Source organism: Saccharothrix xinjiangensis, from assembly GCF_039527585.1.
Classification (GTDB): Bacteria; Actinomycetota; Actinomycetes; order Mycobacteriales; family Pseudonocardiaceae; genus Actinosynnema; species Actinosynnema xinjiangensis.
The window spans coordinates 1-96,060 of the sequence record NZ_BAAAKE010000033.1; the positions used below are offsets into that span (position 1 = coordinate 1).

98 protein-coding genes are annotated in these 96,060 nt (G+C 73.0%); 57 read left to right on the forward strand and 41 right to left on the reverse strand.

The features are described from left to right. Positions 1-22: 22 nt before the first annotated feature. On the reverse strand, positions 23-556 hold the full coding sequence (locus tag ABD223_RS38150; protein WP_344042203.1) for a LysM peptidoglycan-binding domain-containing protein: 534 nt from the start codon (positions 554-556) through the stop codon (positions 23-25). 218 nt (positions 557-774) lie between these two features. On the opposite strand from ABD223_RS38150, the gene lexA reads away from it, so the two are divergent. After that, positions 775-1,479: a transcriptional repressor LexA gene (gene lexA, locus ABD223_RS38155; protein ID WP_380645620.1), complete on the forward strand. Its 705-nt coding sequence runs from the start codon at positions 775-777 to the stop codon at positions 1,477-1,479. A gap of 81 nt (positions 1,480-1,560) precedes the next feature. Here the strand turns inward: lexA and ABD223_RS38160 are convergent, their stop codons facing one another. From ABD223_RS38160 to ABD223_RS38170, 3 genes are read right to left on the reverse strand one after another with little or no spacing between them, the layout of a single operon-like run. Next, positions 1,561-2,601, reverse strand: a complete 1,041-nt coding sequence (locus tag ABD223_RS38160) for a hypothetical protein (RefSeq protein ID WP_344042205.1) — start codon at positions 2,599-2,601, stop codon at positions 1,561-1,563. 4 nt (positions 2,602-2,605) lie between these two features. Continuing rightward, complete coding sequence (hflX, locus tag ABD223_RS38165) at positions 2,606-4,051, reverse strand: GTPase HflX (protein ID WP_344042207.1); 1,446 nt, start codon at positions 4,049-4,051, stop codon at positions 2,606-2,608. Positions 4,052-4,094: 43 nt separating this feature from the next. Next, entirely contained in the window at positions 4,095-4,583 is a 489-nt protein-coding gene (locus tag ABD223_RS38170; protein ID WP_344042209.1) for an ArsR/SmtB family transcription factor, read from the reverse strand. Positions 4,584-4,651: 68 nt separating this feature from the next. On the opposite strand from ABD223_RS38170, the gene ABD223_RS38175 reads away from it, so the two are divergent. From ABD223_RS38175 to ABD223_RS38185, 3 genes are read left to right on the forward strand one after another with little or no spacing between them, the layout of a single operon-like run. Beyond that, entirely contained in the window at positions 4,652-5,890 is a 1,239-nt protein-coding gene (locus ABD223_RS38175) for an MFS transporter (protein ID WP_344042211.1), read from the forward strand. Continuing rightward, positions 5,874-7,103 carry an MFS transporter gene (locus ABD223_RS38180; protein WP_344042213.1) on the forward strand — a complete coding sequence of 410 codons (1,230 nt, stop codon included), beginning with the start codon at positions 5,874-5,876 and terminating at the stop codon, positions 7,101-7,103. Before ABD223_RS38175 ends, ABD223_RS38180 begins: the two co-directional genes overlap by 17 nt. Beyond that, on the forward strand, positions 7,096-7,968 hold the full coding sequence (locus tag ABD223_RS38185; RefSeq protein ID WP_344042215.1) for an SMP-30/gluconolactonase/LRE family protein: 873 nt from the start codon (positions 7,096-7,098) through the stop codon (positions 7,966-7,968). The genes ABD223_RS38180 and ABD223_RS38185 overlap by 8 nt, the downstream gene beginning before the upstream one ends. 4 nt (positions 7,969-7,972) lie before the next feature. On the opposite strand, the gene dapF is transcribed toward ABD223_RS38185, so the two are convergent. From dapF to ABD223_RS38200, 3 genes are read right to left on the reverse strand one after another with little or no spacing between them, the layout of a single operon-like run. After that, positions 7,973-8,773: a diaminopimelate epimerase gene (gene dapF, locus ABD223_RS38190; protein ID WP_344042217.1), complete on the reverse strand. Its 801-nt coding sequence runs from the start codon at positions 8,771-8,773 to the stop codon at positions 7,973-7,975. A gap of 10 nt (positions 8,774-8,783) precedes the next feature. Next, positions 8,784-9,686 (reverse strand): tRNA (adenosine(37)-N6)-dimethylallyltransferase MiaA, encoded by a 903-nt coding sequence (gene miaA / locus ABD223_RS38195; protein WP_344042219.1) that lies wholly within the window; start codon positions 9,684-9,686, stop codon positions 8,784-8,786. 4 nt (positions 9,687-9,690) lie between these two features. Beyond that, positions 9,691-10,386 (reverse strand): class III extradiol dioxygenase subunit B-like domain-containing protein, encoded by a 696-nt coding sequence (locus ABD223_RS38200; protein ID WP_344042221.1) that lies wholly within the window; start codon positions 10,384-10,386, stop codon positions 9,691-9,693. Positions 10,387-10,572: 186 nt separating this feature from the next. Between ABD223_RS38200 and ABD223_RS38205 the strand changes: the two genes are divergently transcribed. Continuing rightward, positions 10,573-11,907 (forward strand): DUF349 domain-containing protein, encoded by a 1,335-nt coding sequence (locus ABD223_RS38205; RefSeq protein ID WP_344042223.1) that lies wholly within the window; start codon positions 10,573-10,575, stop codon positions 11,905-11,907. 240 nt (positions 11,908-12,147) lie between these two features. Here ABD223_RS38205 and ABD223_RS38210 read toward each other — a convergent pair whose 3' ends face one another. Together ABD223_RS38210 and miaB are read right to left on the reverse strand one after the other, a co-directional pair. Beyond that, positions 12,148-12,633: an Rv2732c family membrane protein gene (locus ABD223_RS38210; RefSeq protein WP_344042225.1), complete on the reverse strand. Its 486-nt coding sequence runs from the start codon at positions 12,631-12,633 to the stop codon at positions 12,148-12,150. Beyond that, positions 12,621-14,087 carry a tRNA (N6-isopentenyl adenosine(37)-C2)-methylthiotransferase MiaB gene (gene miaB / locus ABD223_RS38215; RefSeq protein ID WP_344042228.1) on the reverse strand — a complete coding sequence of 489 codons (1,467 nt, stop codon included), beginning with the start codon at positions 14,085-14,087 and terminating at the stop codon, positions 12,621-12,623. The genes ABD223_RS38210 and miaB overlap by 13 nt, the downstream gene beginning before the upstream one ends. Positions 14,088-14,145: 58 nt before the next feature. On the opposite strand from miaB, the gene ABD223_RS38220 reads away from it, so the two are divergent. Then, on the forward strand, positions 14,146-15,084 hold the full coding sequence (locus ABD223_RS38220; RefSeq protein WP_344042232.1) for a TAXI family TRAP transporter solute-binding subunit: 939 nt from the start codon (positions 14,146-14,148) through the stop codon (positions 15,082-15,084). On the opposite strand, the gene ABD223_RS38225 is transcribed toward ABD223_RS38220, so the two are convergent. Both ABD223_RS38225 and ABD223_RS38230 read right to left on the reverse strand, forming a co-directional pair. Then, positions 15,085-16,473, reverse strand: a complete 1,389-nt coding sequence (locus ABD223_RS38225; RefSeq protein WP_344042234.1) for a sensor histidine kinase — start codon at positions 16,471-16,473, stop codon at positions 15,085-15,087. Then, the gene (locus tag ABD223_RS38230) at positions 16,474-17,145 is read right to left on the reverse strand and encodes a response regulator transcription factor (protein ID WP_344042236.1); all 672 of its coding nucleotides are present in this window, start codon (positions 17,143-17,145) and stop codon (positions 16,474-16,476) included. A 161-nt stretch (positions 17,146-17,306) separates the two neighbouring features. On the opposite strand from ABD223_RS38230, the gene ABD223_RS38235 reads away from it, so the two are divergent. The 4 genes from ABD223_RS38235 (at position 17,307) to ABD223_RS38250 (ending at position 20,577) form a co-directional block, all read left to right on the forward strand. Further along, positions 17,307-18,035 carry an amino acid ABC transporter ATP-binding protein gene (locus tag ABD223_RS38235; RefSeq protein ID WP_344042393.1) on the forward strand — a complete coding sequence of 243 codons (729 nt, stop codon included), beginning with the start codon at positions 17,307-17,309 and terminating at the stop codon, positions 18,033-18,035. 63 nt (positions 18,036-18,098) lie between these two features. Next, positions 18,099-18,986 carry a glutamate ABC transporter substrate-binding protein gene (locus ABD223_RS38240; protein WP_344042238.1) on the forward strand — a complete coding sequence of 296 codons (888 nt, stop codon included), beginning with the start codon at positions 18,099-18,101 and terminating at the stop codon, positions 18,984-18,986. Between the two features lie 83 nt (positions 18,987-19,069). Continuing rightward, complete coding sequence (locus ABD223_RS38245; protein ID WP_344042240.1) at positions 19,070-19,717, forward strand: amino acid ABC transporter permease; 648 nt, start codon at positions 19,070-19,072, stop codon at positions 19,715-19,717. Next, positions 19,714-20,577, forward strand: a complete 864-nt coding sequence (locus ABD223_RS38250) for an amino acid ABC transporter permease (protein WP_344042242.1) — start codon at positions 19,714-19,716, stop codon at positions 20,575-20,577. Before ABD223_RS38245 ends, ABD223_RS38250 begins: the two co-directional genes overlap by 4 nt. Before the next feature lie 98 nt (positions 20,578-20,675). Here the strand turns inward: ABD223_RS38250 and ABD223_RS38255 are convergent, their stop codons facing one another. Then, positions 20,676-21,773, reverse strand: a complete 1,098-nt coding sequence (locus ABD223_RS38255) for an Rv2629 family ribosome hibernation factor (RefSeq protein WP_344042244.1) — start codon at positions 21,771-21,773, stop codon at positions 20,676-20,678. A 48-nt stretch (positions 21,774-21,821) separates the two neighbouring features. Between ABD223_RS38255 and ABD223_RS38260 the strand changes: the two genes are divergently transcribed. The 5 genes from ABD223_RS38260 to ABD223_RS38280 all read left to right on the forward strand — a co-directional run bounded on the left by ABD223_RS38260 (position 21,822) and on the right by ABD223_RS38280 (position 24,645). Beyond that, on the forward strand, positions 21,822-22,520 hold the full coding sequence (locus ABD223_RS38260; RefSeq protein ID WP_344042246.1) for an EcsC family protein: 699 nt from the start codon (positions 21,822-21,824) through the stop codon (positions 22,518-22,520). Positions 22,521-22,739: 219 nt separating this feature from the next. Continuing rightward, positions 22,740-22,892, forward strand: a complete 153-nt coding sequence (locus ABD223_RS38265; protein ID WP_344042248.1) for a hypothetical protein — start codon at positions 22,740-22,742, stop codon at positions 22,890-22,892. Positions 22,893-22,925: 33 nt separating this feature from the next. Then, positions 22,926-23,108 (forward strand): hypothetical protein, encoded by a 183-nt coding sequence (locus ABD223_RS38270; protein ID WP_344042250.1) that lies wholly within the window; start codon positions 22,926-22,928, stop codon positions 23,106-23,108. A gap of 355 nt (positions 23,109-23,463) precedes the next feature. Next, positions 23,464-23,892 carry a CBS domain-containing protein gene (locus tag ABD223_RS38275; protein ID WP_344042252.1) on the forward strand — a complete coding sequence of 143 codons (429 nt, stop codon included), beginning with the start codon at positions 23,464-23,466 and terminating at the stop codon, positions 23,890-23,892. 27 nt (positions 23,893-23,919) lie between these two features. Further along, positions 23,920-24,645, forward strand: a complete 726-nt coding sequence (locus tag ABD223_RS38280) for an AAA family ATPase (RefSeq protein ID WP_344042254.1) — start codon at positions 23,920-23,922, stop codon at positions 24,643-24,645. On the opposite strand, the gene ABD223_RS38285 is transcribed toward ABD223_RS38280, so the two are convergent. Beyond that, positions 24,642-25,169, reverse strand: a complete 528-nt coding sequence (locus ABD223_RS38285; protein WP_344042257.1) for a CGNR zinc finger domain-containing protein — start codon at positions 25,167-25,169, stop codon at positions 24,642-24,644. The two genes, ABD223_RS38280 and ABD223_RS38285, sit on opposite strands and share 4 nt — an antisense overlap. A 62-nt stretch (positions 25,170-25,231) precedes the next feature. Here ABD223_RS38285 and ABD223_RS38290 point away from each other — a divergent pair, with 62 nt between their 5' ends. Genes ABD223_RS38290 through ABD223_RS38300 form a run of 3 tightly spaced genes read left to right on the forward strand, consistent with a single transcriptional unit; the run spans position 25,232 to position 27,494 of the window. Then, on the forward strand, positions 25,232-25,897 hold the full coding sequence (locus ABD223_RS38290; protein ID WP_344042259.1) for a maleylpyruvate isomerase family mycothiol-dependent enzyme: 666 nt from the start codon (positions 25,232-25,234) through the stop codon (positions 25,895-25,897). Positions 25,898-25,929: 32 nt separating this feature from the next. Then, entirely contained in the window at positions 25,930-26,865 is a 936-nt protein-coding gene (locus ABD223_RS38295; RefSeq protein ID WP_344042261.1) for a DUF3500 domain-containing protein, read from the forward strand. Then, positions 26,862-27,494: an endonuclease V gene (locus ABD223_RS38300; protein WP_344042263.1), complete on the forward strand. Its 633-nt coding sequence runs from the start codon at positions 26,862-26,864 to the stop codon at positions 27,492-27,494. Before ABD223_RS38295 ends, ABD223_RS38300 begins: the two co-directional genes overlap by 4 nt. Here ABD223_RS38300 and ABD223_RS38305 read toward each other — a convergent pair. Then, on the reverse strand, positions 27,482-28,708 hold the full coding sequence (locus ABD223_RS38305; protein ID WP_344042265.1) for a family 4 glycosyl hydrolase: 1,227 nt from the start codon (positions 28,706-28,708) through the stop codon (positions 27,482-27,484). The two genes, ABD223_RS38300 and ABD223_RS38305, sit on opposite strands and share 13 nt — an antisense overlap. Before the next feature lie 248 nt (positions 28,709-28,956). Here ABD223_RS38305 and ABD223_RS38310 point away from each other — a divergent pair, with 248 nt between their 5' ends. From ABD223_RS38310 to ABD223_RS38320, 3 genes are all read left to right on the forward strand, one after another. Continuing rightward, a complete protein-coding gene (locus ABD223_RS38310) occupies positions 28,957-30,801 on the forward strand; it encodes a Xaa-Pro dipeptidyl-peptidase (protein WP_344042267.1) in 1,845 nt (614 codons plus the stop codon). Between the two features lie 93 nt (positions 30,802-30,894). Beyond that, entirely contained in the window at positions 30,895-31,665 is a 771-nt protein-coding gene (locus ABD223_RS38315) for a peptidoglycan DD-metalloendopeptidase family protein (protein WP_344042269.1), read from the forward strand. A gap of 115 nt (positions 31,666-31,780) precedes the next feature. Continuing rightward, positions 31,781-32,797 carry a DUF4192 domain-containing protein gene (locus ABD223_RS38320; RefSeq protein ID WP_344042271.1) on the forward strand — a complete coding sequence of 339 codons (1,017 nt, stop codon included), beginning with the start codon at positions 31,781-31,783 and terminating at the stop codon, positions 32,795-32,797. A gap of 227 nt (positions 32,798-33,024) precedes the next feature. Here ABD223_RS38320 and ABD223_RS38325 read toward each other — a convergent pair whose 3' ends face one another. Genes ABD223_RS38325 through ABD223_RS38340 form a run of 4 tightly spaced genes read right to left on the reverse strand, consistent with a single transcriptional unit; the run spans position 33,025 to position 37,910 of the window. Beyond that, on the reverse strand, positions 33,025-35,070 hold the full coding sequence (locus ABD223_RS38325) for a S9 family peptidase (RefSeq protein ID WP_344042273.1): 2,046 nt from the start codon (positions 35,068-35,070) through the stop codon (positions 33,025-33,027). Then, on the reverse strand, positions 35,070-36,032 hold the full coding sequence (gene galE, locus ABD223_RS38330; protein WP_344042275.1) for a UDP-glucose 4-epimerase GalE: 963 nt from the start codon (positions 36,030-36,032) through the stop codon (positions 35,070-35,072). Before galE ends, ABD223_RS38325 begins: the two co-directional genes overlap by 1 nt. Before the next feature lie 19 nt (positions 36,033-36,051). Further along, complete coding sequence (galK, locus tag ABD223_RS38335) at positions 36,052-37,221, reverse strand: galactokinase (protein WP_344042277.1); 1,170 nt, start codon at positions 37,219-37,221, stop codon at positions 36,052-36,054. Then, on the reverse strand, positions 37,218-37,910 hold the full coding sequence (locus ABD223_RS38340; protein ID WP_344042279.1) for an iron-dependent transcriptional repressor DtxR: 693 nt from the start codon (positions 37,908-37,910) through the stop codon (positions 37,218-37,220). The genes galK and ABD223_RS38340 overlap by 4 nt, the downstream gene beginning before the upstream one ends. A gap of 62 nt (positions 37,911-37,972) precedes the next feature. On the opposite strand from ABD223_RS38340, the gene ABD223_RS38345 reads away from it, so the two are divergent. Further along, a complete protein-coding gene (locus ABD223_RS38345; RefSeq protein ID WP_344042281.1) occupies positions 37,973-38,812 on the forward strand; it encodes a sulfurtransferase in 840 nt (279 codons plus the stop codon). A 293-nt stretch (positions 38,813-39,105) separates the two neighbouring features. Here ABD223_RS38345 and ABD223_RS38350 read toward each other — a convergent pair whose 3' ends face one another. Beyond that, positions 39,106-39,726: a DUF3558 domain-containing protein gene (locus tag ABD223_RS38350; RefSeq protein ID WP_344042283.1), complete on the reverse strand. Its 621-nt coding sequence runs from the start codon at positions 39,724-39,726 to the stop codon at positions 39,106-39,108. Positions 39,727-39,899: 173 nt separating this feature from the next. On the opposite strand from ABD223_RS38350, the gene ABD223_RS38355 reads away from it, so the two are divergent. The 5 genes from ABD223_RS38355 to ABD223_RS38375 all read left to right on the forward strand — a co-directional run bounded on the left by ABD223_RS38355 (position 39,900) and on the right by ABD223_RS38375 (position 46,118). Beyond that, on the forward strand, positions 39,900-41,075 hold the full coding sequence (locus ABD223_RS38355) for an acetoin utilization protein AcuC (RefSeq protein ID WP_344042285.1): 1,176 nt from the start codon (positions 39,900-39,902) through the stop codon (positions 41,073-41,075). Between the two features lie 6 nt (positions 41,076-41,081). Continuing rightward, positions 41,082-43,751: a bifunctional acetate--CoA ligase family protein/GNAT family N-acetyltransferase gene (locus ABD223_RS38360; protein WP_344042287.1), complete on the forward strand. Its 2,670-nt coding sequence runs from the start codon at positions 41,082-41,084 to the stop codon at positions 43,749-43,751. 176 nt (positions 43,752-43,927) lie between these two features. Beyond that, complete coding sequence (locus tag ABD223_RS38365; RefSeq protein WP_344042289.1) at positions 43,928-44,761, forward strand: glutamate ABC transporter substrate-binding protein; 834 nt, start codon at positions 43,928-43,930, stop codon at positions 44,759-44,761. A gap of 57 nt (positions 44,762-44,818) precedes the next feature. Then, a complete protein-coding gene (locus tag ABD223_RS38370) occupies positions 44,819-45,592 on the forward strand; it encodes a GntR family transcriptional regulator (RefSeq protein WP_344042291.1) in 774 nt (257 codons plus the stop codon). Positions 45,593-45,791: 199 nt separating this feature from the next. Further along, complete coding sequence (locus ABD223_RS38375; protein WP_344042293.1) at positions 45,792-46,118, forward strand: hypothetical protein; 327 nt, start codon at positions 45,792-45,794, stop codon at positions 46,116-46,118. Positions 46,119-46,205: 87 nt separating this feature from the next. Here the strand turns inward: ABD223_RS38375 and ABD223_RS43775 are convergent, their stop codons facing one another. Then, positions 46,206-46,418: a hypothetical protein gene (locus tag ABD223_RS43775; RefSeq protein WP_380645606.1), complete on the reverse strand. Its 213-nt coding sequence runs from the start codon at positions 46,416-46,418 to the stop codon at positions 46,206-46,208. A gap of 108 nt (positions 46,419-46,526) precedes the next feature. Here ABD223_RS43775 and ABD223_RS43780 point away from each other — a divergent pair, with 108 nt between their 5' ends. Further along, complete coding sequence (locus tag ABD223_RS43780) at positions 46,527-46,964, forward strand: pentapeptide repeat-containing protein (protein WP_380645605.1); 438 nt, start codon at positions 46,527-46,529, stop codon at positions 46,962-46,964. On the opposite strand, the gene ABD223_RS38385 is transcribed toward ABD223_RS43780, so the two are convergent. Then, positions 46,895-47,458, reverse strand: a complete 564-nt coding sequence (locus ABD223_RS38385; RefSeq protein ID WP_344042297.1) for a hypothetical protein — start codon at positions 47,456-47,458, stop codon at positions 46,895-46,897. The genes ABD223_RS43780 and ABD223_RS38385 overlap by 70 nt on opposite strands. Before the next feature lie 140 nt (positions 47,459-47,598). Continuing rightward, on the reverse strand, positions 47,599-47,823 hold the full coding sequence (locus tag ABD223_RS38390) for a hypothetical protein (protein ID WP_344042299.1): 225 nt from the start codon (positions 47,821-47,823) through the stop codon (positions 47,599-47,601). 337 nt (positions 47,824-48,160) lie between these two features. Here ABD223_RS38390 and ABD223_RS38395 point away from each other — a divergent pair, with 337 nt between their 5' ends. From ABD223_RS38395 to ABD223_RS38410, 4 genes are all read left to right on the forward strand, one after another. Continuing rightward, complete coding sequence (locus ABD223_RS38395) at positions 48,161-49,015, forward strand: helix-turn-helix domain-containing protein (RefSeq protein ID WP_344042301.1); 855 nt, start codon at positions 48,161-48,163, stop codon at positions 49,013-49,015. Then, the gene (locus ABD223_RS38400; RefSeq protein WP_344042303.1) at positions 49,012-49,188 is read left to right on the forward strand and encodes a DUF397 domain-containing protein; all 177 of its coding nucleotides are present in this window, start codon (positions 49,012-49,014) and stop codon (positions 49,186-49,188) included. Before ABD223_RS38395 ends, ABD223_RS38400 begins: the two co-directional genes overlap by 4 nt. A 436-nt stretch (positions 49,189-49,624) precedes the next feature. Then, complete coding sequence (locus tag ABD223_RS38405; protein WP_344042305.1) at positions 49,625-49,804, forward strand: hypothetical protein; 180 nt, start codon at positions 49,625-49,627, stop codon at positions 49,802-49,804. Further along, on the forward strand, positions 49,801-50,031 hold the full coding sequence (locus tag ABD223_RS38410) for a hypothetical protein (protein WP_344042307.1): 231 nt from the start codon (positions 49,801-49,803) through the stop codon (positions 50,029-50,031). Before ABD223_RS38405 ends, ABD223_RS38410 begins: the two co-directional genes overlap by 4 nt. Before the next feature lie 83 nt (positions 50,032-50,114). On the opposite strand, the gene ABD223_RS38415 is transcribed toward ABD223_RS38410, so the two are convergent. The 3 genes from ABD223_RS38415 to ABD223_RS38425 all read right to left on the reverse strand — a co-directional run bounded on the left by ABD223_RS38415 (position 50,115) and on the right by ABD223_RS38425 (position 53,251). Beyond that, positions 50,115-51,608 carry an aldehyde dehydrogenase (NADP(+)) gene (locus tag ABD223_RS38415; RefSeq protein WP_344042309.1) on the reverse strand — a complete coding sequence of 498 codons (1,494 nt, stop codon included), beginning with the start codon at positions 51,606-51,608 and terminating at the stop codon, positions 50,115-50,117. Beyond that, the gene (locus ABD223_RS38420) at positions 51,605-52,378 is read right to left on the reverse strand and encodes an NAD-dependent epimerase/dehydratase family protein (protein WP_380645623.1); all 774 of its coding nucleotides are present in this window, start codon (positions 52,376-52,378) and stop codon (positions 51,605-51,607) included. Before ABD223_RS38420 ends, ABD223_RS38415 begins: the two co-directional genes overlap by 4 nt. 78 nt (positions 52,379-52,456) lie before the next feature. Next, positions 52,457-53,251: an IclR family transcriptional regulator gene (locus tag ABD223_RS38425; protein ID WP_344042313.1), complete on the reverse strand. Its 795-nt coding sequence runs from the start codon at positions 53,249-53,251 to the stop codon at positions 52,457-52,459. Between the two features lie 127 nt (positions 53,252-53,378). Here ABD223_RS38425 and ABD223_RS38430 point away from each other — a divergent pair, with 127 nt between their 5' ends. The 6 genes from ABD223_RS38430 to ABD223_RS38455 all read left to right on the forward strand — a co-directional run bounded on the left by ABD223_RS38430 (position 53,379) and on the right by ABD223_RS38455 (position 59,012). Beyond that, entirely contained in the window at positions 53,379-53,591 is a 213-nt protein-coding gene (locus tag ABD223_RS38430) for a hypothetical protein (RefSeq protein WP_344042315.1), read from the forward strand. 882 nt (positions 53,592-54,473) lie between these two features. Next, complete coding sequence (locus ABD223_RS38435) at positions 54,474-55,376, forward strand: 5-dehydro-4-deoxyglucarate dehydratase (protein WP_344042317.1); 903 nt, start codon at positions 54,474-54,476, stop codon at positions 55,374-55,376. Next, the gene (locus ABD223_RS38440; RefSeq protein ID WP_344042319.1) at positions 55,373-56,629 is read left to right on the forward strand and encodes a glucarate dehydratase family protein; all 1,257 of its coding nucleotides are present in this window, start codon (positions 55,373-55,375) and stop codon (positions 56,627-56,629) included. The genes ABD223_RS38435 and ABD223_RS38440 overlap by 4 nt, the downstream gene beginning before the upstream one ends. Beyond that, the gene (locus ABD223_RS38445; RefSeq protein ID WP_344042321.1) at positions 56,623-57,768 is read left to right on the forward strand and encodes a hypothetical protein; all 1,146 of its coding nucleotides are present in this window, start codon (positions 56,623-56,625) and stop codon (positions 57,766-57,768) included. Before ABD223_RS38440 ends, ABD223_RS38445 begins: the two co-directional genes overlap by 7 nt. Before the next feature lie 115 nt (positions 57,769-57,883). Continuing rightward, positions 57,884-58,366, forward strand: a complete 483-nt coding sequence (locus ABD223_RS38450) for a hypothetical protein (RefSeq protein WP_344042323.1) — start codon at positions 57,884-57,886, stop codon at positions 58,364-58,366. A gap of 94 nt (positions 58,367-58,460) precedes the next feature. Next, positions 58,461-59,012 (forward strand): hypothetical protein, encoded by a 552-nt coding sequence (locus ABD223_RS38455; protein WP_344042325.1) that lies wholly within the window; start codon positions 58,461-58,463, stop codon positions 59,010-59,012. Positions 59,013-59,076: 64 nt separating this feature from the next. Here the strand turns inward: ABD223_RS38455 and ABD223_RS38460 are convergent, their stop codons facing one another. Continuing rightward, complete coding sequence (locus tag ABD223_RS38460) at positions 59,077-60,759, reverse strand: fumarate hydratase (protein WP_380645599.1); 1,683 nt, start codon at positions 60,757-60,759, stop codon at positions 59,077-59,079. An 88-nt stretch (positions 60,760-60,847) separates the two neighbouring features. Here ABD223_RS38460 and ABD223_RS38465 point away from each other — a divergent pair, with 88 nt between their 5' ends. Beyond that, positions 60,848-61,762, forward strand: a complete 915-nt coding sequence (locus ABD223_RS38465) for a phosphotransferase family protein (protein ID WP_344042327.1) — start codon at positions 60,848-60,850, stop codon at positions 61,760-61,762. 213 nt (positions 61,763-61,975) lie between these two features. On the opposite strand, the gene ABD223_RS38470 is transcribed toward ABD223_RS38465, so the two are convergent. The 4 genes from ABD223_RS38470 to ABD223_RS38485 form a co-directional block, all read right to left on the reverse strand. Further along, entirely contained in the window at positions 61,976-62,968 is a 993-nt protein-coding gene (locus ABD223_RS38470) for a sigma-70 family RNA polymerase sigma factor (protein WP_380645598.1), read from the reverse strand. A gap of 202 nt (positions 62,969-63,170) precedes the next feature. Next, positions 63,171-63,596 carry a D-aminoacyl-tRNA deacylase gene (dtd, locus tag ABD223_RS38475; protein WP_344042329.1) on the reverse strand — a complete coding sequence of 142 codons (426 nt, stop codon included), beginning with the start codon at positions 63,594-63,596 and terminating at the stop codon, positions 63,171-63,173. Next, positions 63,593-65,083 (reverse strand): DUF7782 domain-containing protein, encoded by a 1,491-nt coding sequence (locus ABD223_RS38480; protein WP_344042331.1) that lies wholly within the window; start codon positions 65,081-65,083, stop codon positions 63,593-63,595. Before ABD223_RS38480 ends, dtd begins: the two co-directional genes overlap by 4 nt. Before the next feature lie 290 nt (positions 65,084-65,373). Then, a complete protein-coding gene (locus ABD223_RS38485) occupies positions 65,374-66,879 on the reverse strand; it encodes a PucR family transcriptional regulator (RefSeq protein ID WP_344042333.1) in 1,506 nt (501 codons plus the stop codon). 92 nt (positions 66,880-66,971) lie between these two features. On the opposite strand from ABD223_RS38485, the gene ABD223_RS38490 reads away from it, so the two are divergent. Continuing rightward, positions 66,972-67,310: a DUF3099 domain-containing protein gene (locus tag ABD223_RS38490; RefSeq protein ID WP_380645597.1), complete on the forward strand. Its 339-nt coding sequence runs from the start codon at positions 66,972-66,974 to the stop codon at positions 67,308-67,310. 2 nt (positions 67,311-67,312) lie between these two features. Here ABD223_RS38490 and ABD223_RS38495 read toward each other — a convergent pair whose 3' ends face one another. After that, the gene (locus ABD223_RS38495) at positions 67,313-68,215 is read right to left on the reverse strand and encodes a carbohydrate kinase family protein (protein ID WP_344042337.1); all 903 of its coding nucleotides are present in this window, start codon (positions 68,213-68,215) and stop codon (positions 67,313-67,315) included. Beyond that, on the reverse strand, positions 68,212-69,138 hold the full coding sequence (locus ABD223_RS38500; RefSeq protein ID WP_344042339.1) for a pseudouridine-5'-phosphate glycosidase: 927 nt from the start codon (positions 69,136-69,138) through the stop codon (positions 68,212-68,214). The genes ABD223_RS38495 and ABD223_RS38500 overlap by 4 nt, the downstream gene beginning before the upstream one ends. 31 nt (positions 69,139-69,169) lie before the next feature. Here ABD223_RS38500 and ABD223_RS38505 point away from each other — a divergent pair, with 31 nt between their 5' ends. Beyond that, on the forward strand, positions 69,170-69,418 hold the full coding sequence (locus ABD223_RS38505) for a DUF3039 domain-containing protein (protein ID WP_344042341.1): 249 nt from the start codon (positions 69,170-69,172) through the stop codon (positions 69,416-69,418). 108 nt (positions 69,419-69,526) lie between these two features. Here ABD223_RS38505 and ABD223_RS38510 read toward each other — a convergent pair whose 3' ends face one another. After that, positions 69,527-70,630, reverse strand: a complete 1,104-nt coding sequence (locus ABD223_RS38510; protein ID WP_380645596.1) for a YihY/virulence factor BrkB family protein — start codon at positions 70,628-70,630, stop codon at positions 69,527-69,529. Between the two features lie 164 nt (positions 70,631-70,794). Between ABD223_RS38510 and ABD223_RS38515 the strand changes: the two genes are divergently transcribed. From ABD223_RS38515 to ABD223_RS38535, 5 genes are all read left to right on the forward strand, one after another. Continuing rightward, positions 70,795-72,519 (forward strand): DEAD/DEAH box helicase, encoded by a 1,725-nt coding sequence (locus ABD223_RS38515; RefSeq protein ID WP_344042345.1) that lies wholly within the window; start codon positions 70,795-70,797, stop codon positions 72,517-72,519. 250 nt (positions 72,520-72,769) lie between these two features. Further along, positions 72,770-73,909, forward strand: a complete 1,140-nt coding sequence (locus tag ABD223_RS38520) for a sugar ABC transporter substrate-binding protein (RefSeq protein WP_344042347.1) — start codon at positions 72,770-72,772, stop codon at positions 73,907-73,909. An 84-nt stretch (positions 73,910-73,993) separates the two neighbouring features. After that, a complete protein-coding gene (locus tag ABD223_RS38525) occupies positions 73,994-74,767 on the forward strand; it encodes an ATP-binding cassette domain-containing protein (RefSeq protein WP_344042349.1) in 774 nt (257 codons plus the stop codon). A 29-nt stretch (positions 74,768-74,796) separates the two neighbouring features. Then, positions 74,797-76,227 (forward strand): sugar ABC transporter permease, encoded by a 1,431-nt coding sequence (locus ABD223_RS38530; RefSeq protein WP_344042351.1) that lies wholly within the window; start codon positions 74,797-74,799, stop codon positions 76,225-76,227. A 1-nt stretch (position 76,228) separates the two neighbouring features. After that, on the forward strand, positions 76,229-77,401 hold the full coding sequence (locus ABD223_RS38535) for an ROK family protein (protein WP_344042353.1): 1,173 nt from the start codon (positions 76,229-76,231) through the stop codon (positions 77,399-77,401). A 101-nt stretch (positions 77,402-77,502) separates the two neighbouring features. Here ABD223_RS38535 and ABD223_RS38540 read toward each other — a convergent pair whose 3' ends face one another. The 3 genes from ABD223_RS38540 to ppgK form a co-directional block, all read right to left on the reverse strand. Next, positions 77,503-77,682, reverse strand: a complete 180-nt coding sequence (locus tag ABD223_RS38540) for a DUF7455 domain-containing protein (RefSeq protein WP_015800348.1) — start codon at positions 77,680-77,682, stop codon at positions 77,503-77,505. A gap of 568 nt (positions 77,683-78,250) precedes the next feature. Continuing rightward, entirely contained in the window at positions 78,251-79,555 is a 1,305-nt protein-coding gene (locus tag ABD223_RS38545) for an RNA polymerase sigma factor (protein WP_344042355.1), read from the reverse strand. 198 nt (positions 79,556-79,753) lie between these two features. Next, positions 79,754-80,515, reverse strand: a complete 762-nt coding sequence (ppgK, locus tag ABD223_RS38550; RefSeq protein ID WP_344042357.1) for a polyphosphate--glucose phosphotransferase — start codon at positions 80,513-80,515, stop codon at positions 79,754-79,756. Between the two features lie 95 nt (positions 80,516-80,610). Here ppgK and ABD223_RS38555 point away from each other — a divergent pair, with 95 nt between their 5' ends. Continuing rightward, entirely contained in the window at positions 80,611-81,411 is an 801-nt protein-coding gene (locus tag ABD223_RS38555; RefSeq protein WP_344042359.1) for an inositol monophosphatase family protein, read from the forward strand. A gap of 304 nt (positions 81,412-81,715) precedes the next feature. Here ABD223_RS38555 and cei read toward each other — a convergent pair whose 3' ends face one another. Then, positions 81,716-82,417 carry an envelope integrity protein Cei gene (cei, locus tag ABD223_RS38560; RefSeq protein ID WP_344042361.1) on the reverse strand — a complete coding sequence of 234 codons (702 nt, stop codon included), beginning with the start codon at positions 82,415-82,417 and terminating at the stop codon, positions 81,716-81,718. 431 nt (positions 82,418-82,848) lie between these two features. Here cei and ABD223_RS38565 point away from each other — a divergent pair, with 431 nt between their 5' ends. After that, complete coding sequence (locus tag ABD223_RS38565; RefSeq protein WP_344042363.1) at positions 82,849-83,148, forward strand: DUF4193 domain-containing protein; 300 nt, start codon at positions 82,849-82,851, stop codon at positions 83,146-83,148. A gap of 136 nt (positions 83,149-83,284) precedes the next feature. On the opposite strand, the gene ABD223_RS38570 is transcribed toward ABD223_RS38565, so the two are convergent. Further along, the gene (locus tag ABD223_RS38570; RefSeq protein ID WP_344042365.1) at positions 83,285-83,749 is read right to left on the reverse strand and encodes a DUF3093 domain-containing protein; all 465 of its coding nucleotides are present in this window, start codon (positions 83,747-83,749) and stop codon (positions 83,285-83,287) included. 24 nt (positions 83,750-83,773) lie between these two features. On the opposite strand from ABD223_RS38570, the gene dut reads away from it, so the two are divergent. After that, positions 83,774-84,241 carry a dUTP diphosphatase gene (dut, locus tag ABD223_RS38575; RefSeq protein WP_344042367.1) on the forward strand — a complete coding sequence of 156 codons (468 nt, stop codon included), beginning with the start codon at positions 83,774-83,776 and terminating at the stop codon, positions 84,239-84,241. Positions 84,242-84,246: 5 nt separating this feature from the next. Beyond that, positions 84,247-84,873 carry a DUF3710 domain-containing protein gene (locus ABD223_RS38580; RefSeq protein ID WP_344042369.1) on the forward strand — a complete coding sequence of 209 codons (627 nt, stop codon included), beginning with the start codon at positions 84,247-84,249 and terminating at the stop codon, positions 84,871-84,873. A gap of 57 nt (positions 84,874-84,930) precedes the next feature. Here ABD223_RS38580 and ABD223_RS38585 read toward each other — a convergent pair whose 3' ends face one another. Continuing rightward, on the reverse strand, positions 84,931-85,602 hold the full coding sequence (locus tag ABD223_RS38585) for an alpha/beta fold hydrolase (RefSeq protein WP_344042371.1): 672 nt from the start codon (positions 85,600-85,602) through the stop codon (positions 84,931-84,933). Positions 85,603-85,709: 107 nt separating this feature from the next. Here ABD223_RS38585 and ABD223_RS38590 point away from each other — a divergent pair, with 107 nt between their 5' ends. Together ABD223_RS38590 and ABD223_RS38595 are read left to right on the forward strand one after the other, a co-directional pair. Continuing rightward, on the forward strand, positions 85,710-86,087 hold the full coding sequence (locus ABD223_RS38590; RefSeq protein WP_344042373.1) for an OB-fold nucleic acid binding domain-containing protein: 378 nt from the start codon (positions 85,710-85,712) through the stop codon (positions 86,085-86,087). Further along, complete coding sequence (locus ABD223_RS38595; RefSeq protein WP_344042375.1) at positions 86,084-86,869, forward strand: DUF3159 domain-containing protein; 786 nt, start codon at positions 86,084-86,086, stop codon at positions 86,867-86,869. The genes ABD223_RS38590 and ABD223_RS38595 overlap by 4 nt, the downstream gene beginning before the upstream one ends. 240 nt (positions 86,870-87,109) lie before the next feature. Here the strand turns inward: ABD223_RS38595 and ABD223_RS38600 are convergent, their stop codons facing one another. Together ABD223_RS38600 and ABD223_RS38605 are read right to left on the reverse strand one after the other, a co-directional pair. Next, positions 87,110-87,766 carry a potassium channel family protein gene (locus ABD223_RS38600; RefSeq protein WP_344042377.1) on the reverse strand — a complete coding sequence of 219 codons (657 nt, stop codon included), beginning with the start codon at positions 87,764-87,766 and terminating at the stop codon, positions 87,110-87,112. Next, positions 87,767-88,429 (reverse strand): potassium channel family protein, encoded by a 663-nt coding sequence (locus tag ABD223_RS38605; RefSeq protein WP_344042379.1) that lies wholly within the window; start codon positions 88,427-88,429, stop codon positions 87,767-87,769. It abuts the gene before it with no gap. 83 nt (positions 88,430-88,512) lie between these two features. Between ABD223_RS38605 and ABD223_RS38610 the strand changes: the two genes are divergently transcribed. The 5 genes from ABD223_RS38610 to ABD223_RS38630 all read left to right on the forward strand — a co-directional run bounded on the left by ABD223_RS38610 (position 88,513) and on the right by ABD223_RS38630 (position 95,763). After that, positions 88,513-90,528, forward strand: coding sequence for an APC family permease (locus ABD223_RS38610; protein WP_344042381.1), 2,016 nt, complete (start codon positions 88,513-88,515; stop codon positions 90,526-90,528). Beyond that, positions 90,525-91,778, forward strand: coding sequence for a class I SAM-dependent RNA methyltransferase (locus ABD223_RS38615; RefSeq protein WP_344042383.1), 1,254 nt, complete (start codon positions 90,525-90,527; stop codon positions 91,776-91,778). Before ABD223_RS38610 ends, ABD223_RS38615 begins: the two co-directional genes overlap by 4 nt. A gap of 43 nt (positions 91,779-91,821) precedes the next feature. Then, a complete protein-coding gene (gene dxs / locus ABD223_RS38620) occupies positions 91,822-93,720 on the forward strand; it encodes a 1-deoxy-D-xylulose-5-phosphate synthase (RefSeq protein WP_344042385.1) in 1,899 nt (632 codons plus the stop codon). Positions 93,721-93,953: 233 nt separating this feature from the next. After that, positions 93,954-94,631: a response regulator transcription factor gene (locus ABD223_RS38625; RefSeq protein WP_344042387.1), complete on the forward strand. Its 678-nt coding sequence runs from the start codon at positions 93,954-93,956 to the stop codon at positions 94,629-94,631. A gap of 187 nt (positions 94,632-94,818) precedes the next feature. Then, the gene (locus tag ABD223_RS38630) at positions 94,819-95,763 is read left to right on the forward strand and encodes a sensor histidine kinase (protein WP_344042389.1); all 945 of its coding nucleotides are present in this window, start codon (positions 94,819-94,821) and stop codon (positions 95,761-95,763) included. The last annotated feature ends 297 nt before the right edge of the window (positions 95,764-96,060 follow it).

Below are 96,060 nucleotides of genomic sequence, written 5' to 3' on the forward strand. Positions count from 1 at the left end.
GCGTGGGGAGGGAGGGGAGGGGTTAGGGGAGGTGGCTGGTGGGGACGGTTAGAGGTTGGCCCGGGGTCAGGTCGTCGGTGGTGAGGTTGTTCAGGGTGCGGATGCGGGCGGCCACGGCGTCCGGGTCGCTGGTGGGGGCGCTTCGCTCGGCCAGGTCGTGCAGGGTTTCGCCGACCTGGACGTGCACGACGGCCGTGCGCTCGGGGACGGTGGTGGCGCCTGAGGCGTAGAGGTAGCCGAAGGTGAGGGCGGCGGCCAGGGCGGCGGTGGCCAGGGCGCAGAGGGTGAACTGGACGGCGGGGTGGCGTTCGGGGCGCACCCGGCACGTCGCCGCGTCCGGCGGGGTGTCGCGGAGCGACTGGGGCGTGCGGGGGGATGAGGGCGCGCGGGGTGGCGGGGGCGTGCGGCGGGTGGACGGGCGGCGGTCCCGGTCCGGCACGGCGAACCGGCGCAGCACGCGTGGTCCCGGTCGCAGCCCCGTGCCGAGGGCGACGTCCTCGACACCGGCCCCGTCCACGAGTTCGAAGCTGTTCCGGGTGCCAATGACCACCGCCATCATGCCCTCCAACGCAGGTCATCCGATCATGATCGAACCTGTGTTCGATCGAACGTCCGTGCGAATGTCTACCACTAAGTGCCGCATAATCGCCACGACACGCCGATACTTACTTCGAACAGGTGTTTGATCTGGGCGCGCAACCCGACTACCGTCCACATCCGAAGATCGACGCAGAGCCGGCCTGGGAATCGGAGCCGGTGAGGAGGGAAAGCACCGTGGCACGCAAGACCAACGACGACCTGGGCCTCGCCGCGGAGGTGCCCTCCCCGCCCGGTCAGGCGGACATCGCGGGCAACGCGGGGCTCACCCTCCGCCAGCGCAAGGTGCTCGACGTGATCCGCGACTGGCTGGACCGGTTCGGCTACCCCCCGAGCGTGCGCGAGATCGGCGAGGCGGTCGGCCTGACCAGCACGTCCTCGGTCGCCCACCAGCTGCGCGCGCTGGAGAAGAAGGGCTTCCTGCGGCGGGACCCGAACCGCCCCCGCGCGGTGGGCGTGCTGCCGACCGAGATCGTGACCGGCCTGGCGCCGGCCTCCAAGCCCACCCCCGCGTACGTGCCCATGCTGGGTCGCATCGCCGCCGGTGGGCCGATCCTGGCGGAGGAGGCCATCGAGGACGTGTTCCCGCTGCCGCGCGACCTCGTCGGCGAGGGCGAGGTGTTCCTGCTCAAGGTCGTGGGTGACTCGATGGTGGACGCCGCCATCACCGACGGTGACTGGGTCGTGGTCCGCCAGCAGCCCACCGCCGACAACGGCGACGTGGTGGCCGCCATGATCGACGGCGAGGCCACGGTGAAGACGTTCAAGCGCAAGGAGGACGGGCACGTGTGGCTGATGCCGCACAACCCCGCCTACCAGCCGATCCTGGGCGACGAGGCGTCGATCCTGGGCAAGGTCGTCGCGGTGCTGCGCCGCCTCTGAGCGACGGCAGGTGCACGACGGCAGGTGAGTGACGACAGGTCCCGGACGGCAACCGCAGTCCGGGACCTTCCCGCAGGTGGGTCAGGCCTTGCGGCGTGAGCGGCGCACGAAGGCGCCCACCAGCACCAACGCCACCGCGCCGCCGCCCGCCACCAGCCACGGCGAGGTGGGCTCCGACGACGTCGGGGGAGCGGCGGAGGCGGCAGGGTCCTGAGCAGCCGGGTCCTGGGCGGGTGGGTCGGTCGAGGTCGTCGGGGCGGGCGGCACGGCCAGTGCCACGGCGCCCTCCACCCGGCGCACCTGCGACGACACCCCCGCTTCGCCGAACTCCGAGGCCGACAGCAGCGCGCCGTCCGCGTCGAACGCGATGGCCTCGCCCTGCGGCTCGTCCGGCAGCGGCACCCGCACCGGGTCGCCCTCCAGCGCCTTCGCCAGGTCGCTGTCCGGCACCGGGAACAGGTACGCGTCGGTGTAGGTGCGCAGCGCGGCCACCGCGCCGTCCGGGCTCATCGCGCCGCCCGTGACCAGGCGCGTCACCACCGGGTTGGCCAGCGGCCCGCCGGGCGTCTCCGTCCCGCTGATCGACACCCGCGCCACCTGCTCCAGCGGGGTCGGCGCGCCCTCGGACAACCCCGAGACCGGCCGGTACACCAACGCCGAGCCGATCGTTTCCTTGGTGACGATGTGCGGAATTCCCGAGCCGTCCAACAACAACGCCTCGGCGTCGTGCTTTCCGTCAGGATACGTGAGGCGGTACAAACGGGCCGAGCCGTTCGGGGAAACCGCGTGCAATGCCACGGTTTCCCGCTTCTTGCCGTTGTCCCCGGTGTCCGCCGCCCACAGGGTTCCGTCAGGTGCGAGAGCGAGGTCCTCGACGTCGAACGGGTTGATCGACGTGGTGATCGTCCGGGTGATCGCGCAATTCCGGTCCACCACCTGCACGGCCAACCCGCCGTTGTCGCTGTCGTTCACCGCGAACAGCTCGCCACCGCGCGCGGCGAGCCCGGACAGCTCCGACAGCCGCTCGTCGGTCACCGCGCACAGGGGGGCGGGGGCCGGCTCCGCCACCGCGGAACCGGCCCCCGCCACCAGCAGGCCGAGCACTACGAGGAGAGCGCGCACCGGCTCAGGCGCGGCTTCCGTCCACGGCGAACTGCTCCAGCGCGCCCGCCAGGTCGGGCCGGACGCGAGCGGACAGCTCCGTGCCCTCCTCGGTGTGCCGCTCCTTGAGCACCTCGCCCTCCCGGTGCACGCGCGCGACCAGTTCGCCCCGCGCGTACGGCACCATCGCCTCCACCACGACCTCCGGCCGCGGCGTCAGGGTCGCGATGCGCTCGCGCAGCTCGGTGATGCCCTCACCGGTGTGCGCGGAGACGAACACCGCGGTCGGGAACAGGTGCCGCAGCCGGGCCAGGCCCAGCTCGCCCACCGAGTCGATCTTGTTGACCACGAGCAGCTCCAGCGGCATCGGGTCGTCGCGCCGCGACGAGATCTCGCCGATCACCTCGCGCACCGCCGTGACCTGCTTCTCCGGCATCGCGTCGGACCCGTCGACCACGTGGACCAGCAGGTCCGCGTCGGCGACCTCCTCCAGCGTCGACCGGAACGCCTCCACCAGCTGGTGCGGCAGGTGCCGCACGAAGCCGACGGTGTCGGTCAGCGTGTAGGGCAGGCCCTCGGGCGTCTCGGTGCGCCTCGTGGTCGGGTCGAGGGTCGCGAACAGGGCGTCCTGCACCAGCACGCCCGCGCCGGTCAGCGCGTTGAGCAGGCTGGACTTGCCCGCGTTCGTGTAACCCGCGATGGCCACGTTCGGCACGGAGTTGGCGACGCGGCGGTGCCGCTTGGTCTCCCGGATGACGCTCATCGCGGCGATCTCGCGGCGCAGCTTGGCGATGCGCGCGCGGATGCGCCTGCGGTCGGTCTCCAGCTTGGTCTCACCGGGACCGCGCAGGCCCACGCCGCCGTTGCCGCCGCCGGCGCGGCCACCGGCCTGCCGGGACAGCGACTCGCCCCACCCGCGCAGGCGCGGCAGCAGGTACTGGAGCTGGGCCATCTCGACCTGCGCCTTGCCCTCCTTGGTGGAGGCGTGCTGGGCGAAGATGTCCAGGATCAGCGCGGTGCGGTCGATGACCTTGACCTTGAGCTTCTCCTCCAGCTGCCGCAGCTGGCCGGGGGAGAGCTCGCCGTCGCAGATCACGGTGTCCGCGCCGGTCGAGATCACCACGTCGCGCAGCTCGGACACCTTGCCGGAGCCGATGTAGGTCGCCGGGTCGGGCCGGTCGCGGCGCTGGACGAGGCCTTCGAGCACCTCGGAGCCCGCGGTCTCGGCGAGCAGCGCCAGCTCGGTCAGGGAGGCCTCGGAGTCGGCCGCCGTGCCCTCGGTCCACACGCCGACCAGCACGACCCGCTCCAGCCTCAGCCGGCGGTACTCGACCTCGGTGACGTCCTCGAGTTCGGTGGACAGCCCGGCGACTCGGCGCAGTGCGGCGCGCTCTTCGAGAGCCAGTTCGCCGGTGGACAGCTCGTCGTCTTGGTCGAGCCAGTCGTTGGTTCGGTACGTGTTTTCCGTCATTTGCCCTTCATCGTCCCACGGCGACCCCGCTCGAACCGAGTGGTTAATCCCCCGGGTACATCGCCAGGTAGATCGCCACCCGCTCGTGGTCGGGTTCGGCCGGCTCTTGCGCCAGCTCATCGAACAACGCTTGGAGGCGCCGTTTTAGTTCCCCGGGGTCGGTGCGCACGACCAGCCTGATCTGGCGCAGGGCGTCCACGCCCACGTCCGAGACCTCGCCGAGGAACGCCCGGAGCACGGCCTCCTTGGCGGCCGGCGGGCGGTCCTTCCAGGTCAGCTGCCAGGACAGGCCCGTCGACAGGTACGGGATCTCGCGCGCGCCGCGCTTGCCGGTCCGCTCCGGCTGGGCCTCCAGGAAACCCGTGGCGACGAGTTTGCGCACGTGGTGGAGGGTGGTCGCGGGGTCCTTGCCCAGCCGTTCGGCGATCTCCTTGTTGGTCAGCGGCGTGTCGTGGGCGAGCCGGATGATGCGCAGCCGCACGTCCGAGGAGAGCGCGGCGATCTCCGCGGCTGTGGCGAGGCGTCGGGGCACCGGCCCAGGATAGGCCGCCCGGGACAAAGTGATTGACAGTTTCCAATCACTCTCGGGAGACTCCCGGCATGTCCCTGTGGTCCCACCGAGACTTCCGCCTGCTGTGGGCGGGCGACACCACCAGCCAGTTCGGCGCGACGGTCGGCCGCACCGTCCTGCCCCTGCTCGCGGTGGGCGCGCTGGCCGCGACGCCGTTCGAGATGGGCGTGCTCTCCGCGGCGGCCTCGGCGGCGTTCCTGCTGATCGGGCTGCCCGCGGGGGTGTGGGTGGACCGGCTGAGCAGGCGCCCGGTGATGCTCGTGGCCGACTTCGCCCGCGCCGCGCTGATGCTGTCGGTGCCCGTGGCGTGGTGGCTCGGCGTCCTCACGCTGACCCAGCTCGTCGTGGTGGCGCTGCTGGTCGGCGCGGCCACGGTCATGTTCGACATCGCCTACCAGTCGTACCTGCCGACGCTCGTCGGCCGGGACCAGCTGGTCGAGGGCAACTCGAAGCTGGAGGCCAGCCGGGCCGTCGCCCAGGTGTCGGGACCGGCGGTGGCGGGCGGCGTGGCGCAGGGGCTCGGCGCGGCCAACGGCGTGCTGGCCACCGGCCTGGGCTACCTGGTGTCGGCGCTGTTCCTGCTGCGCATCCGCACGCCCGAGCCGCCACCGAGGACCCCGGAGCAGCCCGGCCTCAAGCGCGAGATCGCCGAGGGCCTGCGGTTCGTGTTCGGGCACCGCTCGCTGCGCGCCATCGTCGGCTGCACGGGCACGGCCAACTTCTTCGGCGGCATCATGACGGCCGTCCTCGTGCTGTTCATGGTGCGCGAGCTGGGCCTGTCCGAAGGCGTCGTCGGCGCGGTGTTCAGCGCCGCGGGCATCGGCGGCGTGCTGGGCGCGCTGACCACCAACCGGTGGAACAGGCGGTTCGGCCAGACCACCGCCATCTGGCTGTCCGCGCTGGTCACCATGCCGTTCGGGCTGCTCATCCCGCTGGGCGGGCCCGACTGGCGGCTCGCGCCGCTCGTCGTCGGCGAGGCGGTCGTGGCCTACGGCGTGATCGTCTACAACATCGCGCAGGTCAGCTACCGGCAGTCGATCTGCCCCGACCGCCTGCTCGGCCGGATGAACGCCAGCATCCGGTTCGTGGTGTGGGGCGCGCTGCCGCTGGGCGGCCTGGTCGGCGGCGCCCTGGGAGAGGGCATCGGCGTCACGCCGACGCTGTGGGTGGCGGTGGTGGGCCAGGCGCTGGCGCCGCTGTGGGTGGTCTTCTCGCCGCTGCGCACGCGATCGGAAGGGGAGGAGCGGGAGGATGTCGCCGTCACGTGACTTCCGGTTGTTCTGGGGCAGCGACGCGGTCAACCAGTTCGGCACGTCGGTCTCCGCGTTCGTGCTGCCCGCGGTGGCGATCGAGGCGCTGGGGGCCGCGGAGTTCCAGGTGGGGCTGCTGAACGCGGCGGGCACGGCCGCGTTCCTGCTCATCGGCCTGCCCGCGGGCGTGTACGTCGACCGGCTGCGCAAGCGGCCCCTGCTGGCCTGGAGCACCACCGGGCGCGCCCTGGTGCTGGCCACCGTGCCGGTCGCCGGGTGGCTCGGTGGCCTGACCTTCACCCACCTGGTGCTCGCCGCGCTGCTGGCGGGCGTGCTCACGGTGTTCTTCGAGGTCGCGTCCCAGGCGTACCTGCCGGCCCTGGTCGACCGCGGTCGGCTGACCGGGGCGAACAGCCGGCTGATGGCGGTGCAGTACACCGTGCGGCTGGTCGGTCGACCGGTGGGCGGTCCGCTCGCGCAGCTGCTGGGCAGCGCGAACGCCGTGCTCGCCGTCTGCGCGTCATACCTGGTCTCCGCGGGTCTGCTGCTGGGCGTGCGCGCGGTCGAACGGCCCGTGGAGCCGCGCCGGAGGGCGCTGCGGGCGGAGATGGTGGAGGGGCTGCGGTTCCTGTTCGGGCACCCGCTGTTGCGACCCGTGGTGCTGTGCACGGCCTCGTTCAACCTGACCAACGCCATGTGGGGCGCGGTGAACGCCCTGTTCCTGCTCCGCGAGCTGGACCTGCCGTTCGCCGTGGCGAGCGCGCTGCTGGGCGCGGGCAGCGTGGGTGGCGCGGTGGCGGGACTGTTCGCGGGACGCCTGATGCGCGTGGGACAGGTGCGGCTGATGTGGTTGTCGGGGGTGTGCACGCAGCCCGCGTGGTTCCTCGTCCCGCTGACCCAGCCGGACTGGCGGCTCGCGCTGTTCGCCCTCGGCACCGCCGTCACCTCGGCCGGGGTGGTGCTCTACAACGTCACGCAGGTCAGCCTGCGCCAGGCGCTGTCGCCGGACCGGCTGCTCGGCCGGGTCACCGCGGGCGTCCGGTTCCTCGGGTGGGGCGCCATGCCGGTCGGCGCGCTGGCCGGGGGCGCGCTGGCCGAGTGGGTCGGGGTGCGCGGCACGCTGTGGGTCGCCTCGGCGGGCATGGTGGCGTCGGTGCTGTGGCTGGTGCTGTCACCGCTGCGGCGGGTGCGGGACGTGCCGGACGCCACTACGGTCGGCAACCGTGGCTGACACAGCGATCCTGCGCGACGGCCTCCGGTTCGGCGAGGGGCCGCGCCGGGGACCGGACGGCAGGCTGTTCTACTCCGACTTCTACGACCACGAGGTGCACGCCCTCGACCTCGGCACGGGCGAGGACGACGCCGTCTGCGCCGTGCCCGGTCAGCCGTCCGGGCTGGGCTGGCTGCCGGACGGCAGGCTGCTCGTGGTGTCGATGACCGACCGCCGGGTGCTGCGCCTGGAGGACGACGGGCTCGTCGAGCACGCCGACCTGGGCGGCGTCGCCACCTTCCACGCCAACGACATGCTGGTCGACCCGCACGGCCGCGCCTACGTCGGCAACTTCGGCTTCGACCTGCACGCCGCCATCGCGGCCGACGGCGAGGCGCCCCTGCTCGACCCCGCCTGGGTCGCGCCCGGCGCGGCGTTGGCGCTGGTGGAGCCGGACGGCACGGTCGCCGTGGCCGCCGAGGACCTCAAGTTCCCCAACGGCACGGTGCTGCTGCCCGGCCGGGGTGGTGAGCCGGGCGGGCTGCTCGTCGCGGAGACCCTGGCGTTCCGGCTGACCCGCTTCGACGTGGCCGAGGACGGCTCGCTGTCGGGCCGGCGGGTGTGGGCGGAGCTGCGCGAGCACCTCGTCGCCCCGGACGGCATCGCGCTGGACCCCGGTGGCGGCGTGTGGGTGGCCCCCGCGCTCCAGCCGTTCGCGTTCCTGGTCGAGGAGGGCGGGCACGTCACCCGGAAGGTGGAAACCAGTCAGACGTGCTTCGCCGTGGCCGTGGTCGACGGCAGCCTGGTCTGCTGCACCGCGCCCACGTCGCAGCCCGACGTGGTGGCGGGCGAGCGGCTGGGCAAGCTGGAGGTGCTCGACCTCTAGGGCGCTACAGCGAGTCCCACCAGGCCTGGTCCAGCTCGCCGCGCGCGACCAGCACGGCCGGGCCGGTCAGCGTGGCCGTCTCCTCCTCGACCACGACGGTCACCCGACCGCCGAGGACGTCCACGGTGGCCTCGCCGGTGCGCCGGCCCTCGCCGTGGAGCCACGCCGCCACCGCCGCCACCGTGCCCGTGCCGCACGAGCGGGTCTCGCCGACCCCGCGCTCGTGCACGCGCATCCGCAGGGCGCCGTCGCCCAGGACGTTGACGAACTCGACGTTCACCCCGTGCGGGAACAGCGCCGCGTCGTGACCGGGCGGCTCCTCCAGGTCCAGCCCGGCCACCGGCACGTCCGTCACGCACGCCAGGTGGGGGTTGCCGACGTCCACCGCGACCCCGTCGAACGCGCTGCCCGCCACGGTCGCCGTGCCCGCGCCGGTGACCGCGACGGGGCCCATGTCGACCGTGACCGAGCCGTCGGGGTGGGCCAGGACCGGGCGCTCGCCCGCCCGCGTGCCGACCACGAAACCGCCCTCGGCCTCCAGCCCGGCGTGGACCAGGTAGTGGGCGAACACGCGCACGCCGTTGCCGCACATCTCCGCGATCGAGCCGTCGGCGTTGCGGTAGTCCATGAACCAGGGGCCGAAGTCGGGGCGCACGACCCGCAGCACGCCGTCCGCGCCCAGGCCGCGCCGCCGGTCGCACAGCGCCCGCACCCGCTCCCCGGTCAGGTCCAGCACGCCGTCCGGGTCGGGCAGCACGACGAAGTCGTTCTCGGTGCCGTGGCCCTTCAGGAACTCGATCCCCACGGCCACCAGGTTACGCGGCGACCAGGTCGAGCACGTCCTCGGCCAGGGTGGGCGAGCCCGCGTCGAACCAGGTGACCCGCCGGTCGCGGCGGAACCACGACCGCTGCCTGCGCACGAACCGCCGGGTGCCCTGCGCGGTCAGCGCCGCCGCGTCCGCCACCGGGTGCTCGCCGTCCAGCGCGGCCAGGACCTGCTGGTAGCCCAGCGCGCGCGACGCCGTGCGGCCCTCGCGCAGGCCGCGCCCGGCCAGCTCGCGGACCTCCTCCACCAGGCCCGCCGCGAACATCCGCTCGACCCGGGCGTCGACCCGCTCGTCCAGCTCGGCCACCTCCCGGTCCAGGCCGACCAGCACCGCGCCGTAGCGGGCCGGGCCGGGCTTGGGCAGGGTCGCCGAGAACGGCTCGCCGGTCAGCTCGATGACCTCCAGCGCCCGCACCACCCGCCTGCCGTTGCTGGGCAGGATCGCCAGCGCCGCGGCCGGGTCCAGCTGCGCCAGCCGCCCGTGCAGGACCTCCGCGCCGAACACCGCCAGCTCCTGCTCCAGCTGGGTCCGGACGCGCTCGTCGGTGCCGGGGAAGCGCAGGTCGTCCAGCACGGCCTGCACGTACAGGCCGGAGCCGCCGACCAGGATCGGCGTGCGGCCGCCGGCCAGCACCTCCTCCACGGCCGCGCGCGCCTCCCGCTGGTAGGCGGCCACGGAGGCGGTCTCGGTCACGTCCAGCACGTCGAGCAGGTGGTGCGGCACGCCCCGCCGCTCCTCGACGGTCATCTTGGCGGTGCCGACGTCCATGCCCCGGTACAGCTGCATCGCGTCGGCGTTGACGACCTCGCCGCCGAGTTCGAGGGCGAGCCGCACGGCCAGGTCGGACTTGCCCGTCGCGGTGGGCCCGACGACGGCAACGGGGGTGTTCACGGGCTCAAGCCTCCCAGACGGCGCAGTGGTAGCCGACGCCGAAGGGCGCCAGGAACGCCGACCGCGTGCACCGCCACTCGCCCGGCGCGCCCGCCGCCACCTGCCACGCGGCCCGCCCGTCCGCGCCCAGCTCGGCGGCCAGGCCGGGGTCGAGCGCGCGCAGCGCGCCCACGTCCGCGGCGGCCAGCGCCCGGCTCACGTCCCCGTCGAACGCGCCCGCCCGCTCGTCGGGCCTGCCCACGGCCAGCTCGCCGTGCCGGTGGGAGCCGTCGCCCAGCACGAGCAGCGCCTCGCCGGCCCGCGCCTCGTCGGACAGCCGCCCGCCCAGCGCGGCGCACTCGGCGGGCGGCAGGTCCGGCGGCACGAGGTGCACGCGCACCCGCCGCGCGCCGACCCGCTGCCGCAACCAGCCCGCGACCAGGGCGGGCAGCGGCAGGTCGGGGTCCTCGGCCGTGGCGCCCTCGGCCAGGGACACCGGCACGTCCACCCCGTAACCGGCGAACGTGCCGGTCACGTCGTCGAGGGTGCGCGGGCCGGACGGGTCGACGCCGACGGCCACCCAGTCGGTCGCGCGCGCGACCAGCTCGCGCGCGGCGGCCAGGCACTCGGCGCGGACCGGATCGGTGTCCGGGGCCGCTCCCGACACCAGCTCGGGCACCAGCAGCGGGGGGTGCGGCACGACCGCTAGACGCGAGAACATGGCAACCCACGCTACTCATCGGCCACCACCGGTACCGATGCGAGCCTTGACCTGTTTGAATGCGCGCGAGGTACCGGCGACCCTTGAGCGGGTCGAGCGGCGCCCGGGTGCTGGGCCCCGCCATCGGCGGGGCGCCCGTGGTCGGCACGGGCACCACGAAGTGGGCAGGCGAGGAGGAAGCCGGCGATGACGGAGCACGAGACGACACCGGGAACCACTGGCGACAGTGGGGCGGGGGCGGTGGTCGAGGAGACCCAGGTGGCATCGGCGCCGGTCGCCGTGCCACCCCCGGTCCCCGTGGCGTCGGACCACCCTGACCGCTGGGGGCGCGTGGACGAGGACGGCACCGTCTACGTCAAGACGGCCGACGGCGAGCGCGTCGTCGGGTCCTGGCAGGCGGGCGAGCCCGTCGAGGGGCTGGCGCACTTCGCGCGCAGGTTCGACGACATCCGCACCGAGGTGGAGCTGCTGGTCACCCGCCTGACGTCCGGTGCCGGTGACCCCAAGCACGCGATGACCAGCGCGAAGCACGTCCAGGAGGGCCTGGCCGAGGCGGCCGTGGTCGGCGACCTCGCGGCGCTGGCCGCGCGCGTCGAGCACGTGCTGACGCTGGCCGAGCAGGGCCTGGAGGCGGCGAAGATCGCCAAGGACGAGGCCAGGGCCGCCGCCGCCGCGCGCAAGCAGGCGCTGGTGGAGGAGGCCGAGGTCCTGGCGAACGAGTCGACGCAGTGGAAGTCGGCCGGCGACCGGCTGCGGACCATCCTGGACGAGTGGAAGACCATCCGGGGCGTCGACCGCAAGACCGACGAGCAGCTGTGGCGCCGGTTCTCCAAGGCGCGTGACGCGTTCAACCGGCGGCGGGGCTCGCACTTCGCCGACCTGGACCGGCAGCGCGGCGTGGCCAAGAACCGCAAGCAGGAGCTGGTCGACGAGGCGGAGAAGCTCGTCGAGTCCGACGACTGGGGTCCCACGGCGGGCCGGTACAAGGACCTGATGGTCGAGTGGAAGGCCGCCGGGCGTGCGCCCAAGGAGGCCGACGACGCGTTGTGGCAGCGGTTCCGGGCCGCGCAGGACGCGTTCTTCGCCCGGCGCTCCGAGGCGTTCAACGAGCGTGACGCCGAGTTCTCGGCCAACGCGAAGCTGAAGGAGGAGCTGCTGGCGGAGGCCGAGCACATCGACCCGTCGCACGACCTGGAGGCGGCCCGGCAGCAGCTGTACCGCATCCAGGAGCGGTGGGACGCGATCGGCAAGGTGCCGCGCGAGCGGGTCCGCGAGCTGGAGGGCAAGCTCCGCACGATCGAGGAGAGGGTCCGCGGCGCGGTCGACGCCCAGTGGCGCCGGTCCGACCCGGAGGCCGAGGCCCGCGTGGCCCAGTTCCGCGAGCGGGTGGAGCAGTTCGAGGCGCAGGCCGAGAAGGCCCGTTCGTCGGGCGACAAGCGCCGCGCGGAGCAGGCCGAGGCCCAGGCCCAGCAGTGGCGCGAGTGGCTGGCCGCCGCCGAACAGGCCGTGGCCTCCCGCTGACCCCCGGTGGGGCGGTCCCCTCACCCGGGCCCGCCCCACCCCGCGTGTCCTCCACAAACATCGCGAGTCGTACGTTCAGACATCGCGAGTCGCACGTTCAGGACCCCCGAGTTCAACGTTCAGGTACCCCGGAGCCGTGGCCGAGGGGTGCGCGAATGTTGAACTCGGGGGTCCTGAGCGTTCGACACGGTGGTCCTGAACGTACGACTCGCGCGTTCTGAACGTACGACTCGCGCGGGGTTAGGGGAGGGGTGGGCGGGAGGCGGCGATTTTCAGCCACTTGATCAAGAGGGTGATCACGGCTATCACGGCCAGGACCAGGCCGAAGCCCGGGCCCGGGCCCGGGTGGTGGCCCGTGGTGGTCTGGGTGGTCCAGATGGAGAGGACGCCGGCCACGCTCGCGGCGAAGGAGGTCAGGGCGCAGACCCACGCCAGGGTCCAGCGGCGGGTGGCCAGGGTGATGGCCGGCAGGAGGACGCCGGTGGTGACCGCCGCCCAGGAGAAGAACTTGGGCAGCGCCTGGGCGTCGGTGAAGAGGATCGAGAAGCCCTGCCGGCCCTCGGTCCAGGGCAGGACCAGGGAGACCAGGATCGCCAGGGAGGCGATCGAGATCGTCAGGGCGCCCGAGCCGGGGTCGAAGCGCTTGGCGGCGGTGCGGCCCACGTCGTCGATCTCCGCGCGCAGGTCGGCCAGGTCGTCGTGCTCGTCGCTCATCAGGTCGCGCACCCGCTCACGGTCACGGGCAGGGGGGCGGGCTTGCCGAAGGACGGCAGGCCCAGGGTCACGCCGGGGGTCTTCGGCTTCAGGCCCGCCTCCGAGCGGTCACCCGCCTTCGTGCGCCGGTGCGACAGGAGCGGCCCGTCGGCGATCAGGTTGTGCGGCGCGCCGTAGGTGATGACCGTCTCGACCACGTCGCCGGGGCGCACGGCGGCGTCGCCCGGGGTGAAGTGGACCAGGCGGCCGTCGCGGGCGCGGCCGGTCATCCGGTTGGTCTCGGTGTCCTTGCGGCCCTCGCCGGCGGCGACCAGCAGCTCGACCCGCCGGCCGACCTGCGCGCGGTTCTCCTCGTGGGCGATCTCGTTGACCAGCGCCACCAGGCGGTCGTAGCGCTCCTGCACGACGTGCTTGGGCAGCTGGTCCGGCAGGTCGGCGGCCGGCGTGCCGGGGCGCTTGGAGTACTGGAAGGTGAACGCGGAGGAGAAGCGGGCCCGCCGGACGACGTCCAAAGTGGCCTGGAAGTCCTCCTCGGTCTCACCGGGGAAGCCGACGATGATGTCGGTGGTGATGGCCGCGTCCGGCATGGCCGCGCGCACCTCGTCCAGGATGGACAGGTACTTCGCGGTCCGGTACGACCGGCGCATCGCCTTGAGCACGCGGTCCGAGCCCGACTGGAGCGGCATGTGCAGCTGGTGGCACACGGCGGGCGTCTCGGCCATCGCCGCGATCACGTCGGAGGTGAAGTCCTTGGGGTGCGGCGAGGTGAACCGGACCCGCTCCAGCCCCTCGACCGCGCCGGCGGCGCGCAGCAGCTTGCCGAACGCGTACCGGTCGCCGAACTCGACGCCGTAGGAGTTGACGTTCTGGCCGAGCAGGGTGACCTCCAGCACGCCCTCGTCGACCAGCGCCCGGACCTCCGCCAGCACCTCGCCGGGCCTGCGGTCGCGCTCCTTGCCGCGCAGCGACGGGACGATGCAGAACGTGCACGTGTTGTTGCAGCCCACGGAGATCGACACCCAGCCCGAGTAGGCCGAGTCGCGGCGGGCGGGCAGCGTCGACGGGAAGGTCTCCAGCGCGTCGAGGATCTCGACCTGGGCCTCGCGGTTGTGGCGGGCGCGCTCCAGCAGGACCGGCAGCGAGCCGATGTTGTGCGTGCCGAACACCACGTCCACCCACGGCGCGCGCTTGACGATCTCGCCCTGGTCCTTCTGCGCCAGGCAGCCGCCGACCGCGATCTGCATGTCCGGGTTCGCGGACTTCGCGGGCGCGAGGTGGCCGAGCGTGCCGTACAGCTTGTTGTCGGCGTTCTCCCGGACCGCGCAGGTGTTGAAGACGACCACGTCCGGCGTGGCGTCGCCCTCGGCGGGTGCGTAACCCGCGTCCTCCAGCATGCCTGCCAGGCGCTCGGAGTCGTGCACGTTCATCTGACAACCGAACGTGCGGATCTGGTAACTGCGGGTCACTGCACCTAGTCCTTCCGTCGACTCCCAGGGTAGAGCGTGGACGTGCGACGATGCGCGGGTGTCGGTAGCGCTGCGGCGGTTGTGCGCGGTCGGGGTGGTCTTGGCCCTGGCCGTCACGGCGCTGACCGGGTGCGGCGACGACTTCGGGCACGTCCGGTTGACCATCGCCGCGGGCAACGAGGGCGGGGTCTACCACAAGCTGAGCACGGCCCTGGCCGAGGCGTGGACCCGGGACCCCGGTGTGCCGCGGCCCGAGGTGGAGAAGACCTCCGGTTCGGTGGACAACCTCCGGCTGCTGCGCGCCGACGAGGCCCAGGTGGGCTTCTCCGCGGCCGACGCGGCGGAGCTGGAGCAGGGCGACGCCGGGCACCGGGTGTTCGCGCTGGCCCGGATGCACGACGACTACCTCCAACTGCTGGTGCGGGCCACCCTGCCGGTGACCAAGGTCTCCCAGCTGGCGGGCCTGCGGGTGAGCCTCGGCGCGCCGGACTCGGGCGTGCGGGTGATCGCGCAGCGGCTGCTCGACTCGGCGGGCATGACGGGCAGCCTCCAGGTCGAGTACCTCAGCCTCCAGCAGAGCGTCGACGCCATCCGCGCCGGCACGCTGGACGCGTTCTTCTGGTCCGGCGGCGTGCCGACCGACGCGGTGACCGACCTGGCCACCACGGTCGAGATGCGGATGCTCGACCTGGGCGACGTGCTGCCCGACCTGCGCCGCGACTTCCCGGTGTACGGCTCGGCCACGCTGCCCGCCTCGGCCTACCGGCTCGACGGCGGACCGGTGGTCACCCTCGTCGTGCGCAACTTCCTGCTGGTCAACGACACGGTGCCGGACGACGTGGTGGAAGCCCTGCTCAAGGGCCTGTTCCGGGCGCAGTCGGCGCTGGTCTCGGCGAGCCCGGTGGCCCGGTCGATCGAGGTCCGCGCGGCGATCGAGACCACGCCGATCCCGCTGCACCCCGGCGCGATGCGCTATTACCGGGACGTCAAGGTCTGATCACGCCTTCGGCTCGACGGCGGGGAACTCGACCGCCACGGTGAGCCCGGCCCCCTCCGGCGACTCCAGCCGCACCGAGCCGCCCACGCGCTCCACGACCTGCCGCACCAGCGCCAGCCCCAGCCCGGAGCCCTGCACGTTCTGGTGCGCCGGGCTGCGCCAGAACCGGTCGGTGGCCCGCTCCAGCTCCTCGGGGTCCAGCCCCGGCCCCTCGTCGCGCACCGACAGCCGCACCACGCCGTCCCGCCGCCGCACGTCGACGTGCACCAGCGTGCCGTCGGAGGTGAACTTCAGCGCGTTGTCCAGCAGCGCGTCCAGGATCGTCTCCACGCCCCTGGGCGGCGCCAGCGCGGTGCCGCCCGGCTCGCCGTCGAGCACCAGGTGCACCTCGCGCGCCGCCGCGGCCGGCTGCCACGCCGTCAGCCGCCCCGCCACCACCCGGTCCACGTCCACCGGCACCGGGTCCACCGACGACGCGCCCGCCCGCGCCATGGACAGCAGCTCGTCCAGGATCCGGTTGAGCCGGTTGGTCTCGTCCAGCGCCGCGACCTGGTGCGCGACGCCCTCGCCGACCACGTGGTCCTCCAGGTTCGACAGGCGCAGCTTCAACGCGGTCAGCGGGTTGCGCAGCTGGTGGGAGGCGTCGGCCACGAACGCCCGCTGCGCGGCCAGCACGTCGCCGACGTTGGCCGCCATCTGGTCGAACGACCGCGACAGCTGCCGCAGCTCCGGCGGCCCGGACGAGGAGCCGACCGGCTCGACCGGCTGCCCCGCCACCACCGCCGCCAGCAGCGAGCCGGTCGCGTCGTCGAGCCGCCGCACCGGCCGCAGCGTCCACCCGACCAGCGGCAACGCCGCGAACACCGCCGCGACCAGCACCAGCAGGCTGGCCGCGAGCAGCACACCCCACCACACCAGCACCTCGGCGCGGGTCTTCCAGGTCGGCGAGAACGTCACCACCGCCCCGCGCACCTCGCCCGCCTCCAGCACCGGTTCGGCCAGCACCAGCTCGGTCGAGTCCCACGGCATGATCAGCTCGGGCGCGGTGGGCTGCCGCCCGGCCAGCGCGCCGTTGACCAGGTCCGCGACCTCGGGCGGGGCCAGGTCCACCGACCCGGACTGCGTCACCACCCGCCCGTCCCGGTCCAGCAGCGCCACCCTGATGCCGTACAGCTCCTGGTAGCGCAGCAGCTCGCCCAGCAGCACCTCCGGCTGGTCGTCGATGAACGGCCGCTGCGCCACGGACGCGAACCGGGTGGTGTCGGTCAGCCGGTCCAGGAACATCTCCTGCTGCTCGGCCTGCGCGATGCCGCGCCCGAGCGGCACGCCCATGCCCAGCAGCACGAGCACGACCAGTGTCAACACGATCCCCAGCAGCCGCGACCGCACTCAGCCCCCGCTCAACCGGTACCCGACCCCGCGCACCGTCTCCAACAACGCCGGACGCCCGAGCTTGGTGCGCAGCGTCGCCACGTGCACGTCCAGCGTCCGGTTGGCGCCCGCCCAGGTGCGTCCCCACACCTCCGCCAGGATGCGCTCCCGCGTGCACACCGCGCCACCCGCGGCCACGACCAGGGCCAACACCTGGAACTCCTTGCGCGACAGCGTGACGGGTTCACCCGCCACGGTGACCTCGTGCCGACCCAGGTCGACCCGCACGTCGGCCGCCTCGAACACCTGGGTGCCGGTGCCGCCCGCGCCGACCGGGTCGCCGCGCCGCCGCCGCACCGCGTGCACCCGGGCCACCAGTTCACCCACGTCGTAGGGCTTGACCAGGTAGTCGTCCGCGCCGGCGTGCAGGCCCAGGATGCGGTCGTCGATCTCGCCGCGGGCCGACACGACGATGATGGCCACGTCGCTGGCCGCCCGGATGTGCCGGCACAGGGTGACTCCGTCCACATCGGGCAGGCCCAGGTCCAGCAGCACGACGTCGACCCCGGTCAGTCGGTCGAGGGTCCCCCGACCGGTCGCCTGGCGGTCTACGCTGAACCCGCGCCGGGTCAACGCCGGGACCAGCGCTTCCGCCACCCGGTCGTCGTCCTCGACCAACAGCACGCGCACCTCGGTGCCTCCTGATAAGTGTCGCCGGCCTGTGACAGAGTTGAGACCCTAAGTCTTGCTCAACCGCCTGGACTGGTGTGGTGGTTCACACCTAGGTTTCCGCCATCGCTCAGGAACCCCCAACTGGAGGACTGATGACCGCCGCCACTCCTGCTCCGCCGATGATCCGGATGGTGGGCGTGGACAAGTTCTTCGGACCCCTGCACGTCCTCAAGGGCGTCGACCTGGAGGTGCCGAAGGGGCAGGTCGTCGTGGTGCTGGGCCCGTCGGGCTCGGGCAAGTCCACGCTGTGCCGCACGATCAACCGCCTGGAGCCGATCAACTCCGGCTCCATCGAGGTCGACGGCCAGCCGCTGCCCGCCGAGGGCAAGGACCTGGCCAGGCTGCGCGCCGACGTCGGCATGGTCTTCCAGTCGTTCAACCTGTTCGCCCACAAGAGCATCGTCGAGAACGTCTCGCTCGCCCCGGTGAAGGTCCGCAAGGTGGCGGCGTCCCAGGCCCGCAAGGAGGCCATGGAGCTGCTGGAGCGGGTCGGCATCGCGAACCAGGCGGAGAAGTTCCCGGCCCAGCTCTCGGGCGGCCAGCAGCAGCGCGCGGCGATCGCCCGCGCCCTGGCGATGCGGCCCAAGGTGATGCTGTTCGACGAGCCCACCTCCGCCCTGGACCCGGAAATGGTCCAGGAGGTGCTGGACGTGATGACCACGCTGGCCAAGGAGGGCATGACCATGCTCGTGGTGACCCACGAGATGGGCTTCGCCCGCAAGGCCGCCGACCGCGTGATCTTCATGGCCGACGGCGAGGTCGTCGAGGACTCGACGCCGGAGGCCTTCTTCTCCGCGCCGAAGTCCAACCGCGCGAAGGACTTCCTTGGCAAGATCCTGACCCACTGAAGTCCCCAGACCGCGGCGCTGAGCCTGGCGCCGCACGACCCGAAGAAGAGCAGGAGAAAGACGATGAGGGTTCGCACCCTTGCGGTAGCGCTGCTGGCCGGCGGCCTCGCCCTGACCGCGTGCGGCAAGGAGGGTAGCCCCACGGACTCGGGGGCGGCCCCCACCCAGCAGGCCGCGGCGGACGTGAAGGTCGACGGTTCGACCACGTTCGAGCGGATGAAGAGCCGCGACAAGGTCGTCATCGGCGTCAAGGAAGACCAGCCGTTCCTCGGCCACAAGGACGCCACCACCGGCAAGTACAGCGGGTTCGACATCGACATCGCCCGCCTGGTGGCCGCGAAGCTCGGCTTCGACGAGAACAAGATCGAGTACAAGGCCATCGCCTCGGCCGGTCGCGAGCAGGCGATCATCAACGGTGACATCGACTACTACGTCGGCACCTACACGATCAACGACGACCGCAAGCAGAAGATCGGCTTCGCCGGCCCGTACTTCACCGCCGGCCAGGACCTGCTGGTCCGCAAGGACGACACCTCCATCACCGGCCCCGAGACCCTCAAGGGCAAGAAGGTCTGCTCCGTGACCGGCTCCACGCCGATCAAGCGGATCAAGGAGGGCGGCTACACCGAGCCGGAGAACATCACCGAGTTCCAGAACTACTCGCAGTGCGTCAGCAAGCTGGCCGACGGCTCGATCGACGCCGTGACCACCGACGACGCCATCCTCAAGGGCTACGCCGCCGAGGAAGAGGACAAGTTCAGGGTCGTCGGCAAGACCTTCTCCGCGGAGCCTTACGGCATCGGCCTGCCCAAGGACGACAAGCCGCTGCGCGACAAGATGAACGACATCCTGGAAGAGGCCATCACGGGTGGCGACTGGGACAAGATCTACGAGGCGACGCTCGGCAAGTCGGGCTCGCCCGCCGAGAAGCCGGTGATCGACCGCTACTGAGCCTCACCAACGGTGGCCGGTGACCCGCGCACGCAGGGTGGGTCACCGGCCACTCCCATGAAGTCCACCGGCGAGGAACCCCGATGAGCGTCCTTACCAACTACTCCGACCTGTTCCTGAAAACGTTCGGCACCACGATCCAGCTGTTCCTGTTCTCGGCGATCGGGTCGCTGCTGCTGGGCACGCTCCTGGCGATGCTGAGGGTCAGCCCGGTCCCGGTGTTCCGGGTTGCCGGCGCCACCTACGTGACGCTGCTGCGCAACACGCCGCTGACCCTGGTGTTCTTCTTCTTCGCCTTCGCCTACCCGCTGCTGCGGATCGCGCAGCTGGACCCGTTCAAGGGCGCGGTGGTGGCGCTGACCCTCTACACCTCGGCGTTCATCTGCGAGGTCGTCCGCTCCGGCATCAACACGGTGCCGGTCGGGCAGGCCGAGGCGGCCCGCGCGCTGGGGCTGACGTTCGGGCAGACGCTGGGTGACGTGATCCTGCCGCAGGCGCTGCGCTCGGTGGTCCCGCCGCTGGTCAGCACGCTGATCGCGCTGCTGAAGAACACCACCGTCGCGGCCGGCTTCTCGGTCGCGGACGCGGGCTCGATCGCGTACGTGCTGTCCGAGGACGGCGCCGACATGCTCATCGGCCTGTCCTGGGTGGCCTTCTTCTTCGTCGTCCTGGTGTTCCCGTTGACCATGGTGCAACGCGCCCTCGAGAAGCGCTGGAGCGTGGCCCGATGAGCTCGGTCCTGTTCGACGTCCCCGGACCGCGGGCCCGGTTGCGGTACCGGCTGTTCGCCGTCCTCGGGGCGGCCGTGCTGCTCGCGCTGATCGGCTTCGTGCTGTACCGCTTCTACGACAGCGGCCAGTTCGCGCCGCGCATGTGGGAGTGGATCCAGTACCAGCAGGTGCAGATCGAGCTGCTGGAGCGGCTGGGCAACACCCTCAAGGCGTTCGCGCTGGCCGCGCTCGCCGCCGTGCTGCTGGGCGCGGTGCTGGCGGCCGGCCGGCTCTCCGACCACGCGGTCCTGCGGGTGCCCGCCATGGTGGTCACCGAGATCTTCCGGGCCATCCCGCTGCTGATCATGATGTTCCTGCTGTACTTCGGCCTGGGGTCGGCCGGGTTCGGCATGACGCAGTTCATGGCGGTCGTGATCGGCCTGACGCTCTACAACGGCTCGGTGCTGGCCGAGGTGTTCCGGGCCGGCGTGGCGTCGCTGCCCCGCGGCCAGGCCGAGGCGGCGTACGCGCTGGGCATGCGCAAGACCCAGGTCATGGTGCTGGTGCTGCTGCCGCAGGCGCTGCGCGCGATGCTGCCGACGATCATCAGCCAGCTCGTGGTGCTGCTGAAGGACACCGCCCTCGGGTTCATCATCAACTACGAGGAGCTGCTGAACTACGTGAAGTACCTCGGCACCCAGGGCCAGTTCGGTCGCCCGCTGGTGCCGATGACGATCGTGGCCGGCGCGATGTACATCGCGATGTGCCTGCTGCTGACCTGGCTGGCGACCTGGCTGGAGAAGCGCAACCGGCGCAGCAAGAAGGTCGTCGACCGCGGCGACCGCGACGTGGAGAAAGTCGTCCTGGTGAACGCGACCTGAACCCCGCCCAATTAAGGGGGAGCGCCTGCGTGGCGCTCCCCCTTTTTGTTGGGTTCACCCGTGCGGTCGAACGCGGCTCACCCTTGCGCGGGATCGGCTCAGGTGTGCCGCAGGATCGCGCCCACGCCCTCGTACAGGTCCGTGCCGTCGGCGATCAGGACCTGCGCGCCGGTCGCCGCGGCGGCGTTGGGCAGCACCTCGTCCGCGCGGTGCCGCTCGACGTGCTCGATGCCCAGGCCGCTCAGCTCGGCCTCCCGCAGCGCCACCTGCGCGGGGTGGTCGCCCGCCCACACGGTGCGGTCGCCCAGCGCCGGGTCGGCGACCAGCAGCGCGGCCACGTTGGCCTCGCGCAGCGCCTCGACCACGGGCTCCAGCCCCTGCACCGCCAGGCCGCCGTCGCGGCGGTACTCGGCGGTGAACCGCTCGACCACCTCGTGGGCCTCGTTGTACTGGTACTGGGCCACCAGCGACTGCACGGCGCCGTCGAACGCCCCGTCGTCCGACCCGTCGGCCAGGCTCGCGCCCTCGACCTCGACCAGCACGTCCCGGCACCGCTGGGTCAGCTCCTCGCACACCGCGGACCGCGCCTGCACCTCGCCGCCCAGGATGACCAGCTTGGCGTTCAACCTGCCGACCAGCCGGTCGACGGCCTCGGCGACCTGGGCCGCGTTGCGCTTGGCGTTCTCCTCGACCGAGTGCTGCACGCGCAGGTGCGACCAGCCGCCGCCGCGCACCTTGTGCAGCGGGTGCTCCTCGCCCCTGACCTCCTCGGCCGCCACCTCGCCCTGGCCGCCGCCCTGCCCGGCGTAGCCGTGGACGTCGGCGCCGACCCGGTCGGCCAGCACGACCACGTGCGGCACGGTCGGACCCAGCGAGCTCGCCAGCGGCAGCACGTGCGGCAGGTTCGACCAGCGGGCGGTGACCCGCGCCGGCGGGCGCGGCAGCACCCGGTCCAGCAGCACCTTGCCGTGCGCCGCGATGAGCGCCCGCCCGGCCTTGCCGACAACCGGTGTCAGCGCGGGCCCCTCCAGCGCGCCCAGGGTCTCCTCGTCCGCGCCCTGTCGGGCCAGCTCCTCGCGCACACCGCGCCAGCGCAGCTCCATCGCCTTGGCCGCGTCCTCGGTGTCGTGCGAGGCGTCCAGGTAGACCGATGCGAACGGGCCGCGTTCCCTGACCAGCGCTCCCAACGAAGACATGTCCATTGGTCACGTTTACCCGCCGGCGCGCCGCGTAACCTCTGGGGCATGGCGGAGGAACCGGGTGCGATCAGCAGGGTGCAGCAGAACGCCGTCGACCACCTCCTCCGGGTGGGCATCAACGGCTTCGGACCGTTCAAGGGCGCCGAGCAGATGGCGGTCGAGGCCCTGGACAAGGGCTTGACCAGGGAAGAGGCGGTCAGGCACCTGATCAGGACGCACGTCGCGGCGGCGGGCGTGCAGGGGTTCGCGACGAACATCGGCGGCCTGATCACGCTGCCCATCACCCTGCCCGCGAACCTGACCGCGGCCTACCTGGTCCAAACTCACCTGATCGCGTCGATCGCGGCGCTGCACGGGCACGACCTGGAGAGCGAGGACGTCCAGACCGCGATCCTGGTCTGCCTGCTCGGCAACGCGGGCACCGAGGTGCTGAAGAAGGCCGGCATCAAGGCGGGCGCGAAGCTGACCATGAACCTGATCAAGAAGATACCGGAGCAGCTGATCCGGGAGATCAACAAGCGCATCGGGTTCACCCTCCTGGCCAAGTACGGCACGACCAAGGCGACGGTGACCCTGGCCAAGGGCGTGCCGCTGGTGGGCGGCGTGATCGGCGGGACGTTCGACGCGGTCACCACGCGGGCGGTGGGCGCCTTCGCGTCCCGCTTCTTCACGGAGGGCGAGGACGCGCCGTCGGTCATCGACGGCTCGGTCATCGACGGCGAAGTCGTCGACGTCGAGGAGTGAACCCGATCAACCCGGTTGGCACGGCGCGGGTTCCGCGCTACTGTCACACCCATGTTCTTCCAGATCTACCTCTGAGGACTTCTTCCTCCAGCGCCGCGACGGCCTCGGGCCGCGCCGCGCCCTTCCCTGGTGGCCCTAGCGGCTCTTCACGCGACCCCTCGTGCCCTTTTCCGGGTCGCGGCCTTCTTGCACGCCTCGACTTCTTCGAGGAGGCGACGCATGCCCACCATGCGAAGCGAACCACCGCACGACGACCTGCCGACCAACCGCGCCGCGCGCCGCGGCGCGCGCCAGGCGGGCGCCACCCAGCCGCGCTTCGGCGGCGGACGGCTCGTCGTGACCCCGCGCCAGTACGCCATGCGGCGTCGCTGACCAGCGATCCCGCTCATCTCAGGAGGTAGAACGATGATCAACGAAGAGCTCCCGCAGGACGACGCGGCCGAGCGCGAGGACGAGCCGAGCGTCGTCCCGAACCGCCGGGAACGCCGCGGGCACGCGCAGAAGACCAACACGGTGCAGCAGGCGTCCGGCAGGCCGAACCAGAACAACTTCGGCGGCCGCCGCGTCTTCCGCCGCAAGGCGGGCTGACGCACCTCGCGGGCGCGCCCACGAGCGCGCCCGCGAGGGCTCCCGTCGGTGGTCGGGCACGTTTTTCCGCGCCCTGCCGGGAAAATCGCCGGGTTGACGCCGCCTGGTCCACTGTGGACAAAGCTGTGCCGGTCGGTCTTCGGCGCGGCGCCGCTGCTCCACGCGGGTGACGCCCGCGGTACCCGGCGCGCCCCCGCCGGACCGTCGGGGCCGCGGCACCGGGCGTGGTGGCCGCGGTAGGCCAACCGGGCGCGCAGTGGTCCCATCGGGCGCGTGTCCTCCCGCTCACCGGCTCGGGGAACTAGCCTGGGCCCGGTAGCGGGACCGGGTCCGGGCGGAGATCGGGAGGCGCACCATGAGGATCGCGGACGTGTTGCGGGGCAAGGGGTCGGCCGTGGCGGCGGTGCGGACCACGGATTCGGTGGCGGACCTCCTCGCCGCGCTGGCCGAGCACAACGTGGGCGCGATGGTCGTGGTCGGGCCGGAGGGCATGGCCGGGATCGTGTCCGAGCGCGACGTGGTGCGCCGGCTGCACGAGCACGGCGGCGACCTGCTGGGCGCGCCGGTGTCGGAGATCATGACCAGCGAGGTGTTCACCTGCTCGCCGGGCGACCCGGTGGACAGCCTCACCGTGCTGATGACCGAGCGGCGCATCCGGCACGTGCCGGTGCTCGACGGCGGCGAGCTGGTCGGCATCGTCAGCATCGGCGACGTGGTGAAGAGCCGCATGGACCAGCTCCAGACCGACCACGACCAGCTCACCGCCTACATCGCGCAGGGGTGAGCCGCGCGGCCGCCTAGACTGGCGGCCGTGTTGATCGAGGGCGTGTACGTGCCGGAATCGGCCCACGAGCCGCGGCAGTGGCCGTTCACCGTCCCCGCCGTCCGGCACGTCGCGCGGCACGGCCTCCGCTTCACCTCGCCGATCACCGTGCTCGTCGGCGGCAACGGCACGGGCAAGTCCACGCTGCTGGAGGCGATCGCGGAGAGCTACGGGCTGGACGTGCGCGGCGGGCACGGCGGCCGCAAGTACGGCTCGACGCAGCACAGGAGCGTGCTGGGCGAGGTCCTGAAGCTGCGCCGCACGGGCGTGGGCGGCGGGTTCACCAAGCGCAAGGCGAAGGGTTTCTTCCTGCGCGCCGAGACCGCGCACGGCATGTTGGACTACATGACCGGCATGGGGATGCAGGGGTACGGCGACCGGTTGGCCGGCGAGGTCAGCCACGGCGAGTCGTACCTCCAGGCGGTCTTCGGCCGGTTCACCGAACCCGGCCTGTACCTGCTCGACGAGGCCGAGGGGCCGCTGTCGTTCGAGTCCACGCTGTCGCTGGTGTACCGGCTCGTCGACCTGGTGGGTCAGGGCGACGCGCAGGTCATCTACTCCACGCACTCGCCGGTGATCGCCGCGATCCCCGGCGCGCAGGTCCTCCAGCTGGGCGAGGACGGCGTGACCGAGGTCGAGTGGGAGCGGCTGGAGCTGGTCGGCCTGTGGCGGCGGTTCCTCGACGCGCCGGGGCGCTTCTTCGACGAGGGCTAGTCGCGCGCCCGGTGGTAGTGCCTGCTGACCCGGGCGCGGTTGCCGCACGAGGGCTTGCACCACTCCTGGCGCGGGTGCTCCCTGACGAAGTACCTGATGCACCGGGGCGCTGGGCACGCCCGCAGCCGCGCCCGCTCCGGGCCGCCCAGGAACTCGATCACCGCGGTCGCCAGCTCGGCGAGCAGCCGGTCGTCGCCGGCCGCCGCGTCGCGGTAGGCGACCCGGGGCGGGTCGCCCCACTCCAGCCGAGGCGCCCGGGGCACGCGCGCGGCGTTCTCGTTGACCACCGCGAGCGCGCGGTCGAGGTCCATCAGGTGCGGCGCGTCGAGCCGCTCGCCGGCGTCGGTGGCGTGCGAGTAGAGGGTGCGCGCGGCCCAGCGCAGCTCGACCACGCGGCGCCGCAGCCGCTCGTCCGGCTCGACGCCGGCCCACGCGGCGAAGCCCTGCGGGGTGGCCAGGTCGTCGACGAGCCCGCCGTGCCCGTCGTACCGGACCGTGCTCGCGAACTCCAGGGCCAGTGCCACCCGGGCGATTCTAGTGGTAGGTTTCCTAACGGGTTTAGGTCATACATCCATTAGGGGGAGTCGTGACGATCCAGGAGACCGCGCTCGCGGCCCACGCCAGGCTGGCCGTGCTCGTCGAGGGCCTGACCGACGCGCAGGTCGCGGAGCCGTCGGCGCTGCCGGGGTGGACGCGCGGCCACGTGCTGGCGCACATCGCGGGCGTCACGGCCGGCATGGCCCGGCAGGCCGAGCACGAGGGCTCGAAGGTCGAGGTCTACCCCGGCGGGCAGGCCGCCCGCGACGCCGCCATCGAGGAGGGCGCGGGCCGTTCGGCCGAGGAGCACCGGGCCGCGATCGCCGCGTCCGTCGACCGGTTGGCCGGGGCGTGGGCGGGCGTGCGCGACTGGGACGCCCCCGTCTGGTACCGCGACGGCGTCCTCGCCGACACCGTCCACGCGGTGTGGCGGGAGGTCGAGATCCACGCCCGCGACCTGGCCCTGGGACCCGTCGAGTGGTCGCCGGAGTTCTGCGACCACACCATCGGCTTCCTCGCCGCGCGCGTGCCCGGCGGCGTGCGGCTCGTGCTGACCGGCGGCGGTCGCGAGTGGGTGCTCGGCGAGGGCGAGGAGTTCCGGCTCGCCGGGTCGCCCGCCGACCTCACCGCGTGGCTGGCCGGCCGCGAGCCGGAGGGCGAGGTCGTCGGGGTCGGGCCCGAGCTGGGGCCGTGGCCCTCGGCGGCGGCCAGGTGACCCGCCGCCCCACCGGGGGATAGGTTCGGGTGGTGCTGCACGAGATCGCCGAGGCCACCCGGGACTTCCTGGGGACGCTGGACGAGGGGCTCCGGGCCGCGGCCGTGCGCCCCGCCACCGACGACGACCTGCGCAGGCGGTGGGCGTACACGCCCGGCTCGCGGCCGGGCGTGCGCTACGGCGACCTGGACCGCGGGCAGCGCAAGGCCGTGCACCGCCTGCTGGCGAGCGTGCTCAGCCCGCACGCCTACGCGCAGGTCACCGCGGTGATGGCGCTGGAGGACGTGCTCGACGACCGCGAGGGCGGCCACCGCGACCGCCACCAGGGCGACTACTGGGCCGTCCTGCTCGGCGAGCCGGGCGACGAGCCCTACGGGTGGCGGGTGGAGGGGCACCACCTGTCGGTGAGCGTGGTGGTGGCCGAGGGCCGCGTCTCGGCCACCCCGTTCTTCCTCGGCGCGAACCCGGCCCGCACCTCCTACCGAGGCCGCACGGTGTCCCAGCCGCTGCGGTTGGAGGAGGAGTTGGCCCGCGAGCTGCTGGACCGCATGGGCCGCACGGCGCGCGGGCTGGCCGTGGTCGCGGACACCCCGCCGCCCGACCTGAGGACCGGCAACTCGCCCCGCGTCGGCGACGTGGAGCCCGCGGGCGTGGCCGTCGGGCAGCTCGACCGGGGCTCGCGCGAGCTGCTGGTCGGGCTGGTGCGCTACTACCTCGACCGGCTGACCGGCGACCTCGCGGACGAGGAGTTCGACGCCCTGGACCTCGACCGGCTGCACTTCGCGTGGGAGGGCTCGGCCAGGCGCGGCGAGGGCCACTACTACCGCGTCCAGGGGCCGGAGCTGCTGATCGAGTACGACAACACGGCCAACGACGCCAACCACGCCCACTCGGTGTGGCGGCGCAGGTCGGGCGACTTCGGCGAGGACCTGCTCGCCGCGCACCGGGCGGCGGTGGGGCACGGGTGACGCCCGAGGAGGCGGTCGCCGAGCAGGAGCGGCTGCGGCCGCTGGTGGTGCCGCGCGCCGACCCCGGCCTGGTGGTGCGGCGCGTGGCGGGGCTGGACGTGTCGTACGCCGACGACGACCGGCTCGTCGCGGCGGTCGTGGTGCTGGACGCGGCCACGCTGGAGACCGTGGACGAGGTCGTGGTGGCCGGCCGGGCCGACTTCCCGTACGTGCCGGGGCTGTTCGCGTTCCGCGAGCTGCCGTCGCTGATGACCGCCCTGGGGGAGCTGGCCGCGCCGCCGGACCTGCTGGTGTGCGACGGGCAGGGCCTGGCGCACCCGCGGCGGTTCGGCCTGGCCTGCCACGTCGGCGTGCTGACCGACCTGCCCAGCGTCGGCGTGGCCAAGACGCCGATGGGCCGGTTCACGCCGCCCGGCTCGGCGCGCGGCGAGCACAGCGACCTGGTGGACGGCGGCGAGGTGGTCGGGCGGGCGCTGCGCACCCGCGAGGGCGTGAAACCGGTGTTCGTGTCGGTGGGGCACCGGGTCGACCTCGACCGGGCGTGCGCCGAGGTGCTGCGGCTGTGCGTGACCAGGCTGCCGGAGACGACGCGGCGCGCGGACTCGCTGGGCCGGGCTCACCTGAGGTGAGCCAGCTCCGGGTGCCGCCGCGCGTAGGTGTCGAGCAGGCTCCGGGCGGTGGCCACCGAGTCGACCAGCGGGTGCAGCGCGAACGCCTTCAGCGCGGCGGTCCGGGTGCCCTCCGCGACCAGCCGGTCCACCGCCTTGACCGACGTGACCAGGCCCGCCGCGTGGTCGGGCAGCGGGCTCACCGGCAGCGGCCGGGCCCCGGTCGCGCCCACCTCGCACGGCACCTCCACCACGGCCTCGTCGTCCAGCGCGGCCAGCGTGCCGCGGTTGGGCACGTTGAGGATGAGCGTGGCCGCCTCGTCGTCGGCGATGGCGCCCATCAGGGCCATGGCGACGTGCTCGTAGCCGCCGCCCTCCAGGGAGTCGCGCTCGCCCTCGCGGTCGTGCGCCATGTAGGTGGCCTCGCGCTCCAGCCGGGTCGTCTCCCAGTCCACCGCGCCGTCGTAGAAGCGCTGCTGCTGGGCGAGCAGGAACGCGCCCCGGTCCGCGCCCAGCGCCTCCCGCGTCGAGTAGTAGTAGTGGAGGTACTCGTTCGGGATGGCCCCGAGCGCGCGCAGCCACTCGGCGCCGAACAGGCGGCCCTCCTCGAACGAGGTCAGGGCCGCGTCGTCGGCCAGCAGGTCGGGCAGCAGGTCCCGCCCGCCCGCGCGCACGCCCTGGAGCCAGCCCAGGTGGTTGAGGCCCGCGTAGTCGAACTCCGCGTCCTCCAGGCGCAGCGCGCGGGCCGCCCGGCGGCACAGGCCCAGAGGCGAGTCGCAGATGCCGATGACCCGTTCGCCCAGGTGGCGCGCCATCACCTCGGTGATCAGGCCGGCCGGGTTGGTGAAGTTGACGACCCACGCGCCGGGCGCGACCTCGGCGACGCGGCGCGCGATCCGCTCGGCCACCGGCGCGGTGCGCAGGCCGTAGGCGATGCCGCCCGCGCCGACCGTCTCCTGGCCCAGCACGCCGTGCCGGTGGGCCACCTCCTCGTCGATCGCCCGGCCCGCCAGGCCGCCGACCCGGATCGCGGAGAACACGAAGTCGGCGCCGCGCAGGGCCTCGTCCAGGTCGGTCGTCGCGGTGACGCGCGGGCCGCCGCGCAGGACGTCGCGGATCGCCGCCAGGCGGCGGGCGTCCACGTCGTGCAGGACGAGTTCGGTGACGCGGTCGTCGAGCGCCCGGTGCACGAGGGGCACGCGGAACCCGCCGCCGCCCAGGATGACCAGCCTCATGCCGCCCATCCTGCCCGGAGGTCGGCCCCCGGGCGCGCCGGCGGCCCGCCCGGCCCGGCCCGAGCGCCGCTCGCGCCCCGGCCGGCCGGGGCGCCCGAGGCTCACCCGACCGGGGGCTGCACAGGTCTCCGACCCTGGTCAAGGGGTCGATCGTCGGGTCTTGGAATGTCTACAGTGGACTTGACAGGGTGGTGCGGCAGGGGGAGGGTCTGCCCGAAACCTGTCCTACACATGATGGGGGTTCGCTCGTGAAGGGTGCACGGAGGGCCGCCGTGCTCGCGGCTCTGGTCACGCTGCCGCTGGGGCTCGCGCCCGCGGTGGCCGGCGCGGCCGCCGAGGGCCCGGTGTTCGAGAACGGCGAGGCGCAACCCGTCTTCGACGCCAAGGACGTCGTGCGCGAGAGCGCGTGGGTGCGGGCGCCGGTCGACAGCGACCGCGACGGCCGCGACGACGAGGTCTACACCGAGGTGGTCCGCCAGTCCGCCACCGACCGCGGGCTGAAGGTGCCCGTGGTGTTCTTCAACAGCCCGTACTTCTCCGGCGGCAACGACGTGGCCAACCACGACGTCGACGTCGAGCTGCACGTGCCCGACGGGCGCGGCGGCCACCACCGGCGCGACGGGTCGCTGCTCCGGGCCGAGGCCGACGAGCGGATCCGGGCGGCCGTCGGGCCCAACGCCGGTCCGATCACCTCGGGCCGCTACGAGGCGTACTTCGTCTCGCGCGGCTTCGCCGTGGTCTACGCGGAGTCGCTGGGCACCGGCAAGTCCACCGGCTGCCCCACCTCCGGCGGTCGCAACGAGACCACCGGCTCGAAGTCCGTGGTCGACTGGCTCAACGGCCGCGCCACCGCGCGCGACGCGGCGGGCGCCGAGGTCGAGGCCGACTGGACCACCGGCAAGGTCGCCATGATGGGCGTGTCCTACAACGGCACCCTGCCCAACGCGGTGGCCGCCACCGGCGTGGAGGGCCTGGAGGCCATCGTGCCGATCGCGGCCATCTCCAGCTGGTACGACTACTACCGGGCGGACGGCGCGGTCGTGGCGCCCGGCACGTTCCAGGGCGAGGACACCGACGTGCTGGCCGAGTACGTCCACACGCGTGCCGACCGGGAGGTCTGCAAGCCGGTGATCGCCGAGCTGACGGCCCGCCAGGACCGCGTGACCGGCGACTACAACGCGTTCTGGGACGAGCGGAACTACGTCAAGGACGCCCACCGGGTGCGGGCCGCGGTGCTGGCCGTGCACGGGCTGAGCGACTGGAACGTCAAGCTCAAGCACGTCGCGCAGTGGTACGAGGCGCTCAAGCAGCACGGCGTGGAGCACAAGATCTGGCTGCACCAGGCCGCGCACACCGACCCCGACACGCTGCGGTCGGCCGAGTGGCGGCGCACGCTCAACCGGTGGTTCAGCCACTACCTGTACGGCGTGGACAACGGGGTCGAGGCCGAGCCGAAGGCCACCGTCCAGCGCGAGGACCGCACGTGGGTGGACGAGGCCGAGTGGCCCGCGCCGGGCACGGCCAAGGCGCGCGTGCACCCGTGGGCGGGCGGTTCGGCGAAGGGCGGGCTGCGGACCTCCGCGGTGCCGGGCCAACCGGTGGTCGAGTCCCTGCGCGACGACTCGTCGAAGCTCGCGGAGGACCTGGTCGACCTGCCCAGCTCGGGCAACCGCCTGTCCTACGCGACCCGGCCCACGTCGGCCGACCTGCGGTTCTCCGGCACGGCGCGGGTGCGGCTGGCGATCTCGTTCGACCAGCCGGCGGCCAACGTGACGGCGCTGCTGGTGGACCGGGCGCCGGACGGCGCGTCGCACGTGATCACGCGCGGCTGGACCGACCCGCAGAACCGGACCTCGCCCGACCGCACCAGGCCGGTCGAGCCCGGTGAGCGGTACCGGCTCGACGTCGAGCTGGAGCCCACCGACTACGTGGTCGAGGCCGGCCACGCGGTGGAGTTCGTGCTGATCTCCAGCGACCACGACTACACGCTGCGGCCCAAGCCGGGCGCCGGGCTGTCGATCGACCTGACGTCCACCGTGGTCGAGCTGCCCGTGGTCGGCGGGACGAAGGCGTTGCGCCGTTCGGTTGGTTAGGAAGTAATTCACGAACTGAAAACCTGGTAAGTCTTCCACTTCGCCGGCCGGGCGTGATCCCATTCCCGCACCCAGTCGACAAGGAGGTGGCAGATGAGCCGAGCCAGGCGCGCGGTCGTCACGGCCCTGGTAGCGCCGCTCGTCGGCCTCGCCCTCACGCAGGGCGAGGCCGCGGCGGCGCCGAACTTCCAGCTTCCGTTCCCGTGCGGCCAGGTGTGGGAGGGGCAGACGCGCACCAACCACAGCCCGGCCAACTCGGTGGACTTCAACCGCGCGAACGACGACGGCGACCCCGTCGTCGCGTCCGCCGCGGGCACCGTGACCAGGGTCGCGAACGAGGGCAGCACCAGCTACGGGCGGTGGGTCGAGGTCGACCACGGCGGCGGCTGGCGCACCCGGTACGCGCACCTGTCCGCGCAGTCGGTCTCGGTGGGGCAGTCGGTGCGCATCGGGCAGCGGCTCGGCAACGTCGGCACGACCGGCGGGTCGTCAGGGCCCCACCTGCACTACGAGCAGCGGCTCAACGGCGCCGACCAGAAGATCAAGTTCAACGGGGCGCAGATCTACTACTGGGGCACCCGCAGCTACACCAGCCGGAACTCCTGCGGCACCAGCGGCACGACGGGCACCGTCGGCACCGACAGCGGCGCCTCGGTGACCATCCGCTCGGGCCCCGGCACCCAGTACTCGTCGGCCGGCTCGGTGGCCAACGGCGCGACGGTGACGATCCGCTGCCAGACGCGCGGCCAGACCGTCACCGGCAAGTACGGCACCACCGACCTGTGGGACAACATCGGGTCCGGTTACATCTCCGACGCGTACGTGTACACAGGTTCGGACGGCCAAGTGGCGCCCAACTGCTGAGTTCTCCCAGGTCGACGGCCGCTCCCGGGAACACCGGGAGCGGCCTTTTCCGAGTTGTCCACAGCCCGGCGCCTCGTCCTGGCGCCCGCCGCGGCCCTCCGCCACAGTCGGCTCCATGACGAAGCTCCTGCTCCCGCCCCGGCTCCACGACCCGGGCGACCTGATCGCCGCCGTGCCCCACCTGCTGGGCTTCCACCCGGCCGACTCCGTGGTGCTGCTCGTGGTCGAGCACCACACCGTGGCCATGACCCTGCGCGCCGACCTCCCGCCACCCGACCACCCGGCCGGCCCGGTCGAGCGGCTGCTGACACCCGCGGCCCGCCACCGCGGCGCCACCACCGTGGCCGTCGTGGTCGGCGGCGGCTCGGGCGACCCGCCCGAGGACCTGCCGCACGACGCGCTGGTCGACGAGCTGGACGACGCCCTGCTGGCCCTCGACCTGCCCCTGGTGCTGGCCGTCTGGGTCCGGGCCACCGCCAGGGGCGAACCGTGGTTCGACTACCACGACGCGGGCACCACCGGCGCCACCCCGGACCCGGCGAGCACACCCCTGGCCGCCGCCACCGCCGCCCGCGGCCACGTCACCCACCCCAGCCGCGAGGCGATGGCCGAGGTGCTGGAACCCGACCCGCCGGGAGCGCTGTCCCGCCGAGCCGCCCTGCTCAACCGCCGGGTGACCGACCCGGAGGAGGTGGCGCCGGCCCGCCACCACGACCTGATCAGGTCGGAGGTGCTCAGGGCCACCGCCCGCAAGCGCCCGCTGACCGACGAGGAGGTGGCCGACCTGGCCCACGCCCTGTCCGACCCCCTGGTGCGCGACGCGTCGCTCGGCTACTGCGTGGGCGACCACGCCGCCGACGCCGAGGTGCTGTGGACGGAGCTGACCAGGGCGTCACCCACCCCCGAACGAGCCGAACCGGCCACCCTGCTGGCGTTCTCGGCGTACCTGCGGGGGATGGGCAGCCTGGCGTCCCTGGCCCTGGAACGGGCCGCGGAGGCCAACCCGGGCCACCGCCTCAGCGAGCTGCTGAGGGAAGCCCTGGACACGGGCCTGCCCCCGGAGCAACTCCGCCTGCTGGCCGAGCAGGCCGCCCGGTCCGCCTGGGTCCGGCCACCGGGGGAGGGCAGTTGATCACTTTCGCGGGTGGGCGCAGCTGACCGGGGTTCGGGAAGGAGCGGCTCGGCCGGGCTCCTTCCCCGCCGCTCGCACTCCTCGCCGCCGCACCGGACGGCGCGAGGAGCACGGGTGACCGGGAAACGCCGGGGTCCGGGCCCTGAACAGGACCCGGACCCCGGCGGGCTCGGTGCTCCACCGCCCTCGGCGAGCCCCGGCCGGCCCCAACCGACCTCGGTGAGCGATCAGATCAGCTCCGGTCGCCGCCAGGGTTCGCCGAGGACGTGCTCGGCCAGGAAGGCGAACACGGTCTCGTACCAGACCTTCGCGTTGCCCGGCGTCAGGATCCAGTGGTTCTCGCTCGGGAAGTACAGGAACTTCGCCGGCACGCCGTGGCGCAGGAGGTCGAAGTACAGGCGCTGCCCCTCGCCGATCGGGACCCGGTAGTCCTTGTCGCCGTGGATCACGAGCATCGGCGTCCTGATGTCGGCCACCCGCAGGTGCGGTGAGTTCGCCGCCACCCGCTCCTGCTGGAGCAGCGGGTCGCCCATCTCGCGGATCCAGTAGTACGAGTCGTCCGTGGTGCCGGTGAACGCGTCCAGGTGCCACAGCGACGCGTGGGTCACGATCGCCTTGAACCGGTCGGTGCGGGTGGCGATCCAGTTCGACATGTACCCGCCGAACGACCCGCCCATGGCGGCCGTGCGCGAGTCGTCGATGTCGTCGCGCTGCTCCGCGACGTCGGTGATGGCCATCAGGTCGGTGTACGGCTTGCCGCCCCACGAGGCCCAGCCGGCGCGCACGAAGTCGTGCCCGTAACCGGTGGACAGCGCCGGGTCGGGCAGCAGCACCGCGTACCCCCGCGCGGCCATGAGCCACGGGTTCCAGCGCCAGCTCCACCCGCTCCAGCTCATCACCGGACCGCCGTGCACCCACAGCAGCAGCGGCGCGGGCCGCTCCGCCGACGCGCCGGTCGGCAGCACCAGCCACGCCCGCACGGTGCGCCCGTCCTCGACCACCACGTCGATCTCGGTCAGCGTCCCCGGCAGCGACTCGACCGCGCCGGGCGCGGGCAGCGGCGCCGCGTCCTGGTCGACCCCGGCGGCCGACAGGCGCACCGGCTGCGGCGGGTGGTCCCACGCGCTGCGCAGCGCGTACACGGTCGAGCCGTCCGGGCTGACCCGGACGTCGGTGTACGAGCCGCTCGCGGTCAGCTTCACCACCTCGCCCGACACCAGGTCGAGCTTCCACACCGGCTGGTGACCCCGGTGGCTGCTGGTGAAGTACACCGCCGAGCCGTCCGGGCCGACCACCGGGTGCTCGGCCTCCTCGGGGAAGTCCGGCGCCAGGTCGGTGACCTCGCCGTCGAGCGAGATCCGCACCAGGGTGTTGCGCCACGGGTTGTCCGGCGTCGAGTCGAGCGCCCGCACCGCGACCACGCCCGACGAGTCCGGCAGGAACGCGGGCTGGAGGAACGAGTGGCCCTCGCGGTCGGCCAGCACGCGGTCGGCGGACCCGTCCGCTGCGGCGAGCCGCAGCCGCACCCGCGCCCCGTACGCCGCGCTCACCTCGACGCTCTCGGTGCGCACCACCCACCGCCCGTCCGGGCTGATGGCGGGCGAGTCGTCCAGGCGCGCGGTCGCGCCCGGCGTCAGGTCGACCAGGTCCGCCGCGCCCAGGCGCGGCGAGTCCGCGTCGACCGGGCCGGTGGTGGCCAGCACGCGCGGGTAGCTCGGGCCCAGGTCGGCGTCCCAGTACCGGATCGGGTAGGACTCGTGCAGGATCGCGGTCACGCCGGCGTCCTCGCGGGCCTTGCGCGCCTCCTCGTCCCGCTCGCCGAACTCCGCCGTCGAGTGGGCGCCCGACACGAGCAGCACCGTGCCCGCGTCCCGCGCCACCGCGAAGCCCGCCACGCCACCGGCGGGCCGGAACAGCTCGCGCGCCTCACCGGTCGGCGGCAGCAGCCACAGCGCGGCCTGGTCCTTCGGCTTGTCCTTGCCGGGCCCGGCCTCCGCGTCGGGCCGCGCCGAGACGAACAGCAGCCCGCCGTCCGGCGTGAACGCGGGCGAGCCCTCCGCCTTCGCGCCGCGCGTCAACCGCCGCGCCGGGCGCCCGCCCGCCGGGTCGACCTCCCACAGGGCGGTCTGCCACGCCTTGCCGTCCGGTGACAGCCCGGCCACCGCGGTCACCAGCCGCGTGCCGTCCGGCGACAGCGCCAGCGACGTGATGCGGGGCATCTCGGTGAACGCGGTCAGGTCCCCGAACCCGGCCTCGGTGATCTCGCCGGTCATCACGCCCCCCGCAGCGACCGGGTGAACTCCCAGGCGTCGCGCACGATCCCGACCATGTCGGTCCGCTCGGGCTTCCACCCCAGCTCGGTGCGGGCCTTCTCGCTGGAGGCCACGAGCACCGCCGGGTCGCCGGCGCGGCGCGGCGCCACGACCGCCGGGATCGGGTGGCCGGTGACCTCGCGGCAGGCGTCGACGACCTGCTTGACGGAGAAGCCGAAACCGTTGCCCAGGTTGTAGATCCGGTGCTCGCCCGGGGTCGCGTGCTCCAGGGCCAGCAGGTGCGCGTCGGCCAGGTCGGAGACGTGGATGTAGTCGCGCACGCAGGTGCCGTCCTCGGTCGGCCAGTCCTCGCCGTAGACCTGGATCTGCTCGCGCTGCCCGAGCGCGACCTGGAGCACCAGGGGGATCAGGTGGGTCTCCACTCCGTGCCGCTCGCCGAAGCGGCCGTGGGCGCCCGCCACGTTGAAGTAGCGCAGCGACACCGCGGCGATGCCGTGCGAGCCGGCATAGCCGGTGATGGCGTGGTCGATGGCGAGCTTGGTCGCGCCGTAGGTGTTGGTCGGCCGCGTCGGCGCGGTCTCCGGGATCGGCACCTGGTCCGGCTCGCCGTAGGTCGCCGCCGTGGAGGAGAACACCAGGCGCGGGGTGCCGTGCTCGCGCATGGCGTCCAGCAGCCGCAGGGAGGTGACCACGTTGCCGTGCCAGTACTTGGCCGGGTCCTGCATGGACTCGCCGACCAGGGACTTGGCGGCGAAGTGGAGCACGCCGTCGAAGCCCTCCGCGAGCAGCCCGCCGATCGCCTCGTCGATGCCCGCCTCGACCAGCCGGGCACCCTCGGGAACCGCGTCCGCGTGCCCGGTCGAGAGGTCGTCCAGCACGACCACCTCGTGCCCGGACTCCACCAGCCTGGCCGCGCAGACACTGCCCACGTAGCCGGCACCGCCCGTGACGAGCAGCTTCACCTTCAGTTCCCCGCTTTCGTCAGTTTTCTGGTTCATCCCGGCCGGCGCCCGCCGAGGGCACCGCCGTGAACGTCCGCGGCGCCTGCCAGCCGCGCTCGGCGAACGCGTCCACGACCCGCCGCACCACCCGGTCGTGCTCGGCCACCGGCGCCAGCGCGATCGCGGACCCGCCGAAACCGCCGCCGACCATCCGGGCGCCCAGCGCGCCCGCGGACCGCGCGGCGTCCACCGCCACGTCCAACTCCGGCGCGGACACCCGGTAGTCGTCGCGCAACGACGCGTGCGAGGCGTCCAGCAGCGGACCCAGCTCGGCCAGCTTGTCGGCGCGCAGCAGGTCCACGGCCGTGAGCACGCGCGCGTTCTCCGTCACCACGTGCCGCACCAGCGGGCGCAACCGCTCGGGCAGCCGGTCCAGCGCCGCGTCCAGCCCGTCCTCCTCGACGTCGCGCAGCGCGGGCACGCCCAGCAGGCCGGCCGCCTCCTCGCACCCGGCCCGGCGCGCGCCGTAGCCGCCGTCGGTGTGCGAGTGGCTCGCCCGCGTGTCCACGACCAGCACTTCCAGGTCGTGCGCGGCGGCGTCGAACGGCACCTGCTCGGACTCGAAGGACCGCACGTCCAGGAACAGCACGTGCGCCTCGGTGCAGCACAGCGACGCGGTCTGGTCCAGCAACCCGGTGGGCGCGCCCACGAAGTCGTTCTCCGCCCGCTGCACCCACCGCGCGACCCGCGGCAGGTCGTCGACCGGCCGGTCGGCCAGGCCCAGCAGCGCCAGCGCCACCGCGCACTCCAGCGCGTGCGACGAGGACAGGCCCGCGCCCGCCGGCACGTCGCCGGCGATCACCAGGTCCGCCCCGCCCGTCACGCCCTGGTCGCGCAGCACCCACGCCACCCCGGCCGGGTACGCGGCCCACCCGGTCACCTCGCCGGGCTCCAGGTCCGCGACCGCGACCGGCGCGGCGTGCCGCACACCACCGTCGTCACCCAGCGTCGCCACGCGGAGCAGGCCGTCGTCCCGCGGCGAGGCGGCCACGGCGGTCCGGTGCGGCAGCGCGAACGGCAGCACGAAACCGTCGTTGTAGTCGGTGTGCTCCCCGATCAGGTTCACCCGACCGGGCGCGGACCACACGCCGGCGGGCGCGGCGCCGTGCAGCCGCGTGAACGCCGTGGTCGCGCGCCGCGCAGGCCTCACCGCGCCTGCACCAGCACGGCGTGCGCGACCGCCGGGTCGAGTTCCGCCGTGGTGCCGTTGCCGCGCACCTGGACGACCTTGGCCCCGGACAGCGGGTCGATCTCCACCGTGCCGCCCGGCACCACGCCGGCGGCCTTCAGGTCCGCCATCAGGTCCGGGTCGAGCTGCACGTGCTCGGCGATCCGGCGCACCTCGACGCGACCGCCGCCGCGCCGCGCGACCTCGTCCAGGCGCAGCAGGTCCGCCTCCGCGGGCGGCGCGGGCTCGCCGTCGCCCAGCTTGTCCAGACCGGGGATGGGGTTGCCGTAGGGCGAGGTGGTGGGGTTGCCGAGGAGCTTCACGAGCTTGCGCTCGACCGCCTCGCTCATCACGTGCTCCCAGCGGCACGCCTCGCTGTGGACGTGCTCCCACTCCAGGCCGATGATGTCGACCAGCAGCCGCTCGGCGAGCCGGTGCTTGCGCATGACCGCGATGGCCAGGTTGCGGCCCTGCTCGGTCAGCTCCAGGTGGCGGTCGTCGGCGACGACGACCAGGCCGTCGCGCTCCATGCGGCCGACCGTCTGGCTCACCGTCGGGCCGCTCTGGTTCAGCCGCTCCGCGATGCGGGCGCGCAGAGGGACCACTCCCTCTTCTTCGAGCTCGTAAATAGTGCGGAGGTACATCTCCGTGGTGTCGATGAGGTCGTTCACACCCGCTCCCCTTACGTATGGCGTCAATGCTAGTCGGCCGACTGCGGGTGCAGGATGGTGCCGTGCATCCACTGATCAGCACCGACGACCTGGCCTCAGCCCTGGACGGCGCGCAACCCCCGGTCGTGCTCGACGTCCGCTGGCGGCTGGGCGGACCTCCGGGACACCAAGACTACGAGGTCGGGCACCTCCCCGGTGCCGTCTACGTCGACCTGGACGCGGAACTCGCCTCACCGCCCGGTGACGGGGGCCGCCACCCGCTGCCCGACCCCGCCGTCCTCCAGGCCGCGCTCCGGGCCGCGGGCGTCCGCGAATCTCACCCGGTAGTGGCCTACGACGCGGCCGACGGGTCGATCGCCGCCCGCGCGTGGTGGCTGCTGCGCTGGGCAGGTCACCCGGAGGTGGCAGTGCTGGACGGCGGCTTCGCGGCCTGGACCGCCGAGGGCCGCCCGGTGACCACCGACGTGCCCGCCCCGGAACCCGGCGACATCACCGTCCGCCCCGGCTCCATGCCGACCATCACCGCCGACGAGGCCGCGACCTTCCCCGGCGCCCTGCTCGACGCGCGGGCCCCCGAGCGCTACCGCGGCGAGACCGAACCGGTGGACCCGCGCGCCGGCCACATCCCCGGCGCCCTGAACGCGCCGACCGCCGGCCACACCGCGAACGGCCGCTGGCTGCCCGCCACCGCCCTGGCGGAGCGCTTCACCGCCCTCGGCGTCACCCCCGACCGCCCGGTGGCCGCCTACTGCGGCTCGGGCGTGACGGCCAGCTCGGTGGTCCTGGCCCTGGAGGTGGCCGGCCTCACCTCGCCCACCACCCCGGCCCCCCTCTACCCGGGCTCCTGGTCCCAGTGGTCGAGCGACCCCACCCGCCCAACCGCCACCGGCCCAACCCCCTAGCACCCGCGCGAGTCGTACCCCCAGAACGCGCGAGTCGTACGCCCAGAACGCGCGAGTCGAACGTTCAGGTCCACCGTGTCGAACGCTCAGGACCCCCGAGTTCAACGTTCAGGACGCGCGGTCCAGGGCTCGACGCGCGCAACTCCGACGCCCGGGCGAATCGAGCACCCCGACACCAGCCCGAGCACGCCCCACCGACATCCCGGTGGGGCGTGCGGGTGCGCGAACGGTGAACTCACCGGTCCTGGGCGTACGACACGACGGACCTGGGCGTACGACTCGCGACCTTCGCGTTATGCGTTGGGGATCTTCTCGAAGGCCTTCGTGGCCAGGTTCAGCGCCATCGGGCACGGGTCGGCGCCGTCGAGGGAGGACACGCTCGCCATGAACGCCGGCGTGATCACGTCCGGGTCGTCGGTCAGCATGATCATCACCGTGCAGTCGCCGCTGCCGTCCTTGACCTCGTACGCGGTGTTGCCGCCGACCTCGATCGGGCGCGCCTCGCCCTCGTGCTCGGCCAGCGTCAGCATGAACAGCACCACCGTGAACGGGTCCTCCGTGCTCTGCACGCACCCCGGCTCGCCGCCCTTCGCCGCACCCACCGCGGCGGCCACCTCCTGCGGCGAGAGGACCGAGCAGTCGTCGTAACCCTCGGTCTTCTTCTCGGTGGTGATCTTGACGTCGCCGTCCGGCGCCTGCCGCCCCGTGGTCTCGGGCTTCCGCGTCGAGCTCGGCTCCGAGGTCCGCGTGGACGACGGCTTCCTGGACGTGCTCTCCTCCGACCCGGACTCCGACCGCGCACCGCCCGCGGCGGCGAGCGGCTTGCCCGTGACCGTCGTCGCGCACGCGGAGAGGCCGAAGGTGAGCGCCAGGGCCAGCGCAGCGGTCAGGGCGGGGACTCGTCGCAGGTGCATGTCGTTCTGACCTCGTTCCGGCGTGCGCGGTTCCACCGTGGTGGCCGCGGTCGTGAGCTCGCCTCGTGCCGGCGGACCCGGGGCAGACTCTAGGTGCCGCCGACGCACCCCCACGCCCGGGGCGACCAACCTGTGACCGCACCACCGGGCCCCGCGTGGGTTAGGTTGCCGACATGGGCAAGGCAGCCGCTGTCGTCTGGGACGAGTCCTTCCTCGGCTACGACCTGGGCGGGGACCACCCGCTCAACCCCGTCCGGCTGGACCTGACCGTCCGGCTCGCCTCGGCGCTGGGCGTGCTGGACGGCGTCGACCTGATCTCGCCCGACCCGGCCCCGGACCGCGAGATCGAACGCGTCCACGAGCCCTCCTACCTCAACGCCGTGCGCGCCGCGCCGATGGCCGGCTGGGACGTCGGCCACGGCCTCGGCACCCCGGACAACCCCGTGTTCACCCGGATGCACGAGGCGTCGTCGCTGGTCGTGGGCGGTTCGCTGGCCGCGGCGCGCAGGATCGCGAGCGGCGAGGCCGACCGGGCCGTCAACATCGCCGGCGGCCTGCACCACGCCATGCGCGACCACGCCGCCGGCTTCTGCGTCTACAACGACTGCGCCGTGGCGATCTCGTGGCTGCTCGACAACGGCTTCGACCGCATCGCCTACGTCGACACCGACGTGCACCACGGTGACGGCGTGCAGGCCGCCTTCTACGACGACCCGCGCGTGCTCACCGTCTCCCTGCACCAGAGCCCGCTGACCCTGTGGCCGGGCACCGGCCGCCCGGCCGAGCTGGGCGGCCGGGGCGCGGAGGGCACCAGCGTGAACCTCGCCCTGCCCGCCGGCTCCCACGACCGCACGTGGCTGCGCGCCTTCCACGCCACCGTGCCCGCCCTCCTGCGCGCCTTCCGCCCGCAACTGCTGGTCACCCAGTGCGGCGTCGACACCCACCGCGAGGACCCGCTGGCCGACCTGTCGCTCACCGTGGACGGCCACCGCGCCATCTACCGCCGCCTGCGCGACCTGGCCGACGAGGTCGCCGGCGGCAAGTGGCTCGCCCTCGGCGGCGGCGGGTACGAGCTGCTGCGCGTGGTGCCCCGCAGCTGGACGCACCTGCTGGCCACCGTCCTGGACCGCGACCTCGACCCGAACGCGCCGCTGCCCGCCGACTGGATCTCCCACGCCGCCGCGCTCGCACCGGACCGGCCCCTGCCGACGAGCATGACCGACGAAGCCGACACCGACTTCCAGCCGTGGGGCGGTGAGCTGGACACCCCCGCCGACCTGGCGGTCAGGGACACCCGGCGCGCGCTGTTCCCGCTGCACGGCCTGGACCCCGACGACCCGAGGGACTGATCACCGGTGGACCCGTTCGACTACCCGAGACACTGGGAGGCCGACGTCGTGCTCAGCGACGGCGGCACGGTCCACCTGCGCCCGATCACCCCCGACGACGCCGAACGCCTGCTCGCCTTCCACGGCCGGCTGTCCGAGCGCACCCGCTACTTCCGCTACTTCGGCCCCTACCCGCGCATGCCCAAGCGCGACCTCGACCGCTTCAGCACCGTCGACCACAGCGACCGCGTCGCCCTCGCCGCGCTCCTCGGCGACGACATCGTCGCGGTCGGCCGCTACGACCGGCTCGGCGGCGGCGGTTCCGCCGAGGTCGCCTTCGTGGTCGAGGACCCCCACCAGGGCCGCGGCCTCGGCTCGATCCTGCTGGAGCACCTGGCCGCCGCCGCCCGCGAGCGTGGCCTCAGCCGCTTCACCGCCGAGGTGCTCGCCGAGAACGGCCAGATGGTGCGCGTCTTCCGCGACGCCGGCTACAGCGTCAGCCGCGCCTTCGACGAGGGCGCGCTGCACCTGGAGTTCGACATCGACCCCACCGACCAGTCCGTCGAGGTCGCCCGCGCCCGCGAGCAGGCCGCCGAGGCGCGCAGCGTGCACAACCTGCTGCACCCGCGCTCCATCGCGGTCATCGGCGCCTCCACCGACGACACCAAGATCGGCCACGCGGTGCTGACCAACCTGCTCACCGCGAACTTCGCCGGCCCCGTCTACCCGGTCAACGCCGAGCACCGCTCCGTGCGCGGCGTCCGCGCCTACCCCTCCGTGCTCGACATCCCCGACGACGTCGACCTGGCCGTGGTCGCCGTGCCCGCGCCGCGCGTGGACGAGGTCATGGACGCCTGCCTCGCCAAGGGCGTGAAAGCGCTGGTCGTCGTCACCTCCGGGTTCCGCGAGACCGGTCCCGGCGGCCTGAGCGCGGAACGCAGGCTCGTCGCCGAGGCCCGCGCCCACGGCATGCGCGTGGTCGGCCCCAACGCCCTCGGCGTGATCAACACCGACGCGGGGGTGCGCCTCAACGCCACCCTCGCGCCCTCGCTCCCCGTCCGCGGCCGCACCGGCTTCTTCTGCCAGTCCGGCGCGCTCGGCACCGCCATCCTCGCCACCGCCGCCCAGCGCGGCCTCGGCCTGTCCACGTTCGTCTCCGCGGGCAACCGGGCCGACGTCTCCGGCAACGACCTGCTCCAGTACTGGGAGACCGACCCGGCCACCGACGTGGTCCTGCTGTACCTGGAGTCGTTCGGCAACCCGCGCAAGTTCGCCCGCCTCGCCCGCAGGCTCGGCCGCACCAAGCCGATCGTCGCGGTGAAGTCCGGGCGGCACGCGGTCACGCCCGCGCTCGCCGCCACCTCCGTGCCCGTCGACGAGGCCAGCGTGCAGGCCCTGTTCGAGCAGGCGGGCGTCATCCGCGTCGAGTCGCTGGCCCAGCTGTTCGACACCGCCCTGCTGCTGGCCCACCAGCCCCTGCCCGCCGGGCCGCGCGTGGCCGTCGTCGGCAACTCGACCGCGATCGGGCTGCTGGCCGCCGACACCGCCCTCGCCCAGGGCCTGGAGCTGGCGGGCGGCCCCGTCGACGTGGGCGCGCAGGCCGGGCCCGAGGCGTTCGCCGCCGCCGTCGAGGAGGCCTTGGCGGACCCCGGCGCCGACGCGCTGGTCGTCGTGTTCGTGCCGCCGCTGACCGTGCCCGGCACGGCGTTCGCCCGCGCCCTGCGCGAGGTCGTCGAACGCGGCGGGCGCACCAAGCCCATCGCCTCCACCTTCCTCGCCGTGGAGGGCGTGCCGGACGAGCTGGCCGTCCCCGGGCCCGGCGGCGCGCCCGGACGCGGCTCCGTGCCGTCCTACCCGAGCCCGGAGCGCGCCGTGCTCGCCCTGGCCAGGGCGACCCGCTACGCGCGCTGGCGCGCCGCGCCGCAGGGCGCCTTCACCCGGCCCGACGGCATCGACGCCGACACCGCCCAGCGGCTGGTGGCGGAGCTGCGGCTGGACGAGACCGGCGAGCGGCGCCTCGACGACGACACCGCCGTGCGGCTGCTGGCCTGCTACGGGGTGGACGTCGTGCCGTTCCGCGTGGTGTCCTCCGCCGACGACGCCGCCCGCGCCGCCGCCGAACTCGGCTACCCGGTGGCGTTGAAGTCCACCGACGACCGGCTGCGCCACCGCACCGACCTCGTCGGCGTGCGCCTCGACCTGGCCGGCGACGAGGCCGTGCGCAGCGCTCACGCGATGCTCGCCGAGGTCTCCGACCGGCCCGACGTGTACGTGCAGCGCATGGCGCCCAAGGGCATCTCCTGCGTGCTCGGCCTCCAGGACGACCCCTCGTTCGGCACCCTCCTGTCCTTCGGGCTGTCCGGGCTGGTCAGCGACCTGCTCGGCGATCGCGCGTACCGGGCCGTCCCGCTCACCGACGCCGACGCGGCCGCGCTCGTCCGCGCGCCGAAGGCCGCCCCGCTGCTCGCCGGCTACCGCGGCGACGAACCGGCCGACCTGGTCGCCCTCCAGGAACTCGTGCTGCGGCTCGCCGCGCTCGCCGAGGACTTCCCCGAGGTCCGGGAGGTCGCCCTGGAACCGGTGCTCGCCAGCGCGGCCGGCGCGTACGTCAGCAGCGCGCGCGTCACCCTCGGCCCGCCGCCGTCCCTGCACGACACCGGCCCGCGGCGCCTGCGTTCGCCCGGTCCGTCCCTGTGAGCCCGTTCCCCTGAACGGGACCCGCCGGAACGGTCCCCACCCGCGCCGTCACGATTCCGCACCCCGCCGTGACCCTTGAACGATCATGAATTCCCATTTTCGCCGCGCCTATGGACGGACCCCCTTTCGCCGCTTAGGTTCCGCACATCCGAGGAAGGCACCCGAAAAGGGGAAGAATGGCTCTGGCACACCTGCGCGCCCTCGCGGTCGCGTGTTCCGCCGCGCTTGTCCTCGCATCGTGCTCCTCAGGCGACGCCACGACCGTCGCCGGGAAGGCGGACAGCGCCGGCCGGCTCACCATCGCCGTGGCGTACGACCAGCCGGGGCTCGGCGTGCGCCGGCTCGACGGCACGCACCGCGGCTTCGACGTGGACGTGGCCCGCTACGTGGCCGGGGAGCTGGGGGTCGAGGAGAACGGCATCACGTTCGTCGAGGCGATCCCCGCCGACCGCGAGAGCCTGCTCACCGGCGGCGCCGCCGACCTCGTCGTGTCGAGCTACTCCATCACCGACAAGCGCGAGGAGGTCATCGACTTCGTCGGCCCCTACTTCGTCGCGGGGCAGGACCTGCTGGTCCGGCTCACCGACGAGCGCATCACCGGCCCCGAGTCGCTCGACTCGGGCAACCTCAAGCTGTGCTCGGTCACCAACACCACCTCGGCGCAGCACGTGAAGGACCGGTTCGCGCAGTCCGTGCAGCTGGTGGAGTACGCCAACTTCAGTGATTGCGTCACCGCGCTGCTGGCCGAGCAGGTGGACGCGTTGACGACCGACGACGTGATCCTCGCCGGCTACGCCGCGCAGAACCCCGAGCTGCTCAGGGTGGTCAACAAGCCCTTCAGCAAGGAGGAATACGGGATCGGGATGCGCAAGGGCGACTCCGACAGCAAGGCGAAGATCACGGCGGCCGTTCAGAAGATGATCGATTCCGGCGAGTGGCGCAAATCCCTGGAGGCCAACGTGGGGGAATCCGGTTACGCCATTCCCGAACCACCCGCCCTCGTCCCGTGAGCGGAACCCACCCCGTCAGCGGTCTGACCGGCGCGGACGCGCCCGTAGGCTCGCGTGGTGCCCACATCGCGCCCCTTGCCCCACTACCGCGCGGACGGACCAGTCCGCGCGGGCGTCCCCGAACACGGTCGCGTGCCCCGCTACTACGCGGTCAAGACCGAGCTGCTGTGGCTCATCGAGGCGCTGGGGGAGGGCACGGCCCTGCCGTCGGAGCGTGACCTGGCCGAGCGGTTCTCGGTGTCGCGGGTGACCCTCCGCCAGGCCGTCGGCGAGCTGGTCATGGAGGGCAGGCTGCAACGGCGGCAGGGCAGCGGCACCTACGTCGCGCCGCCCAAGCTCGTGCAGCCGCTGTCGCTGGTCAGCTACAGCGAGGGGATGCGCCGCCAGGGCGTGGCCCCGGCGCGCGGCGTGATCACCGTCGAGCACCTGCCGGCCGACGACGTGCTGGCCCGGGACCTGCGGGTGCGGCGCGGCGACCAAGTCGTCCACCTGGAGCGCGTGCTGCTGGCCGACGACGAGCGGGTCGGGCTGGAGTCGACCTACCTGGCCGCCGCCCGGTTCCCGACGCTGCTGGACGTGTTCGACCCGACGACCTCGTTGTACGCGTGCCTGCGCGACCGGCTCGGGGTGGAGTTCACCGAGGCCGAGGAACGCGTCGAGACCGTGCTCGCCACCCCGCGCGAGGCGCTGCTGATCGGCACGAACCCGGCGCTGCCGATGCTCCTGCTGCACCGCGTGTCCTACGACGCCGGCGGCGAACCGGTCGAACGGGCCCGCTCGCTGTACCGGGGCGACCGGTTCAGCTTCGCCGCGCGCCTCCGCTCGGGCTGACGGCGGGGACGCGGGGCCTGCGGTCCACTGTGGACCTGTACCCGCAACGGACGCGCCCTGTCGGGTGAAGATCGGTGGCCGGCGCCCCGGAAACGCCCGTTGGCAGGAATTTGGGCGTGCCCTTGCGGGGGTACCGTTGGTGCGCAGGGACGTGAGTCCTCCTCACCCGCAGCGCCGCGGGGGAACCGGGGGTGGCGCCGTGACGTTCAAGGAAGAGTTCCTGGCGGAGCTCGAAGACTGCCTGCGCGGGTACGGGGCCGTCCCGGTGCTCAACCCGAACGCGCTCGCCCGGCTGATCGACTTCGTGCGGCGGCTGGCGGACGACGACCCTCGCCTCAGGTGCCTGGAGGGCGTCGACCAGGGCTCCGGGTCGTTCTGGAACAACCCCGCGGTGTGGTGGGAGCTGGTGCCGCGGTTCGGGGTCGCCTCCGGCGACTGCGCCGAGCTGCTCGACCGGATGCTGGACGAGGCGGTCACCGACGAGATCGACGTGCTGGAGATGGAGATCCGGGAGCTGCCCGGCTAGAGGTGGTTCACCCGTTGTGCACCTGGGTCGCCAGACGCACAACGGGGAGCCTCCCACCCCTGCCGGGTCAAGCCCCGGGACCGCGGGTCACACGGACAGCAAGCGGTCGAAGAACGAGCGGTAGCGCTTGAGGGCCTGGCGCAGCTCCTCGGTGTCGACCTGACCACCCTGCTGCCACTGGCCCTCCAGCGAGCTCTTGCGCGCGGCGAACGTGGTGGCCAGGTTCTGGATCACCTGGGCGACCAGCTCGTCGGCCCGCTGCACGGCCTCTCGCGGGTCGTCGACGAAGTCGGCCTGCAACGCGCGCCACTCCGCCTGGTAGTTCGCCGAGTCCTCGGTGTCGAACAGCGAGGCGTCGCCCGCCGTCGTGGAGATCGCCGAGGGCTCGACCGGCTCGCGGTCGACCCGGTGCTCGTCGAGCGGGTCCTCACCGAGGCGATCCTCACCGAGGCGATCCTCACGGAGGCGATCCTCACGGAGGCGATCCTCACCGAGGCGATCCTCACTGGGGCGCTCGTGCCCGACCGCCTCGGACTCGTCGATGTCGCGGTCCTTGGTGTCGCGGTCGGCGATGTCGTAGTCGCTGGTGTCGTGGGCCACGGTGCCGCGGTCCCTGGTGTCGTGGTCGGCGGTGCCATGACCCACGGTGTCGTCATGCCGCTCGTCGCGGGTCTCACCCGCCTGGGGCACGATCGCGCCGTCCTGCCGGGCCGGCCACTGCCGGCCCGCCCCGTGAGGCGCCGCGAGGTCTTCGGTGCTCAGGCGACGTTCGGTCATCACCGCGCTCCTTCCCGGCGCCCGCCCTCGTGGCGGTCGCCCAGCAGGTCCTCGAACAGGGCCCGGTAGTGGACCATGGCGTTGCGGAGGTCCTCCGTGGAGGCGTCACCGCGCTCGTGGCGCTGGGAGATCGAGTGCGCCTCGCGGTAGTGCTCGATGGCGCGGGCGTGCTCGACCGACAGCAGCGACGCCTGGCGCTCGTACCCCTCGGTGGGGTAGCCGCGTTCGGCCATCAGGTCGGTCACGAGGCGGTCCGCCTGGCTCACCGCGTCGGCCGGCGAGTCGACGAACTGCTCCTGCACGCGCGTCCAGTTGCGCCCGTAGCTGTCGCGGGACGCCGGCGTGAGCGGGCGCAGCTCCAGCTTCGAGTGCTCGCGCTCGCGCTCGACGAGCTCGCGTTCGGCGACCATGCGGTTGTCGGTCCGCTGCATCAACCGCTCGTACTCCGGGCCGAACCGCTCGCGCAACCGCTTGCGCTGCAAGGACTTCCTGACCAGCAGCGCCACCGCGACCAGTACGACCAGCACGACCAGGATGACGCCGATGATGGTGCCGGTGGACATCTCTGCCTCCTCACGGCTTCGGATGTCACCGGACTACCCATCGCCGGTTCGACTTGAAACCTCCTCATCTCTTGACACGCGGGCGGGTCCGTGCCTACTTCGGCGTCAACAACAGCGGATGCCCTGTCCCGCAAGGGCTTTCACCGCGAGACCGCCTTGCGGCACCGGCGCACGGCCGGCGGCGCGAACACCGCCGGGAAGATCACCACCCGGATCACGTCCCCGATCGCCGGCGGCGCCGGCGCGTCCCGCGCGGTCGCCCCCTCCCGCGCCGAGCCGACGGTCGGCTCCGGCCGCCCGCCGCCCACCCGGCCCTTCGGCCCGGCGGCGGTGCCCGGCGCGATGGCCCGGCCGTGGTCGATCACCGCGATCCGGTCCGCGAGCCGGTCGGCCGCCCCCTCCAGGTCGAACCGCGCCGGCAGCTCGCGCGCCGAGGCCGTCCAGGGTCACCACCGACCCGTACCGCTTGATCGGGCCGTCGGCACCGCGATCGCGACGCGGGTCCCCACGCGGCCACTGTGGACCATGTGGACCGGTGTGGAACCGGTCCCAGGACGTCGGCGGCCGTAGGCCCACCTCCGCCGGCAGGGTCATCGTATCGGGGCGGATATGCACCTTATAAGCACTCGAACGAGTGAACTGGCCAATCGGCCGAACGGCACTAGTGTGGTCCCAGTTCTTTTCCGACGAGGAGAGACCCGAATGGCAGCCGTCCAAACACGACGCAAGCGGAAGTTAGGCCAGTTCCTCAACGCGCTGCGCAAGCGCGCCGGCAAGACCGAGGCCGACTACCACGCCCTGACGCGCAAGACGCAGTCGACCCTGTCGCGCATGGAGAACGGCTACATCAGTCCGAGTTGGACCGAACTGAGCGCCTTACTCGCCCTGTACGGCGCCACCGAGGCCGAGCGCCGCGAGGCGGAAGCGCTGTGGGAGGACGCGAAGCAGGACGGGACCCGCCTGGTGTACGCCGCCGCCTACACGCCGGAGGCCCGCACGTACGCCCGGCAGGAGGCGGACGCCACCGAGGTGCGCACGATCGAGATGATCGTCATCCCGGGCCTGCTCCAGACCCCCGCCTACGCGGCGGCGATCAGGCTCGCCGGGCGGCGGTTCATGGACTCGGCGGTCTCGGCGGACCAGGTCGCCGCGGCACTGGCGAACCGGCAGCGGAGGCTGCCGGGGCTGCGCCTGCACGCGGTGATCGACGAGGCCGCCCTGCACCGCGTGGTGGGCGGGCCGGCCGTGATGCGCGAGCAGTTGTCGCATTTGCACGACGTCGGCAGGCAGGACAACATCACCATCCAGGTGGTGCCGTTCGGCGCGGGGGCGCACGGCACCATGTCCGGCGGCGGCGCGACCGCCCTCCGCTTCGAGGACAGCGAGCCCTCGGCCGTCTACCTGGAGTACGCGGGTGGCGGTAAGTGGGTGGACAATCGCGCCGACGTGCAGAAGTACCTCTTGCACTTCGAGGAAATGGTGAGCGAGGTCGCCCTGTCGCCCAAGGAGTCGGCCTCGTTGATCAGAAAACTGGCAACCGCACTGAAGGACTCATGATCAACGACAAGACGTGGCGCAGAAGCTCTTACTCCGGCGCCGGCAACAACTGCGTCGAACTGGCCGTCGGCCGGGTCGCGACGCTGGTCCGGGACAGCAAGCAACCCGGTCCGAGACTGACCTTTGCAGACCGTCCTTTCCGGGCTTTCCTCACCTCTCTCCGACAACCCTGACCACCTCCGACGGCCGCCGTCCGCACCGGTGCGGCCCCCTCGCCACCCCACCGCGGGCGGTTCGGCTTCACCCCCGGCGGTGAGGTCCTGGGCCGGTCGGCGCAACACCGATCGGGTCCGGTCGTCACCGCGTTGGCGGTTCCCACCGTTCCGCCCGGGATTCCGGACGCTGCGCGGGGGATGACAGTGTTCACCCGAGAGGGTGATTTTTTCAACGAACCGGTTTGGGCGGCGGATTCGTCGGCCAGGCCCTGGCGGGCGCGGGGGCCCGCCAGGGCCGCACCCGTCGGTGTCGGGTGGACCACGGGGCGTGAAGGGCCCGCTCCGTCCACCGTGGACCGCGCCGGCTCCGCTGTGTTCCCGATCACTTCCCCACCTCCGGCCCGGTACTTCCCCCGGGTGCCTGCCAGCTCCGCGATAGCAGCTTCACCGCGTCGTGATCGGACTGAGGGCGGAGGCGCTGTTCCTGCCAACCACCGGCGAGTACCCGGGCTCGGGCGGCGACCTCCGCGACGTCCTCGGCGCCGCGCGGTCCGCCGGCGTGCGGCGGGTCGTGCTGCTGTCCTCCCAGGGCGTCGGCACCCGGCGCACCCGGAGCAGGCCGTTCGACAGTTGAGTCCTGAGTGGACAGTGCTGGGGCCGGGCGGCTTCGCCTCCAACGCCCTCCGGTGGGCCGGCGCGGTCCGCGCGGGGCGCACCGTCACCGCGCCGTCCGCCGACGAGCGGCGGGTGAGCCCCGACGTCGAGCGGGTCCTCGGCCGCCCGGCCCGCGCCTCCGCGCAGTGGGCCCGGGACAACGCGGTCGCCTTCACGTGGCGCGAACGTGGAACTCGGGGGTCCTGAGCGTTCGACAAGGTGGACCTGGGTGTTCGACTCGCGAGGTCGGGCGGGCCCGGGAGGCTGTGGCCCCGGGCCCGCCCAGGCCCTCAGTGCACGCCCAGCACGCCGTCCACGCGGCGCGGGATGCCGAGCGGGTTGCCCGCCTGGAGCTCCGGCGGCAGCAGGTCCTCGGGCCAGGACTGGTAGGTCACCGGGCCCAGCCAGCGCCGGATCGCCGTGGCGCCGACCGAGGTGTGCAGCGCGCTCGTGGTCGCCGGCCACGGCCCGCCGTGGTGCATCCCCCACGCCACCGCGACACCGGTCGGCCACCCGTTGAAGATGAGCCGACCCGACACGGGCCGCAGGGCCTCGGCGACGCGACCGGCCACGTCGTGCTCGGTGTCGTCGGCGTGCAGAGTGCCGGTGAGCGACCCGGGCAGGCGAGGCAGCACGCCGAGCAGCTCGTCGGGGGAGGAGTAGGTGACCACGACCGCCGCCGGCCCGAAGTGCTCCTCGGTGAGCTTCTCCAGGTTGTCCGCGAAGGTGGCCAGCGGCACCGAGTACAGGCGGGGCGGCACGCTCCAGCCCTCGTCGGGCGCGGTGCCCTCGCCGATCGGCGACACCAGGCCGGACGCGCCCAGCCCGTCGGTGCCCGAGCGGTAGGCGTCGCACATGCGCTCGTTGAGCATCGGGCCGCCGACCGCGGCGGACACCGCCTCGCCCAGCGCGGGCACCAGCGACTCCGGCGCGAACAGCAGGCCCGGGTTGGTGCAGAACTGGCCGACCCCGAGCGTCAGCGAGCCGGCGAACTCGGCGGCGAGCGCCTCGGGCCGGGCCGCGGCCGCCCCCGGCAGGACGACGGTGGGGTTGACGCTGCCCAGCTCGCCGTAGAACGGGATCGGCTCGGGGCGGGCGGAGGCGAGGTCGAACAGCGCCCGGCCGCCCGCGGTGGACCCGGTGAAGCCGACCGCCTTGATCGAGGGGTGCTCGACCAGCGCCACGCCGGCCCGCTGGCCGTGCACGATGCCGAAGACGCCCTCCGGCAGCACGCCGGCGACGACGCGCGCGGTCTCGTGCGAGGTGCCCGGGTGCGACGGGTGCGCCTTCAGCACCACCGGGCAGCCGGCCGCCAGCGCGGAGGCCGAGTCGCCGCCCATCACCGAGAACGCGAACGGGAAGTTCGAGGCGGCGAACACCCCGACCGGCCCGAGCGGGCGGAGGAGGCGGCGCAGCGCCGGGCGCGGCGGGATGATGTCCGGGTTCGGCGAGTCCAGCGTCGCCTCCACCCAGCTGCCCTCGCGCAGCACGTCGCCGAACAGCCGCAACTGGTTCGTGCTGCGCTTCAGCTCCGTGGTCAGGCGCGGCCGGCCCAACGCGGTCTCCGCGTCGGCCAGGTCGACCAGCGCCTCCACCTCCGCGTCCAGGGCGTCGGCGACCGCGTCGAGGCGGTCCGCCCGTTCGCCGGCCGAGAGCGACGACCACGGCCCGAACGCGGCGGCCGCCGCGCGGGCGATCGCGTCGACCTCGGTGTCCGTCGTCTCCGGGATCGGGTCCCCGTGGGGCTGTCCGGTACGCGGGTCGTACCCCTGAACGCTGCTCACCGACCGAATTCCTTCACTGCCGTGTCGAAGTCCGAACTGCACCAGGCGCCGCCGACGTAGACGCGCGCCGGCGAGTCCGCCGCGGGTTCGCCCTTCGCCGCGATGACCTCCTCGGCGTAGACCTCGGAGTCGTCCGCGGACTTGTAGCCGAGCGCCTCGGCGCCGGCCAGGGAGAACCAGCGGCGGGTGTTGTCCGAGACGCCCCAGATCACCCGGAAGCCCGGCGACGGCGCCGCCAGGCACGCCTCGAACAGCCGGGCGCCGTCGTCGGGCGACAGCCACGTCGACAGCATCCGGAAGTCCCGGGGCTTCTCGAAGCACGACCCGATGCGCACCGCGATGACGTCCATGCCGTACCGCGACGCGTAGAGGCCGCCCAGCCCCTCCATCGCCACCTTGCTCACGCCGTAGTACGTGTCGGGCAGCGGGAACAGCTCGTCGGGCGCCTCGCCCTCGCCCCGCCGGTGGTACCCGACGGCGTGGTTGGAGCTGGCCAGCACGACGCGGCCGACACCGGCCCGCCGCGCCGCCTCCAGCACCACGTGCGTGCCGTTGATGTTGACGTCGAGGATGTCGGCCCACGGGCGTTCGAGGCTGTGCCCGCCCAGGTGGATCACCGCGTCCACGCCCTCGCACGCCGCGTCCATCGCGGCCTGGTCGGTCACCGACGCCGTCACCAGCTCCACCCGCTCGTCGTCCGCGGCGGCCGGCAGCGGCGCGATGTCCAGCAGGCGCAGCACCCGGTCGGGCGCGGCCAACCGGGTGCGCATCAGCGTGCCGACCGTGCCTGCGGCGCCGGTGATCAGGATTCGTGCGGTCACGTGCAGCCCTTTCCGAGGAGGTGGGTCTCAGCGGCCGAACTGGCGGAGCAGTTCGGTGATGGTGCGCGCGCCGTGCAGCAGCGCGTCGATGACCTGGCGCTCGTGCTCCGGGTCGAGCCGGCCCAGCGGCACGGAGCAGCTCATCGCGTCGAGCACCGGGTTGCGGTAGGGCAGGGCCACGGCGTAGCAGCCCAGGCCGGGGGTGTTCTCCTCGCGCTCGTGCGCGTACCCCACCGACCGGAACCCGGCCAGCTGCGCGTGCAGCGCCGGGCGTTCCACGATGGTGTTGGGCGTCAGCGGTTCCAGCCGCGCGGGCAGGATCGCGTCCACCTCGGCGGGCGCCCGCGCCGCCAGCAGGGCCTTGCCCAGCGACGTCGAGTGCGCCGGCAGCCGGCGGCCGACGCGGGAGACCACCCGCAGGTGGTGCTCCGACTCGCGGCTGGCGAGGTAGACCACGTCGCCGCCGTCGAGCCGCGCCAGGTGCACCGTCTCGTTGATCTCCCGGCGCACCTGCTCCATCACCCGGATGGCGACCTGCACCACCGGGTCGTGGTCGAGGTACGAGGTGCCGACCAGCAGCGCGCGCACGCCGATGCCGTACGTGCCGCGGGTCTGGTCCAGTTCGACCCAGCCGCGCGCCACCAGCGTCTGCAACAGCATGTACAGGCTCGACTTGGGATAGCTGAGCTCGCGGTGCAGCTCGGTCAGCGTCAGCGGCCGGTCCGAGGCCGACAGCACTTCCAGCAGTTCCACTGTCCGATCGGCCGACTTGACCGCGTTCGGCCGAGCGGGTGACGCGGGAGAAGTCACCTGATCCTCCACGGGAAACGTTGCCGCAACGCACTTGACACGTCGCTGCGCCGATTCTTACAGTCCGGCCAGTACGTTCACAAGTACGACCCCGCTTCACATATATGAACGACGAGGATGTGGACAGGAGCCAGGGTTCATGGGATCTCCCCGCCGGTCCGTCGATGCTGCCGCTGCGCAGGCCGCGCCGGGATCCGCCCTGCCCTCCTCCGCCCCCTCGCCGCGCACCACCGGTGCGACCACCCGGAGCTCCACGGGGGTCCGCACCGCGATCCTGGCCGACTTCGACGAGCCGATCCAGCGGCGCACCGCGCCCGGGTGTCACCCGGGCGAGTGGGAGCCGGTCCGGTGACCGCGCTCCGCACCGCTCATGACGTGGGGGCGACGGCTGGTGGCGGCGGTGCCGTCGCCGCCCACCCCGTGAGGCGACCCCGCCGGGGTCGCCTCACGGGAACACCCACGGGAACAGGTGCTCCCCGGCTCGCCGCGCAGCGGTCCGCAACCGGGCCGTCCACCGCGGGTGAGCCGGTCGCGCCGGACCCCGCCGGTCCACCGGTCGACCCGGCCGGCCTGATCGGGCCGGTCAGCGTGACCGAGCCGATCGACTCGGCCGGCCCGACCGGCCCGACCGGCAAGGTCGGCTCAACCGGTCCGGCCGGCTCGGCTGCCTCGGCTGGTCCGACCGGTCTGGCTGACTCGATCGGCTCAGCCGGCTCGACCGACCTGATCGGCAAGGCCGGCCCGACCGGCCTGACCGGCTCAGCCGACCCGGCGGACAGCCACCCGGCCGCACCCCGAACCGCGGTCGACGACCGCGGCGGGTGCCACCCGGTGCGCACCACCGCCCGCGCCCTTCCGCTCCACCTCGCCGCCGGCACGTTCGCCGCCTGCGCGCCGGCGGGGGAGGAGGCCCGCGGTCGTCACCGCACGACCGCGGCCGGCATCGCGGTAGCCCCGGGCCGCCCCACCGCGGGGCGGGCCCGCGCCGGGTGGGGTCGCGGTCTTCGGTTCCACCGAGGTCCGGGAGCGGCTCCGGCCACCCCCGGACCACCGCCGCCGACCCACCGGCCGCCGCGCCGCCCACCACACCGCCGTCGTGCTCGGACGACCCGGTGCGGCGCGGGGCGCGGCAGCCGGAGCGTTGCCGGCGCCGGCGTTCGTGCAGCGCCGGTCGCCGCGGAAGTCCTTCCGGCGTGGGATCACCACCGGAGCGATCAAGGATGAAGGTCTGGGTATGCAACTCGATGGGGTGCTGTTCTTCCCGGTGACGCCGTTCGACGCGGACGGCGCGCTAGCGGAGGACGTGCTGGCCGAGCACGTCAAGCGCGGGGTGGCGGCGGGCGCGGGCGGCGTGTTCGTCGCCTGCGGCACGGGCGAGTTCCACGCGCTGGAGCTCGCGGAGTTCGACCGGGCGGTGGCCGTCGCGGTCGAGGCCACGGCGGGCCGGGTCCCGGTGTTCGCGGGCGCGGGCGGACCGGTGCCCACCGCGCGCCGGTTCGCGGAGGCGGCGAAGGGCGCGGGCGCCGACGGCGTGCTGCTCCTGCCGCCGTACCTGGTGACCAACCCGGCCAAGGGCCTGGTCCGGTACGTCACGGAGGTGGCGGGCGCGACCGACCTGCCGCTGATCGTCTACCAGCGCAACAACGCGGTGTTCACGCCGGAGACGGCGGTCGAGGTCGCGTGCCTGCCGACCGTGGTCGGCTTCAAGGACGGGCTCGGCGACGTCGACCTGCTCCAGCGCATCGTGCTGTCGGTGCGGCAGCACGTGAGCAAGCCGTTCCAGTTCTTCAACGGCCTGCCCACCGCGGAGCTGACCGTGCCGGCGTACCGGGGCATCGGCGTCGACCTGTACTCGTCGGCGGTGTTCGCGTTCGCGCCGGAGATCTCCCTCGGCTTCTACCGCGCCGTGCAGGACGGTGACCAGGCCCTGGTCAGCCGCTACCTGAACGAGTTCTACAAGCCGCTCGTCGAGCTGCGTGACCAGGTGCCCGGCTACGCGGTGGCGCTGGTCAAGGCCGCCGTGCGGGCCACCGGCCTGGACGTCGGCGGCGTCCGCGCGCCGCTGCTCGACCCGACGCCGGAGCACGTGGCGCAACTGGAGAAGGTAGTGGCCGCCGGCCGGAGCATCGCCTCATGAAGGTCACCGACGTCACCGTCACGCCGGTGGCCTTCCGCGACCCGCCGCTGCTGAACTCGGTGGGCGTGCACGAGCCGTGGGCGCTGCGCACGATCGTCGAGGTCCACACCGACGAGGGCGTCTCCGGCCTGGGCGAGACCTACGGCGACATCGGCCACCTCAACCGCGTGCGCACCGCCGCGCCCGCGCTGACCGGCCTGGACGTCCACGACCTCAACGGGATGCACGCGCGGGTCGCGGCGGCCCTGGGCGGCGAGGCGGGCTCGGACCGGCACGGCCTGACCGGGCCGCTGACCGTCGAGTCCACGGTGGACCGGGTGTTCTCCTCCTTCGAGGTCGCCACCTGGGACATCCGGGGCAAGGCGCTGGGTCGCCCGGTCAGCGACCTGCTGGGCGGGCGCGTCCGCGACGCCGTCCCGTACAGCGCCTACCTGTTCTACAAGTGGGCCGGGCACCCGGAGGCGGAGCACGACGGGTTCGGCGAGGCGCTGGACCCCGCCGGCGTCGTCACCCAGGCCCGGATGCTCATCGGCGAGCACGGCTTCGGCTCGATCAAGCTCAAGGGCGGCGTGTACGCGCCGCACCTGGAGGTCGAGGCGATCCACGCCCTGCGCGAGGCGTTCCCGGACCATCCGCTGCGGCTCGACCCCAACGCGGCGTGGACGCCCGAGACCTCGCTCAAGGTCGCGGCCGAGCTGGACGGCGTGGTCGAGTACCTGGAGGACCCGGCGCCCGGCATCGACGGCATGGCGCAGGTCGCGGCGGGCGCGTCCATGCCGCTGGCCACGAACATGTGCGTGATCGCGTTCGAGCACGTCGCGGAGGCCGTCGAGAAGGGCGCCGTGCAGGTCGTCCTGTCCGACCACCACTACTGGGGCGGGCTGTCGCGGTCGAAGGAGCTGGCGGCGATCTGCCGGACGTTCGGCATCGGCCTGTCCATGCACTCCAACTCGCACCTCGGGATCAGCCTGGCCGCCATGACCCACCTGGCCGCGGCCACGCCGAACCTGAACTACGCGTGCGACACGCACTACCCGTGGAACTCGGCGGACGACGTGATCACCGAGCCGTTCACCTTCGTCGACGGCGCGGTGGCGGTGCCCACCGCGCCGGGCCTCGGCGTGGAGCTGGACCGCGACGCGCTCGCGCGGGCGGCCGAGAACTACCGGGAGTGCGGTCTCGTCCAACGCGACGACACCGGTTACATGCGACGGCACGACCCGTCTTACGAGAGGAAGCGCCCGCGGTGGTGAGGACCGTTGCCCACCTGTACCCCTGGGACGTGGTCGGGGACCCGGCCGCGGTCGAGCGAGTGGCGTCGCTCGGCGTGGACGCCGTGGCCCTGGCCTCGTCGTACCACACCGTGCGCGCCGCGACCCCGTTCAACCCCCTGCGCCGCATGGTCGACGCGCGGCACGCCGCGTTCTACCTGCCGGTGCGCGAGGAGGCCTGGCGCGGCGCGCGGCTGGCGCCCGCCGCACCGTCCTGGGTGGACGGTGACAACACCTACGGCGAGGCGTCGGAGGCGCTGAGGGCCGCCGGGCTGCCGGTGTACGCGTGGACCGTGCTGACCCACAGCAGCCGGCTGGGCGAGGCGAACCCCGACCTGGTGGTGCGCAACGCCTTCGGCGACCCCTACCCGTACGCGCTGTGCCCGTCCCACGACGACGTGGTCGCCTACACCCGGACGCTGGTGTCCGAGGTGCTGGAGCTGGGCCGGCCGGACGGCGTGGTGCTGGAGGCGTGCGGCCCGCTCGGCTTCTTCCACGGCGGGCACCACGAGAAGACCGACGGCGCGGACTGGACGCCCGTCCAGCAGAAGCTGCTGTCCCTGTGCTTCTGCTCGGCCTGCGCCGACCGCCACCCCGACCCGGAGGGCCTGCGCGAAGCGGTCCGCACCGGGGTCGACCGGGGCGCGGGCAGCGTGGAGGAGGCGCTGGGGGAGCTGGCGGAGCCGGTGCGCGAGGTGCGCGCGGACCTCTCGCGCTCCCTGCGCCGGGAGCTGGTCGGGCTGGTCCGGTCACAGGCCCCGGGGGTGCGCGTCGCGGTGCACGCCACCGCGGACCCGTGGGGCACCGGCCCGTTCGCCACGGTCGCCGGTGGCGTCGGCGCCGACGTCGACGTGCTCACCCTGACCTGCTGGCCGGGTGTCGACGCGTCGCTGCCGGCCATCGCCGCGCTGCGCGCGGAAGCGGGTGACGTGCGCACCGCCGCGTACGTGCTGGCGCTGCCGCCGAAGCCGGCGGACGGCGAGGAGCTGCTCAAGGAGTGGTTGACCTACGCCGAGGCGGGCGTCGAGGAGTTCCACCTGTACCACGCGGGGCTGGCCTCGGCCCGGCGGCTGGACGCGCTGCGGCACGCCGTGGCCGGGGTGAAGAGCGCCCTGGGCTGAGCCCGGGAGGCGGTGTGCGCCGATCACGCGGCGCACACCGCCGTTCACTCACCCGGACGGGTAACTGTCAAAAGGACCGGGCAACCCGGCGCCGAGCGAGTTCCGTCCTCTGCACATGAGAAGCCTGGGAACCGCTGTTGGCGCGGGCGCGTTGCTGGTCGCGCTCGTCGGCTGCGCCTCGTCCAGCCCGACGCCGGTCGGTGCCGAGGGCGGCCCGACGCTGACCACGTCGGCCTCGCCGACCACGTCCGCACCCGAGCAACCGGAGTTCGAGAGCCCCGTGCCGCCGGGCGGCGTCGAGGTGCCGGACGAGCGGGTCGACGGGAGCGCCGTGCCGGAGGACACGCCCAAGACCGTGTGGACCGAGGGCGACGGCAGCACGCTCGGCGTCCTCGCGCAGGAGGCCGGCTGCGGCAAGGCGAGCGTCGAGATCGCCGCGCAGGGCCCCGACACCGTCGAGGTCGTGCTGGTCGAGACCACGCGCGCCGACCAGCAGGTCTGCACCATGGACATCCGCTACCCGCCGCTGACGGCCGAGCTGGACGCGCCGCTCGGCGAGCGCGAGGTCGTGCTGACCACCCGGCAGGACACCGAGTAGACCCGCCCCCGACCCGGTGCCCGGCCGGCCCCTGCCCCGGTCGGCCGGGCACCACCCCTGCAACCCCGGCGGCGGCGAGTACCGTCCTTCAACCATGAGGAACGCCAAGGTCGCCGTCGCCCTCGCCGCGCTCGCGCTCGCCGGGTGCACCGGCAGCACCGACCCGTCGTCCGGCCAGTCGCCCGACCAGTCGTCCAACCCGGGTGGCACGACCTCGTCCGGGCCGTCGACAACGTTGTCATCCGGGGTCCCGACCAGCGGGTCGGCGCCGGGGGCGACCGAGCCGGCCCCCGCGCCCCCGCCGCAGGGCAGCGCCGTGCCGCTGCCCGGTGGGGAGACGCCCGTGCCGACCGCGCGGGTCGACGGCGGGACGCTGCCCGACACCTACGAGCGGCAGGTCTCCACCTCGGCGGACGGCCGGACGCTGCGCGTGGTCGGCCTCGCGGGCGGGTGCAAGACGGCCGACGCCGAGGTCGTCGCCCAGTCCGCCGACCAGGTCCGGATCACCCTGGTGACCACCTACTACCCGCCGGCCGAGGGCGCGGTCTGCACGCAGGAGCTGCGGGACGTGCCGCTCAACGTGACCCTCGACGCGCCGCTGGGCGACCGGACGGTGGTCCTGGAATCGCGCGAGGACACGGCCTGACCCCGCCGGCCCGAGCCCGCGACCGGCCGATCGGGGTCCCGCCGCCGGCGGGACCCCGGCCCGGCTACTCCCGGAAGCTGATCTGGAGGGTCGGGGCGGAGGTCTCGGCGAAGAAGTCGTTGCCCTTGTCGTCCACCACGACGAACGCGGGGAAGTCCTCCACCTCGATCCGCCAGACCGCCTCCATGCCCAGCTCGGGGTACTCCAGCACCTCGACCTTGCGGATGCAGTCCTGCGCCAGCCGGGCCGCCGGGCCGCCGATCGAGCCCAGGTAGAACCCGCCGTGCGCCTGGCAGGCGTTCGTGACCTGCTGGGACCGGTTGCCCTTGGCCAGCATCACCAGGGAACCGCCCGCCGCCTGGAACTGCTCGACGTAGGAGTCCATCCGGCCGGCCGTGGTGGGGCCGAAGGAGCCGGACGCGTAGCCCTCGGGCGTCTTGGCCGGGCCCGCGTAGTACACCGGGTGGTCCTTCAGGTACTGCGGCATGGGCTCGCCCGCGTCCAGCCGCTCCTTGATCTTGGCGTGCGCGATGTCGCGGGCCACCACCAGCGGACCGGTCAGCGACACGCGGGTCTTCACCGGCAGCTTCGACAGCGCCTCGCGGATCTCCGCCATCGGGCGGGTCAGGTCGATCCGCACGACCTCGTCGGACAGGTCCTCGTCCCGCACCTCCGGCAGGAAGTGGGCCGGGTCGCGCTCCAGCTGCTCCAGGAACAGGCCCTCGGGCGTGATCCTCGCCTTGGCCTGCCGGTCGGCCGAGCACGACACGGCGATGCCGACCGGGCACGACGCGCCGTGCCGGGGCAGCCTGACCACGCGCACGTCGTGGCAGAAGTACTTGCCGCCGAACTGGGCGCCGATGCCGAAGTTCCGGGTCAGCTCCAGCACCTGCTGCTCCAGGTCGACGTCCCGGAACGCGTGGCCGGCGGCCGAGCCCCCGGTGGGCAGCCCGTCCAGGTAGCGGGCGGAGGCGAGCTTGGCGACCTTCAGGTTCTGCTCGGCCGACAGGCCGCCGACGACCACGGCCAGGTGGTACGGCGGGCACGCGGCCGTGCCCAGCGAGCGCAGCTTCTCGTCCAGGAACTTCGCCAGCCGCGACGGGTTCAGCAGCGCCTTGGTCTCCTGGTACAGGAACGTCTTGTTGGCCGAGCCGCCGCCCTTGGCCATGAACAGGAACTCGTACTTCGGCTCCGTGCCGGGCGCGGTGAACAGGTCGATCTGCGCGGGCAGGTTCGTGCCGGTGTTCTTCTCGTCCCAGAAGGTGACCGGCGCCATCTGCGAGTACCGCAGGTTCAGCTCCTGGTAGGCCTCGAAGACGCCCCGGGACAGGGCCTCCTCGTCGGTGCCGCCGGTGAGCACGGACTCGGTGCGCTTGCCCATGATGATCGCGGTGCCGGTGTCCTGGCACATCGGCAGCACGCCGCCCGCCGAGATGCACGCGTTGCGCAGCAGGTCCATGGCGACGAACCGGTCGTTGCCGCTGGCCTCGGGGTCGTCGACGATCGCGCGCAGCTGCGCGAGGTGCGAGGGGCGCAGCAGGTGCTGGATGTCGCGGATCGCCTCCTTGGCGAGCAGCGTCAACGCCGACGGCTCGACCTGGAGGAACGTCCGGCCGGCGGCCTCGACCACCGACACGCCGTCCGGGGTCACCAGCCGGTAGTCGGTGTGCTCGTCCTTCGCCAGCGGCAGGACGTCGGTGTACTGGAACGTGGGTGCCAAGAGGTTCGGCTGAGGCACTGCGGGCACGTCGCGGCTCCCTTGCGCGCGTTCGGATTCCGCCGAACCTATACCGATCCCGCCGTGGAGTCCGGCAGGGCGTGGTGTGATTCGCGTCGTGGTCTTCAGCCTCACCAAGCGCGAGCTGCCCGTGCCCGAGCTCGACGCCCTGCTCCGCCGCGCGCTCGGCTCGCCGCTCGCGGCGCACGTCGAGCTGACCGGGGGCATGTTCAACACCGCCTACCGGCTCACCGCGGCCGACGGCCGCGAGGTCGTGCTCAAGGTGGCGCCGCCGCCGGGCGTGCCGCTGCTCACCTACGAGCGCGACCTGATGCGGACCGAGGCCCTGGTGTTCGGCCTGATGGCCGGGCGGGGGCTGCCGGTGCCGGAGGTCGTCCTGCACGAGGACGGCCTGCTCCTGATGACCGCCCTGCGCGGCACGCCGTGGAACGAGGCGGAGCTGTCCGACGCCGAGCGGGCGGCGCTGCGCCGCGAGCTGGGCGGGGTCGCGCGCCGCCTGCACGAGGTCACCGGCGACTCGTTCGGCTACGTCCAGGGCCCCGGCGGGGCGACGTGGCGGGAGGCGTTCGGGAACATGGTCGACGCGGTGCTCGCCGACGCCGACCGGTTCGGCGTGGAGCTGCCCGACGTGCGCCCGGCGTTCGCGGCCCGCGCCCACCTGCTCGACGAGGTCACCTCACCGGTCCTGGTGCACTTCGACCTGTGGGAGGCCAACATCTTCGTGGCCGACGGCCGGGTCGAGGGGATCATCGACCCCGAACGGGCGTTCTTCGGCGACCCGCTGGCCGAGATCGCGACGATCGCGCTGTTCACCGAGCCGGACGAGGACTACCTGGCGGGCTACGGCGTCACCGGTTTCACCGCGGCCGAGCGGACCAGGACCGCGCTCTACCGGGCGTACCTGTGCCTGGTCATGATCGTGGAGGGCGTGCCGCGCGGGTACGCCGGCGAGGAGCGCGAGGCGCACGTCGCGTTCTTCCGGGCGAAGCTGGCCGAGTACCTGGAGCTGTGACCGGAGCCCTGATGGCACGCGGCCGGGACACCCGGAGGTATGCGGAAGGCCGGGCCGGCCCCCGACCGCCCCGACCTTCCTCGGTGTGCGACGCCCCCGCGAGATGGGACGGGGGCGTCGCATGGCTCGTGCCGCACGACCGTGCACCCGCGAGCGCCGCCGGTCAACCCGGCTGAACGGGTGAACCGCGTGCTGCTCCCGGTGCCCGGCGCGTCAGCTGGCGTAGGCGCGCAGCCGGGCGGCCCGCTCGCCCTGCCGCAGCTTCGCCATGACCTCCCGCTCGATCTGCCGCACCCGCTCGCGGGACAGGCCGAACTGCTTGCCGATCTGGTCGAGGGTGCGCGGCTGGCCGTCCTCCAGGCCGTAGCGCAGCCGGATCACGGCCTGCTCGCGCGGCTCCAGCGTGGCCAGCACCCGGCGCAGGTCGTCCTGGAGCAGGCCGGAGATGACCGCGCTCTCCGCGTCCGTGGCGTCGGAGTCCTCGATGAAGTCGCCCAGCGGGGCGTCCTCCTCGGCGCCGACGGGCATGTCGAGGCTCACCGGGTCGCGGGCGTGGTCGAGCAGGTCGGACACCTTGTCCGGCGACAGGCCGGCCTCCCTGGCCAGCTCCTCGGTCGTGGCCTCGCGGCCGAGCTGCTGGTGCAGGTCGCGCTTGATGCGCGCCAGCTTGTTGACCTGCTCCACCAGGTGGACCGGGAGCCGGATGGTGCGCCCCTGGTCCGCCATTCCGCGGGTGATCGCCTGGCGGATCCACCAAGTGGCGTAAGTGGAGAACTTGAAACCCTTGGTGTAGTCGAACTTCTCCACCGCGCGGATCAAACCCAGGTTGCCTTCCTGGATCAAGTCGAGCAGCGGCATTCCGCGACCGGTGTACCGCTTGGCCAGCGATACCACCAACCGCAGATTCGCTTCGAGAAGGTGGTTCTTCGCGACGTGGCCGTCGCGGATCAGCGCACGAAGTTCGCCGCGGCGCACATCGGGCAGACCGGACTTGGTCTCCAGCATGTGCTGCGCGAACACCCCCGCTTCGATGCGCTTCGCGAGTTCCACTTCCTCGGCCGCTGTCAGCAGCGCTGTCTTGCCGATGCCGTTCAGGTACACCCGAACGAGGTCGGCGGCCGGTCCCTGGGCGTCGAGGTCCATCTCGGCGCTGGTAGTGGTCTGCTCGTTCCCGACCTCGCGGTCGAAGACCTTCGGGACGGTCATGGAGCTCCCTCCCCCTTGTCGCGGGCTGGCAGTGCGGTCGTGTCGCGCACTCCGCGCTGCGCTGCGCGGTCCGCCTTTCGGCGGTCTGACACTTGGGAGAACGCAAACCAGCTCGAATTGGTTCCCGCTTCCTCGACCTCCAAGACGTCACTGCCGTCACAGCGGTTGCGCCGCGAATCCTGAGGATTCCCTGAGAAGGATCTTAGAGTTCGACCAACACGGTGAACGGGCCGTCGTTCACACTCCGCACGGACATCACGGCCCCGAACCGTCCTGTTTGAACTCGCGCGCCCCGATTCCGCAGTTCCGACACCACCGCGTCGACCAGCGGCCCGGCGTGCCCGGGCCGGGCGGCGGCCGTCCACGAGGGCCGCCGGCCCTTCCTCGTCTCCCCGTAGAGGGTGAACTGGCTCACCACGAGCAGCGGCGCGCCGGTGGTGGCGCACGACTGCTCGTCCCGCAGCACGCGCAGCTCGTGCAGCTTGCGCGCCATCAGCGGCGCGAGGTCGGCGGTGTCCCCGACGTGCACGCCGAGCAGGACCAACAGGCCCGGCTCGGCGATCTCGCCCACCGTCTCGCCCTCCACCACCACGGAGGCCTCTGTGACTCTCGCCACAACCGCCCTCATGCGGGGACGACCATCCCGTGGCGGACCAGCTCCCGCACCACCGGCAGGGCCGCCGCGGCCAGCGCGTCCGCGTCCAGGTCCTGGGCGTAGGCCAGCAGCGTGATCAGGTCCTCCAGCGGCAGCGCGCCGCGGAAACCCGCGAGCAGCCGCGCCGCGGTCTCGTCCAGCTCGTGCTGCCAACCGGGCCCGTCGGTGCGGTGCAGGCGGCGCACCACCGGCGCCCAGCCGTCCTCCGCGGGCTCCGAGACCTCCTCCAGCAGCACGGAGGGCGGCACCGCGAACCTGGTCCCGAGGAGGTCCTCGTCGTCGTGCGAGCGCAGCCAGGCGACGCGGTCGAGCCAGGCGGCCGACTCCGGGCCCAGCGGGTCGTCGTAGGCGTGGCGCAGGTCCTCGCAGACGACCTCGGGGTGCTCGGTGTCGGTGCGGCGCAGCGTGACGAAGCCGAAGCCGATGCCCTCAACGTCGTTCTCGGCGAACCAGTCCAGCCAGGCGCCCGCCTTGGCGCGGCCCTCGTCGCTGCGCGGGTCCACGCCGGCGTCGCGCAGCCACGTGCCGACGTAGAGGGCGGGGTCGGCCACGTCGCGCTGCACGAACCAGGCGTCCACGCCGCCGCCGCGGGGCAGCCAGGAGCCGACCCGGTCGGCCCAGTCCTCGCCGCGGCGGTGCAGCCAGGAGGCGAGCAGCTGCCCGACGCCGCCCTCGGCGAGGAACGACGGCATCTGGCGCACGACGAGCGCGCTGGCGTCGTCGCCGTCCAGCCCGGAGTCGCGGTAGACGTAGTCGACGCGCGGCGGGCCCACCACGAACGGCGGGTTGCACACCACCTGGTCGAACCGCCGCCCGCGCAGGGGACCGAACCACTCGCCCCGGCGCAGCTCGACCTCGACCTCGTTCAACCGGAACGTGCCCGCGGCCAGCGCGAGCGCCCTTTCGGACAAATCGGTCGCGGTGATCCTCCGGGCGTGACGGCTCGCGTGCAGCGCCTGCACCCCGCACCCGGTGCCCAGGTCCAACAACGTCCCGACCGGCCGCCGCGACGTGGCCCGCGCCAGGCTGATCGAGGCGTGCCCGACCCCCAGCACGTGGTCGGCCGGCACCGGCCCGCCCCGCTGCTCGGAATCGAGGTCGGCCACCACCCACCAGGAGCCCTCGTCGTCCCCGTAAGGCCGGATGTCCAACCCGGCCCGCAACTCGCCGCCGTCGCCCCTGAGCACCTCGTTCGCCACGGCGGCCTCCAGGTCGACCCCCGGCAGCGCCCGGCGGACCGCCTTCTCGTCCTCCGCGTCCCCGAGCAGGAACAACCGGATCAACGTCCCCAGCGCCCCGGCGTCCCGCGAAGCCCGCCGGGCCGCCTCCGGCTCGCCCCTCCCCAACGCCGCGTGGCCTTGGTGCCCCAACACCTCGACCACGCCGTCCGCGTCGTACCCCGCGGCGAGGAACCCCTCGCGCAACCGACCGGTCAACTCAACAGAAAGATCAGGAACCACCCCGCAATCGTCCCCCGCCCCCACCAACCCCGCCCGCCCACCCCACCGCGTGTCCTCCACTCGGACATCGCGTGTCGTCCACTCAGGCATCGCGAGTCGTCCACTCAGGCATCGCGAGTCGAACACCCGGGTCGACCGTGTCGAACGTTCGGGGCCCTTGAGTTCTGCGTTCGCGTTCCCCGCGGTTCGGGTGGGGTGTGTCGTGAGTGTTGAACTCGGGGGTCCTGAGTGTTCGACTCGCGATGTCCGGGTGGAGGACACGCGATGCCTGAGTGGAGGACACGCGCGGGTCAGGGGGTGGGGGGTGGGGTGATGGTCAGGGCTATGGCCATGGCCAGGCGTTGGTCCGGGGAGTTGAGGGGGAGGGGGGTGACCTCGGCCATGCGCTGCATCCGGTAGCGCAGGGTGTTGGGGTGCACGGCCAGGGCGCGGGCCGCCTCGCGCGCGTCGCCCTGGGCCGCCAGCCAGGCGCGGAGGGTGGGCGCGTACTGGGTGCCGTGCTCGGCGTCGTGCCGCAGCAGGTCCGCCACCGGGCCCCGGGTCGGCACGCGGCCGGTCCGGGCGACGCTCGCCAGCCGCCGCAGGAGGACCAGCGACCAGGAGTGGTCGTAGACGACCGGCTCGCCGGTGGACAGGACCAGGCACTCGTCGGCCTCCGAGCGGGACGCGGGCAGCGAACCGGCGTCGGCGCAGCCCCCGATGCCCGCCTCCACCACCACCTCGGCGGGGAGTTCGCGGACCAGGGCGCGGACCCACCCCACCGCCGCCCCGGAGTCCTCGCCGCACGGCAGCACGGTGTAGAGGACGTTGCCGAACAGCGCCGAGCGGCCGGGCCGCGACCAGCCGAAACCCGCCGTCGCCCGCGAGAACGCCAGCAGCGCCGCCCCGTGCTCGCCCTCACCGGCGTGCGCCTGCACCGCGATCACCCGCAGGTCGGTCGACGGCAGCCCCAGCCGGGCCAGGTTCCCCGGCGCGCCCGCCTCCAGCGCCTCGATCACCAGGTCCGCCTCGGCCTGCCGCTCCAGGTCCGCCGACGCCCGCGCCCGCAGCAGGTGCAGCGCCGCCGTCCGCGCACCGTCCACCAGCGCCGCGTGCCGGATCGCGTCCACCGCCGCGTCGACCTCCACCCACACCGACCCGAGCAGCTCGCGCCCCGCCCGCACGGCCGCCACCAGCCGCCCGCCGAGCTGGTCGGTGAGCTTCGGCACGAAGATCGGCTCGTCGGACCGCGCCAGGTGCGCGAACACCCCGTAGGAGTCCAGCGCCCGCCGCGCCTCCTCCGGCACCCGCCGCCCCAGGATGGTCTGCACCCGCACCTGGTCCACGTCCTGCTGCCGGTACGAGTAGGCGAGCACCCGCGACTGCTGGTCCTCGATGGTCACCGGCCCGCCGACCACCGCCGCGATCGCGTCGGCCACCGCGAACAGGTCGCCGGAGCCCTGCCCGCCCAGCACGAGCGCCTGCGCCACGTTCGCCAGCTGCCCCCACGGCACCGACGGGTCCACCAGCAGCACCGCGGCCCCGGACCGGCGCGCCGCCGCGAGCACCCGCTCGTCCAGCGGCGGCGACCCGTGCAGCACGACCGCCGCCGCCGCGGTCCCGCCGACCAGCCGGGCCGCCGCGGCGGGCGAGGGCACCCCCAGCCCGAGCAGCACGTCGTCGGGCGCCGCCGCCGTGTGCTCGGCCGGGTCGTGCAGCGCCACCCCGCGCAGCTCCACGTCCCGACCTCGCGGCGCGCAGCACAGGTGCGTGCCCAGGCCGCCGAGCACGTCCACCAGCCGATCCAGCGCCACCACAGGCGGGATGGTCCGCCACCGACCCGAACGGCCGCAACCGCGGCGCGAATCACCCTCCACCCGTTGTGTCGCACCCGGCGCCTGGTGGGACCATGGAGTCAATTGGAGGTGATGTCGTGACCAACCCCGAGCGCGACAGCACACCGGTGCTCATCACCGAGGCGGCTCCCTCCTACGAGGAGCAGCACGCCGCCCGCAAGCGCAAGTACGCGATCATGATGGGCGCCCGCATCCCCTGCCTGGTCCTGGCGATGGTCTTCTACCAGACCTGGTGGCTGGCGCTCGCGTTCCTCCTGCTGTCCGTGCCGCTGCCCTGGATGGCGGTCCTGATCGCGAACGACCGCCCGCCCCGCAAGGCGGAGAAGCCCAACCGCTTCGTCCGGGAGCACCGCGCCGTCGAGGCGCGCCCGCACCAGGTCATCGACGGCTGAACTCAGGTCACCGACGGCGCGGCGGGCCGAGCGGCCGGGACGGAGGGCTGAGCGCCCACGGACGACACGGCCCGCGCCGCCGCCCGCACGCCGGCCAGCAGGGCATCCCGCCGGGACGCCCCGGTCAACCACGCCGCCAGCAGCCCGGCGTCGAACGCGTCACCGGCGCCGGTCGAGTCCACGCACTCCACGTCCTCGGCGGGCACCGACACCACCCCGTCCGCGTCCACCCAGCTCGCCCCGCCCGCGCCGGACGTCAGCGCCACCGCGCCCACCACGCCCAGCAGCGCCCGCGCGGACGCCGGTGACGCCGACCCGGTGAGCGCGACCAGCTCCTCGGTGTTGGGCAGCAGCAGGTCGACGCCCCGCAGGTCGTCCAGGAACCCGTCGTAGAACAGCGCCGCCGACTGCGGGTCCACCGACGTGGTCAGCCCGGCCTCCCGCGCCGCCCGCAGCGCCGCCACCCCGGCGGGCCGCGACGACGCGTCCAGCAGCACGTACCCGGAGAGGTGCAGGTGGGACGCGCCGCGCAGCAGCGCGGGGTCCACGTCGCCGGGCGCGAACCGGGCGTTGGCGCCCCGGTCGGGCAGCATGGTCCGCTGCCCGGTGTCGTCCACCAGCACCACCACGCAGCACGTCGCCGCCTCGGCGTCCACCGCGAACGCGCACCGCACCCCGGCGGCGGTCAGCTCCGCCTGCACCTGCCTGCCCGCGGTGTCCGCGCCGACCCGCGCGAGCAGCACCGGCGACGCGCCGCACGAGGCCAGCCACGCCGCCGTGTTCGCGCCGGCCCCGCCGGGCTCCATGGTCACCGAGGCCCGCGTGTCGCCGCCGTGCACGACGGTCCCGGAGTGCCGGGCCACCACGTCCAGCCCCGCGTCGCCGACCACCACGACCGCGGTCACCGACCACCCTCCAGCGCCGCCAGCTCCACGGCCACCTCGGCGGCCAGCGCCGCGTTGGACACCACCAGCTCCTCGTTGGAGTCCAGGCTCACCCCGCCGCTGGCGGTGTGGAAGTGCTCCAGCAGCACGGGCGTGACCTCCTTGCCGCGCACCCCGCGCGACCGCAGCAGCTCCAGCCCCTCGGCCAACAGCCGTTCGTGCAGGTCGGCGGGCATCTCGAAGGCGGCGGGCACGGGGTTGGCCAGCAGCACGCCCGACGAACCCGGCACCCCGGAGCGGTGCGCCGCCACCACCGCGGCGGCCTCGGCGGCGGACTCCACCCGCCACGGCACGCCGAACGCGGACTCGCGCCGGTAGAACGCCGGGAACCGGTCCGCCCGGTACCCCAGCACGGGCACCGACCTGGTCTCCAGCAGCTCCAGGGTGGCCCCGACGTCCAGGATCGACTTGACCCCGGAGCACACCACCAGCACGGGCGTGGTCGCCAGCACGTCGAGGTCGGCGGACACGTCCCAGGTCTCCCGCGCGCCCCGGTGCACCCCGCCGAGCCCGCCGGTCGCGAACACCCCGATGCCGGCGGCGTGCGCCAGCGCGGCCGTGCCCGCCACCGTGGTGGCCCCGTCCCGCTTGAGCGCGAACGCCGCGCCCAGGTCCCGCCGCGACAGCTTCACCAGGTCGTTCGCCGGGTCGCACACCCGGTCCAGCTCCTCGGCGGTCAGCCCGACCTTGGGCACCCCGCCCAGCACGGCGATGGTGGCCGGCACCGCGCCCGCCGCCCGCACCACGTCCTCGATCCGGGCGGCGACCTCGCGGTTGCGCCCGGGAGGCAGCCCGTGCGACAGGATCGTGCTCTCCAACGCCACCACCGGCCGGTTCCCGGCCAGGGCGGATTCGACCTCTTCGGTGATGCTCGGCGTACTCACGAAGGGCCATCCTCCCAGGTAAGCTGGGCGGGTGAGCACGCAGACCCTGCCCGAAGTGGAGACCCGGCCGGAAGGCACCGACCACACCGGGGACGACACCCCGAAGATGTTCCACTACGTGCGCAAGAACAAGATCGCGGAAAGCGCGGTCATGGGCACGCACGTGGTGGCGCTGTGCGGCGAGGTCTTCCCGGTGACGAAGTCGCCGAAGCCCGGCTCTCCCGTCTGTCCGGATTGCAAGCGGATCTACGACGGCCTGCCCAAGGGCGGCGGCGAGTAGGTCCCCGACCCGCGACGCCCCGGCACCGGCCACCCGGAGCCGGGGCGCCGTCGTCCTGACCTGGGAGCGCTCCCGGCGCGAGGGCGCGGACTGAGCCGAGTGCGCCGATCAGCCCTGGGTCCGCCGCACGGGCGGTGGTTCCTCCGGCCGCCGGTCCTCCAGCGGCACGGCGCCGTTCCCGGAGCCCTCGGCCGGCCCCTCCCCGGCCTCCCCGTCCTGCTGCCGGACCCGCCCGCCCTCGTCGGACCGGATGCGCTCGGCCGCCCGCTCGATCTCCAGCCGCTGCCAGCGCCGCCGCTGCCGCCGCGTCATCCTCGCCGGCCACATCTCCTGCAACGCGCTGTTGAAGTAGGCGCCGATCGTGATCGCCAGCCCGATGAAGAACGCGAACAGCAGGAACGCGATGGGCGTGGCCAGCGCGCCGTACGTGTAGCCCGTGGTGGTGATCCACCGGATGTAGAGCCGCAGCCCGATCGACGACAGCAGGAACACGAACATCGCCAGCACCGCGCCGGGCACGAGCCGGTGCCACGGCAGCTTGTTCGGCAGCGCCACCTTGTAGAGCGTGGCCAGCGCCAGCACCAGCATCACCGCGATGGAGGGGTAGTAGAAGGCGTTCAGCCAGCTCGCGATCGTCGGTTCCCACGAGTCCGGGAACAGCCGCGGCAGCACCTCGGGGCCCAGCGCCAGCACCGGCAGGCCGATGATCAGCAGCACCAGGCTCGCCATGTAGAGCAGCAGCGCGAAGATCCGCTGCCACACCTCGTTGCGCACCCCGTACTGGTCGTGCGCGGCCGTGATCGCGTCCACGAACGACGACATCGCCGACGACCCGGCCCACAGCGAGATGAGGAAGCCGATCGAGACGATCTCACCCTTGCCGCTGGTCAGCACCTGGTCGACGGTGGGCACGATCACCCCGTTGACCACGTCCTGGCTGAAGATCGTCCGGCAGGTGGCGATGATGTCGTCCTTGACCGCGCCGACCACGTCGGGTCCGAGCCAGTCGCCGACGTAGCCCAGGCTGCCCAGCAGGCCCAGCAGCAGCGGCGGGAACGACAGGGTCTGCCAGAACGCCGCCTCGGCCGACTCGGAGAAGATGCTGCCCGCCCACGCCTTGGACCACGTGCGCGCCAACAGGCGCAGGGGACCCTTTCGGCCCGTGCTGCGCGTCCCGTTGACCCGAGGCGAACCCATCGCGTGGTCAAGCATGGTGCATGGCGGGCCATTTCGCGTCACCGGAGCCCGTGTCCGGTCCCGCGAGCCGTGCGCGGCGGCCGCAGCGGGTAGGCTGTGCCTCGCCCTCGACGGTCACCCGCACCGAGGGCATTCCCATGTCCGCACCGCAGGTGATCAGCGCTGGAGGGGTTCCGAGGTTGTCGCAGCCGCAGGTCGTCGCAACCCGCCCGCTCCGAGCCTGGCAGCGCCGCGCGCTGACCAAGTACCTGGCCGCCAAGCCCAAGGACTTCCTGGCCGTGGCCACGCCCGGCGCGGGCAAGACCACGTTCGGCCTGCGCGTCGCGGCCGAGCTGCTGGCCGACCGCACCGTCGAGGCGGTCACCATCGTCACGCCCACCGAGCACCTGAAGCACCAGTGGGCGAAGGCGGCGGCCGAGGCGGGCATCGCCATCGACTCGAACTTCCGCAACACCATGGCGGTCACCTCCCGCGACTTCCACGGCGTGGCGCTGACGTACGCGCAGGTCGCGGCGCACCCGACGCTGCACCGGGTGCGCACGGAGAACCGCAAGACGCTGGTGCTGCTCGACGAGATCCACCACGGCGGCGACGCCAAGTCCTGGGGTGACGCGATCCGCGAGGCGTTCACGCCGGCGGTGCGGCGGCTGTGCCTGACCGGCACCCCGTTCCGCTCGGACGACTCGCCGATCCCGTTCGTCACCTACGAGCCCGGCCCGGACGGCGCGCAGCGCAGCAAGTCCGACCACTCCTACGGCTACTCGGACGCGCTGAAGGACGGCGTGGTCCGGCCGGTGATCTTCCTGGCCTACTCGGGCGAGGCGGCGTGGCGCACGAGCGCGGGGGAGGAGTTCTCCGCGCGGCTGGGCGAGCCGCTGACCCAGGAGCAGACGGCGCGGGCGTGGCGGGTGGCGCTGGACCCGTCGGGCGAGTGGATGCCGTCGGTGCTCAAGGCGGCGGACGTGCGGCTGACGCAGCTGCGCAACGGCGGCATCCCCGACGCGGGCGGCCTGGTCATCGCGACCGACCAGACCGTGGCGAAGGCCTACGCCGAGGTGCTCAAGCGCGTCACCGGCCACGACGCCACCCTGGTGCTGTCCGACGACCCCAAGGCGTCGGGCCGCATCGCCGAGTTCGCCGCCTCGCAGGAGCGCTGGCTGATCGCGGTGCGCATGGTGTCGGAGGGCGTCGACGTGCCGCGGCTGGCCGTCGGCGTGTACGCGACCAGCGCGTCGACCCCGCTGTACTTCGCCCAGGCCATCGGCCGCTTCGTGCGGGCGCGGGCCAGGGGTGAGACGGCCAGCGTCTTCCTGCCCAGCGTGCCGGTGCTGCTCGGCCTGGCCAGCGAGCTGGAGGCGCAGCGCGACCACGTCCTGGGCAAGCCGCACCGGGAGAAGGACGGCTGGGACGAGGACCTGTTGTCCCAGGCCAACAGGGTCGACGACGAGCCGGGCGAGGAGGAGCGGGCGTTCACCTCGCTGGGCGCGTCGGCCGAGCTGGACCAGGTGATCTACGACGGTTCGTCGTTCGGCACGGCGGCGTTCGCGGGCAGCGACGAGGAGCAGGAGTACCTGGGCCTGCCCGGCCTGCTGGAGCCCGACCAGGTGCGCGCGCTGCTGCGGCAGCGGCAGGAGAAGCAGCTGGTGGAGGCGAGCAAGCGGAACGCGGCGGCCGCCGCGGCGCCCGCGCCGCCCGCGCCGGCGGCCCGGCCCGCGGGCGTGCAGGAGCGCCTGGCGCAGCTGCGCAAGGAGCTCAACACGCTCGTGGCCATGCACCACCACCGCACCAGGAAGCCGCACGGCAAGATCCACAACCAGCTGCGCGAGTACTGCGGCGGCCCGCCGACGGCGATGGCCAGCATCGAGCAGCTGGAGGAGCGGATCGCCACGCTGCGCTCGTGGTGAGCCACGCGACGTGACGTCGCGGTGATCTTCGGGCTCGCTCCGTTGCGAGCCCGAACAAACCCTCTGGTCAGCACTTTCGTGACTGGACGTAACCAACTGGGCCGTTCGGCGTAGTTAGATGACTGTTCGGTTATCTCTCTGTTAGCTCATCGTGCTGACTTTATCGGTCAAGTGTGCTTCCGGTCACCGTGGGTGGGGGCATACGTTGTGCGCCACAACATTTATGCACCTGCGTGAAAGGGATGGCTGGATGCGCAGCAAGAGCCTCGCTCTCATCGCCGCAAGCACGGGCCTTGCGTTGGCCATGACGGCATGTGGCGCGAACACGTCCACGGGTGGCAGCACCCCGACGGAGACCAACACGGACAGCGCCTCGGGCGGTGGCACGAAGGTCGGCGTCATCCTCCCGGAGACCAAGTCCTCCGCCCGCTGGGAGGGCTTCGACAAGCCGCTCCTGGAGAAGGCGCTCAAGGCCGAGGGCCTTGAGCCCGACATCCAGAACGCCCAGGGCGACGTGCAGAAGTTCTCGACCCTGGCGGACGGCATGATCAACGCCGGCGTCAAGGTCCTGATCATCGCCACCCCGAACAGCGAGGTCGGCGCGTCGGTCGCGCAGAAGGCCAAGGCGTCGGGCATCCCGGTCATCGACTACGACCGCCTGAACCTCGGCGGCAGCTCCGACTACTACGTGTCGTTCGACAACGAGAAGGTCGGCGAGCTCCAGGGCCAGGGCCTGGTCCAGGGCCTGGAGAAGCTGGCGCCGGGCAAGAAGCCCGCCGAGGTCATCGAGATCGAGGGCGCCCCGACCGACAACAACGCCACCCTGTTCCACAACGGCCAGAAGAAGGTCCTGGAGCCCAAGTACGGCTCCGGCGACTACAAGCTGGTCCAGTCGCAGGCCATCCCGGACTGGGACAACCAGCAGGGCGGCGTGACCTTCGAGCAGATCCTGACCGGCAACGGCCAGAAGGTCGACGGCGTCGTGGCCGCCAACGACGGCCTCGCCGGCGCGGTCATCACCGTGCTGAAGAAGTACGGCCTGAACGGCAAGGTCCCCGTCACCGGCCAGGACGCCACCCCGGAGGGCCTCCAGGCCGTCCTGCGCGGCGACCAGTTCATGACCGTCTTCAAGCCGATCGACGCCGAGGCCAACGCCACCGCGAAGCTGGCCGCCGCCCTGGCCAAGGGCGACAAGGCCGGCGCCGACGCGCTCGCCACCGGCTCGGTCGAGGACACCAAGGGCAGCCGCACCGTCAAGTCGGTGCTGCTGGAGGCCCAGCTGATCACCAAGGAGAACGTCAAGACCGTGGTGGACGCCGGCTTCGTCAAGGCCGCCGAGGTCTGCGTCACCGACCTCGCCGCCACCTGCACCGAGCTCGGCATCAAGTAGTTCACGCTCGCGCCGGGGCGGGGTGCGGCAGACGCACCCCGCCCCGGCGCGCCCACCCGCGAGTGGGAACACAGGAGGAAACCAGTGAGCGAGCCGATCCTCGAGCTGCGCGGCATCAACAAGACCTTCGGTCCCGTGCACGTGCTGCACGACATCGATTTCGCCGTTCACCCCGGCCAGGTCACCGCCCTCGTCGGAGACAACGGCGCGGGCAAGTCCACGTTGGTCAAGTGCATCGCGGGCATCCACCCGACCGACTCGGGCACGGTGCTGTTCGACGGCAAGCAGGTCAACATCCCGGGCCCGCGCGAAGCGGCGGACCTGGGCATCGAGGTCGTCTACCAGGACCTGGCGCTCTGCGACAACCTCGACATCGTCCAGAACATGTTCCTGGGCCGCGAGCGCGGCAAGCTGGGCGTGCTCGACGAGGCCGACATGGAGCAGGCCGCCCGCAAGACGCTGACCTCGCTGTCGGTCCGCACGGTCAAGTCCGTGCGCACGCAGGTCTCGTCGCTGTCCGGCGGCCAGCGGCAGACCGTCGCCATCGCCAAGGCCGTGCTGTGGAACAGCCGGGTCGTGCTGCTCGACGAGCCGACCGCGGCGCTGGGCGTCGCGCAGACCCGCCAGGTGCTCGACCTGGTGCGCCGGCTGGCCGAGCAGGGCCTGGGCGTGGTGCTGATCAGCCACAACATGAACGACGTGTTCGAGGTCGCGGACCGCATCGCGTGCCTCTACCTGGGCCGCATGGCCGCCGAGGTCAACACCAAGGACGTCACGCACGGCCAGGTGGTCGAGCTGATCACCGCCGGCCGCTCCGGGGACCTGGGCATCGCTCGGGCCGAATCCGCCACCATCTGACGCCGAGGGCTCAGGACGAGGAACGCAGCATGACCAACACCACCAGCGAGACGTCGCCCAAGGACCCCCAGGGCGCCGCCATCTCCGACTTCGGCATCGACACCACCTCCCAGTCCACCGGCGAGGCGCTGCGGGACTACGTGGCCCGCCTGCGCGGCGGCGAGCTCGGCTCCCTGCCCGCGCTGCTCGGCCTGGTGGCACTGCTGATCGTGTTCAGCTCCCTGGCCGACACCTTCCTGACGCTGGGCAACATCGCCAACCTCCTCGCGCAGGGCGCGAGCATCGTCATCATCGCCATGGGCCTGGTGTTCGTGCTCCTGCTGGGCGAGATCGACCTCTCCGCGGGCACCGCGTCCGGTGTCACCGCGTCGGTGATGGCGCTGCACCTGGTCGAGAACGGCAACCTGCTCGGCGGCATGGGCGACACCGTCTTCATCATGTACTGCGCCGTGCTGGTGCTGGCGATCGCGCTCGCCGCGGTCGTGAAGCTCTGGCCCGCCGCCGCGATGGCCGGCTTCGCGCTCCTGGTCTCGGTGATCGGCGTGCCGGCCAACCCGTGGGTCGAGATCCTGCTCGCGATCTGCGTCGGCGCCGCGATCGGCTCCGTCACCGGCTTCCTGGTCGCGAAGGTCGGCATCCCGTCGTTCGTCGTGACCCTCGGCCTGTTCCTGACCTGGAGCGGCGTGGTGCTCCAGCTCATCGGCGACGGCGGCACGCTCGGCCTGCGCAACGACGTGCTGTTCAACGTCGCCAACGGCAACCTCAGCACCGCGGGCTCGTGGGCGCTGTTCGCCATCGCCGCGGGCGGTTACGCCGCGCTCGTGCTCGGCCGCCACTTCAGCCGCCTGCGCAAGGGCCTGGTCGCCCAGCCCACCCCGATGATCCTGACCAAGGTCGGCATCGTCGTGGTGCTCGCCGCGGCCGCCACCTACGCGCTGACGCTGAACCGCTCGGCCAGCGACTTCGTGGTCATCGCCGGTGTCCCTTACGTGGTGCCGCTCGTGCTCGTGCTCCTGGTCCTCGGCACGTTCGTGCTGGAGCGCACCCGTTACGGCCGCCACGTCTACGCCGTCGGCGGCAACCAGGAAGCCGCCCGCCGCGCCGGCATCAACGTGGCGCAGATCCGGATGAGCGTCTTCGTGATCGCCTCCTCCGCCTCGGCCATCGGCGCGATCGTGTACTCCTCCAAGGTCGGCTCGGTCGACCCGAACGCCGGTGGCGGCAACACCCTGCTGATGGCGGTCGGCGCGGCCGTGATCGGCGGCGTGTCGCTGTTCGGCGGCAAGGGCAGGCTGCGCGACGCGGTCATCGGCGGCGCGGTGCTCGCCACCATCTACAACGGCATGGGCCTGCTCAAGCAGCCCGCCGCCGTCGTGTACGTGGTCACCGGCCTGGTGCTGCTGCTGGCCGCGAGCATCGACGCGCTGTCCCGTCGCCGGGCGGCGAGCTCCACCCGCTGACGTGAGCTCACCGACCGCGGGAGCCCGGCCGGACGAGGTCCGCAGGCACAACCGCTCGGCGCTGCTGCGCCGGCTGCACGTGGACGGGCCCTCCACCAGGGCGTCGCTGGCGGCTGAGCTGGGTCTCAACCGCAGCACGATCAAAGCCCTGGTGGACGGCCTGGCCGAGTCCGGCGTGGTGGCCGAGCGGGTGCCCGCCCAGCGTTCCGGCGCGGGCCGCCCGTCCCTGCTGGTGCTGCCCCAACCCCACGCCGCCGTGGTCATGGCCATCGACATCCGCGTCGAGCAGGTGGCGATGGCCATGGTGGGCCTGGGCGGCGACATCCTCGGCCGGGACTCGTGGAACCTGCACCACCGGTCCCGAGACCCCGGCGAGGTGATCACGCACATCGTCGACTCGGCCAAGCTGCTGGCCGACGAGCTGGACGCGCGGGCCGTCGGCGTCGGCGTGTCCGTGCCCGGCGTGGTGCGCAGGTCGGACGGCCTCGTGCACGAGGCGCCCAACCTGCACTGGACCGACGTCGCCCTGGGCGAACGGCTGTCCGCGGTGCTGAAGGTGCCCGTGCAGGTGGGCAACGACGCCGAGCTGGGCGCGCTCGCCGAGCACACGCGCGGCGCCGCCCGCGGCTCGTCCGACGTCGTCTACATCTCCGCCGACGTCGGCATCGGCGGCGGCGTCATCTCCAGCGGGCAACCGCTGCGCGGCACCGGCGGCTACGTGGGTGAGCTGGGTCACATGGTGGTCCGGCCCGGTGGCCGGCGCTGCTACTGCGGCTGCCACGGCTGCTGGGAGACCGAGGTCGGCGAGGCGGCCCTGTGCCGGGCGCTCTCTCTGCCCGAGGACTCGCCGCGCGGCGCCGTGGTGGCCGAGCTGAGGTCCCTGGCCGGCTCGCCGGACTCGGTGGCGCACCGGCTGGACGAGTTCACCGAGTGGCTGGCCATGGGCCTGGTCACGGTGGTCAACATGCTCGGCCCCGAGCTGGTGGTGCTCGGCGACCTGTTCACCGCGCTGCCCGAGTCCTTGGTGGACCGGTTGCGGCGGACCGTGCAGGAGCGGTCCCTGGTGTCGCGGGCGGTCGGCGGCACCCGCATCGAGTCCTCACCGCTGGGACGGGACGCGAAGCTCGTCGGAGCGGCGGAACTGGCCTTCGAACCCGTGCTGGGCGAGGTCTGAGCGGCCGCTGAGGAGGCCCGGACGTGCAGGGGGCGGGGATCCCGGTGGGATCCCCGCCCCGGACGGCCAGGGTGCCACGAGCCGCGGACGGCTCGCGGTGTTCAGCCCTGCTGCAACTCGGCAGCGAGCTCGCGCAGCTTGGTGCTGTGCTCGCGGGCGTGGTGCCCGCAGAACAGCAGCTCGCCCCCGGAGGGGAGCACGGCGCGAACCTGGGCAGCAGCCCCGCAGCGGTCGCAGCGGTCGGCAGCGGTCAACGCGGGGCGGGTGAGCGTGGTAGTCATGGAAATCTCCCTCCGTCCCGGCACCGGGGATCGGTGCCCTCACACCTAGCTGCGACCACTTCGCATCTGGCGGGTGCGCCGTGTTCGCTGCTTCCACTCTTGCAGACGCACGGGCGTAAGTCAGTGTTCCCAGGGCCGTGGCGACCCGCGTCACTGTCGATTTACCCGGTGGTCGAGTGGTTCGAACCTGCGCCCCACCATCGGTTCGATCAGCGGCCGTTCACTTTCCGCTGTCACGCCAAGGCTTTCCGACCTGCGAATACGGCATCGGAATCACCACCACTGGGCCGAAAGGTGCATGATCGGGTCGCCTCCGAGTGATCGGCGACACTTCGGTCCGCCCAGAGCGAACACGCGCCCCTGTTCCACCATCCGGACGTCCACGTCCGGTTCACCGCCGCGTCAGGTGACGGGTTCGGGCTCCCGGTCCGAACGCGAGGCCCGCCGGGCGCGACGTCCGCGCCCGGCGGGGCCGCGTCGACCCCGTCGCCCGGCCGTCCTGTTCAGACGAAGGAGGGCGCCCCGGCCTCGCCGGGCCGGGGCGCCCTCCACTCCTCGTCGTCGACCGCTAGTCGAGGTAGTCGCGCAGCACCTGCGAACGGGACGGGTGGCGCAGCTTCGACATCGTCTTCGACTCGATCTGCCGGATGCGCTCCCGCGTCACCCCGTAGACCTGGCCGATCTCGTCCAGCGTCCGCGGCTGGCCGTCGGTGAGGCCGAACCGCAGCCGCACCACGCCCGCCTCGCGCTCGGACAGCGTCGCCAGCACCGACTGGAGCTGGTCCTGGAGCAGCGTGAACGACACCGCGTCCACCGCCACCACGGCCTCGGAGTCCTCGATGAAGTCACCGAGCTGGCTGTCGCCCTCGTCGCCGATGGTCTGGTCCAGCGAGATGGGCTCCCGGGCGTACTGCTGGATCTCCAGCACCTTCTCCGGGGTGATGTCCATCTCCTTGGCGAGCTCCTCCGGGGTGGGCTCGCGGCCCAGGTCCTGGAGCAGCTCGCGCTGGATGCGGCCGAGCTTGTTGATGACCTCGACCATGTGCACCGGGATGCGGATGGTGCGGGCCTGGTCGGCCATCGCGCGGGTGATGGCCTGGCGGATCCACCACGTGGCGTACGTCGAGAACTTGTAGCCCTTGGTGTAGTCGAACTTCTCCACCGCGCGGATCAGGCCCAGGTTGCCCTCCTGGATCAGGTCCAGGAACGCCATGCCGCGGCCGGTGTAGCGCTTGGCCAGCGACACCACCAGGCGGAGGTTGGCCTCCAGCAGGTGGTTCTTGGCCCGCTCGCCGTCCCGCACGATCCACCGCAGGTCGCGGCGGAGCTGCGGGGTCAGCTTCTCGCTCTCCTCCTCGGCGCGGCGGACCCGCTCCGCGGCGTAGAGGCCGGCCTCGATGCGCTTGGCGAGCTCGACCTCCTCCTCCGCGTTGAGCAGGGCGACCTTGCCGATCTGCTTGAGGTAGGCGCGGACCGAGTCGGCGGAGGCCGTCAGCTCGGCGTCCTTGCGGGCCTGCCGCAGGGCCTCCGACTCCTCCTCGTCCCAGACGAAGTCGCCCTCGCCGGGCTTGGCCTCCTCCTCGGCGGGCTCTTCCTCGACCGGCTCGTCGATCAGCTCGACGTCGTCGACCAGGTCTTCGCCCTCCGGGCCCTCGAAGCCTTCCGGCTCGTCACCCTCCGTCGCCTTCTTCGCCTTGGCCGGCGCGGCAGGGGCGCCCTTGGCGCCCGCCTTGCGCGGCGTCCGCGTCGTCGTCTTGCCCGCCGCGGCGGTCTTCGCCACCGGCTTCTTGGCCGGGGCCTTCCTCGCCGAGGTGGCCTTGGGCGTCTCCTCGGCGTCAGCCTGAGCTGCCTGGGTCGTCTTCGCGGCTGCCACGTACGCCCTTTCGCGACTGTCGATCAAGGCAAACCGAAGGGCGCGAACCTCGGTCGCCGGAGTACGGGGGATCCCCCGCCGGATCGTTCGTCAGCGGGGCACCGTTCCATTGTAACGACGAGAATCGCGTGCCGTTGCGCACCGCTGCGGACCGAGGTGGTCCGACACGCGTTCTCGCAGCTCAGAGCCTTGGGTTTGTCAAGGCGCGAGGTGGTGCGTCGCCGCCACGGCCGCGCCGACGATGCCCGCGTCGTTCTTCAGCGCCGCGGCGACCACGTCGGTGCGCACCTCCAGCAGGGGGAGCCACTTCTCGGCCTTCTTGCTCACCCCGCCGCCCGCGATGACCAGGTCCGGCCAGATGAGGTTCTCCAGCACGGTGATGTACCGCGACACCCGGGGCGTCCACTCCGCCCAGGTCAGGTCCTTGTCCTCCTTCACCGAGGCGGCCGCGCGGGTCTCGGCGTCGTGGCCGTCGACCTCCAGGTGGCCGAACTCGGTGTTCGGGACGAGCTTGCCGTCCAGGAACAGGGCGCTGCCGATGCCGGTGCCGAAGGTCAGCAGCACCACCAGGCCGTTCCGGTCCTTCCCGGAACCGAAGCGCATCTCGGCCACGCCCGCGGCGTCGGCGTCGTTCATCACGACGACCTGGTCCTTGGGCCTGCCGAGGCGGCTGGCGAACAGCTCGGCGGCGTCCGTGCCGATCCACTTCTTGTCCACGTTCGCGGCGGAGCGGGCGACGCCGTGCTGCACGACGCACGGCAGCGTGACGCCCACCGGGCCCTCCCACCCGAACTTCTCGACGATCTCGGCGACCACGTCGGCGACCGCGTCCGGCGTCGACGGCTGCGGCGTGTTGATGCGCAGGCGTTCGCCCTCCAGTGCACCCGCCTCCAGGTCCACGAGCCCGCCCTTGATGCCGGAGCCGCCGATGTCCACGCCGAACCCGCGGGTCATGCCCATCCCCGTGGCCCTTCCTACTCGATTCAGTGACCGTGGCCGCAGACATTAGCCTGCGGTTCTCCGATAGTCCCGTGAGAGTGACGCAGGAGGAACAGTTGCGTTTCGATCCGCGCTCCTTGGTCGAGATCGCCGCCACCGTCGCGCGCGAGGCCGGTGACCTGGCCAGGAACATGCGCGACACCGCCGTGGCGGATGTCGGCACCAAGAGCACGCAAACCGACGTCGTCACGGCGGGTGACACGGCCGCCGAGCAGCTCGTGCGCCGGCGGCTCGCGTCGCTGCGCCCCGGCGAGGCGGTCCTGGGGGAGGAGGAGGGCGGCGAGGCGGCCGTCGAGGGCCTGACCTGGGTCGTCGACCCGATCGACGGCACGGTGAACTACCTCTACGGCATCCCCCACTACGCCGTCTCGCTCGCGGCCCAGGTGGACGGCGAGTCCATCGCCGGCGTCGTCTACGAGCCCGCCACCGGCCACCTGTGGACCGCCTGGTCGGGCGGCGGCGCCTACCTGGACGACCGGCGCCTGTCCGTCTCCGACGCCACCCGGTTGGACGTGTCGCTGCTGGGCTACGGCTTCTCCTACAGCCCCGAGCGCCGCCGGCGCCAGGCCGAGGCCTGGGCGGCCCTGGCCACCAGGGTCCGCGACATGCGCCGGGCGGGCGCGGCCTCCCTGGACCTGTGCGCCGTGGCCGCGGGCCGCCTGGACGCCTACGCCGAACACGCCCTCAACCGCTGGGACTGGGCCGCGGGCGCCCTGATCGCCCGCGAGGCCGGCGCCGTGGTCCACCTCCCGGGCGACCTGCCGGCCCTGGGCCGGGACGTCACCTTCGCCGCCGCCCCGGGCATAGCCGAAGCCCTCTGCGAGGCCTTGATCGACGCCGACTTCCCCCGGGTCTGACCTCCGCGAGCCGAACACCAGCCCCGCGTGTCCTCCACTCAGACCCCGCGTGTCCTCCACCCGGGCATCGCGTGTCCTCCACTCCGGCATCGCGTGTCCTCCGCTCAGGCACGGTGAAACCACCGCTCAGGAACGGCAGGGAGCTCCCGAACGCGTGGTTCGCGGTGCCCGACCGGAGGACACGCCGTGCCGGACCGGAGGACACGCGATGCCTGAGTGGAGGACACGCGCGGGTGTGGAACTCAGGGGGTCCGGGTGTTCGACACGGTGGGCCTGAGCGTTCGACTCGCGCGGGGTGACGGGGTCAGCAGTGGGCTTCGCGGGCGCCCTGGAGGTTGGCGGCGTTGAGGGACGGCGGGACGGCGGCCTCGGCGGCCTGGCCGCCCTGCTGCTCCGGCTGCTGCTCCGCCCACGCGGCCAGCTGGTCGAGCACCTTGCGGGCGTCGCTGTTCGGCTTCACCTCGCCGAACTTCTTGCCGATCGCCACGTCCACCGTCGCGTCCTGCCGCTCGTCGCGCACCAGCTCCAGGCACGGCTCGACCAGGCTCAACGTGCGGGCCGCGCCGGCGCCGGGCGCGCCGAACCGGATCTGGCCCCGGCACGTCATGTCCTGCGCCAGGTACACCGGGTCGTTGCCCGGGTCCGCCGCCTGGGTCATCCCCAGGTCGGCGAGCGACGTCGCCACGAACCGGGCCTGGTTGCGCTGCGTGCTCGCGTTGAACACCCGGAAGTGGACCTCGTTCACCGGCACGGGGTCGGTGCGGTCCAGCGCGTCGTGCGCCAGCACCGTCCCCAGGGCCTGCGCGGGCGACGCCGGGGCACCCGACGCGGGCGCTCCGCCGGGCGGGTCGCAGCGGATCGCCGCGTCCACGTCGCCGGCCTCCGACAGCACCCGGTTCCACACCACCACCGCGGTCACGGCCAGCACCAGGAACAGGGCCAGCGCCGGCAACGGCCGCCGCTTCCGGTACCGCGACGACCCGCTTCCTCCCGTACCGGGTCCCACGTCCGCCGACCTCCCCCTGGCGCAGTGCTGATGGTGATCAGGCTATGCCCCGCCCCGTCGCCCCGCGCCTCGGGTCGGCGGTAGCTCGCCGTTATCACCCGGTCGCGAACGGTTGACGGCGCGAAGGGCGCCGCGGCACGGGCGAGACGGGTGGGCACTGCCTCCCCGGAGCCTATCGGTCCAGCGTGTGAAGGGCGTGTCACCCGTCTGCTCAATTAGGGGGAACCCGCTGCGCACCCGCCCTGAGGATGAGCTACCCTCTCGGCGCTCCGCGCAGGGCCGGACACCGGGAAGCGTCGACGACAGGGGGTTGGCGCCCGGCCGCGAGAGCGAGACCTCCGTCACTGGGGACGGAGGGCACAAACAGGGGCGCTGGGACGTTAACCAGCGACACGAACAGTCTCCGTTGACCGCAGGGGTGTGAAAGAAAGATGGCGACCGACTACGACGCGCCGCGTCGCAGCGAGGCGGACGAACTCGCTGAGGACTCCCTCGAGGAGCTGAAGGCGCGGCGCAACGAAACGCAGTCCGGGGTCGTCGACATCGACGAGGACGCGACCGCCGAGAACTTCGAGCTGCCTGGTGCGGACCTGTCCGGCGAGGAGCTCACGTTCAAGGTCCTGCCCAAGCAGGCCGACGAGTTCACCTGCTCCAAGTGCTTCCTGGTGCACCACCGCAGCAGGCTGGCGGAGGAAGTCGGCGGTCAGTACATCTGCCGCGACTGCGCCTGAGCAGACCGAGCCCGACCGGCACCAGCGCCGATACCGGCACCACCACCGACACCACCACCACCACCAACTAGATCTGGGCGCTCACCCCTCCGCCGGGGTGGCGCCCAGTCCCGTTGGGGGACGTCCCGACGAAGTTTCACCGGTTGCGCAGCACCGCTGCCAACTCTTCCGCTGAACGCACGCTGAACAGCCAGTACGGCGTCGGGTCCCGCGGGTCCTCCAGCCGCACGCGCACCATCGGCCCCACCCACCCGCGGTGGGCGACGAACGCCATCGGGTCGAGGTTCGGCCCCATGGCCTTGCGCTTGGTCCTCGCGTCGAACACCTCGACCTCGCCGAGCAGCTCCAGCGGCACGTGCGCCTCGCCGACGCGCAGCTCGCCCCCCGCCACCTCGACCCGCACCGAACCCAGCCGCACGAGCAGCAGGACGACCAGCGGCAGCAGGACCGCGTAGGGCAGCCACGACCGCACGCCCGGGAACCCCATGTGGATCTCGGCGGCCAGCAGCGCCGCCGCGGCCAGCGGCAGCGGCCAACCCCACCAGGGGACGGACAACCGCTCGCGGAACGCGGTCGGGGCGGTCACAGCACTCTCGCTCACGCCACCAGGGTAGTCTCGCGCGCCGTGCCCAGCGTCGAGGTCCTGCTGTCCCGGCTCGATCCCTCAGTGCCACTCCCGGCCTACGCCCGTCCGGGTGATGCCGGCGCGGACCTGGTGACGACCACCGACGTGGTGATCGAACCGGGTGAGCGCGCCGTGGTCGGCACCGGGATCTCCCTCGCGCTGCCCGAGGGGTACGCCGGGTTCGTGCACCCCCGTTCGGGACTCGCCGCGCGCGTCGGCCTGAGCGTGGTCAACGCACCGGGCACGATCGACGCGGGCTACCGGGGTGAGATCAGGGTGTGCCTGGTCAACCACGACCTGCGCGAGCCGATCGTGCTCACGCGTGGTGACCGGATCGCCCAGCTGGTGGTGCAGAAGGTGGAGCACGCCGTGTTCCGCGAGGTCGACGAGCTGCCCGGCTCCGCGCGCGGTGCCGGCGGCTACGGCTCTACTGGCGGGCACGAGGTGCTCGCCCGGACGGAGGGGTGAAGGCGATGTTCGGAAAGCGCCGCAAGCGCGGTAGGCACTCCGCGAACCGGGGGACGGCGCAACCCGAGGTCGAGTTCGACGCCGCGGACGGGCCCGAGGAGGGCCCGTTCGACGAGGCGCAGGCCCCCGACGACGGCCTGAACAGGCTCGACCTGGGCTCCATCCGGCTGCCGGTGCCCGACGGCGCCCAGCTCCAGGTGGAGATGGACCCGTCCGGCGCCGTGCGGGCCGTGCACCTGCTCACCGGCGTCGGCCAGCTCACCGTGAGCGCGTTCGCCGCGCCGCGCAGCGACCGGCTGTGGCCGGAGGTCAGCGGCGAGATGATCGCCCAGTTCAAGTCCGACGGGTTCCGGATCCTGCGGGAGAACGGCGAGTGGGGCGAGGAGATCGCGGCGCGCAACAACGAGGTGCACCTGCGCGTGGTCGGCGTCGACGGCCCCCGGTGGATGCTGCGGGGCATCGCGGCGGCGCCGAACGAGGAGATGTCCGTCCAGGCGGCGGAGGCCCTGTACGCGCTGATGCGCGACACGGTCGTGGCGCGCGGCGAGCAGCCGATGCCGGTGCGCACGCCGCTGCCGATCGAGCTGCCCGAGGCCATCGCGCGGCACATCCAGGCCCAGCAGCAGGGCTGATCGGACGGGTCGGCGCCGCGGCGCCGACCCTCCCGGGTCCGGTCCGGCCCGGGAGGGTCACCCCAGCGCCTCGGCGTACGCGGCGAGCGCGGCGCGGCCCAGGGACTCCGGGTCCGCGCCGAGCGCCGCCAACGTCGTCGTGCGCAGAGCGCCACGAGGCAGGGCGTCCACCCACGTACGAGCGATTTCCAACGGGTGAACGGGGTCGTCGACGCACGCGGCGACCCCGACCGGCGCCGCCACCCCGCCCAGCTCGGCCGCCGTCGGCGCGCGCGACCCCGCAGCCTCCCGCAGCACGCCCGCCAGCCGCGTCCCGTACCGGGGCCACGCGCGCCGCAGCTCGTCCCCGAGCCACCCGTCCACCCCGGTCAGCGCGGCCTCCACCCCCGCCGCCTCCACCGCCGCCGCGCTCGCCGACGCGGCCAGCGCGGCGGGCGCGCCGTCCGCCGGACCGAGCCACGCGGGCAACGCCGCCAGCACCCCCGCGCACCGCCCGGGGTGCCGCACCGCCCACGCGGTCGCCACGTGCGCGCCCAGCGAAACGCCCCCGACCAGCAGCGGAGTCCCCGACCAGGCCGCGTCCAGCGCCTCGACGCACTCCCGGACGCCCCGCGCCGCGGGCGCGACGAGCGAGAACCCGGCCTCGGCGAGCGGGCGCCCGAACACCCGCCCGACGAACACCTCGTCGGACGCGGTGCCGGGCAGGAGAACGGCGCGTGACGGGCCCATGGCCGCAGATCCTCCCCCAGTCGGATACTCGATCGGGGGTAGCTGGTTACCCTGGCTCTCAGACGGGCTTCGCTGTCGAGGCCCCGCGCACTCTCCTGGAGTCGGGGATGACTGGTACCGGGGGCGGCTATTGGCGCCGCCTCGTGCGTCGGCTGAGCGCCGACGCGAGCGAGTTGGACGCCGACGACCTCTCGCGAAAAGTCGAGGCGGTCGGAGCCGTACGGGCGTGTGACTGCAAGTCCGGCCAGGAGGTGACGGTGCTCGGGAGGTTGCGCAGCGTGGAGCTGTGCCCGCGCGACGCGGCCGCCACCCTGGAGGCGGAGCTGTTCGACGGCACCGAGGGCGTCACGCTGGTGTGGCTGGGCCGCCGCCGGATCGCGGGCATCGAGCCGGGCCGCACGATCAAGGCCAAGGGCCGGATCGCCGTGCGCGACGGGCGCAAGGTGCTCTACAACCCCTACTACGAGTTGCAGAACGCTTCATGACCGAGGTTGACGAGGCTGAAGAGAAGCAGCCGACCATGCTGGAGCAGATGGGCGGCGTCAGCGGGCTGGCGTTCTCCTCGCTCCCGGTGGTCGTGTTCGTGCTGGTCAACGTGTTCGCGGGACTGATGCCCGCGATCTGGGCCGCGCTCGGTTCGGCGGTGCTCATCGGCGTCGTGCTGGCCCTGCGCAAGGGCTCGATCCAGCCCGCCGTCTCGGCGGTGTTCGGCGTCGGCATCGCGGCGTTCATCGCCTACCGGACCGGCGACGCCAAGGGCTTCTTCCTGTTCGGCATCTGGCAGAGCCTCGTCTACGGCGGCGGGTTCCTGCTGTCGATCCTGGTGCGGCGGCCGCTGGCGGGCGTGATCTGGAACATGCTCAACGCGCAGGGCAGCGCGTGGCGGCAGGACCGGGCGAGCGTCCGGGACTACGACATCGCCACCCTGGTGTGGGCGCTGGTGTTCTTCTCCCGGTTCGTGGTGCAGCGGTGGCTGTACGACGAGGCGTCCCTGGGCTGGCTGGCCGCCGCGCGGCTGGCCATGGGCTACCCGCTGATGGCGGTGGCGCTGGTGGCGACGGTGTGGGCCGTGCGGCGCTCGGACAAGCGCCTGAAGGCCGCGATCGCCCGCGAGGAGGAGGAGAACCGGGAGGCCGAGGAGCGCCTGCGCGCGCAGGCCGCCCGGGACCAGGCGCCCCCCGAGAACCGGCCGAGCATCTACGAGCGGCTGGCCAACCCGCCCCAGGCCGACGAGGGCCGAGTGGCCGCCAGACCCGACGAGCGCTGAGCCACCACCCGGGCGCCACGAGCACCACGCTGACGCTCCGCAGGGGTCCCCGCCCAGGGGACCCCTGCTTTCACCCTGCCGGCCGGCACCGACGAAACCGAGCGCCGGCGGCCCGCCTGTGGACAACCCGCCGCCCCACAGCGCGGCCCGCTTGCCGCCGTGGAACCCGCCGGCCGGGCCAACGCGGCCGGCTCACCGCCGTGCAGCCCGCCGGCCCGGCACCGCGGCCGACTCCCCGCCTCAGTACCCCAGCGAGGACCGGATCTCCTGCTCCACGTCCGCCGCCGCCACGAACAGCAGCTCGTCCCCGCCCTCCAGCGTGTCGTCCGGCGAGGGCACGATCACCCGCCCGCCCCGCAGGATGGTCACCAGGGCGGCGTCCCGCGGCAGCGCCAGCGAGTTCACCGGCGACCCGCCCAGCGGCGTGTCCTCCGGCAAGGTGATCTCCACCAGGTTCGCCTGCCCCTGCCGCAGCGTCATCAGCCGCACCACGTCGCCGACCGTCACGGCCTCCTCGACCAGCGCCGACAGGATCCGCGGCGTCGACACGGCCACGTCGACGCCCCACGACTCGGTGAACAGCCACTCGTTGGCCGGGTCGTTCACCCGCGCCACCACGCGCCGCACCGCGAACTCGGTCTTCGCCAGCAGCGACACCACCAGGTTGACCTTGTCGTCACCGGTGGCGGCGATCACCACGTCGCACAGCTGCATCCCGGCGTCCTCCAGCGAGGACAGCTCGCAGGCGTCGGCCTGCACCCACTCGGCCTGGTCCACGGTGTGCGGTTCGAAGTGCTTCCGGTCCCGCTCGATCAGCATGACCTGGTGACCGTCGGCCACCAGCTCCGCGGCGATCGACCGGCCCACCGCGCCGGCGCCGGCAATGGCGATGCGCACTCAGCCCTCCTCGGGTGCCTGGGCCGCGGCGGCGGCCACATCGGTCACGGTGCCGGACAGGGCCGCCACGTACACCTGGTCGTCGGCCTGGAGCACCGTCTTGGGGTCGGGCAGCACGCCCGTGCCGAACCGCATGATGAACGCCACCCGGCAGCCGGTGGCCTCCTGGAGGTCCCGCACCGAGCGCCCCACCCAGTCCTCGTGCAGGTCGAGCGGCAGCACCGCGACCGTGCCGGACGGGTCGCGCCACACCGTGGCGGTGCCCTCGGGGATCAGCATCCGCAGGAACCGGTCGGTCGACCAGGGCACGGTCGCCACGGTCGGGATGCCCAGCCGCTCGTACACGGCGGCGCGCTTCTCGTCGTAGATGCGGGCGACCACGGCCTCCACCCCGAACGTCTCCCGCGCCACCCGCGCCGAGATGATGTTGGAGTTGTCGCCGCTGGACACGGCCGCGAACGCGCCGGCCCGCTCGATGCCCGCCTCGATGAGGACGCGCTGGTCGAAGCCGTTGCCGACGACCTGCTGCCCGTGGAAGTCGGACCCGAGGCGCCGGAAGGACTGGACATCCTTGTCGATCACCGAGACCTGGTGGTCCAGGCGCTCCAGGGCCCTGGCCAGGGAGGAGCCGACCCGGCCGCACCCCATGATCACCACGTGCACGTAAGCCTCCCGAACGACATTTACGCAGAACCTACCCACGACTACTCCGACCAGGGGACGGGGACCCCCTACGCTTTCCCCCCGTGTCCAAGCTCGCAACCGCGGCCAAACGCCTCCTGGTGGGCAGGCCGTTCCGCAGCGATCGGCTAGCCCACACGCTGCTGCCCAAGCGCATCGCCCTGCCGGTCTTCGCGTCGGACGCGATGTCGAGCGTGGCCTACGCGCCGGAGGAGATCTTCCTGGTCCTGTCGGTGGCCGGGCTGTCCGCCTACTCGTTCGCACCGTGGGTGGGCGTGGTCGTGGTCGTCGTCATGCTGACGGTGGTGGCGAGCTACCGGCAGAACGTGCACGCCTACCCGTCCGGCGGCGGCGACTACGAGGTCGCCACGGTCAACCTGGGCCGCAGGGCGGGGCTCACGGTCGCGAGCGCGCTGCTGGTCGACTACATCCTCACCGTCGCCGTCTCCATCTCCTCGGCCGCCGCGAACATCGGCTCGGCCATCCCCTTCGTCGCCACCCACAAGGCCGAGTTCGCGGTCGCCGCCATCATCCTCCTCACCGCGGTCAACCTCCGGGGCATCCGCGAATCGGGCAACGCGTTCGCCCTGCCGACCTACGCGTTCATGGCCGGCGTCGTGATCATGATCGGCTACGGCCTGTACCGGGGCTTCGTCGCGGGCGACGACTTGCGCGCCGAGAGCGCGGGCTTCGAGCTGCGCGCCGAGGACGACCACCTGGTCGGCCTGGCCTTCCTGTTCCTGGTGCTGCGCGCGTTCTCTTCCGGCTGCGCCGCCCTGACCGGCGTCGAGGCGATCAGCAACGGCGTGCCCGCGTTCCGCAAGCCGAAGTCGCGCAACGCGGCCACCACGCTGCTGCTGATGGGCCTGATCGCGGTCACCATGCTGATGGGCCTGATCGTGCTGGCCCAGCTCACGGGCGTGAAGATGGCCGAGGACCCGGCGCACCAGCTGGTCGGCGCGCCCGAGGGCTACGAGCAGAAGACCATGGTCGCGCAGATCGCCGGCGCGGTGTTCGAGGGCTTTCCGGTCGGCTTCTACTTCATCACGACCGTCACCGCCCTGATCCTCGTGCTCGCGGCCAACACCGCGTTCAACGGCTTCCCGGTGCTCAGCTCGATCCTCGCCCAGGACCGCTACCTGCCCCGCCAGCTGCACACCCGCGGCGACCGGCTGGCGTTCAGCAACGGCATCGTCTTCCTCGCCGGCGCGGCGGTCATCCTGGTGGTGGCGTTCGACGCGGAGGTCACCAAGCTCATCCAGCTCTACATCGTGGGCGTGTTCGTCTCGTTCACGATGAGCCAGGCGGGCATGATCCGGCACTGGAACCGGCTGCTGGCGGGCGAGGCCGACGAGGACGCCCGCCGCCGGATGCGCCGGTCGCAGGCCATCAACGGGTTCGGCCTGGCCATGACCGCGTCGGTGCTGGTGGTGGTGCTGATCACGAAGTTCACCAAGGGCGCCTGGATCGCGATCGCCGCGATGGCCGCCATCTACGCCCTGATGACCGCGATCCGCAAGCACTACGACCAGGTCGCCGAGGAGCTGCGCCAGCAGGAGCGGCAGAAGCTGCTGCCCGCCCGCAACCACGCCATGGTGCTGGTCTCGAAGCTGCACATGCCCACGCTGAGGGCCCTGGCCTACGCCAAGGCGACCCGGCCCGACAACCTGGAGGCGGTGACGGTGAACGTGGACGACGCCGACACCCGCCGCCTGGTGCGGGACTGGGAGAAGGAGAACTTCAAGGTACCGTTGAAGGTGATCGAGTCGCCTTACCGCGAGATCACCAAACCCGTCCTGGACTACGTGCGGCGCGTCCGCACCGACAACCCGCGCGACGTGGTGACGGTGTTCATCCCGGAGTACGTGGTCGGCCACTGGTGGGAGCAGTTCCTGCACAACCAGAGCGCGCTGCGGCTCAAGGGCAGGCTGCTGTTCCAACCGGGCGTGATGGTGACCAGCGTGCCGTGGCAGCTGGCCTCGTCGAAGAAGGTCACGCACAAGGACGACGACGTGTACGCCCCCGGAGCGGTCCGCCGCGGCCTGGACAACCGGGGCCAAGAGGAGCGGAAGCGCAAGTGAGCACCACCTGGGAGCACCGGCTGGTCGAGGTCGAGGTCGGCGCGGTCGCCCACGGCGGGCACTGCGTGGCCAGGCACGAGGGCCGCGTGGTGTTCGTCCGGCACGCCCTGCCCGGCGAGCGCGTCGTGGTCCGCGTCACCGAGGACGCCGGCGGCTCGTTCTGCCGCGGCGACGCCGTGGAGGTCGTCACGCCCTCACCGGACCGCGTCGAGCCGCCGTGCCCCTTCGCCGGACCCGGCCTGTGCGGCGGCTGCGACTGGCAGCACGCCTCGTGGCCCGCGCAGCGCGCCCTGAAGGCCGCGGTGGTGCGCGAGCAGCTCCAACGCCTGGCCGGCCTGGACCGCGAGGTCGTCGTCGAGCCCCTGCCCGGCGGCCCCGAGGACTGGCGCACCCGGATGCGCCTGGCGGTCGGCCCGGACGGCGTGCCCGGCTTCCGCGCCCACCGCAGCCACCGGGTCGTCCCGGTCGACCACTGCGTCATCGCCGTGCCCGACGCCCTGGACGGCGTGCTCGACCGCACCTGGCCGCCCCGGTCCGAACTGGCCGTCACCCGCGACGCCGAACACCGCGGTCACCTGGTCGAGATCGGCCCGCCCACGACCCGCCGCGGCCGCCGACCAGTCCCCGGCCCGGCCCACCTCCGCCGGGGCAGCGGCACCGCCACCGAGCAGGCCGCCGGCCGCACGTGGGAGGTGCGCGCGGACGGCTTCTGGCAGGTCCACCCGGCCGCCGCCGACACCTTCGCCGGCGTGGTCCGCGAGTGGGCGGCCTGCCGCCCCGGCGAGCACGCCTGGGACCTCTACGGCGGCGCGGGCCTGTTCGCGTCCGTGCTGGCCGGGCAGGTCGGCGCGACCGGCTCGGTCGCCGTGGTGGAGTCGTCGACCGCGGCGGTGCGGGACGGCCGGGCCAACCTGGCCGACCTGCCGCAGGTCAGCTGGCACGTCGGCCGCACCGAGGCGGTCCTGGCCGACCCCGCGTTCACCGGGCGCCGCCCGGCCGTCGTCGTGCTCGACCCGCCGCGCAAGGGCGCGGGCAAGGCGGTCGTCACCGCCATCACCGACCACCGCCCCGCGCGCGTGGTGTACGTCGCATGCGACCCGGCCGCCCTGGCCCGCGACATCGCCGTCTTCGCCGACCGCGGCTACGCGCTCACGCAGCTCAGGGCGTTCGACGCGTTCCCCATGACCCACCACGTGGAATGCGTGGCCCTGCTCGAACCCGACCGTCTCAGCGAGTGGTCCGTAGACTGACCGGACGAAACGGGGAGTCGAACCACAGGGCGAGGTGGAGCGCGTGACGCTGCTGGAATCCGTGCACGGACCGGCGGACCTGAAACGGCTGGGGACCGACGAACTGGTCCGCCTCGCCGAGGAGATCCGGCTCTTCCTGGTCGAGAAGGTCTCCCGCACCGGCGGGCACCTCGGGCCGAACCTCGGTGTCGTCGAGCTGACCATGGCCGTGCACCGGGTCTTCGACTCCCCGCACGACTCGGTCGTGTTCGACACCGGGCACCAGAGCTACGTGCACAAGGTCCTCACCGGCCGCCGCGACGGCTTCGACTCGCTGCGCCAGAAGGGCGGCCTGTCCGGCTACCCCTCCCGGGCGGAGAGCGAGCACGACGTCGAGGAGAACAGCCACGCCTCGACCGCCCTGTCCTACGCCGACGGCCTGGCGAAGGCCTACCAGCTCACCGGCCAGCGCCGGCACGTCGTCGCGGTCGTCGGCGACGGCGCCCTGACCGGCGGCATGTGCTGGGAGGCGCTGAACAACATCGCCTCCGGCGCCGACCGCCCGGTCGTCATCGTCGTCAACGACAACGGCCGCTCCTACTCGCCGACCATCGGCGGCCTGGCCGACCACCTGTCGTCGCTGCGCCTCCAGCCCGGCTACGAACGCGCCCTGGAACGCGGCAAGACCGCCATCCAGTCCGCCCCGATCGTCGGCAAGCCCCTCTACGCGGCCCTGCACGCGGCCAAGCGCGGCATCAAGGACGCCATCAGCCCGCAGGCCATGTTCGAGGACCTGGGCCTCAAGTACATCGGCCCGGTGGACGGCCACGACCACGCCGCCCTCGAATCGGCCCTGCGCCGAGCCAAGTCCTTCGGCGGGCCGGTCATCGTGCACACCGTCACCCGCAAGGGCAACGGCTTCGCGCCCGCCGAGAACCACGAGGCCGACCAGATGCACGCCACCGGCGTCATCGACCCCATCACCGGCGAGAACATCGGCCCGTCCAAGCGCACCTGGACCCACGTCTTCGCCGACGAGCTGGCCACCCTGGGCGGCGAGCGCCCCGACCTGGTCGCCATCACCGCCGCCATGCGCGGCCCGACGGGCCTGGACAAGTTCGCGGGCCTGTACCCCGACCGCTGCTTCGACGTCGGCATCGCCGAGCAGCACGCCATGACCTCCGCCGCCGGCCTGGCCATGGGCGGCATGCACCCCGTCGTGGCGATCTACGCCACCTTCCTCAACCGCGCGTTCGACCAGCTCCTCCTCGACGTCGCCATGCACCGGCAGGGCGTCACCGTCGTCCTCGACCGCGCGGGCATCACCGGCCCCGACGGCGCCTCCCACCACGGCATGTGGGACCTGTCCATCTGCGGCCTGGTGCCCGGCATCCACGTCGCCGCCCCCCGGGACGCCGCCTCGCTGCGCGAGCAACTGCGCGAAGCGGTCCAGATCTCCGACGCGCCCTCCGTGATCCGCTACCCCAAGGCCTCGGTGGGCCCCGACCTGCCCGCCCTGGAGCGGATCGGCACGGCGGACGTCCTGCGCCGCGACGGCGCCGACGTCCTCCTGATCACCGTGGGCGCCTTCGGCGAACTCGGCCTGGCCGCCGCCCAGCGCCTGGCCGACCAGGGCATCGGCGTCACCGTCGTGGACCCCCGCTGGATCTTCCCGGTCTCCGACGACCTGGTGACCATGGCCGCGAACCACCGCCTGGTCGTCACCGTCGAGGACAACGGCAGGCACGGCGGCTTCGGCTGGGCCCTGGCCGCGTCCCTGCGCGACGCCTCGGTCGACGTCCCGCTGCGCGACCTGGGCATCCCGCAGCAGTTCCACCAGCACGGCGAGCGCGCCGAGGTCCTGTCCGACCTGGGCCTGACCGCCCAGGACGTGGCCCGCCGCATCACCGAGTGGGTCGCCGCCGCCGAACCGGCGGAAATGAGCGCGACGGTGGAGAAGTAACCCGAGGCCCGGTCAGCGGCCCTCCCGAGCACTGCCCGGGAGGGCCCCTGCGAGCCCAGTGCTCCCCGACCGGGCGCGTCACCGTGGTCGGTGACCACGCCTAGGGCCCTCGCCCTTCCCCGGCGGCCTGCCCAGCGGCGAGCGCCGCCCTTCAGCTCGTGAACCCCAGACGGCTCGTGAACCCCACATTTCTCACTAAGCACCCTCTCAGGAACATGTGGCACCTTTGTGAGGTGCGGATCCTGGTAGTCGAGGACGAGGTGCCGCTGGCCGACGCGATCGCGCGCGGTCTGCGGCGCGAGGGCATGGCGGTGGACGTCGCCTACGACGGCGAGACGGGCCACGAGAAATCGACCGTCACCCGGTACGACGTGGTCGTGCTCGACCGCGACCTGCCCGGCATGACCGGCGACGAGCTGTGCAAGGAGATCCTCAGCTCCGGCGCCCTCACCAGGGTCATGATGCTCACCGCCAGCGCCGGCGTTGACGACCGCGTCGCCGGCCTCTCCCTGGGCGCCGACGACTACCTGGCCAAGCCCTTCGCGTTCCCCGAGCTGGTCGCCCGCGTCCGAGCCCTGGCCCGCCGCGCCACCCCCGCGACCCCGCCCCTGCTCACCGCCCGCGACGTCGAGCTGGACCCCGCCCGCCGCACCGTGCGCCGCGCCGGCCGCCCCGTCGAGCTGACCCGCAAGGAGTTCGGCGTCCTCGAAGTCCTCCTGGCCGCCAAGGGCTCCGTGGTCTCCAGCGAGGAGCTGCTCGAACGCGTCTGGGACGAGAACGCCGACCCCTTCACCACCACGGTCCGCGTCACCGTCATGACGCTGCGCAAGAAGCTCGGCGAACCCGGCATCATCGACACGGTGGTCGGCTCCGGCTACCGGGTGCCCACGGCAGGCTCCGCTGAACTCTGACCTGGCCCGCAGGCGCGGACCCGGGCTGCGGACGCGCCTCACCCTCCTCGCCACCGGGCTGGTCGCGTTCGTCAGCGGCCTGCTCCTCCTGCTCGGCTGGCTCCTCGTCGGGCGGGTCATCGCCTCGTCCCCCCGGTTCGCCGAGGGCAGCACCGTCGTCGTCGACGGGCGCGAGGTCGACGCCGCCGTGCTCATGGACGTCCTCGGCGAACAGGCCCGCGCGGACGTGCTGAGGTCCGGCTCCATCGCCTTCCTCTGCGTGGTGGCCGCCGCCGCGCTGCTCGCCTGGACCGTCACCGGGCGCGTCCTGCAACCCGTGCACGACGTGACCGACGCGGCCCGCCGCCTGTCCGCCGAATCCCTCGGCGAACGCCTGCGCCTCGACGGGCCCCGCGACGAGGTCGCCGAGCTGGCCGACACCTTCGACGAGATGCTCGACCGGCTCCAGGCCGCGTTCGACTCCCAGCGCCGGTTCGTCGCCAACGCCTCCCACGAGCTGCGCACCCCCCTCGCCGTGGTGCGCACCGAGCTCGACGTGACGCTCGCCGACCCGGACGCCGACGTCGCCGAGCTGCGCCGCATGGCCTCCGTCGTGCGCGCGGCGACCGAACGGGCCGAGCAGCTGGTCAGCGCGCTGCTGCTGCTCGCGCGCACGGACGGGCTCGGGCTCGCGGTGCGCGAACCCGTCGACCTGAACGCCGTGGTCGAGTCCGCGTGGCGGGCCGTTCGCGCGGAAGCGGCGGAGCGGGGGGTGCGCGCCACCTTCCGCACCAACCCGGCGCCCGCCATCGGGGACCCCGCCCTGCTGGAGCGGATCGCGGGCAACCTCCTGGAGAACGCCGTCCGGCACAACCTGCCCAACGGGTGGATCGAGGTGCACTCCGAGGGCGGGCCCGAGTGGACGTTGCTGCGGGTGTCCTCGTCCGGGCCGGTCATCGCACCCGACCGGGTGGACGAGCTGTTCGAGCCGTTCCGCCGGGGTGGGGCGGACCGGACCGCGCGGACCGGCACCGGGCTCGGCCTGTCCATCGTGCGGGCCGCCGTCGCAGCTCACGGGGGTCAGGTGCACGCCTCGGCGGTGCCCGGCGGGGGGCTTTCGGTCGCCGTTCACCTGCCTTCAAAACTCGTGTGAGTGGTCCCGGTCACACAATGGTGGGTTCAGCGGCTCCGACGCGTGCTCCCACCTGCGGAAACAGGCCTCCGGGACCCGGATTTGTCTCCGCGTTGGGCGGCGTGTAACTTTCTCTCTGCCAGCGCGGAACGGGCCGGACAGACCGGAACGGAGTGCGGGCCACAAGCCCCGGAACGAAGCCACTGGGAACAGTGCGGAGTGATGGTGAGCGCGTGTTCTTTGAGAACTCAACAGCGTGCCGAATAGCCAGTAAATTTATGATCCTCGTCAAGAGGATTCCTTTGAGATTGTTACTGG

What these genes read in the sequence shown, in the direction of transcription:
- ABD223_RS38420 (WP_380645623.1), bottom strand. Translation starts at nt 52,378, where the DNA reads ATGCGCACCCGGTTGGCCGCGCCCGACCGGGTGCTGCGCCTGCTGGAC.
- ppgK (WP_344042357.1), bottom strand. Translation starts at nt 80,515, where the DNA reads ATGGGCATGACCCGCGGGTTCGGCGTGGACATCGGCGGCTCCGGCATC.
- ABD223_RS38450 (WP_344042323.1), top strand. Translation starts at nt 57,884, where the DNA reads ATGAGAAGCCTGGGAACCGCTGTTGGCGCGGGCGCGTTGCTGGTCGCG.
- ABD223_RS38520 (WP_344042347.1), top strand. Translation starts at nt 72,770, where the DNA reads ATGCGCAGCAAGAGCCTCGCTCTCATCGCCGCAAGCACGGGCCTTGCG.
- ABD223_RS38470 (WP_380645598.1), bottom strand. Translation starts at nt 62,968, where the DNA reads ATGACCGTCCCGAAGGTCTTCGACCGCGAGGTCGGGAACGAGCAGACC.
- ABD223_RS38510 (WP_380645596.1), bottom strand. Translation starts at nt 70,630, where the DNA reads ATGCTTGACCACGCGATGGGTTCGCCTCGGGTCAACGGGACGCGCAGC.
- ABD223_RS38490 (WP_380645597.1), top strand. Translation starts at nt 66,972, where the DNA reads ATGGAGTCAATTGGAGGTGATGTCGTGACCAACCCCGAGCGCGACAGC.
- ABD223_RS38400 (WP_344042303.1), top strand. Translation starts at nt 49,012, where the DNA reads ATGATCAACGACAAGACGTGGCGCAGAAGCTCTTACTCCGGCGCCGGC.
- ABD223_RS38580 (WP_344042369.1), top strand. Translation starts at nt 84,247, where the DNA reads ATGTTCGGAAAGCGCCGCAAGCGCGGTAGGCACTCCGCGAACCGGGGG.
- ABD223_RS38240 (WP_344042238.1), top strand. Translation starts at nt 18,099, where the DNA reads ATGAGGGTTCGCACCCTTGCGGTAGCGCTGCTGGCCGGCGGCCTCGCC.
- ABD223_RS38150 (WP_344042203.1), bottom strand. Translation starts at nt 556, where the DNA reads ATGGCGGTGGTCATTGGCACCCGGAACAGCTTCGAACTCGTGGACGGG.
- hflX (WP_344042207.1), bottom strand. Translation starts at nt 4,051, where the DNA reads ATGACGGAAAACACGTACCGAACCAACGACTGGCTCGACCAAGACGAC.
- dtd (WP_344042329.1), bottom strand. Translation starts at nt 63,596, where the DNA reads ATGAGGGCGGTTGTGGCGAGAGTCACAGAGGCCTCCGTGGTGGTGGAG.
- ABD223_RS38585 (WP_344042371.1), bottom strand. Translation starts at nt 85,602, where the DNA reads ATGGGCCCGTCACGCGCCGTTCTCCTGCCCGGCACCGCGTCCGACGAG.
- ABD223_RS38530 (WP_344042351.1), top strand. Translation starts at nt 74,797, where the DNA reads ATGACCAACACCACCAGCGAGACGTCGCCCAAGGACCCCCAGGGCGCC.
- ABD223_RS38595 (WP_344042375.1), top strand. Translation starts at nt 86,084, where the DNA reads ATGACCGAGGTTGACGAGGCTGAAGAGAAGCAGCCGACCATGCTGGAG.
- ABD223_RS38175 (WP_344042211.1), top strand. Translation starts at nt 4,652, where the DNA reads ATGTCCCTGTGGTCCCACCGAGACTTCCGCCTGCTGTGGGCGGGCGAC.
- ABD223_RS38180 (WP_344042213.1), top strand. Translation starts at nt 5,874, where the DNA reads ATGTCGCCGTCACGTGACTTCCGGTTGTTCTGGGGCAGCGACGCGGTC.
- ABD223_RS38325 (WP_344042273.1), bottom strand. Translation starts at nt 35,070, where the DNA reads ATGACCGGCGAGATCACCGAGGCCGGGTTCGGGGACCTGACCGCGTTC.
- ABD223_RS38590 (WP_344042373.1), top strand. Translation starts at nt 85,710, where the DNA reads ATGACTGGTACCGGGGGCGGCTATTGGCGCCGCCTCGTGCGTCGGCTG.
- ABD223_RS38245 (WP_344042240.1), top strand. Translation starts at nt 19,070, where the DNA reads ATGAGCGTCCTTACCAACTACTCCGACCTGTTCCTGAAAACGTTCGGC.
- ABD223_RS38565 (WP_344042363.1), top strand. Translation starts at nt 82,849, where the DNA reads ATGGCGACCGACTACGACGCGCCGCGTCGCAGCGAGGCGGACGAACTC.
- ABD223_RS38385 (WP_344042297.1), bottom strand. Translation starts at nt 47,458, where the DNA reads ATGTCCACCGGCACCATCATCGGCGTCATCCTGGTCGTGCTGGTCGTA.
- ABD223_RS38265 (WP_344042248.1), top strand. Translation starts at nt 22,740, where the DNA reads ATGCCCACCATGCGAAGCGAACCACCGCACGACGACCTGCCGACCAAC.
- ABD223_RS38235 (WP_344042393.1), top strand. Translation starts at nt 17,307, where the DNA reads ATGATCCGGATGGTGGGCGTGGACAAGTTCTTCGGACCCCTGCACGTC.
- ABD223_RS38355 (WP_344042285.1), top strand. Translation starts at nt 39,900, where the DNA reads ATGGGCAAGGCAGCCGCTGTCGTCTGGGACGAGTCCTTCCTCGGCTAC.
- ABD223_RS38315 (WP_344042269.1), top strand. Translation starts at nt 30,895, where the DNA reads ATGAGCCGAGCCAGGCGCGCGGTCGTCACGGCCCTGGTAGCGCCGCTC.
- ABD223_RS38270 (WP_344042250.1), top strand. Translation starts at nt 22,926, where the DNA reads ATGATCAACGAAGAGCTCCCGCAGGACGACGCGGCCGAGCGCGAGGAC.
- ABD223_RS38540 (WP_015800348.1), bottom strand. Translation starts at nt 77,682, where the DNA reads ATGACTACCACGCTCACCCGCCCCGCGTTGACCGCTGCCGACCGCTGC.
- ABD223_RS38350 (WP_344042283.1), bottom strand. Translation starts at nt 39,726, where the DNA reads ATGCACCTGCGACGAGTCCCCGCCCTGACCGCTGCGCTGGCCCTGGCG.
- ABD223_RS38395 (WP_344042301.1), top strand. Translation starts at nt 48,161, where the DNA reads ATGGCAGCCGTCCAAACACGACGCAAGCGGAAGTTAGGCCAGTTCCTC.
- ABD223_RS38200 (WP_344042221.1), bottom strand. Translation starts at nt 10,386, where the DNA reads ATGTTCTCGCGTCTAGCGGTCGTGCCGCACCCCCCGCTGCTGGTGCCC.
- ABD223_RS38320 (WP_344042271.1), top strand. Translation starts at nt 31,781, where the DNA reads ATGACGAAGCTCCTGCTCCCGCCCCGGCTCCACGACCCGGGCGACCTG.
- ABD223_RS38455 (WP_344042325.1), top strand. Translation starts at nt 58,461, where the DNA reads ATGAGGAACGCCAAGGTCGCCGTCGCCCTCGCCGCGCTCGCGCTCGCC.
- ABD223_RS38260 (WP_344042246.1), top strand. Translation starts at nt 21,822, where the DNA reads ATGGCGGAGGAACCGGGTGCGATCAGCAGGGTGCAGCAGAACGCCGTC.
- ABD223_RS38305 (WP_344042265.1), bottom strand. Translation starts at nt 28,708, where the DNA reads ATGAGGCTGGTCATCCTGGGCGGCGGCGGGTTCCGCGTGCCCCTCGTG.
- ABD223_RS38250 (WP_344042242.1), top strand. Translation starts at nt 19,714, where the DNA reads ATGAGCTCGGTCCTGTTCGACGTCCCCGGACCGCGGGCCCGGTTGCGG.
- ABD223_RS38255 (WP_344042244.1), bottom strand. Translation starts at nt 21,773, where the DNA reads ATGTCTTCGTTGGGAGCGCTGGTCAGGGAACGCGGCCCGTTCGCATCG.
- ABD223_RS38435 (WP_344042317.1), top strand. Translation starts at nt 54,474, where the DNA reads ATGCAACTCGATGGGGTGCTGTTCTTCCCGGTGACGCCGTTCGACGCG.
- ABD223_RS38430 (WP_344042315.1), top strand. Translation starts at nt 53,379, where the DNA reads ATGGGATCTCCCCGCCGGTCCGTCGATGCTGCCGCTGCGCAGGCCGCG.
- ABD223_RS38440 (WP_344042319.1), top strand. Translation starts at nt 55,373, where the DNA reads ATGAAGGTCACCGACGTCACCGTCACGCCGGTGGCCTTCCGCGACCCG.
- ABD223_RS38205 (WP_344042223.1), top strand. Translation starts at nt 10,573, where the DNA reads ATGACGGAGCACGAGACGACACCGGGAACCACTGGCGACAGTGGGGCG.
- ABD223_RS38275 (WP_344042252.1), top strand. Translation starts at nt 23,464, where the DNA reads ATGAGGATCGCGGACGTGTTGCGGGGCAAGGGGTCGGCCGTGGCGGCG.
- ABD223_RS38365 (WP_344042289.1), top strand. Translation starts at nt 43,928, where the DNA reads ATGGCTCTGGCACACCTGCGCGCCCTCGCGGTCGCGTGTTCCGCCGCG.